The organism is Streptomyces lincolnensis (assembly GCF_021173675.1).
Lineage (GTDB): Bacteria > Actinomycetota > Actinomycetes > Streptomycetales > Streptomycetaceae > Streptomyces > Streptomyces lincolnensis_B.
Genome location: NZ_JAIHON010000001.1, coordinates 1 through 115,343 on the forward strand (window position 1 = coordinate 1; position 115,343 = coordinate 115,343).

The following is a 115,343-nucleotide window of genomic DNA, read 5'->3' on the forward strand; positions in this document are numbered from 1 at the left end:
ACTGCCTCGACATCGCCCTGGATCACTGGACCGCCTCCGACGGCGCACTCGACCTCATCGGCCTGCTCGACGAGGCCTTCGCCGCGCTCGGTTCGTGTTAGGCCGTCCGCCGCATGACGCGGGTCCGGGTCAGTGGATCATGACCGGAGCTTCCGCCTCCGCAGCGTCCTGCTCGTCGCTCCCTGCCGCGACCCGCGAGGCGGTATCGGGCCGGTCTCCGTCAACGCCCACGGCGGCGGCATCGCCCGCGACCTGCCCTTCGGCGGTCACAGTCACAGGGGCATCGGCGTCGAAAACTGCCTGTGGGGCCTGCACAGCTTCACCGCGACCCAGGTCAGCGCCGGCCCGGCCTGCGGCGGCCGACAGGAGACCCAACACTGACAAGTGCCGCTGCTTGGAAGCAAGCAGTCCATCGTGTTGCCGTCGCCCGCAGCGGCATGCCCACCGAATGTCGGGACTCAGGGCTCGCCCAGACCCTCCGCCGGGCTGTCCGTCAGGACATCTACGGCTGTGCGCCGTACCGCGGTCATGGAGCCTCAGCAGGCGGGGAGGAGGAGTGTGTGGTCCAGCCGTCCCGCAGTCCTTGGACCTCCGTGTCGGAAGCCGGCGCAGGGGGATCGACGAAGATGTCGTACGCGAGCGTGTCGCCGACGCCGTACTTGGAGAGGTCGTTCATTCCGGCGCCGCGCAGGACATCGGCGTCGATGAAGGTGTTGCCGGTGCAGTCCCGGGACGGCCGAGTGAGGATGTGCAACGCGGCATCGGCGACGATGTCCGGGGTGCGGGACTTCGCCACAGCGTTGTCACCACCAAGCAGGTTCTGGACTGCCGCCGTGCTGATGTAGGTCTCGGGCCAGAGGCAGTTGGCGGCGATCCCCGCGTCGGCGTACTCGGCCGCCCAGCCGAGTGTCTGCAGGGACATGCCGTACTTGGCCACCATGTAGGCGGGCGCGAAGGCTAGCCATCTGGGGTTCATGTTGAGCGGCGGCGACAGGCTGAGGATGTGCGGGTTCCGGGCCTGACGGAGGTGGGGAAGACATGCCCGGGTCAGCAGGTGACTGCCGCGGAGCTGAATCGCCATCATGAGGTCGAAACGCTTTGTGGGCAGTTCCTCGGTGGCGCTCAGCGCGATCGCGCTCGCGTTGTTCACACAGATGTCGATGCCACCGAAGTGGTCGACGGTCCTCGCTACGGCCCCTGCGACCGACTCCTCGTCCCTCACGTCCCCGACGATGGGGAGAGCTTTGCCGCCGGCCGCCTCGATCTCCGCGGCGGCGGTGTGCACTGTGCCCGGCAGGCGCGGGTCAGGCACGTCGGTCTTTGCCAGCAAAGCCACATTGGCGCCCTGACGGGCGGCGGCGACGGCGATGGCCAAACCGATGCCGCGAGAACCGCCTGAGATCAGGATCGTGGGTCCCCGGAGGGCCATGTCACTCATCTGTTCTTCCCTCCTTGGGGATTCGTGGTCGAGCGGAAGGCGTCGTTGTGACGCAGGAGGGAGCAGTGGGTCAGGAAAGCCCCAGTTCGGCCAGCCGGGCGCGGTAGCGGTCGACGTTCGCGAGCTTGACGTCCTCGTAGCCGCGAACCATGTCGGCGGCTTCTGCCGCGGCCACCGCCGTGCTGTATGACTCCTCAGTCAACTCTTTGGCGAGGCGAAGCACTGTCGTACGGTAGGAGTCGCGCAGTTGACGCTCCAGTTTGCGCACTGCCAGGTGGCCGAAGGGGTCGAACGGGGTGTCTCGCAGGACGCGGCCCTTGGCCAGCATCCTCAGCACCGGGCGCATCCAGGGGCCGAAGGCGATCTTCTTCTGGCGTCCCATCGCCTTGAGGATCGGCGGATGCAGCCGGTAGCGCGGCTTCACCCCGCCGGGAACCTCGGCCTGCAGTTGTGCCTCGAAGACGGGGTCGATCAGCAGCCGGGCCACCTCGTACTCGTCCTTGTACGCAGTGAGTTTGTACAGCCCTCGAGCGACGGCCTCACTGAACGCCGTGTCCTGCCCCACTGCGCGTTCCGCGCGCCACACGGTCAGCATGTCGGTGACGTAGCGCTGTGCAACGCTCTTGCTCTGATAGCCGATCAGCTGGGTGGCTCGGATGCCGGCGAGGCGCCGGGTCTCGCCCGTCAGGTCGCCCAGGTCGATGTCGGCCAGCGCCTTCGGCGTGCTCGCGGGCCGATCCGAGCCCACGGCTGCCGCGAAGGCGGTGGCGTCGGCGGCGGCGACACGGCCCCACCGGAAGGCGGCGATGTTGTTCTTCACCGCGACGCCGTTGACCTCGATCGCCCACTCGATTGCCGCGGCCGACATCGGCAGCACACCAGCCTGATAAGCGGCGCCCACCAGAAGGAAGTTCGCCGGCATGCCGTCGCCGAACAGCGCCTGGGCCGCCGCAGTCGTGTCGAGGGGCAGCACGTCCTTGGTGCACCGGATGAACCGCGAGAGCAGCTCGTCGGCGTCAGGAGGGGTGAGCGAGGCGTCGCGCACCTGCGCGCCGGTCGGAAGGGCGCTGGTGGAGACGACGGCGACGGTGTGTTCGGGCGACGCGAACGCGAGGTTCTTGGCGTCGGCGCCGACCAGAGCGTCGAAGGCGAGGTAGCAGGCAACCTCGCCGCCGACCCGGTTCGCCGGTTCGAGGACACTGTCCCGGTGCGCGATCCGCAAGTGCGAGACGACCGGCCCGGCCTTCTGGGACAGTCCGGTCTGGTCGAGGCCGTTCACGGCCAGCCCATCGCGGATCGCGGCAGTGGCGAGCACCTGGTTCACCGTGACGATCCCGGTGCCACCGATGCCGGCGAGGAAGACATCGGACGTGCCGTGCGGCGTCGTCCGGAGCGGCTCTGCCACGGCGGTGGGGTCTGGGCGCTGCGGCGCGGACCGTTTGGACGGCCTTCTGGGTGGCAGCTCGATCATCATGAACGATGGACAGTCACCGTCGAGGCACGAGTAGTCGGTGTTGCAGGAGCTCTGGTCGATGCGCGTCTTGCGGCCGAACTCCGTGTCCACCGGCTGCACCGAAAGGCAGTTGCTCTTGACCCCGCAGTCCCCGCACCCCTCGCAGACCGCCTCGTTGATGACGACCCGAGTACGGCGGACGGGCTGTGCGCCCCGCTTGCGCAGGCGCCTCGCCTCGGCGGCGCACTGCTGGTCGTAGATGAGGACCGAGACACCCTTCACCTCGGCCAGCACCTTCTGTGCCTCGTCGAAACGGTCCCGGTGCCACAGGGCCACACCGGCCGGCAGCTTCGGCAGGCGACGGTAGCGCTCGGGTTCGTCCGCGCAGATGATGATCTTGTTGACGCCCTCCGCGAGCAGCTTCGCGGCGATTGCGGGCACTTCCAGACCACCGGCGGCATCCTGACCGCCCGTCAGGGCGACGGCCTTGTTGTAGAGCAGCTTGAAGGTGATCGACACACCTGCGGACACACATGCCTGTACGGCGAGCTGTCCGGAATGCGCGAAGGTGCCGTCCCCCATGTTCTGGTACAGGTGAGGGGCCGTCGTGAACGCTGCCTGGCCGATCCACTGGGCGCCTTCCCCGCCCATCTGGGTCAGCGACACCACATCCGATTCCGGACGCCCGTCGAGCGTGACCATCCCGTGGCAGCCGATGCCTCCGGCGGCGACCGATCCGTCGGGGACCAGCGTCGAGCGGCTGTGCGGACAGCCCGAGCAGAAGTACGGGGTGCGTCCCGTCGACAGCAACTCAAGGACCGGCGGTTCGCGGCGCGACGGCGCGAGGTCGACCCGTCCGCGCAGCACTCTGCGCAGCGGTCCTTCCAGGCTCCGCGCGTTCAGGTCACCGGTGACGGGCACCAGCGGCCGTCCGTCCGCGTCCGCCGCGCCGAGCACGAGCGGCGCGGCGGACATGCCGTACAGCACGTCACGCACCGCGCGCTCAATGAACGGCTCCTTCTCCTCAACGACGAGAACCGTTTTGAGGCCGGCGGCGAACGCGCGCACCTTGTCACGCTCGAGAGGGTGGATCATGCCGAGGCGCAGCAACCGGATACCGGCACGCCGCAGAGCCGTCTCGCCGTCCCCTTCGTCGAGTCCGACGTCGCGCAGTGTCTGGCGCACGTCCGCGTAGGTCTTGCCGCCCGCGATGATCCCGAGCCAGGCATCGGGGGTGTCGACCTCCACGGTGTTGATCGGGTTGGCGGCGAGAAAGGCCCGCACCATCGCAGCCCGTGGCCCGTGCAGCTGCTCCTCCGCCCGCAGGGACGCAGGCGGGGTGAGGCTGGGGTACTGCCGGTAGGTCCAGGGCTTGCCCTCCCACTCCAGCTCCGGAACGGTTACCTCGACTTCACCCACTGAGCCGTCGACGGTGTAGATGCCGTCGGCGACGTCCGTGGTGATCTTCATTCCGACCCACATGCCGGACGCACGCGACAGGGCCACGCCGTAGCGGCCGAGACGCACGATGTCCGCGGCGTCGGCCGGGTAGAGCACCGGCAGCCCGTAGGAGGCGAGTGCCTGCTCGCTCGTGCAGGGGATGGTTGAGGACTTGCAGGCCGGGTCATCGCCCGCTAGGACGAGTACACCGCCGTGGGGGTGCGCTCCGCTGATGTTCGCGTGCCGGAACGCGTCCCCGGACCGGTCGACGCCCGGGGCCTTCCCGTACCAGATGCCCACTGCACCATCGACCGTGCGCGCGTGCCCGGGCACCTCCAGCTGACTGCCCCACACCGAGGTGGCCGCGAGTTCCTCGTTGACGGCGGGTACCAGCTTCAGGGCGGCGGTCTCTGTGAGTTCCGATGCCTTCGCCAGGGTCATGTCCAGCCCGGCGAGCGGGCTGCCCTGGTAGCCGGACACGAAGGTCGCGGTGGTCAGGCCGGTTGCGTCGTCGGCGGCGTGCTGTTCGACCAGCAGCCGGGCGATCGCCTGGACTCCGGTCACCGGCACCGGTCCGGCACCCGGTCGGTAGCGGGCAGACAGGTCGAGTTCGGCGGGCGGCCTTGGTGTGGTTGTCTGCGACAAGGATCCGTCCTTCCCTCAGCTCGCGACCGGAACGGCGGCGGGAACGATCCGGTTGGTGAGTGTGCCGATACCGGTCACCTCGATGGCGACCTCGTCTCCCGCGCGGAGGTAGCGTGGCGGCTTCTGCCCCGCGCCGACCCCGGCCGGGGTGCCCGTGCTCAGGAGGTCGCCCGGCGCGAAGCTGTAGTAGCGGGACATCTCCTCGACGAGCTGCGGAATCCCCACGACGAGGTCGGTGATGTGGGCGTCCTGCATCACGGTGCCGTTGAGCCGGGTCGTCAGCCGCAGGGCGCCGGGGTCGGGGACCTCGTCCGCGGTCAGGATCGCGGGGCCGACGGGGGCGAAGGTGGGGAACTGTTTGCCCATGAGCATCTCGATGACCGACCAGCGGCCCTCGATCGGTGTGGCGGCCGTGAGAAACGCCCTCACCCCGTCACGGGCGGAGACGTCGTTGAGGATCGTGTAGCCCGCGACGTAGTCCATGGCCTGGTGCGCACTCACCCGGTGGCACTCGCGGCCGAACACCACGCACAGCTCACCCTCGAAATCGACCATCTCGGGGAATTCGGGCGGCAGGACGATGGGTTCGTCCGGACCCGTCACGGCGTTCGGGCTCTTGATGAATGACGGCGCCTTCTCAGGTACGGAGTCGCCCATCTCCTCGAGGTGACTTCGGTAGTTGCCACCGGCGCACAGGATCAGCGCGCCGGGCCGGATCGGCGCATGCAGGCGCACGTCACTTCGAGGGATGTGCGGCAGGTCGTCGTTGTCGGTCGCCTGCATGACCCGCTCACGGATGTCGTCCCATGCGACGAGCATGTCCGGGACCGAGGCAGGGGCGCCCGGACCCAGGACGGTGTCGGCGGGCAGGACGGCGTCGCCGACCAGGAAGCCCGGCCGAGGGCTGCTGCCCGGTGTCGAGAAAGACACGATGTTCATGCTTGAGCTCCGAGCGTGTCGAGATCCGGTGTGCCTGCGACCACTGACTGCCACCGCGGCGGATCGGACAGCAGGCGGCGCATTTTCTGGAACTCGCGCATGCGGCCCAGCGCGATCACTCCGGCGAGATCGGGGCCGCGCCGTACCAGGGCGAGGTATGCCTCGGTGTCGGGTCCGCCGTCGACGAAGCGCACCTCGTCGCCATAGGTGACACCGGCGATCTGCAGCCGGGCGCCGTGCTGGTCGGTCCAGATGAAGGGCACGTCCCGGTAAGGGACGGTAATGCCGAGCAGGTCGCGGGCGACGTGGGCAGCCTGGCGATGGGCCGAGGTCCAGTGCTGAAGGCGCACGAGCGCGCCGGTGGCGCTGTCACGGCGACGGGCGATGTCGCCGATGGCGTAGACGCCCTCCGCTGGGGTGCGCAGACCCTCGTCGGTGTGGACGCCGTCGCTGAGCTGCAGACCGGACCGGTCCAGCCAGCCGGTCTCCGGTGCGCCACCGAGACCGAGCACGACGATGCCAGCGGGCAGCCGCGTGCCGTCCGCAAGCTCGACGGACTCGACGCTGCCCTGGCCGTGCAGAGCGGCCACCGTCCGGCCGCAGATCACTCGCACACCACTGGCTTCATGCAGACGTTCGAGGGGACGGGACAGGCCGGGGGTCAGGACGCTGGGCAGGAGGTTCCCGCCGCCCTCGACGATCGTCACGTCGAGCCCCTGTTCGCCCGCCGAGGTGGCGACCTCTCCGCCGATGAAGCCACCGCCGACGACGACAACCGGGCCGGGCTTTGTTCTCAGTGCGTCCCGCAGCGCCCGGGCGTCGGCGAGCGATCTCAGCGTGTGCACCCCGTCGAGCCCGACGAACGCCGCAGGGCGCCGAGGGGCGACGCCGGTCGCCAGCACAAGCCGATCGTAGGCAAGCTCGTCGGCGCCGTCAGCGGCAGAGCGCACGGCGACACGCCTGCGGGCGGTGTCGAGGCCGACAGCCCTGGTCGACAGCCGGAGCTCGACCCGCAGTTCCGTTATCCGGTCGGCGCTCCAGAGCCTGAAGTCGTCCTCGTCGAAGACGCCGGTGAGGAATTCCTTCGACAGCGGCGGACGGTCGTAGGGCAGTTCGGGGTCGGCGTCGACGACCGTCAGGGCGCCCTCGAAGCCGTTCTCGCGCAGCGACTCCACGACCCGGACACCTGCGATTCCCGCTCCCACGACGACGACGCGTTGCGCAGTGCTCATGCGGTGATCACGCGTCCCCGGGGCGGGAAGCTTGTTCGTCACTGCCGGTGTGCTCCAGCGCGTCCAGGTCGATGTCGGTCCGGCCGGTGATGTCTAGTGCGGGGTTCTCATACATCGGGGCGTAACCACGCGGGCCGAAGTGCACGATCTCCCACCAGTTGCCGTCGCAGTCGGCGAAGTAGAACGAGTAGGTCCCGTGCTGCATGAGCGGCTTGGTGACGCGCCCGATCCCGTATTCGCTCTTGTTCGCCACAAGGGCGGCATAGGCGTCGTCGACGGCCTCGACACTCGGGACATCGAGGCCGTTGTGGTCGAGTAGGCCCATCGTGCTGGGCTGCCCCGTCTCGACGACAGCGTAAGTGTGATCGCTGCCCAGGCGGATCAGCATCGACACGGGGCTGGTCTGGATCACCTCCAAGCCGAGGACCTCCTCGTAGAAGCGCCGCGACTTCTGCAGGTCGAGAGATGTGAGCGTGCCGTGGGAGATCATTCCGACGGGGACGAGCGGTTTTTCGGTACGGCAACTGGTGGTGATCTGGGGCATGACATTTCCCTTCGTGTGCCGACGCGGTGGGCCTGAGGGCGCGGCTATTTACGCGTGGCGACCGTGAGCTCCAGGCCGTCCAGTGCGGGCGTGTAGACGATCTGACAAGCCAGGCGGGAGTTCGGCTGCCGGTCCGGCAGCGTCTCGAGCATTTCCTCCTCGTACTGGTCAATCGGTTCGAGCAGGTCCCACTGATCGGGCCGGACCGTGACATGGCACGTGCCGCACACGGCGTTGCCGCCGCAGACGCCGATGACCCCTACCTTGAGAGGGCGAAGCTGGAGCATGAGGCTGTCGCGGGTGTTGACGTCGACCTCGCGACGCGTCTGGTCACGGCCATGTACCACAATCGTCATCAGGTCCTCCTTGTCCGCTGCGACTCATTGCACAGGCAGGCGGCGTCCGGTCGCATCGGAGGATGCGCGGAAAGCCCTGAGTCAAATGACGTAGCGTGCGAAGACCAGAGTCGAGTGCGGTCCGGCCGGAAGAACACGGCACTGATCAGCCATGACGTGCGGTTCCGACGGCGTCAGCGCTATGTTCACCGGTCCGAGTACCACCCCGCCCGGCCGTGCCCGTCCCCGCACGGAGTCCGCCCGCGGGTCTGCCCGGTCGCGCCTTCCGTGCGGGGTCGCATTCCGGCGAACGGCGTACTCGGCTCAGCAGAGAACGTATGCAAAACTGTCAGATCAGCCTCGCCCTCCCAGCCACCTACCAGCACCGGAGCTGCGCACGGATCGTGCCGGGCGTCCGGCATATTCAGCGCGAGGTTCACGAGTATCGAGAGTGCCGAGGGTGCGATATGCGGCAAGGAGGCCTCGTATGACCGACTCCCGAGGAACCGTGACGGCTGAGGCGATACCCGCGTCGTTGACGACGCTGCTGGGGTTCATGCGTGACGGAGTGGTTCTGATCAACCGCGACCGCCGCATCTCCTACCTCAACGGCGAGGCCAGTCATCGACTCGGGTTGGACACCTCCGTCCTGGTCGGAGAGCGTCCGTTCGTTCCGCCGGCATCGAGCGACACCGTCGAGGTCGAGTTGGACATCGACGGCGAGCCGTATACCGCCGTCATCGTGCGGGACGACACACGCTCTGTCGCTCTGGATCAACGTCGCCTCGTTGCCTTCACCCGCACAACGGCTCGCGCGGCCTGCATGGGCTCCCTTCAGTCCACCCTCAACGCCGTCGCGGCAGAGGTGCTCAACGTAACCGCGGCGGTCTCGTGCACCCTGACCCTCACGGACCCGGAGGCCGGCGAAACATGGATCGAGGGCGAGGCCGGGGTTCCTCCGGAACACTGGTCGAAGGTGCAGGCCGCCCTGCGTCTCGGCGCCCCCCTGCTCGCTCTCGCCGCGGCCAAAGGCCGCAGTCCGTACATGGAGCGAGACCTTCGCATGAGGATGCGGGACGACGTGCGGCTCGCGCCCTTGGCGCCCATCGTCGAGCAAGGCCACTGGAAGTCGCTGGTGGCGGTGCCCATGGTCGCGCGCGATGTCAGCCTCGGTGCGCTGACGGCGTACTACCCTGCTCCCGCCCATCCGGACGAGGCAGAGGTCGCGTTCATCAGTGCCATGGCCGACCAGGCGGCGATCGCTGTGAACACGGCACGGTTGTTCGCCGACGCCCAGGAGAAGGCCGCACTGGAGGAGCGCAACCGGCTCGCGCGTGACCTTCACGACTCCGTGAGCCAAAATCTGTACTCGCTCGTGCTGCAGGCGCGGGCAGCGCAGTCGACCGCCGAGCGCATCCAGGGTGCTGACGGCGCGATGATGAGGGAACGGCTCCAGACGCTGTACACCCTGGCGGAAGCGGCCCTCGACGACATGCGATCCGCGATCCTGCAGTTGCGGGAACCTGCGACCATGGGTGATTCGGGCCTCACCGCAGCAGTCCGCGAGCACGCGGCCGCGGTCGCGCGTCGAGAAGGCACCGACATCAGTGTTTCCATCCCGGACGAGCCGCTGTTGCTGTCGCTGGAGACCGAGCACGAGCTGTTCCGGGTGATCTCGGAGGCTCTCACGAACAGCATGCGTCACGCGCGCGCCACCCATGTGGAGATCCGCATCATCGAACCGGATGACCGCAACGAGCTGGTGGTGACGGTCACCGACAACGGCACCGGCTTCGACACGTCACGCCATCGCCCCGGTCACGTGGGCCTGGTGAGCATGCGTGAGCGCACTGAACGGCTCGGCGGCCGGCTTTTCGTCGAGACCTCCGGGGAAGGCACAACCGTTCGCGCCGTTGTGCCGTGCCGACGCTGGCCAACCGGAAGTGCCAGCCAATGAGCACTTCATCCACCGAGGATGACCAGGTCATCCGGGTAGTGGTCGTGGACGATCACGTCGTCGTTCGACGCGGCCTGGCTGCTTTCCTCGACGAGACGCCCGATATCCGCATCGTCGCACAGGCCTCGGAGGGTTCGGGGGCACTCGCCGAAGTGCAGCGCCTGAAGGCAGCGGGAACCCCACCTCATGTCGTGCTCACCGATCTGATCATGCCCGGACTGGACGGCATCGAGACCACGAAACTGATGAAGCACTACCACCCCGATGTGGTGGTCATCGTGCTGACCAGCTTTGGCGAAGCCGACCGCGTCCGAACCGCTCTCGCCGCGGGCGCGGCGGGATACGTCCTGAAGGACGCCGATGTCGACGAGTTGGCGGCCGCGATCCGGGCGGGCAATCGAGGGGAAATACACCTGGATGCCGCCGTCACGCGCCACCTCACGTCCGATCCGACCCAACGCGCCGCGCCCGATGGGCTGACGGCACGGGAGTGGGAAGTGCTACGTCACGTCGCCGCCGGGCACTCGAACCAGGCGATCGCCGATCGGCTGGTCATCAGTGAACGGACCGTGCGCACCCACGTGAGCAACATCCTCGGCAAACTCGGGATGGCCTCCCGTACCCAGGCCGCTCTCTGGGCGCGAGAACAGGGCGTCGCATCCGATTGGGGCCGCGGGCTGGCGCGGTAGCGCGGTCAGCCTGACCACGTCGCACTCCGTGCTGCACCGCGCCGGGCCTACGACAAGTGCCCCAGCTCGCGCGACGCGGCGGTCACCGTGGTGTGCAACTCGGCGGCCACTTCAGCGAGGTGGTCGGGTGTTCCGGCACTCTCCGGGAGCGCCACGGACAGTGCGAGCGGCAGCGGATCATTGGCGGCGAACACGGGAGCCGCGACGGAGATGACGCCTGCAATGACAGCGCTATGGGTCACGGCGTGCCCGCGCTCACGGATATCGGCCCGGATGGCTGCGATGCGCTCCGCAGGCCATTCGCCCTCCCTGCCCCGCACCTCCTGTCCCAGCACCTCGTTGGTGAGGGTCTCGGGCAAGTGGGACAGATACACCCGGCCGACGGAGGAGGTGAGCAGAGGGAGCGTGGCGCCGACCCGCACCGTGAGTGGCAGCGGGCGGGTCCCATACGCCCAGCTCACCACGATCGGACCGCGGTCTCCCCACACCGCGACGTTCACGGAGTGGCCCGTGCGATCCCTCAGCCGCATCGCGTGGCCGGCGGCGACCGCCACCTCGTTCGTACGCCGCAGCGCCTCCGCTCCGAGGCGACGCATGGAGGGCCCGAAGTCGTAGAGACCGGTCGCGGAGTCCTGGAAGGTCAGCCCGATGCGCCCAAGGCTGACGAGATAACGGTGCACCTTGCTCGGCTGCATCCCGCTCGCCTGAGCGATCGCCGACAGGCTCAGAGCACCTCCGCCCTCCTCAAGCGCCAGTAGCACCCGCATCGCGGTTTCAACCGACTGGATCCCCTGGCGTCCGAGCCCGTCGGACACGGCGCGCTGCGCGTCCTGCCCGTTCTCGGCTGGATCGGCGACCGCCACGGAGCTCTCCTCTGCATGCCGCCGGTGCATGAACGTGTTCAGCCTATCGGAGCCCACGATCCACCCTCCTGACGCCGTGGCCTGCGGTCTTCTCGATGGAACCGGGTGCCGACTCGCACTCGCCGGATGCGAGCCGTTGATTCACCATTGCATAACACGTTACGCTTTGGTGAAATTCGATAGCCTTCCCGTCATCTCGCCAGTCCGCACCCCGACGAAGGCCAGACCCGGCCGTCGGCAAGAGCCCACCGGCAGCGAACAGCCACCTCATGCACGAACCCCGCCACCCCGTGGGCGACGTGCGCTCCGCGCGTTTCGCGCGCAACCACACAAGATCCACCGAGGAGACGCCGCAATGAAGCTGATCGCCCTCGAAGAACACTTCGTGACCGCCGATCTGGTCGGCCACGGTGCGTCCACCGCATCCATCGCCCAGCCTCACGTCTGGGCCGAGGCCTCCCGCAGGCTTCTCGATCTCAACGAAGAGCGCCTCGCCGCGATGGACGCGGCCGGCCTCGACATGCAGGTTCTCTCGCTCAACTCCCCCGGTATCCAGGCGGAAACAGACCCCGCCGCCGCCGTACGGCAGGCGACCACCGTGAACGACTTCCTCGCCGGCGTCATCGCTGAACACCCTGACCGCTTCTCCGGTTTCGCTGCCCTTCCTCTGCAGGATCCTGCCGCTGCGGCGGACGAACTGGAGCGTGCGGTGGCGCAACTCGGCCTGCGCGGCGCCCTCGTCAACGCCCACACTCATGGCACCTACCTGGACGACCCCGCCCTCCGCGTTGTCTGGGAGCGCGCTGAGCACCTTGATGTACCGCTCTATCTGCATCCGGCGAACGGCGTCGACGCGGCCCACGTGTTCTCGGGCCACCCCGAACTCGTCGGACCGATGTGGAGCTGGGGGCTCGACACGGCCACCCACGTCCTGCGGCTCATTTTCGGAGGCGTGTTCGACGACTTCCCGAAGGCGAAGCTCCTGCTCGGGCACATGGGCGAGGGGCTGCCCTACGTGCTGTGGCGCTTGGACTCCCGCTGGGGATTCCACGCGCATCACGGCATCGAGCTCAAGCGTGAGCGCCCCTCCGAGTACATCCGCCACAACCTCTACATCACGACCAGTGGCGTCTGCTCGTCCGCCCCGCTGCTCGCCGCCCTGCTCTCGATGGGCGCCGACCACATCCTCTTCGGCACCGACTACCCGTTCGAGGACATCGAGACGGCCACGCAGTTCCTGCGCACCGCACCGATCAGCGACGCCGACCGGCTCAAGATCGGCCAGCAGAACGCCGAGAAGCTCCTCCACCTCACCCCCTCGTCCGCATACGCGGGCGTGTGAGCAGAAGAGTGAGCGCATCCCTGACATCCCCGGTGGTGTATGAGTCCTGGGGGCAGCGAGTCCTCTTCGGCTCGGGCACCGCCCGGGCTGACGTGGCAGCCGAAGTCGCGCGGCTCGGCTCGACCCGTGTCCTCCTCATCGCAGGTCAGCGGGAAATGGCCATGGCCAAGGAGATCTGCCGGGACGTGCCCACCGTGGCCGCCTTCGGGCACGTCAAACCGCATGTACCGGCCGACGTGGCCGACGCCGTACGCGAGGCTGTTCGTGAACACGCGGCCGACCTGCTCCTCAGCGTCGGCGGAGGATCGACGACGGGCACCGCCAAGGCGGCCGCGCTCACCACCGGCCTGCCGATTCTCGCCGTCCCCACCACCTACGCCGGCTCGGAGGCGACCCCCGTGTGGGGCCTCACCGCGAACGGCGACAAGCGCACCGGCGTTGACGCCACCGTTATTCCCCGCGTCGTCGTGTACGACGCGACCCTGATGCTGTCGCTACCGGCACGCCTGTCGGTCACCTCGGGCCTCAACGCCCTCGCCCACTGCGTCGACGCCATGTGGGCACCGCGGAACAACCCGATCAGCTCGGCCCTCGCGGTCGAAGGCGTTCGCTCGCTGGCCACCTGCCTTCCGTCCATCGTCACCGACAGCCAGGACGTCACGGCGCGGCGGGACGTCCTCTTCGGCACCTACCTGGGGGCCGTCGCATTCGCCGGCGCCGGGTCCGGCCTCCATCACAAGATCTGCCATGTACTCGGTGGAGCGTACGACCTCGAACACGCCGCGCTGCATTCCGTGGTCCTTCCACACGTGGTCGGCCTGAACCTGCCCGCGGCACCCGACGCGTCGCGCCGGCTCGGATCGGCACTCGGCAACAGCGCCGACCCGTTCGGTGCGTTGCTCGAGCTCTACGCGGAGCTCGATCCGCCCGGTTCTCTGCGCGAGCTGGGACTTGGGGAGCCGGCACTCGATCAGGCGGCTGACCTGATCGCGGCACAGGTGCCGGAGTCCAATCCCCGCAGGACGACACGCGAGGCCATCCGGGAGCTGCTGGAACGAGCCTGGCGTGGCGAGGCTCCGGTTCTCGTCCCGCTCACCAGCACATGAGCGATGACTCCCCGACGAAGGAGCAAACCGATGGCAGAGCAGAGCAGCGACCGTGCCCGGCGGGAACAACGGGTGACGGACCAGGTCGTCGCGAGCTTCGAGACGACCGACAACGACCGGTTCAGTGAGGTCATGCAGGCACTCGTACGGAACCTTCACGCGTTCGTGCGAGAGACCCGGCTCACCGAGGAGGAGTGGAACGCGGCGATCGAGTTCCTGACGGCGGCGGGTCACATCACGACCGACACGCGCCAGGAGTTTGTTCTGCTCTCCGACGTCCTCGGCATCTCCATGCTGACCGTCGCTGTGAACGAACCCGATCTGGGCGAGGCCACAGAGTCCACGGTGCTGGGACCGTTCTTCGTCCAGGGCGCACCGGAGATTCCCCTCGGCGGCGACATCGCGAAGGGCGCCACCGGCGAGCCGTCGTGGGTCTACGGCACGGTGACGGACACCGATGGACGACCGATCCCCGGTGCACGCATCGAGGTCTGGGAGGCAGACGACGACGGCATGTACGACGTCCAGTACGAGGACGGCGCTCTTGCCGGGCGTGCGCACCTTTTCAGCGACGACGAGGGCCGCTACCGATTCTGGGGGCTCACCCCCACGCCCTACCCGATCCCGGACGACGGTCCTGTTGGCCGACTCCTGCGCCGCGCCGGGCGCTCTCCGATGCGGGCGCCGCACCTGCACTTCATGGTGACGGCGCCCGGCTTCCGTCCTCTGACCACGCACATTTTCGTATCCGGAGGCCCATACCTGGACAGCGACTCGGTGTTCGGCGTGAAGGAGTCCCTCATCCGCACCTTCGAGCGCCACCCGGCCGGCACACCCGCGCCAGACGGACTCCGTCCGGAGCGCCCTTGGACTTCGGCTCGCTTCGACATCGTCCTTGGACAAGCCTGAACGCGGTGGTTCACTCGACGGGCGTGCGCGCTGGTGCCTACGTCAAAAGTCGCAGGCAATCCCGACATTCAGCCCTGCACCTGAAAAGGGACTGAGCCTACCGTCCAGGCATGCATCACTGACATAACGCACTTGTAGAACGTGCCAAGTAGAAGGACCTGTCGCGCCAGCAGCATAGCTTGGCGCCGCAAGCTCGACACAGCAGGTCTCCTCGCCCTCATCGACGACTCGAACAGTTCATTGCGTTCGTCGAAGCCAACAGGGCAGCCCAGCCCTTTCCCTGCCACAGCATTCGTTGGCGCGGCATCTACATCAGGCCGCTCCATGGACGACCAGCGAGCAAGAGAGGAGCACACTGATGGATTCCCCGATGAGTTCGATGCCCGTGATCCAGGTATCTTTCAGCACCCTGAATCTTGAGGCCACCGCAGCGTGGTACCGGGAGGTCATTGGCTTCCTGCCGGGCGGCGCCTGGCAGGGAGTCACCGGGCCTGAAGCCGCAGCCTTCCTCGGCTTCCCGGCCTGCAACGCCGACCTGATGTGGCTGCTCGATTCGACCGATCTTTTCCAGCTGGAGTTCTTCCAGTTCAGCGAACCTGCGTCCGTGCCGGGAAGCCGCCGTCCGGACGACGCCGGATGGTCGTTGGTCGGCCTCTACGTCGACGACCTGGACGCAGTCCTGGCCAGGCTGCGTGAGGCCGGCTCTCAAGTCGGGCCGGTTCTCGGCGACAAGCCGGAGCGTCGGGTCTGTACACGTGATCCTGAGGGGGTATGGCTCGAACTGCGCGAACGCGTTCCGGGAGTTTCCCTGACCCGCACGATCCGGGATGCTCCAGTGACGACGGCCTTCGTCCGGGTCGTGGTCACCGATCTGGCCGGAGCGCAGAACTTCTTCTGCGACACACTCGGGCTGCGCGACACCGGCGCGGTACTGCACACGGAGGCCGATGAGGAACTCTGGGGGTCCCCGGCCACCAGCGCCACGTCCTGCGTGCTTTCCGCGGAAGGTTTCCATGACGGTCCCGTGATCGAGCTGGTGCAGTACGAGACCCGGGTTCCGCGACCGTTGCCGGAGGGCTACCGGGTCTCTGATCAAGGCATCCTCAACGTCGCATTCGGATCCCGTTCCCCCGGGATCTACGACGCCGTTCTGGACCGGTTCCGTGCCAGCGGGTTCCAGCTGCACGCCGAACTCAAAGTCGCCTCGGCCCGGGGCCACTTTGCGGTGGGTGCCGAGGGTCTGAGCGTGGAGTTCCTGACCGTTCCCGACCTCGAGACCGAACAGCTACTCGGATTTGGCCCCAAGGGCACATTCCCCGAACCTCACTGAGGAAATGCTGAAGGCTCGGATCCCAGGCGAAGCTCGGCAGAGCGCGATACCAGGCTGGACTTGGCGTCGCGCTCGTTCTCCGGTTCGCCCTGATCATGGTCGCCACTCGCGGCCCGGGCCGCGTCAGCTCGCCTGAGTTCTCTGACTGCGCATCAAGTCTGGTCCGCTTTCGCCGTCACGGCCCGAGGCCCAGACGAGCACCCACGAGCAGCGCACCAGTGTCAGAATGGCGATCACTGTCGATAGGCACATGACCTTCCGGTACTGACACCCGTGTGCCTTTTGTAGGGCGTCTCATACTGTCGCATCATGGCGCTCCGTCCGACTGACAAGAATCGGAGAGCGCCTTCATGTCCTATCTCCTGCACATCGATTCCTCCTCCCTGGGCGCCGACTCTGTGTCCCGGCAGGTCGCCCAGTCTTTTCGGGATTCGTGGCGGGGCCCGGTCGTTCACCGCGACCTCGGAGCCGCACCGGTGCCTCACCTCAGTGCCGCCGGCATCACTACTCGCAGCACGGACGAATCCGCACGCACCCCGGATCAGGCCGCGGCCGCGGCGATCCAGGAAGAACTGGTCGGGGAATTCCTCGGGGCGAGCGCTTACCTGTTCACGGTACCGATGTACAACTACTCGATTCCCTCGGTGTTCAAGGCATGGCTGGACCAGATCATGTCCGTGGGTACCACGATGGGCCTTCCCGATGGCCCGCCGGCCGCCGGCCGCCCGGCGTTGGTGATCTCCGCCCGCGGCGGCGGCTACGGCCCCGGGGCCCCCAACCACGGCATGGACCATGTCATCCCGACGCTGGAGACCGTCCTGGGCCACCGGCTGACGCTCGGCCTCGACGTGCGCGTCCTGACCCCCGAGCTCACCTTCGCCCGCATAATGCCCCACATGTCGGGACTCATACCGCTCCACGAGGCGTCCCTGGCGGACTCCCATGAGCAGGCCCGCAAGCTGGCGGAAGCCTTCCAAGCAGCCCTGTTGCGGCTGTAAAGGTCGCCTTCGCCGCACCTACGGGCGTCGCGGAGCCCGGCTGCGGAGACGAGACTGGAGCCGGCGACGCCGGCCCGCCGGATCCCTAGGGCAGCTCGGTGTCGCTGGCGTGGGCAGCGAGGTTGGTTTCGAGGTGTTCGAGGACGGCGAGAGTCTCGCTGCGTTCGACTTCGGTGAGACCGCCGGTGGCGTAGTCCTCGAGGCGGGACCAGAGCTCTTCGACCTGTTGGCGCAAGGCGAGGCTGGCGGCGGTGGGTTCGACCAGGACGGAACGCTTGTCGCTGGTGGAGCGCTCGCGGCGCACGTAACCGGCCTTTTCCAGCCGCTGAATCGTGCGGGTCATGGTGGCGGCGTCGGCGCCAACGTGTCGGGCGAGGTCGGTCTGGCGCATCCGGCCGCGGTCCCACAGTTGCATCATGACCAGTTCCTGGGCCGGGTGCAGGCCGACCTCGCGCAGCACCTGGCCGGCGAGCATGCGGTGCAGGCGGGCCACCCGGAAGATCGCATGGCTGATCGGTCCGCGGCGTGCGGCCTCGGGGAGTTCACCGGTCTCGGAGACCTGGGGTACTGCCTCGGATTCCATGGTGCCGCCTTCTGCTTTCTCCCGTGCGACCGTCTTTTCCGCGAGCCGCCCGCGGCAGCCGGCACTGGGGCCGGCTGCCGCGGGCGGGCCTTCGAGTCCGCTTCCTGGGAGCAGGGTATGTGCTGCTCAGGCGTGGCATGCCCGGCTGGCCCAGTTCCGTCTCCCAGCCGTCAAGCGCGCGCTTCCTCCAGCGTGGGGTAGTCGGTGAAGCCCTTCTCGTCGCCGCCGTAGAAGGTTGCGGGGTCGGGGGTGTTGAACGGGCCTCCCTGGGCCAGCCGGGCAGACAGGTCGGGGTTGGCGAGGAAGAGCTGGCCGTAGGCAAGCAGGTCCACTGTGCCGTTCTCGACGAGTTCCAGCTCGGCGGCTCCGGTGGGCTCCTGGCCGGTGAAGGGGTTGAGGACAAAGGCCGAGGGCCATGCCTTACGCAACCGAAGCGTCAGATCGCGTACACCGGGAGCCTCCAACTGGTGCAGGTAGGCGAGACCCAGGGGGGCGAGGGCCTCAACCAGGGCGGTGTACGTGGCCTCGGTGCCGGCGGCGTCGGACTCGTCGATGTCGTTGAAGCCGTTGCCCGGAGAGATGCGGAAGCCGACCCTTTCGCCGCCAATGGCCTCGGCGACGGCCCTGGCTGTCTCCACGGCGAAGCGGATGCGCTTCTCGGGGCTGCCGCCCCACGCGTCGGTGCGCTGGTTGCTGTTCGGGGCGAGGAACTGGCTGATCAGATACCCGTTGGCGCCGTGCAGCTCGACGCCGTCGAAGCCGGCCTCGATGGCGTTGCGAGCGGCGGCGGCGTAGTCGGCGATGGTCGCGCGGACCTCGTCGTCGCTCAGTTCGTGCGGGGTGACGAAGTCCTGGGGGCCTTCGTGGGTGTACACCTGCCCGGCGGCCGCGACAGCGGAGGGGCCGACGGGCTCCAGGCCCGTCAGTGCGGGGTGTCCGACCCGTCCGGTGTGCATGATCTGCAGGTAGATCACACCGTCCTGGGCGTGCACCGCGTCCGTCACGTGGCGCCAGGCAGCGACCTGCTCCGCGGTGTGGATGCCCGGGGTGTCGGGGTAGCCCTGGCCGACTCGGGAGGGTTGAGCACCCTCGGTGACGATCAGTCCGGCAGTAGCGCGCTGCGCGTAGTAGTCCGCCATGAGCGGCGTGGGGGTCTGACCAGGACCGTAGGCACGGCTGCGGGTCATGGGCGCCATCACCAGGCGGTTGGCGAGGCGCTTGCCACTCAGCTCGTAGGGCTCGAATGCCTTCAACATGGTCATCTCTCTCAGGGGGAAGTGGAGTGTCCAGAAGGCCCCGCAGGTCCCACGAGGCGTTACTTGTCCGAACAGTAAAATCCACTCCCTCCTTCCCGCTGCGCATGTGAGCTGCAACACAAGCCGAATCCCGGGCGGAGAGATAGCAGATGGTGAGCGTGAATAGAACCTGCTCCGATCAACCATCGGGCCGATTGCGCATTAATTGTCCGAACAGATTAGGTGCGGCCTTCCAGAGCTTTCCCGTCGAGGATGCAGGAGCCGGGCGTCCGTCCTCCTCGAGGTCACCCTGCCCGCCCTGCAGCAGCTCAGCTGCGGAGCCCCGTCAGCATCACTTCCAAGTACCGGCGACCGGATGCCAGGCGCGCCTCCCGGTCGTCGGTGTGCACCTTGGCTGCAAAGGCGATCCCGCACACGAGCGGCAGCAGATCGTCCCAGGTGACCACGCCACGTACGGCATCTGCCGCGCGGGCACGATCAAGCAGTCGGCCGGCCAGCGAGTCCAATGCGGCAGTAAGTTCCTCGGTGCGGGCCACGACACGTTCCGGTGCGGCACGCACAGCGGTGAGCGAGGCATCGGTCAGTAGCGCCTCCACGGTGACGTCGAGGAAGCCACTAAGAGCCTTCCAGGCGTCTTCCTCGGCCAGCGCCCGTTCCGCGCGAGCGATCAGCGCTTCCAGACCCGGGGTCGCCACAGCCTCCATCAGGGCTTCCGGCGTCGGGAAGTGCCGGTAGACGGTCGCAACCCCCACGCCGACGAGGCGGGCGACGTCGTTGAGCTGCAGCGGGGTGCCGTCGTCGACGAGCCGCCGGGCCACATCGACGATGCGCTGCCGGTTACGGGCAGCGTCTTTACGCATCGGTGCACTGGTCATGCACACAGACTAACCGGATGAATCATCCGCTTGTGCTAGCATGAACTGGATACATCATCCGTTTCAGTGCGGTCCTGCGCTCCAAGTGAGGAATCCCTGTGCCGTTCACCGTCACCGACGTGCCGAACCTGCCCGACGGGTTCACCGACACGTTCACCAGCCACACCGTCAAAGCCGACGGCCTGACCCTGCACGCCGTGGTCGGCGGCGACGGGCCGCCGCTGCTGCTCCTGCCCGGCTGGCCCCAGTTCTGGTACAGCTGGCGTCTGGTCATGCCCGCTCTCGCCGAGCACTTCACCGTCGTCGCTCCCGACCTGCGCGGCATGGGTGCCAGCGACAAGCCGGCGACCGGCTACGACGCCGCCACGCTCGCCGACGACATGGCCGAGTTGATGACCGCCCTGGGCCACGAGCGCTTCGCCGTCGTCGGCTACGACCTCGGCATGCTGGTCGGCTACGCCCTGGCCGCGAGCCACCGCGACAGCGTCACCCGCCTCGCCGTCAGCGAGGCCGTCATCCCCGGGATCTCGCCGTCCCCGCCGCTGATGTCGGACCCGGCCACCAACGAGATGTTGTGGCACTTCGCCTTCAACCGCCTCGCGAACATCAACGAGCGCATGGTCGCGGGCCGCGAGGAGATCTACTTCGGCCACACCTTCACATCCAAGACCGCCGCCCCCGGCGCCATCCCGCAGCAGGCCATCGACGTCTATGTCGACTCGCTGCGCGACCCGGCAGCCCTGCACGCCAGCTTCGAGTACTACCGGACCCTCGACGAGTCCGCCCAGCAGGCCCAGCGCTGGCGCGACGAGGGGACGCTCACCATCCCGGTCCTGGCCATAGGCGGCCAGTACAGCACCGGCACCATGCCGAAGGAGACCATGAGCACGCTCGCCACCGACGTCACCGGGCTGGTGCTCCCCGGAGCCGGCCACTTCCTGCCCGAAGAAGTTCCGCAGGAACTGACGAAGGCCCTGCTGAACTTCCTGCACTGACCCGGCCGCGTTCAAGTGGCCACTTCGGCCGGCAGGCCGAGGTGCTCGGAGGCCCACCGTGGTGGTGGCCGTCCCCTGGCCGCCGACCTGGACAGCGGTGACCTGGGCAAACCACACACTGCCGATCACCTCGAGGCTGCCATGGCCGAACAGCTGGTCGCAAGGTGGGACACCACTTCCTTGTTCTCCGTGGGCAACGGTGGGCCTCCGGTTGGTTACTACGAGAAGATGTAGCAGGAGGCACTCTCGTGTCGGATACGGACAGCAACGTGGCAGCCGAGGACCCCGTCGAGCAGGACTGTTCGATCCGCGATGTACTTGACCGGGTCGGCGACAAATGGAGCGCCCTGATCGTGCTCAGGCTCAGCGACGGCCCTCTACGGTTCAACGAACTGCACCGCGAGGTCGACGGGATCAGCCAACGAATGCTGACCCTGATCCTGCGCGCACTGGAGCGCGACGGCCTGGTCAGCCGCACCGTGTACCGGACGATGCCGCCGCGCGTCGACTACGAACTCACCGATTTGGGCCGCACGCTGCTCACGCCGATCGCCGCGCTGCGCGAATGGGCCATGGCACACCGCGACGACATTCGACGCGCTCGCGCCCGCCACGACCACACGACCGGCGACCCCGATGCGAAGCCTGCACCCACATCCCTGACGCCAGGCGCTTGATCAGGACGCCAAGCGTGGACCTCTCGCCCTTCGCAGCGCCTCCGCGGTGGTTGATTCCGCAGCCATCGGCCCGGCACACCGCTGACACGGTGCGGGCGCCGTTGCCTGCGACGTCGCCTCGGCGGGGTTGCATGGCTCTGCGCAGTAGAGCACCCAGGCACGGCGTAGTCGATGGCGAGAAGATCGGACGCTAGGCCAGCGCCAGACCACCTCGCGTTGCGCGAGAGCGGCCTATTCTTCTGCTATGAAGAAGTCCGAGGTCAAGTCATCGGTCGGCAGTGGGCCGGCGCCGCAGTACCCGATCGAGTCGGTGGACAACGCGCTTCGGGTGCTGCTCATGCTCGGTGAGCGGAACGAGCTCAAGCTCACCGACGTCGCTCACCACCTAGGGGTCGCGAGCTCCACCGCACACCGCCTGCTCGCGATGTTGATGTACCGCGGCTTCATCAGGCAGGCCGGGCGAGGCAAGGCTTACGTACCGGGAACAGCACTCACCGGTGTCGCCTTTTCGATTCTGCAGCGCTTCGATGTCCGGCAGGCCCTGCGCCCCTTCCTGGAGCGGCTGAACGCCGAACTGCGGGAGACCGTGCACCTTGGAGTGCTGGACGGGACGACAGTCCGGTTCGTGGACGCGCTGGAGAGTCCGCGTGCCGTGCGTGTCGCATCCCGCCTCGGTCAGTCGATGCCGGCGCACTGCACCTCGACCGGTAAGGCTCTCCTCGCGCAGTTGTCCGGCGATGAGCTGCGACGGCGTTACCCGGACGAGGAGCTTCAGCAGTTGACGCCGAACTCGGTTGCCACTCGGGCGGAGTTGGAGAAGGAGGTCGAAATGGTCCGCCGACTCGGCTACGCCACGAGCTCCGAGGAAAGCGAGGAGGGCGTGGGCTCCGTCGCCGTTGCGCTGTCTGCCCAACGAGCCCCCATGCAGGCCGCCTTCAACGTCTCCGTGCCGATCAGCCGGATGAATCACGCCGACCAGCGTCGGATCAGTGCGGTGCTGCGTGAGGTCGCCGAGGAGGCTGCCGAGGTACTGCACTGAGCATACGTCGCCTTCTGGCACGGCCTGCGTTCCACCTCGACCTCGTCGCCTGCACCCGGCGCGGTCCGAAAGCGCACACTCACGCGCGATGACGGTGTGGGATCCGGGCCTCCGGCTGCCCGGCGGCGGAAGGACGAAGCAGCGCCGAACCCGCACCGGAGGCCCCCTACTACGGTCTGCTGCGGCACTCGGCCGTCCGGCCCGCCGCGTCCGCCGTCTGTGAATGACCGGCATTCGGCAGCCGGCGAACGGCTGGCTTCGGCTAGCTTCTCCGACTCATCGACTGGTCGGCACGGTCACTCACCAAGCGGGGGTCTACCCTACTGCCGACCGGTGCGTCCCTGGACCTGCCGACCGGTCCCGCCTCCACCGCGGCCCTGCTGGCCGCTTTCACCACGGGCTGCTCGCGGTACCCGTTCACCGTCGGCCGCAACTTCGTCAAGGGAGGCGGTGAGCCGCGTCCGGGCAGGTCAACGACAGTTCTGACAAGCCCGGTCCGGGCGAAAGAATCCGCGGCATGGGACCAGCACGTTCCAGGGTGGTTAGGCATTGGTTTGCGGCATCGCTCAATCTCGGCTGCCGTCCCCGCCGACCGCACGAGTGCCTGGGGACCGTGGCAGTGCCGGTACCAGTACGGACGATGGGCATGGAAGCCTCCTTGCCCTGCAATGAAGGGCAAGCCATTCCATACAGTAGATCCATTGTCTGTATGGCGGAAGGACGGCTCGCGAATCAAGCTGCCTGCCAAGCTGCATGCCAGCCTGCAGAAGGTGACGCCGGGGACCTCCGAGGCTAGCGCTCCGGCGCGCCCCCTCAGACGGACCGGGATAACTGATGCCAGTTCACTCATGACGACCGGCTCTGCGATTGCCGACCGCTGCGGATGATTCCTCTTCGGTGGCTCGACCTGTCGGGTCTGCAGTCTTGTGACAGGGGCTTCCCAGTGCTACCTTCAGAGAGGTATTCTGCAAGACAGAATTTCCGGCAAGGGAGGCGGGAGATGCAACGCGGTATCCACCACATGGGTTTCGCGACGTTCGACTACGAGCGCTGTGTCGACTTCTACACACGTGTGCTCGGCTTCGAGATCGCATGGCAGGAACTGCAGCAGGCGGAGGACGGGACGGTCACCATGCGCCACGTCTTCTTCGACGTCGGTGGCGGCAGCTACATGGCCTTCATGGCCCCGACGCCTGAGTCCGGCGCTCCGGCGAGTTGGCCGGCCGACTTGGACAAGGCGCTGGGACTCCGCCCGTACACCTACCACTTCTCCCTCCGAGTCGACAGCGAGCAGGAGCTGCAGGCCTGGAGGGACCGCCTGGTCGAGCACGGAGTCAAGGCGAGCGCGGTGTTCAACCACGGGTGGTGCAGGTCGGTGTACTTCACCGACCCCGACGGGCTCCAGTTGGAGTTCTGCTACAACACGCGGGTCCTGAACGAGGACGACAAGATCCTCAAGCCTCGCGAACAGCCGTTCATCGACGACCTGCGGCGCGACCCGCAAGCAGCCCGCGAGAGCTCCGAGGCCATGGGCATCCCCCTCGAGGCGTTCCTGGGTGGGCAGGAGCTCGAAGAGGCCCGCAGCTGAGGCATTGCGTGGCCGCAGCTGAAGAAGGGGCGACAAGGACGTGCCGACCGGCCTCGCCCGGCCGCAACGGAGAAGGTAGCCGCGGCGGTGATCAGCGCGGTGTGCCCCGAGAGCTGGTCCCGGCGTCCTCGTCCGACAGTTCGGCGAGGCCGCATCCGCCCCCGGCCTTCGTCCCCCCTGCGGTGCACCGCAGGGGGGACGAAGGCCGGCAACTCATGTGAGATGGAATCGGAGACGAAATGAGTTCGCTGAAGGGTGAGACGGTCCTCGTGATCGGAGGGAGCTCGGGTCTCGGGCTTGCGGTCGCAGCGACAGCTCTCGAGGACGGCGCGGAGGTCACGATCGCCGGCCGCTCCGAGGACCGGCTCCGCGAGGCGAGGGCCGTAATCGGTGACGGGGTGCGGACTGCCGCTGTCGACGCCGTCGACGAGGAACAAGTGGCGGGACTGTTCGATGGTTTCGACACGGTCGACCACGTTTTCGTCACCGTCGGAGTGGTCGGCGGGGGCACCCTCTTCGAGGCGGACACCGCGACGCATCGTCCGCGTCTGGATGCGCGGGTCTGGGCGGCGGCGCACGCGGCCAGGTACGGGGCGCCGAAGATGCTCCGAGGTGGATCGATCACCTTCTGCTCGGGAGCGGCCGGTGTCCGACCGGGCAAGACCACGAATCCGCTCGCCGCGGCCTCGGCGGGAGCGGTGGAGTCGATGACCCGCACCCTGGCGGTGCAGCTCGCGCCCGTCCGCGTCAACACCGTCGTCCCCGGCATCGTCGAGACCCCTCTGCTCACAGCATCGGCGGGTGACCTGGAGGCGATCGCCGAGCGCCTGCCCGTGGGGCGCGTCGGCCGAGCTGAGGACATCGCCCAGGCGGTGCGGTTCTTCATGACCAACGGATACGTCACGGGCCAGACGCTGATCGTCGACGGGGGCGGCGTCCTCGTCTAGGGCCCCCGCGGCTGGGTGAGCGCCGCGCCAGCAGGACGAAGACAAGAAACGACGAAGGACGGAAATGACCGAGGTCACACGTGAGCCGGTGGCGATCGACTCGCCCACCGCACCGAGGACAGCATTCGGGGCGTTCCCACATGAGGGCGTCTACCACACGCTGAAGGGGAGCAGGCCCGACGTCGCCTTCATCATCTGCCACCACGTCGCCAACTTCAGCGACCACTACCTCGGACCGCTGCTGGCAGAGCAGGGCTTCGGCGTCCTGGGCTGGCCGACCCGATACAAGACCGATCCGGCCTACTTCCAGTTGGAGAACGCGCTGATCGACATCGGCGTCGGGATCCAGTGGCTGCGTGAGGTCGCCGGAGTGAAGACGGTCGTGATGGTGGGCAACTCCGGTGGTGGTTCGCTGATGGCCACCTACCAGGCACAGGCCACCGACCCCAGCACGATCAAGGTCGCAGATCAGTTCAAGGCCGCGGCGGACGCGGGCGCCAGCTCGGCGGCCGGCCAGCTGTCCACCTCGATGGCCGTGCATGTGTCGGTCGAGTCGGAACTGCGGCAGCTGCCTCCGGCCGACCTGTACATCTCGCTCAACGCCCATCAGGGTCGTCCGGACGTCCTGACGACGTGGATGGACCCCTCGGTCATCGACGAGAACGATCTCTTCGCGACCGACCCCGAGCTGGACATGTTCAACCCGCGCAACGGTCCGCCGTACTCGCCGGAGTTCGTGGTCCGCTACCGGCAGGCTCAGCGGGAACGCAGCAACCGCATCAGCAGGTGGGCGCGTCAGGAACTGGCCATCCTCAACGAACACGGCGTCACCGACCGCATCTTCACGATCAACAGGCTTTGGGCGGACCTGCGCTTCCTCGACCTGTCCATCGACCCCTCCACGCGGGAGACCGGCTGCTACTTGGGTGACCCCCGTACCGCCAACTACGGTGCTCATAGCCTCGTGCCCTTCGTGACCCTCCGAGGCTGGCTCTCGATGTGGAGCCTGGAGGACGCGCAGTCCCGCGGCACCGATCAGCTCAAGAACATCAAGGTGCCCTCACTCGTGATCCAGGCAACTGGCGACACAGGGGTGTTCCCCTCCGACGCACACGCCATCCACGACGGACTGGGCGCCGCGGACAAGACGCTCGAGTTCCTCCCCGGCGGACACTTCTTCGAGGGCCCCGGCGAACGCGAAGCGCCCACCAAACTCATCGTCGAATGGACCAGCAGCCGCACGCACTGACGCCGCGCGCTGAAGGATCACCGACTCACCATGCCGTGCGGACAGGTCGACACACCGGGGCCCCAGCGCGTACGCGATGCTCGAAGTCTGGAGCGCGGCCATCAGATACCTCCCTGTCGTTCAGACCGGAGGCATTCAACACAGCATTTCAAGGAGTGACCGATGCCGCGCCCTTACGCAAGTGGAGTTGTCGCCGCGCCCGCCTACCGGGTATGGGCCCTTCTCAGAGAGTTCAACGGCCTGCCGGGCTACATGCCCGGCCTCGACCGGAGTGAGCTCGTCGAAGGGCAGGAGGGGCAGGTCGGTGCTGTGCGCAGGCTGACGCTCGCCGCGGGCGGGGACACGTTCGAGGAAAGGCTCCTGGCCCTCGACGACGCCCAACGCACTTGCACCTACGCCTTTCGAGGCGCCAACCCGTTCGGCGTCCGCCGGTATGTCTGCACGGTCCGGGTATCCGAGATCACCGACACCGGCGATGCCTACGTGGAGTGGTCAGCTGAGTTCGATGCCGACGAGGCCCAGGAGGAGGAGCTGACCCGCTCCTTCGCAGGTAGCTACGCCGGTGGAATCGAAGGCGTGCGCAAGGTGCTTGCTTAAGCCGCGTATCGAAGGTGTGTCTGGAGCGGTGAGGGGGCCCGCACGAACTGCCGCCATCGCCGGCGATGGCGGACATGTCGCAGGCCCGCGCGTTGTCCCCCGGAACGGGCCCAGGGCGAGGTCCGGAGTCGCAGGGCTCTCCTGCGGGAGGCGGCTGCGGCCGGCCGGAGGTTGACGGCGCCCGTGACCATGCCGGGATGGGCACGTCGAGATGGGTGACACGTGCGTGTAGCGGTTGTCGTGCACTCCCCGCTCTCGTGAACGTGGGGTACGGGATCGGGCGCGGTCATGTTTCCGGTGACCACCCTGTCATGGCTGGTAGCCCCTGGTCTTCCCTCGAAGCCAGGGGCTACTGGCATTGCGGGTCGCCATTTCTCCTTGTCGGCCCTGCTGCACGCGGCGAGCTGACGTCGGTCAAGGTTTCGCTGCGGAGCCGGGTGCTGCGAGATATGCGGAACCGCTCGCTGCCGCGATGCGGCCGACTCAGGACGGGGCTGACACGTCCTGCGATATGCCCCGCACTCTCGACGCCAGACCGGCCGGGGTTTACGCGCGTTACGCGCCGACTTCCCGGCCCGCGACGAACGTCGCGGCGACGTGTGCCACTCGGCCGCCCAGGTGCTCCGCGCCGCACTCCGGCCTCCTGCCATCTTCGGCAACAGCGGCTTGATCACTGCTCGGGCTCGTCACTGACCGGACGACGCTTGACACGGCGACGCAGTCATGTTTTTTGGTAAGCAGACATTAATTCTGGTTAGCAGAGAAAATGCAAGGAGTGAGTCGATGACCGATCTCGACCTCGTGCTGGGCGATGTGCGGCGGGGGATGATCCCCGCGCACATCTACAACGACGAGGAGATCTTCCGTCTCGAGCGCGAGCGGTTGTTCAGCCGGGCATGGCTGTTCGTCGGGCACGAGTCGGAGATCCCCCAGGCAGGCGACTACGTGGTGAGGCGGGTGCTCGATGACTCGTTCATCCTGTCTCGGGGGGAGGACGGTCAAGTGCGGGCGCTGTTCAACATGTGCCTGCACCGGGGTATGCAGGTCTGCCGGGCGGAGATGGGCAACGCCTCGCACTTCCGCTGCCCGTACCACGGCTGGTCCTACCGCAACGACGGGCGCATCGTCGGGCTGCCTTTCCACAAGGACGCCTACGGCGGCGAGGCCGGTTTCCGGCGTAAGGGGCAGATCCTGCTCCCTGCGCCGTCCATGGACACCTACAACGGCCTGATCTTCCTCAGTCTGGATCCCGACGCCCCGCCGCTGCGTGAGTACTTGGGCGACTTCGCCTTCTACCTCGACTACTACACGCGCCAGTCGGCCAGCGGGATCGAGCTGCGCGGTCCGCAGCGCTGGCGGGTGAAGACGAACTGGAAGATCGGCGCCGAGAACTTCGCCGGCGACATGTACCACACCCCGCAGACGCACACCTCCGTCGTGGAGATCGGGCTGTTCCGTGAGCCCAAGGCGGAGAAGCGCAAGGACGGCAACACCTACTGGGCCGGCAATGGCGGGGGCACCACGTACAAGCTGCCTCCGGGGACGCTGGAGGAGAAGCTGCGCTACGTCGGCTACCCCGACGTGATGATCGAAAGGATGAAGGAGCAGTGGTCGCATGACCAACTCGACGTCATTGGCCGGGACGGGTTCATGATCTCGGCCGCGTCGGTCTTCCCGAACATGAGCTTCGTGCACAACTGGCCCCGGGTCGAGGACTCCGACGATGTGCTCCCGTTCATCTCGCTGCGCACGTGGCAACCGGTCGGCCCTGACGAGACCGAGGTCGTGTCCTGGTTCGCGGTCGACGCGGAGGCGCCGGAGGAGTTCAAGGCGCTGTCCTACAAGGCGTACCTGATGTGCTTCGGATCGACCGGCATGTTCGAGCAGGACGATGTCGAGAACTGGGTCTCGTTGACCAACACCGCGGCCGGGGCCATGGCCCGCAGGCTGCTCCTCAACAGCCGTATGGGCCTGCTGGAGGACGGTACCGAGGTCGTTCCGCCGCTGACGCGCGAACAGTACTCGGGTCCGGGTGAAGCCCACGTCGGATACGGCGAGTACAACCAGCGCCACCTGCTGAGCCGATGGGCGGACCATCTGGAACGCCCGGTGGACAAGGTTTCTCAGGTCGAGGTGTCCGGTGTCCCGGCGGACCACAAGGAGGTGCGAGCGTGAGTGCACAGGCACAGCCGACGGCCCCTGAGCCGGCGAAGGAGAAGGTTGCTGCCGCACCCACCGGAAACGGCGGTCCCTACTCTGCGGAATCCCGGCTGGGCGGGCACGCGCCACGTACCCAGCGGACTGGTCGGAGCCTGGCGTTCGACGACCCACGTCACCTGCAGGCCCACCACTGGATGGTGGAGGAGGCCTACATCCTCGACGCGCAGAACTACGAGGACTGGCTGGACCTGCTCACCGACGACATCCACTACATCATGCCGGTCCGGGTCACCACCGCCCTCACAGCGGGGTTCGACTCGGCCCCGCACATGGCGCACTTCGACGAGAACAAGTACTCGCTGTCACGACGTGTGGCCCGGTTCCTGACGGAGCACGCCTGGACCGAGGACCCGCCCTCGCGACTACGTCACCACGTCACCAACGTCCGCACGTTCGCCACGCCGAACCCGGACGAGCTGATCGTGGACACAGCGGTCCTGCTCTACCGAAGCCGCGGTGACATCCGGGAAGCCTCGATCATCTCGGCAGGCCGCGAGGACCTGCTGCGCCGCGTCGGAGACGGCTGGCAGCTGGCCCGTCGCACCATCCTGGTGGATGACGCCGTGCTGCGGACCCAGAACCTGGCGGTGTTCCTGTGACCGAGCAGGGGCGACTGCAGTGGGACGGCGAAGCCGAGGACGCCGCCGCCGCGGGTCGGGCCGCGGCCGAGCTGCGCGAGCTCAAGGCCCACCAGACCGGAGAGGCCATCGCGCTGGGCAACGAGTTCAGCGAGATCCGGGTGTCCCGGGTCGAGACCCGAAACGGTGCGCGGCTGTTGGTCGAGGCGCCGAAGTCCGGTCAGTGGGTGGCGCTGTGCCCACTCGAGGTGGAGTCACTGACCTGGCAGAACGCGGAAACGTTCTCCGCGATGATCGGTCACCCGTTCGGCCCGTTGTTCGAGGAGGAGACGTGAGTGACTGGTTGACCGGCCGGCGTGCTCTCGTCGTGGGAGCGGGATCCGGGATCGGCCGCGCGGTGGTCGACGCTTTCCGCTCGGAAGGCGCGCAGGTAGCCGTCCTCGAACGCGACGAGGTCAAATCCGCCAAGCTCTCCGCCGAGATACCGGGCCTGCCGGTGGTCGTCGGCGATGCCACCACCCGCCAGGCCAACGAGCGGGCTGTTGCGACCGCGGTGGAGGCGTTCGGCGGTCTGGACATCCTGGTGAACTGTGTCGGTGTCTTCGACTTCTACCGCGGCATCGGCGACCTCGACGAGGACAGGATCGACGACGCGTTCGACGAGATCTTCCGGGTCAACGTCAAGAGCCACCTGCACTCGGTGAAGGCCGCTCTGCCTGCCCTGCGGGAGAGCCGAGGGACCATCATCCTCACCGAATCGACCTCGGCGTACTACCCGGGCCGGGGCGGGGTGCTCTACGTCTCGACCAAGTTCGCCGTCCGCGGGCTCGTCACCGCGCTCGCGCACGAGCTGGCACCCGACATCCGGGTCAACGGGGTCGCGCCCGGCGGAACCCTCAACACCGACCTGCGCGGGCTGGGCAGCCTCGGGCTGGATCAGCGGCGTCTGAACGACAGCCCTGACCGGGAAACGGAGTTGGCCGCCCGTGTCCCCTTGCAGGTCGCGCTGTCAGGCGAGGACCACGCGTGGAGCTACGTGTTTCTCGCCTCCGGGCGTTCCCGCGGGATCACCGGCGGGGTCGTGCATCCGGACGGCGGCATCGGAGCCAAGGCGTAAGTTCCGGGGGCCTCAACCCCGGGGAGGACGAGAGGAAGAGCGACATGGTGATCGTAAAAGCCGATCTTGAGGCGTGCCAGGGCTACGCGAACTGCGTGGTCGGCGCGGACGATGTATTCGACCTCGACGACGACGGGGTAGTCGTGCTCCGCCGGACGACGATCGAGGACTCCGAACGCACCAGAGTCGAGGAGGCAGCCCGCAGCTGCCCGGTCTCCGCGCTGGTGATTGAGGACGACTGATGGCACGCACAGTGATCGTCGGCGCCTCCGTCGGCGGTGTCCGGACCGCCCAGGCCCTGCGGGCGGCGGGCTACGACGGCGAGATCGTCCTGATCGGCGACGAGGATGTCCCGCCCTACGACAAGCCGCCGCTGTCCAAGGCACTTCTGGCGGGAACAACCACCGCGGACCATATTGGTCTGTTGCGCGCGGACGCCGCGGCCGAGGCACGCGTCGAGCTCGCTCTGGGCAACGCGGCAACAGGCGTCGACCGAGAACACCGGCGGGTGCTCCTCACCGACGGCACCAGCCAGTTCTACGACGATCTCGTGATCGCCACCGGGGCCCGGGCCAGGCCGTCACCCTGGGGGACACCACCCGGCGTGCACGTGCTGCGGTCTCTGGCCGACGCCGAGGCGCTCGGCGTCGCCCTGAGGGCCGGCGGACCGTTGGTGGTCATCGGGGCCGGGTTCATCGGCGCCGAGGTCGCGGCCACCGCGCTGGGCATCGGCCTCGACAACGTGACGGTCGTCGACCCGGTGCCGGTGCCGCTGTCCCGGGTGCTCAACCCCGAAGTCGCCGCTGTGTTCGGCGCGTTGCACGCCGCGCGCGGAGTACACACCCGCTTCGGTGTGGGTGTCACCGACGTCAAAGAAACCGGGGACGGACTGGAGGTGTACCTCGACGACGGCTCCGTGCTCCCTGCCGCCACGGTCGTTGTGGGAATCGGGGCCGTCCCGAACGACAACTGGCTTGCCGGCAGTGGGATTCCGACCGACGACGGCGTGCTCTGCGACAGCCACTGCCGCTCCATCGAGGACCCCCACATCTGGGCGGTCGGGGACGTTGCCAGGTGGCGGCACCCTCGCTACGGGCGCAGCGTCCGGCTGGAGCACTGGACGAACGCGGTCGAGCAGGCCGTCTGCGTGGCCCACAACATCACGCACCCGGAAGCCCTCCGCGACCACACCCCGGTCGAGTACGTCTGGAGCGACCAGTACGACTGGAAGGTCCAGCTGGTGGGGCGGACGGGTGGCGACGCGCACGTCCGGGTGGACGGTGCCGACCCCGAGCGTTCCTTCGCCGTGCTCTACGCGGACGAGTCCGACCGGTTCATCGGCGCCCTCACAGCGAACTGGCCGAAGGCGCTGATCACCTGCCGTCGGCTGCTCAACAGGGCCGATGCGGTGCCCAGCTCGCTGCCTGAGGTGCGCGCGCTCGTGGACGACGTGCGGCCAGCCGCCCGGATGGAGGCTCCATGAGTATGCTCACACCGGCATCGACCGAGCTCCGGTCCCGGCGGGGGCTGGTCGCACATGCCTGCCGGGTCATGGCCGGCCGTGGCCTGGCCGACGGCATCCTCGGCCACATCAGCCTGAGAATCGATGACCGCAGGCTGCTCATCCGCTGTCGAGGCCCCCAGGAGCGCGGGCTCGGCTACACAACGCCCGACGACGTCCGGCTGGTCGACTTCGACGGGACCGAAGGAGCCCCGGGCGAACTGAACGGTTACTCCCCGCCGAACGAACTGCCGCTGCATACCGAACTCCTCCGGCAGCGCCCGGAGATCGACGCGGTCCTGCACGCCCACCCACCCGATGTCGTCGCCGCAGACCTCGCCGGCATCAGCATCCGGCCCATCGTCGGGGCGTTCGACATCCCCGGCACCCGCCTCGCCGCCGGCGGTGTTCCGGTGCATCCGCGCGGGGTCCTGATCCGAAACCGTCGCCTGGCCGATGAGATGGTCCGCTCGATGGCGGATCGTCCGGTCGTGGTGCTTCGCGCTCACGGCGTGACCAGTGCCGCGGCCACCGTCGAGCAGGCAGTGCTCCAGGCGATCAGCGTCGACGGCCTGGCCCGGCTCTCCCTGCGAATCGTCTCCGCCGGCGGGACCCTCCTCGACCTGCCCGACACCGACATGGCCGAACTGCCTGACCTCGGTGCGGGCTTCAACACCGACACCGCCTGGCGGCACGAACTCGCTCGGCTTTGTGGCGTCGTTGCTTCAAAACCACTCTGACCCAGTACCCCGCGGCCAACCGTCCCCACCGAGCTCTCAACGGGACGCGGCTGCCGGCCTCCTCGGGCTGCGTGCATGACCTGCCGGTCGCGTCGCCCGGACGCGAGTCCCGGGCGAGGCTTCGGCCGTCACGGGAGTTCGCATCCCGGGGTTCACTCCGCTCGTGCGTTCCACAGCTCCCCGAGTTCCGCCCAGTGCGGTGCCGGGCCCGTCAGGGCGCCGGGTTCGCCGGCTGGCGAGGTGCGCAGTCCGGCGAGGACCATGTCGAGGTAGCGCAGGTGCAGCGCGGTGGCACGCTCACCGGCGACCGGGATGCGCGCGGTGAGGTGTTCGAGCAGCAAGGGGATGTCGGCGGAGGTGAAGTCGGTGCGCAGCACCCCGGCCCGCTGCGCACCGACCACCAGGTCGTCCAGGGCGGCCCGGAGCCTGTCGGCCGCGTCGACGATGTCGTCCGTGGCCGGCAGCCGTCCGCCGACGAGAGGCAGGAGTGGACCGCCCGGCTGCTGGGCGGCCAGTACGTCCCGCAAGAAGCGTGCGAAGGCGGACCAGGGGTCGGGCGCCTCGGCGAGAGCGGTGCGTGCCTGGGTGACGAGCTGCTCCATCGCCACGATCCGCATGCGCTGGGCCAGCGACTCCTTGCTGGGGTAGCGGCGGTAGAGGCTGCCCATGCCGATGCCGGCGCGGCGGGCGATCTCGGAGACGGGAGCGTCCCAGCCGCGCTCGGCGAAGACCTCGCGCGCCGCCTGGAAGAGGCGGGCGTCGTTACGGTCCGCCTCCCGCCTGCGGCCTCGCGGTCTGCCCTCGTACGTGTCACCCATGGCACGGATTCTCCCTCAGCGGCGGCCCACGCCGTGCCCGCCGTCGACGGTGACGACCGACCCGGTGACGAAACCGGCCTCCGCCCCCACGAGCATCGCGATCGCCCCGGCCACGTCCTCCGGTTCCGCGACCCGTCCGAGCGGGGTGTGGTCGGCCAGGAGCCGCTGGAACTCCACCGGCAGCCGGGCGCTGGCCTCGGTGCGCACGTAGCCGGGCGCCACGACGTTGACGTTGATGCCGAGCGGGCCGGCCTCGTAGGCGACGAACCGGGCGAAGGTGTTCAGCGCGGCCTTGGCGGTACCGTGTGCGACCATGCCCACCATGGGCGGGCCGTCGGCCACCGCACTGGAGACGTACACGATCCGGCCCCCGCCCTGGGCCCCCAAGATGGCCAGCGCCCGCTGGGTGAGGGTGTAGGCGGACGCGAGTTCGTTCGTCACCTTGGTGTGGAAGTCGTCCCAGGACAGGCCGGAGAGCGGGGTCGGGGTGAAGCGGGCACCGGCGTTGCAGACCAGGGCGTCCAGGCGCCCGTCGCCCGCCGAGCGGTCCAGCAGTTCGGCCGCCTGGCGGGGGGCGTGCACGTCGGCCTGTATGGCGAAGGCTTCGCCGCCGTCGGCCTCGATCCGCTTGACCACCTGGTCGGCGGCCTCGCGGTTCGAGAAGTAGTTGACGGCCACGCGGTAGCCCCGGGCGGCCAACGCACGCGAGGTGGCCGCCCCGATTCCCCGGCTGCCACCGGTCACCAGGGCCCTCGGCATGCTCGTCGTCTTCAATGTGTCCTCCGGGTCGGCGGAACGATGTGTCCTGCACGAACATATCGGAGCGGAGCGCTCCGCTCAAATAGCACGACCGGACCAGTGCAGTCGACAAGCAATCCGCCAGGATGCTGCCGTGGGAGTCAGTGCTGTGAGGGGTAAAGACAGGGCCCCCCAGCGGCGGCACCGGCTCCCTAGGCTGGCTGTATGGACAATCGGGCTGAAGTAAGCGCATTTCTCAAATCCCGCCGTGACAAGATCACTCCGGAGCGGGCGGGAATGCCGGTGTACGGGCAGCGCCGGGTACCCGGCCTGCGTCGTGGCGAAGTGGCGATGCTCGCCGGCGTGAGTGTGGAGTACTACACGCGCATGGAGCGCGGCGATCTCAGCGGGGTCTCGGACAGTGTCCTGGACGCAGTCGCCCAGGCCCTTCGACTGGGTGACACCGAGCGCGATCATCTCTACGCGCTGGCGCGTGCAGCGAACACAAGCCCGGCTCGGGTGCGGCGGCGTCCGAAGAAGACCGTCGTGCGGCCGAGCGTGCTGCGCATCCTCGAGGGCCTGCACGACCAGCCCGCGTATCTGCGCAACAACCGCATGGACATTCTGGCGGCCAATCCGCTCGGCCGCGCCCTGCACTACCAGCTGTTCGAGATGGAGCCGCCGAACACCTGCCGGTTCGTCTTCCTCGACCCCCGCGCCACCCGGGTCTACCCGGACTGGGAGCGCGTGGCTCGGGACGGGGTCGGTGTGCTGCGGGTCGAGGTCGCCAAGAACCCCTACGACAGAGAACTGTCGAACCTGATTGGTGAGCTGTCCACGCGCAGCGACGCCTTCCGCACCATGTGGGGCGCGCACGACGTGCACGTCTTCACCGAGGGCGTCAAGCGGTTCCATCATCCGGCGGTGGGCGAGATGGAACTGGTCCACGAGAGCCTGGACCTGCCCGGTGACGAGGGGTTGTCCATCACCGTCTACAGCGCCGATCCCGGCACCCCGGCCGCCGATGCTCTGAAGCTCCTGGCCAGCTGGGCCGCCGCGCCGGACCAAGCTGGAACACCGGCCGACATCGAGAGCTGACGCCAAGCGCCGTCCGTCCGGTGTCAGGACCTGCACCCGCGGGTTTCCCGCCCTGCGGGCAGATCACGCCGGTTCCGGTCTGCTCACCAGCGTCACCGTGCGCTCCCAAAAAGAAGCCGAAAGTGATCGTCTCCGCTCCCCGTGCGTCGGACGCACGGCAAGAGGGGGGCACTGCCGTTACCCCTTACAAGCGTGACTGCCTGCCGGACGCGGCCGCTGATTACCTGGATCGCGGCGGGCCTGAAGGACTCGGCCCGCGACCCATCGGCGCGCATGCCGCTTTGCCGGAACACCTTCGGATGACGGGGGTCCGCGCCAACCTGTCTTGAAAGGAATCTCAGTGAGTTCCCCTTCGTCCACGAAACCGGACACCTCGGCCGCCGCACCGCTCACGGCCGACGACGGCACGTCCGTGGCTGCCGGGAAGGTCAAGCTGCCGCCGGTGGTGTGGCTGATGGGCGGCATCACCTTCATCATGGGCACCAGCGAGTTCGTCGTCTCCGGTCTGCTGCCGGAGATCTCCGACGCCCTGAACGTCAGCGTGTCCAGCGCCGGGATGCTCATCACCGCCTTCGCCATTGGCATGACGATCGGCGCTCCCCTGATGGCGATCGCGACCCAGCGCTTGCCGCGCCGTTCGGCCCTCATAGCCGCGCTGCTGGTCTTCGCCGCAGGCCACGTCCTCAGCGCGCTCAGCCCCAACCTGAACCTCGCGATCGTCGGCCGGATCGCCGCCGCGCTGGGCCACGGCACCTTCTGGGCCGTGGGCGCCGTGATCGCCACCGCCGCGGCCGGCCCCGCCGCCAGCACCCGCGCCACGGGCGTGATGGTCGGCGGCATCACGCTCGCCAACATCATCGGCGTCCCCCTGGGTACGGCAGCCGGCCAGCTGGGCGGCTGGCAGACCCCCTACTGGATGCTCGCCGCACTCTCTGTGGCCGCCGCGGCCGTGATCGCCCGCCGTATCCCGGCCGACACCACCCGCGCCGACAGCTCCGTGCGCGCCGAGGTGGCCGCGCTCAAGCAGCCCCGGCTGTGGCTGGTCTACCTGTCCATCGCCCTGCTCCAGGCCGGCATCATGGGCGCCTACAGCTACGTCGCCCCCCTGCTGACCGACCGCGCCCACCTGGCGAGCTCGGCGGTACCGCTGGCGATGCTCGGCTTCGGCATCGGCGCCCTGTCCGGCACGATGGTCGGCGGCCGCCTCGGTGACCGGCGGCCCTACGGCACGCTCATCCCGACCGCCGCCCTGACCACCGCAGCTCTGGGCGCGATCACCCTGTGGGCGACCAACAGCGTCGTGGCCGTCGTCCTGATCATGCTGCTCGGTGCCGCCGGCTTCGCCGGCAACCCGATCGTGGTCGGTCAGGTCGTCAAGATCGCCGGACAGGGCCGGTCCCTGCCGGTAGCCGTGGCCACCTCGGCCTTCCAGATCGGTATCGCCACGGGCTCCTGGCTCGGTGGTGTCGCCCTGAATTCCAGCCTGGACCTGAAGGGCCCGTCTCTGACCGGCTTCGCCTTCGCCCTGGTGGCTCTGCTGCCCCTCGGCCTGCTGGCCGCCTCCCAGCGCAAGGCGGAGGCAGCGCGGAGCTGACCCTTCCCGGGGGATGTCGGCTCCTCCCGCACGCGTTCGACACCTCCCATCCCAAACATCACGTACGCGACTGCTGGAGACGACCGTGGAAGTCCGTCTGCTCGGCCGGCCCGGACTGTCCGTCAGCAGGATGCGCCTGCCTGCATTGGCTCACCGGTACGCCACGCGGCTCCGGCGCGAGGGGGTCACTGCCGTTACCCCCAAAGAGCGTGCCTGTCAGCGGGACGCGGGAGCTGATTTCGTGGATATCGGCGGCTCTGGACAACTCCGCCCGCGCCTCCTCTGCCGTTGCGCCCAGGCCCTGCTGCCTCTCGGCCTGCCGGCCGCCCCGCGGCACACGGCGGAATGAGCGCGGAAATGAGCGCGGAGTTGACACCGCATGGGAAGGCCGGTCCTTCCCGCCCGGCATCCGACACCTTGGCTCCCAGAAATGAAAGGAAGCGCATGCGTACGACGACACTGGGCCCCGGCGGCCCCGAGGTGGGCGTGATCGGCCTGGGCTGCATGGGCATGAGCTACGCCTACGACATGGCCGCGGCTCGCGACGAGGACACGTACGTCTCGGTGATACGCACGGCGCTGGATCTGGGCATAACCCTGATCGACACCGCCGATGTGTACGGACCCTTCACCAACGAGGAACTCGTCGGCCGGGCCCTGTCAGGCGGCCACCGCGACCGGGCGGTCCTGGCCACAAAGGTCGGCGCCCTGTCCCGCGACGAAGCAGGCAACCCGGTCCGCGCCGAGAACGGCCGCCCGGAGCACATCCGCCGCTCCATCGACGAGAGCCTGCAACGCCTGGGCACCGACCACGTCGACCTCTACCAGTTGCACCGGGTCGACCCCCAGGTGCCGATCGAGGAAAGCGTCGGCGCCCTGGCCGAGACGGTCACCGCCGGCAAGGCCCGCGCGATCGGCCTGTCCGAGGTGGACGTCGAACAGATCAAACGCGCTCAGACGGTGCACCCGATCGCCACGGTGCAGTGCGAGCTGTCGCTGTGGACGAGGGACTGGATGCAAGACGTGCTGCCCTACTGCCAGGAACAGAACATCGCCTTCCTGCCCTACTCCCCCCTGGGCAGGGGCTTCCTCACCGGACGCTTCACCTCGGTGGACGACCTGCCCCAGGAGGACGTCCGCCGCCGGATGCCGCGCTTCCAGCAGGACGCCCTCCAGCAGAACCTCGCCCTCGTCGGCCGGGTGCGCGAGATCGCCGAGCGGAACGGCGCCGCCCCGGCCCAGGTCGCCCTCGCCTGGGTCCTGGCCCAGGGCCGGTACGTCATCCCGATCCCCGGCACCAAGACCCCGAAGTACCTGCTGGACAACGCCGGCGCCGCCGACATCCAGCTCAGCGAGGCCGACCTCGCCGCACTCAACGCCCTGCCCGCCCCACACGGCGGCCGGGGCAACTGACCACCCCTACCCAGCCCACTCCCATCGACATCGAAAAGGCATCACTGTGAAGATTGAAAACACGACCGTCAAGGGCGTGTTCATCGAATACGCGCTCTCCGAAAGCAGCCCCTCAGCCGCGCCCATCGTCTTCGTGCACGGCGGCGGCCAGGGCAGCTGGGTGTGGGAGAACTACCTCCCCTTCTTCGCCGCGACCGGCCGGGACTGCTACGCCTTCAGCTGGTACAACCACCACCGCTCCCATGAGCTGCCAGATGAGCAGTTCGCGGCCCGCTCCATGGCCGAGACCGTGGAAGAGCTGGAGATCGTGGTCGACCACATCGGACAGGTACCCGTCCTGGTGACCCACAGCATGGGCGCACTCGTCGGACAGAAGTACGCCGAGAAGCGCCCAGTCGTCGCCGAGGTGCACATCACGCCCGCCATCTGCGCCGAAGTCGGTCTCCACCCGGAGCGGGAGCTCGATCTGTCGAAGCCGGTCGGCATCGGCTCGTTCGAGGAGGAGTGGCCTCGTGTGCTCGCGGGGTGTTCGGAAGAGGACGCCCGCCGGTACTACGCCCTGCTGTCCAGGGAATCGGCCCTCGCCATCCAGGAGACCATCTCCACCTCCTTCAGCGTGGACCGCACGCGCATCGGCGGCCCGTCCCTGGTCATCGCGGCAGAAAACGACGTCGTCGTCCCCGCCGAAGCGATCCGCCGCAGCGCCGCCTACTTCGGCTCCGACTACCTCTTCCTTCCCGGCCGCACCCACAACGTGCTCCTCGAACCCGGCTGGCGCGAGACGGCCCAGCGCATCCACACCTGGCTGGAACGCCAGACCTGGTAGAAGCCGGACGGCCTGCCGTCAGTGCCCAGGCCGGCAGCAGCTTCGCTGCCCCACCGGCTGCTGCCCAGCCGACATCCCCCCACCGTCAGAAAGCGGAGGCTTCACCCATGACGATCAAGGTGCCGCAGGTCGCCCTCAACAACGGCGTGCACATGCCGATCCTCGGCTTCGGCGTCTTCCAGATCCCCGAGGAGCAGACCCAGCAGGCGGTCGAGGCCGCGCTCGAAGCCGGCTACCGCCTCATCGACACCGCCGCCGGCTACGAGAACGAGCGCGCTGTGGGCCGTGCGATCGCCGCCAGCGGCATTCCCCGCGACGAACTGTTCGTCACCACGAAGTTGTGGGTTCAGGACTACGGTGAGGAGAGCGCCAAGCGTGCCTTCGACCGCTCGCTCGACCGCCTGGGCCTCGACTACCTCGACCTGTACCTGATCCACCAGCCCTTCGGCGACTACTACGGATCATGGCGGGCCATGGAGGCTCTCAACCAGGACGGCCGCAGCCGGGCGATCGGGGTCAGCAACTTCTACCCCGACCGGCTCGCCGACCTCATCACACACAACGAGATCGTCCCCGCGGTCAACCAGATCGAGACGCACGTCTTCTTCCAGCGCAGCGCCGACCAGGACCTGATGCGCAAGTACGGTGTCCGGCATGAGTCCTGGGGACCGCTCGCCGAAGGCGGCCAGGGCTTCTTCGACAACCCTGTGCTCGTCGACGTCGCCCGCGCCCACGACAAGACCGTCGCCCAGATCGCCCTTCGCTGGCTCGTCCAGCGCGACATCGTCGTGATCCCGAAGTCGGTACGGCCCGAGCGCATGACCGAGAACCTCGACGTCTTCGACTTCGAGCTCACCGCCGACGAGCTGGACCGCATCGCCGGCCTGGACACCGGCCGCAGCGACATCTTCGATCACCACGACCCGGAAAGGGTCGTCTGGCTCGGCGGCGTGCGGTTCGACACCTGATGCCGCACCGCGTCGCACTCACCTGATCCTCCCACGCACAGTCAGTTCCCCGGCCGCCGACGGCCGGCCGGGGTATCACCCGGCATGGAGTCTCAGGGCACCGCTGTGTCGTCCTCCAGCCGCTTCCACGGAAAGCAGCACCATGCGCATTCGCTTCGCTCACATCGCGGCAGTCTCCGCTCTGGCGGCTGTCCTCGTCGCGGCCCCGTCCGCGTCCGCCACCAACGGAAAGTACGGTCTTCAGCCGATCATCACTCAGGTGAAGACGGCGGTCAGGTTCGACTTCGCCTCAGGCGACTCGCCCGAGAACATCAACGTCAACCCTGACCGCTCCCTGACGGTGTCCATGCTGGGTGTGCCCGCGAACAAGCCGCCGAAGCTGGTACGGATCGCGCCTTCCGGGCAGCGCACTACCCTCGTCACCGGGCATCTGGGCGATCAGATCACCGGTAACACCCGTGGCAGCGACGGCACGGTCTACTACAACGTGGACTCCGACGACGCCGCCCGTAACGGCGTCTGGAAGCTGCCTGCCCACGGCCGTCCCGAGCGTCTGGCCGCCCTGCCCGACGGCCTGCCCAACGGCCTGGCCATCGATGCGGCCGACCGTACCCTCTACGCCGCCGACAGCTACAACGGAACGGTGTGGGCCGTGCCCGCCTCCGGCGGGCAGCCGAAGATCTGGAAGAGCGGCCCGGCGCTCGCGGCCGACCCCGACGGCTCCCTGCCGCTGGGCGTCAACGGCGTCCGCTTCCACAAGGGCGCCGTGTGGGTGAGCAACTACAGCCAGGGCACCCTGCTCAGGATCCCGGTCGCCGCCCACGGAGCCCCCGGCCGCGTCCACACCGTCGCCGACGACATCCCCGACCTCGACGACTTCGCCTTCCTCAACAACCACTCTGACATCGTCTTCGCCGCGCAGAACGACCCGACCGACCGGGTCACCGTCGTGCGCCCGAACGGAACCACCCAGACCGCCCTCACCGTCGACGACGGCCTCGCCTCCCCCACCACCACCGCCGTAAGCGGCAACCATCTGTACATCGCCGACGCCGGGTTCAAGGCACCCCACGACGCGAAGCTGCAGCGCGGAACCATCAACCTCAAGGCCCTCACCGGGCACTCCCACCACTGAGCGGCCCGTAAAGTCCGGCGATCCTTCGAACGGACTCGCGGCAGACACGCGAAGGCAATGACCTCCGGCTCGTTCGGGGGACGGTGACACCGCCCCCCGAACCGTACAAGCCGCACGCCACCTCGGGGTGACGCCGTAAACCGTTCCGTCGTCCCGAGCCCGCCGCAACTGTCCCCCACCGCGGCGTGAGCCGCGCAACGCCAAGGAGTCCCATGGAGTACCGCAAGCTCGGCAACACCGGAACCGCCGTCTCCCGCATCGCGTTCGGCACGATGTACTTCGGCGTCCAGACCCCCGAAGACGAGGCGTTCGCGCTCCTGGACGCGTTCGTGGACGCCGGCGGCAACCTGGTCGACACCTCCAACGTCTACGGCGGCGGAAGGAGCGAAGAGATCATCGGCCGCTGGTTCGCCAGCCGCCCCAACGACATCACCGACCGCGTCGTACTGGCCACCAAGGGCCGCTACGGCACCGGCACCGACGTCAACAGCCTCGGCTCCACCCGTCGGCAGCTGCGCCACTCACTCGACGCCTCCCTGCGCCGCCTCGGACGCGACCACGTCGACCTGTACCAGATCCACGCCTGGGACCCCCTGACCCCGATCGAGGAGACCCTGTCGTTCCTCGACGACGCCGTCCACGCCGGGAAGATCAACTATGTGGGGCTTTCCAACTTCACCGGCTGGCAACTCCAGCTCACACTCTCCACCGCACTGCGGATGGGCACCCACGCGCCCGTGTCCCTCCAGCAGCAGTACAGCCTGCTCTCACGGGAGAGCGAGTACGAGGTCATCCCCGCCGCATCGCACAACCAGGTCTCCCTGCTGCCCTGGTCCCCCCTCGCAGGCGGCTTCCTCACCGGCAAGTACCAGCGCGGCACCACCCCCGATCCCGACACCCGCGCTGGCTCCGACGACGAGCTGTACCAGTGGGTCTCCGCCGAGTACGCCGCCTCCGACCGTAACTGGCACACCATCGACACGGTCGTCCGCATCGCCCGTGAGACCGGCCACACCCCCAGCCAGGTCGCCCTGGCGTGGGCAGCCGACCAGCCCTCCGTCGCCGCCCCCATCGTCGGCGCCCGCACCCTCAGCCACCTGACCGACAACCTCGGCGCGGCCGAACTGCACCTGGACGCCGACACCACCGCGGCCCTCAACACCGTCAGCACGCCACAGCACGGCGGTTACCCCTACGGCGGCTTCGGCACCGCGCAACGCTCCCGCGACTTCCACGGCAGCAAGGCCCAGGCGAACCTCGTCGACGGCGGAAGTGACGCACCCCTCGGCCACGCATAGTCGCACTCGAAAGCTCGGCAATTCGCTGCCAGCGAAGCGGATCGGCGCCTCCTGATGCCGGGAGGCCGGAACAGGCCAGCTTTGGGAATGGCTGCGCGACGGAATTGCCGGGGCCCGGGCCCACCGCACATCGGCATCCTGGTGCATCGGCGAGCCGGTGCCGCCGCGGCGGCGAGCGGAACCTTGTGGCCGCGCGTCGGCGAGAGGGCGGCACCGGCAGAGTCCACCGACACCTCCAGCCGGCCGACCCGATCGATCTCCACGACGTTCCAGTGACCGTCGCGCACCACGCCGACGCGTGCGGGCGTGCCGTGGAGATCACATCCCGGAAGCAGCCGCATCGCGCTCGAGATGTACGACAGAAGCCGCGGGACGTCCCAGATGAGGTCGGCGATGCGGGCGGGCTGCCGCTGTGTGCCGTCCACCGAGCAACGCATTCGAGCGCCTGGGCGGCTCAGCTTCGTCGGGGGTAACCAGCTGGGCCCCATGGGGGGGAACGTGTCGAAGGACTTGCGGAGCGCGCGGCCCTCATTCCGCGGGGTCGCGCATCGTCATGTCGAGTAGGCAGGTGCAGCCGCCGATGTGGTCGAGCTCCACTTCACCCTCCTGGTCGAACCGCCAATCCTGATACGGCAGTCGAACGACACCGCCGTCCGGAACAAGAGACAAGGGCGACTTGAGGAAGACGCCGAGAGTGTCGACACCCCGAGGGGATCAGGCCACTTCCGAGTGCGCGCCACTCGACTCCGTCGACGGCAGGGCATCCGGATTGAGCTCGGCAAGTATCCGATGCAGCAGGGAGTGAACGACTGACCGCTCAGCCGGGGTAAGAACCGCAAGCGCCTCCCTGTCGAGACGTTCCACCACATCCCGCGCCCGTTCGGCGACCTTGGCACCCCTGTCCGTGATGGCCAACTGGACGGTTCTGCGGCTCGAAGGGTGCTCACGGCGCACCACAAGGTCTCGGTCCTCCAACGCGCTGACAGCGGCGCCCATGGACTGCGGAGTGATGCCGGTGCGACGCGCGATCTCCGCGGCGGAGATTCCCGGCGTCCAGACGAGGTGCTGGAGGGCGTTGTGCTGGGCGATCGTGAGATCGAGCGAGCGCAACGCCCTCTCCAGACGCGTCCCCATCACATGGGTCACCTGCCACGCGAGATAGCCGGTACGTGCCGAGGGGTCCACCTGAGTGGAACGCATGAGCGCAGCTCCGAAAGTAAGGTGCCTGATATTTCTATGGTAGGAATAGAAGGTACCTTACATTTCGAGTGAGGAAGAAGCCCGTGTCCACATCGCCCCCCGCTTCCTTCGAGCCCAGCCACGCTCAGCCCCACCACGCAGTCGACTCCGCTCCCTCGCCGCAGGGTGCGACCGGCGTGAAGGGCGTTCTGATGCCAGTCGTGATCGTTCTGATCATCGGCTCGATCTTCATCAGCGTCTTTCTGGCGGCCTTTCACGCTCCGCGACCCCATGACCTTCCGGTCGCCGTCGTGGGAACGACCGAGCAAGCCGAACAGGTCACCGCAGGGCTGGAGACCGGGCTGCCCGGCGGCTTCGCGGTGAAGCGCTATACCGACCAGAGTGCGGCCCGCCACGCTCTGGAGGACCGCAAGGTGTACGCCGCCTACATCACGGGCTCCGGCAAGTCCTCCGAACTTATGTACGCGGGCGCCAACGGCCCTTCGGTGACCTCGACGGTCACCGGCGCCTTCTCGGGTGTCGCCAAGGCGAGCGGCGTCCGGCTGACCGTCCAGGACGCCGTTCCGGCCTCGGCGGGCGACACCCGCGGCATGTCGGTGTTCTACGCCGGGTTCGGCGTCGTGCTGGCCGGGTTCCTGTTCGGCATGATGACCTACCAGATCGCTCCCAGCCTGGAGTATCGGTGGAGGCTGACCAGCCTGTTCACCTTCAGCGTCCTCGGCGGGATCGTGGTCGCGGTGATAGCCGGGAGCGCGGGCTTCGCGGCACTGCCCGGACCCTTCCTGGGCATCGCGGGGGTCATCGCCTTGATGGCCGCAGCTGTCGGCAGCGCGACCATGGCGTTCATGCGACTCTTCGGCCGAGCCGGGATGTCGCTGGCCGCCGTGGTCCTGTTCACCTTCGGAAACAGCACCAGTGGCGGCACGCTGCCCACTGCCTACCTGCCGGACTGGCTCCATCCGTTCTCGAAGATCCTCCCGGTGGGAGTCGGCGTCCGAGCCGTCCAAGGGTTGTCCCACTTCAACAACGACGGCCTCACCGTCGGCATCGTCGTCCTGGTCGTGTGGATCCTGATCGCCTCCGCGACGCTCTACTGGCGCGACGCGCGCGCTCCGCGCCGCGAAGCCGTCGCCTGACCAGCCTTCCGCCGAGTGTCGTCGCCGACCACCCCACAGCGCCTCCGTCGACGGGGATCGCCCAGGGCAACCATGAAGTGCTCTCGTAAACTGCCGATGTGACCGACGCCGCCTTCCCCACCACCGGATATTTGGCCTGGCAGTTCTCCCAGATCGTCGCAGGAAGGCTCGAGAAGGCACTGCGCGTGGAGGCCCTGACGTTGGCCCAGCACAACGCTCTCCAGCATGCCGCGCGCACACCGGGGGTGTCCGCAGCTGAGATCGCTCGCCGCTCCGGCATCACGGCCCAGTCCATGGGCGCCGCGGTGGGCCAACTCGTCGAGCGAGGACTGCTGCGCCGCGAGCCCCATCCGACCAGCCGCCGCAGTATGCGCCTGTACGCCACCGACGAAGGGCACTCGCTGGCCGCCCGCGCGGCGTCGATCGCTGCTCGGATCGAAGCGGAGACGACCTCACCGCTCGGCCCGGACGACAAGGACACCATCCACCGCCTGCTCCACCAGTTGGTCGAGCAGCTCAACCCCGAGGCCCTTGCCGTCGACGGTCGATCCTGACCTGAGGACGCATCAGAACGGCACCGCGCGGCCACGCTGGCGCATCTCTTCCGCCACACCGATCGCAGCGACCACGGAGCCGCCCCCGGCGATGGGCAGGCCGCCAGGCAGGATGACGAACCCGGGGATTGCGGTGAAGCCCGGCTGGGTGGTGGCCAACTTCTGCAACACGTCGGTGGGCGTCTGGAACCCTGCAGCCGTGTACGCCTTCTGCTGACTGACGGCAAGGGTGGCGCCGGTGGCGGTGTCGGCTCGCTCCTGGACGATGACCACGCCGTCGCGGTCCACGACCGTAACGGAGACGGGGTACCCCTTCGTCTTGCATGCGGCGATGGACGTGTCGGCTGCCTTTCGGGCCGAGGCGAGCGGGAGGCAGTGACTGTTTCCGGGGGGCTTCCCCTGAAGCGTGGACACCATTTGCTATGCGGCAGGGGCCAGCGTGACGATCGCTGTTCGAAGGCGATCGGACTGATGTAGCCAAGCCCCGAGTGCCTGCGTCGTGTGTAGTAGCGGGTGACCCATCGGAACACTGCGAGGCGGGCATCACGCGCCCCTGACCAGTGTATCTTCCCTTGGAGGGTCTCTCTTCAGGGTTGCGTTGAAACTCTCCGCGGCGGCATTGTCCGCGCTGGTGCCGACCGCTCCGCGCGAGCGGATCACGCCGAGTCGGCTGCACACCTTCGCGAACTCCTTCGACGCGTACTGCGCCCCGTTGTCACTGTGGAAGATCGCTCCGTCGAGGCTGCCGCCCTGGGTGCGGGCGGCAGCTTCGAGAAGTCGAACCGCGTTCGAGAGGTCCGACCGGGTTATCGACGAAGGCGCTGCCGTCGGCCTGAGCCGTAGCGGATCACACAGCTGACTGTCGGGGTGTACCGAATGCGGCCGTCCTGGGTGCCGTCGGCTCGGGGTCGGGAGCTGTGGGCAGTCGGGGCACCCAGATCAGGCCGATGACCGCCGCGGCCAGCGCCAGGCCGAACAGGGTGCCGAACATCAGGCGGGTGTGGCCTAGGGCGAAGGCGGGGGTGCCGAGGGCGGCCAGTCCAGCGACGGCCCGGGTGAAGGCCATCGTGACCCCTTGGGCGGTGGCCCTCAGAAGCGTCGGGAACAGCTCCTGCGACCAGACCTTGTAGACGGCCTCGCCGGCGAAGGAGTTGCCGAGCCCGGAGAGGAGCATGACGGCGACCAGGGTGAACCTGCTCGGCCCCAGCAGGGCGGGCAGCGCCCAGGCCAGGACGATCAGCCCGGAGCCGGCAGCGAACCAGGCGTGCCGGGACGGTTTGTCGACCACCCGCATAAACAGCAGGCCGGCGGCAAACCCGATCGGCAGTCCGACCAGGGTCAGCTGGGAGAACTGTGCCACCTCTCCCTTGGCCAGAGCGGTCCACAGGAAGGTGCCGAACTGGCCGAGGGTGTTCGCGCCGAGGTTCCAGGTCGCGTAGTAGAGGCCCGTCGCGAGCAGGGCGTAGACGGTCGGTGCCCGGAAGAGATCCCGGATGCGGCTGAACTCGATGGCCTCGGAGCGGACCGTCGTCTGCGTGCTGGCCGCCCGGCGGGCAGCCGCCCATTCGGCCGACTCGCTGAGGCTGAGGCGCAGCAGCAGTACGACGACCGCCACGACGAGCAGATGGGCGAACAGGATCCGGCCGCCCGGCATGCCCTGGACTCCCATGAAGGAGCTGACGACGAGAACAGTCAGGATCCCGGCGAGCCAGAGCATGCCGGAGAACACCACCATGGTGCCCTTCTTGCCGGCCGGCGCCTCCTCGTTCACGAGGGCGAGCGAGACGGGGAGGTCTGCGCCGATGGCCAGGCCGGTGGCCAGGACACCGGCGTACAGCAGAGCGGGTCCTGCCGCCACCAGGAGGAGCAGGACACCGACCGCGTAGAGCACGAGCGAGAGGGTGAAGACCGTCCTGCGGCCGAACCGGTCGCCCAGGCGGCCGCCGAACAGCGCGCCGACCGCGAACGCCAGCGTCTGCAGGCCCAGCAGGGATCCGATGGCACCGGCGCTGAGCTGGAGCGGCCCGGCGTAGTAGCCGCCGATGGCGATTCCCGACGTGACGAGGGCCGCGGCGTCCAGATAGGAGGCCATACCGGCGAGGACCGCGGTCTTCCAAGGGCTTACCGCGGTGTTCTTGATGCCGGGCACGGCTCCTCCACGACGAGCAAACGAGGAAGGGGGGCGGGGACGTCTGGTGGCTGGCTGCGAGTCGTCCGGATGACAGTAAGCAGGCACGGCTCCGAGCGAGAGCTGCCTACTCGATTCACTTACGCGTGCCAGTTGAACGATCTGGCCGGTAAACTAACCGCGGCCGTGGGTTTTGACAAGAGGTGCGACCGAGGCGAGGCGGGGTGTCCGAGGGCAGACGGGTGACCAGCGCGGATGTGGCCCGGGAGGCCGGAGTCTCCCGGGCGACGGTGAGCTACGTCCTCAATGGCGTTCCCCATCAGAAGATCCCCGAGGCCACCCGGCAGCGAGTGTGGGACGCGGCCGCCCGGCTGGGCTACGCGCCCTCCGCCGCGGCACGTGCCCTGCGCACGGGACGGTCGGAGATCGTGCTCGGGCTGCTGCCGGACTGGCCGATCGAGCATGTCCTCGGACGGCTCATCCAGCAGCTGACCAATGCCTTCGCCGAGAACGGGCTGACCTTCGTGGTGCACTCGTCGGCTCACCCCGGGCGCCCCTTGCGGGACATCTGGAAAGCCATGACCCCGGCGGCGGTGTTGGCCCTCCAGGAGTTCGACGACCTGGAGGCCGAGGCGATGCGGGCGGCCGGCATCGAGGTGGTCATGGCGATGCACGGGTCGGTCCGGGGTGAGCCCCGCCCTCCCCTGGTGTCCGAGCATCCGATCGGCGCACTGCAGGCACGGCACCTCGCCGCACCCCACCGCCGGCTCGGCTACGCCTACCCCGACCTGCCGGGACTCGACGTCCTGGCCCAGCCGAGGCTGGACGGCGTCCGCAAGGTGTGCGCCGAACTGGACATGCCGGAGCCGGACGTCCGGACGGTCCCCCTCGACGCGGTCGGCGCCGCCGAGGCGGTGAAGGGGTGGCTCGCCGCCGACCCGCCGGTTACGGGAATCTGCGCGTTCAACGACAACGTCGCCCTCGCCGTGCTCGCAGGCCTGAGCCATCTCGGACTGCGCGCTCCGCGGGACCTGGCCGTGATCGGCGTCGACGACATCACAGGCGCGTCGCTTGCGCAGCCACCGCTCACCACAGTCGTCCGAGACACCGATGCCATCGCGCGGGGCCTGGCCCGTCGGGTCGTCGACACGCTGGGCGGAAAAGAGATCCCCGCCGAACCCCTCCGGGACGGCCTCCTGCTCCGCGTGCGGGAATCCGCCTGACCGGGACGCGCCAACCCTCAGGCTTTCGCGTCTCGGTGCAGCCGGTGCATGGAAAGTCATCCCACTGAACGGCACCGACAGCCGAGGCCTGCGGTCGGCTCATCAGGCGGTTGCTGCCTCCACGTCCGTCCGCTGCTGACGGCGGCGGCGTTGCAGGACCGGGTCGGGGACGGGCGCGGCCGCCACCAGTCGCCGGGTGTACGCATGCTGCGGCCGGTCGCACACGTCGGTGCTGCGGCCCTCTTCCACGATGCGCCCGTGTTGCAGCACCAGTGTGCGTGCGGCGAACTCCTTGACGACGGCGAGGTCGTGCGTGATGAACAGGTACGCGCACCCGAGGGTGTCCTGGAGTTCGGACAGCAGGTTCAGGGCGGCGGCCTGGGTGGTGACGTCCAGGGCACTGGTCGGCTCGTCGCAGATGATGAGCTTCGGCTTGCGGGCGACGGCCCGGGCGATGGCGATGCGCTGACGCTGACCTCCGCTGAACTGGGGCGGGTACCGGTCGGCCGCGTCCTCCGGCAGTCCGACGCGGCGGAGCAACTCGGCTATGTGAGCACGGACTTCGTCGCGTGACCGGGCCGAGTCGACGAGCAGGGGCTCGGCCAGCGTCCGGCCCACGGGCAGCGCCGGGTTGAGCGACCCGTACGGATTCTGGAAGATCGCCTGGAGATCAGAGGACAGCAGCCGGCGGGCGCGGCCTGTGAGACGGGTGACGTCCCGCCCGTCCAGCAGGACCCGTCCGCCGCTGACGGGCGTGAGTCCCAGTACCGCTCGGCCGATGGTGGTCTTTCCCGAGCCGGACTCGCCCACGAGGGCGACGGTCTCGGCGCAGCCGACCTCGAACGAGACGTCTTCGATGACCGTGGTCGGGGGCTTTCGGAAGCCACGCGACGGGTAGCGGACCGCGAGCCCGTCGACCTTGAGTATGGGTGTTCCGGTCACGCGATCCTGCCCTCGGTCCGTGCGATGCTGGGTGTGCTCTCGATGAGTTTCTTGGTGTACGCGTGCCGGGGCCTGTAGAAGATGTCCTCGACCGAGCCCTCCTCCACGATCCGGCCCTGTTCCATCACGATGGCGCGGTCGCAGGTGTCGGCCACCACTCCGAGGTCGTGGGTGATCAGGATGATCGCCATGCCGTGCTCGTCGCGCAGCGACCGGAGCAGGTCCAGGATGCCGGCCTGCACGGTCACGTCCAGTGCGGTGGTGGGTTCGTCGGCGATCAGCACCTTCGGCGACCCGGCCAGCGCCATGGCGATGACGATCCGCTGGAGCATGCCGCCGGACAGCTCGTGCGGGTGCCGGCGCGCGACGTCGTCCGGATCCCGCAGGTGGACGCTGGTCAGCAGCTCGCGGATCCGTTCCCTGACGGCGTCCTTCCTGCCCGACACGGCAGCGGTACGGCGGATGACCTCGGCCAACTGGGAACCGATGGTGAAGTACGGGTCGAGTGCCAGCATGGGTTCCTGCGACACGAGGGCGATCTCGCTGCCACGGATGCGCTGCAGCTCCCGCTCCGGCAGGCCGCTGAGCCGGGTGTCGGCCAGCCAGGCCGCGCCGCTCGTCACGGCTCCGTTGGGTGGGAGGAGTCCGAGCAGGGACAGGCCCGTCACGGTCTTTCCGCTGCCGGATTCGCCCACGAGACCGAAGATCTCACCGGGGCGGACCGAGAAGCTGATGGAGTCGACGACGGTGCGTGGCCCGTGCGCGGTGGCGAAGGCGATCGAGTAGTCGCGCACGGCGAGGACCGCTCCGTCCGACGGCTTGGCCGCGTTCTCGGGGGCCGTTGCGGGAACCGGCCGCCGCAACCGGCCACCGGTTGCCTGCCGGCGGTCCTGTTCGAGGTCGCGCAGGCCGTCGCCGACCAGCCCGAAGGACAGGGACATGAGGCCGATCAGGCCACCGGAGACGAACAGCAGGTAGGGGTCCTGCTGCATGATCTGCGCGGCGTCTCCGACCATGCCGCCCCAGCTCGGGGCGGGCGCCGGAGTGGCCAGGCCGAGGAACCCGAGGCCGGTCTGGATGGCGAGGGCGTTGCCCGAGAAGAGGAAGACCGGGACCAGCAACTGCCCTGTCAGTCTGGGCAGGATGTGCCGGGCCATGATCCGCGCCGGGCCGAGCCCGGACACCCTGGCGGCGTCCACGAACAGTTCCTCGCGCAGCGCGATGCATGAGCTGCGGATGATCCGGGCGAGGCCCGCGGAGGCGAAGAAGCCGATCGTGAGCATGGCGGCGGCATTGCTCTGGTAGAAGATCGCGAGGACGGCGAGCGTGATGATGACCGCGGGAACCGAGAGCATGACGTCCAGCACGGCGACGATGACCCGGTCGGTCCAGCCGCGCAGGTAGCCGGCGAGCATGCCCAGCGACATGCCGAAGAAGGCGTAGACGAGTACGGCGAGCCCCACCCCGATCAGGGTCGGCCGTCCGCCGTACAGCAGCCGGCTGAGCACGTCGCGGCCGAGGGCGTCGGTGCCCAGCGGATGGTTCGCCGACGGACCGGACAGCGTGTGGAGCAGGTCCTGTGCCAGCGGTGGGTGCGGTGCCAGGAGGGGGGCGAAGATCACGGCGACGCTGATCCCGACGACCACGACGAGCGCCGCGGCGGGGACGGGGCGGCGCCAGATCCCGGCGAAGGGGTTGATCCTCGGCCGCGATCGCGCCTTCGGGGGCGCCTCGACAGTGGTCATTCCGTACGCACCTTCGGGTTGAGGAGGCTGTAGAGGACGTCGACGAGAAGGTTCACCACGATGACCATGACCGTGAAGGTGATGGTGAGGCCCTGGACGACCGGCAGATCGTGCTGGTTGGTCGCGTCCACGACCGTGGTGCCCAGACCGGGCAGAGTGAAGACGTTCTCGATGAGGATCGTGCCGGGGATGAACGTGATCATCATGAGGCCGATCGTGGTCACCACCGGCAGTCCACAGGCCCGCAGCGCGTGCTTCCAGATGATCGACGTGGGTCCGATGCCGGAGGCCCGCAGCGTTCTGATGTGGTCGAGGGCGAGGGTGGACATCATCGCGTCGCGCGTGACCTTGGAAATGAAGGCGACTCCGCCGATCGAGAGGGATATCACGGGCAGGACGAGGCCGGCCGCCCACTCCCCCGGCGACTCGGCGAACGGGGTGTACCCGGTGGCGGGGAAGAAGGCGAACTTGACGGCGAACACGGCGACCAGCAGCAGCGCGATCCAGAAGTTGGGCACCGCGCTGCCGAGCAGGGACACGATGTCGAACAGCCGGCGACTGAACCGGCCGCGCGTCGCGCTGTACACGCCGAGCACGACGCCGACCAGGCTCGCGAGCACGGTCCCCCCGATCACCAGCGCCAGGGTGACCGGCAGACGTTGCCCGATCAGCCCCAGCACGGATTCGCCGCTGAACAGCGAGCTGCCGAGGTCACCCTGCAGAAGGTCTCGGAGGTAGAGCCAGTACTGCACGGCGACCGGCTGGTCGAGATGCATGGCGGCCTGCAGCGCGTCGTACTGCTCCTGCGTCGCGTTGATGCCGAGCACCGTTCGTGCCGGGTCTCCCGGCACGAACGACTCCAGGACGAAGGTGATCGCCGAGACGACGACGAGGAGCGGGACGGACAGCGCCAGCCTGCGGAGAATGATGGGAAGCATCGGCCCTCGTCAGCGGGTTGTCCACGTGGTGTTGGAGGTCAGCTGGGCGCCGCCCTCCGGGAACTTCACCCCGCGCAGCTTGGTGTTGTACATGGCGATCGTGTCGGTACCCGACACCGGCAGGGCGAGCGCCTTCCGCACGATGACGTCGGTGAGATCCTTCGACGCCGCCTCGCTGGACTTCGGGTCCGCGGCGGCGAGCCGGGCGTACGCGGCGTCGACGTCCGGGTCGGCCACACCGAAGACGTTCATGATGCCCGTCTTGGTGAAACCCGCCTGCTGGGCGTAGAAGTTGGCCTCGCCACCCGTGCCGGGCGAGAGGACAGTGGCGGCGTACTTCTTCGTCAGCAGGTCGTTGATCCAGCCGCCGAAGTTCGTGGCGGCCCGCAGCTTCAGCTCGACGCCCACCTTGGCCAACTGGTCCTGCACGGCCTGGAGCATCTTGGTCGTCGAGGGGTCGAACGACCCGTAGTTGACCGGGATGGTCAGTCCCTTGGCGTATCCCGCCGCCTTCAGCAACTGCTTGGCCTTGGCCGGGTCGTAGGGGTACATCTTCTCGGCTTCGGAGCTGTAGCCGTCGTAACCGGGCATCTGCGGCTGCGAAATGGGGGTTCCGTAGTCTCCGTAGACCGCCTTCGTGATCGCGGAACGGTCGACGGCGAAGTTCAGCGCCTGCCGGACCCGCTTATCACCCAGTCCCTTGACGACAGTGCCCTCGCGGTCCAGGAGAAACAGGCCCGCCCAGGTGGTGGGCTTCTTGAGCGTGGTGAGCGACTTGGTGCCCTCGATGGTCGGCGCCACGTCCGGAGTGCCGTACATGAGGTCGATCTGGCCCGACTTCAGGGCCTGCACCTGCGAGTTGACGTTCGGCATCACGCGAACGGTGATCTTCTTGAAGTGGACGGCGTTCTGGTCGTAGAAATTCTTGTTCGGGACGTAGACGTAGTGGTCACCGGAGACCGACTGCTGGGCGCTGTACACGTACGGCCCGGCACCGAAGGTCGCGGACGCCAGCTTCTTCGGGGCCTTCAGCCCGGCCGGGCTGATGATGGCGCCGCCCATGTACGCGGGCGTGAACAGGGTGCCCATGTCGGGGTTCGGTATCGGGCTGCTGACCACCACGGTCGAAGTGTCCGGCGTGGAGAAGGTCAGGGGGCGGAAGTAGGCGACGGTCGGTCCGCTGCCCTTCTGGAAGTACTTGAACGAGTTGACGACGTCGGCGGCGGTGATCGGCGTGCCGTCGGCGAACTTCGCGCCCTTGCGCAGGTGGAGCTCGAACTTGGTGTTCCCTTTGCCGATATAGCCCCACTTGTCGGCCAGTCCGGCCCCCAGCGTGCCGTCGGCCTTGCGGGTCAGCAGCGTCGCGTACGCGGGGTCCATGTAGTTCAGGAAGGGCCCGACGGCGACCTGGGCGGGGTCCAGGCTGTTCGGCGCCGAGGACAGGGCGATGGTCAGGGTGTCCGATCCGGCACCGCCGGCGCCGTTGCCCTGACCGCCGCCGCAGGCGGCAAGGGCAAGTGATGCCGCCACGCCGAGCGAGGCTTGGAGGACGGTTCTTCTCTTCATCGAGGTCTCCGTAAGGTCGGGAGGGCTGGAGAGGACGGGGTTGGGAAGGGCGTGCGGGGAGCACGGGGCGATACGACTGGGTCGCAATCGAGCTGTCGAGGTGGGACGAGCCGGGCGGCGGCGTGAACTGTGCGGCCGCTACGAACGAGCGGAATCAGGAGGATCCGCCGACCTCGTCACTTACACCTTTAAGCGAGTGCCCGTAAACTAACTGTGTCGCCTTCGTTGCGCAAGAGGTTCACGGAAGACCGTCGCGGCGACAGCGTGAAGCGGGCAGTAGGAGTGCCGGGGGCGGTCGGTGCACTGCTGCGGCGGCCGAACCGGTCAGGCCGACACCCGAACGAGAACCCGAAGCGGGTCCTGGATGGGATCGGCGCAGACCTGCGCCCCGTCGAGGGTGTCGACGATACGGCGGGCCAGGCCCCGCGCGATGACCTCGGTGTCGCGGACGATGGTGGTGAGCGGCGGCTGGGCCAGCGCCGCGCCGCGGATGTCGTCGACGCCGATCACGGCGAGATCCCGGGGGGCCCGCAGCCCCAGCGACCGCAGGGCCGCCAGAACAGCCAGGGCAACATCGTCGTTGAACGCACACACGCCCGTCACCGGCGGATCGGCGGCGAGCCACGCCTTCACCGCTTCGACGGCACCGTCCGGATCGACAGGGACGGTCCAGACATCCGGCTCCGGGAGGCCGAGTTCAGCGCACACCTTGCGCACACCGTCCAGCCGAGGCCGGGCCAGGACACCGAGCCTCGCCAGGTCCGGGTAGGCATAGCCGAGCCGGCGGTGCACATGGCCGAGGTGGCGGGCCTGCAATGCTCCGATCGGTTCCTCCGGCACGAGGGGAGACCGAAGCCCGTCCCGTACCGAGCCGTGCACTGCCATGACGACCTCGATTCCCGCCGCCCGCATGGCGTCGGCTTCGACCTCGGAGAGAGCGTCCAGCGCCAGAACCGCTGCGGGCGTCAAGGCCTTCCAGACCTCCAGCAGGGGGCGGGCGGGGTGAGCCGCCGAGTGCACGAGAAACGTGAGCTCGTGCTGGGCCAAGGCATCGGTCAGTTGCTGGACGAGCCGGCCGAGGACGTGCTCGATCGGCCAGTCGGGCAGCAGGCCAAGCACGATGTCCGAACGCCCTCTGCGCAGCGAGCGCGCCGCGGCCAACGGCGCGTAGCCGAGCCGGGCGGCCGCTTCCCGCACGCGCTGCCGCGTAGCCTCCGGGATCTTCTGGTGAGCGGCGTCGTTGAGCACGTAACTCACCGTCGCGCGGGAGACCTTGGCCTCGCGCGCGACATCCGCGCTGGTCACACGTCTTCGGCCGAACCTTCCGGTCATGTATCCCCTCCTGACAGACCTCTTGCCAAAGCCCGGCGGCTGCGGCTAGCTTTCCGCACAGCTTACCTACACGTTTAAGTGACGCGACGCGATCGAATGACGCCGCTTATCTCCGAGTCGCCGGTGCTGACCGAGGTGAGGCGCAACCACAGCACGACGACCGCCGCACACGCCCACACTCGACACATCCCGAAAGGCATCCGCGTGATCCGCCATCACGACTTCCGCTACACCGGCATGACGCTGCGCTCCACGCTGCACATCCCCAAAGGCCCGACGGGAACCCGTCGGCCCACAGTGGTGTTCGTGCACGGCTTCACCTCCAACCGGCTCGAACTGCCGAACTTCGTCGCCATGTCCCGGCTGCTGGCGGACCACGGCATCGCCTCGGTCCGGTTCGACCTCTCGGGCCACGGGGAGAGCGACGGCGACTTCTTCGACGTGACCCTCACCGGTGAGATCGCCGAGACCCGCGCGGTGCTCCAGGCAGCCCGGACCTTCGACTTCGTCGACCCCGAGCGGATCGGCCTGGTCGGTATGAGCATGGGAGGTGTGGTCGCGGGCATCGTCGCCGCCGAGGAACCGGGGATCGGCGCGCTGTGCCTGTGGTCCCCGGCCGCCGTCGCCCCCTTCGAGATCGGTGGCGGACACCTCAAGGGCCGCAGCCTCGCGGTCGAGATCGAGCAGAAGGGCTACTTCGACGCCGACGGCCACCGGATGAGCCCCGCGCTCGTGGCAGACATCGCCGGTCTCGACGTGTACGGGCGCTCCGCGCCCTACCGCGGCCCCGTCCACATCCTGCACGGGGACAAAGACGACATCGCCCCCCTCGCCTATGTACGCCGCTACCTGGACCACTACGACGGCAACGCGGAACTCGAGATCATCGAGGGCGCGGACCACGCCTGGGGCACAGTCCCGCACCGCACCACGCTGCACCAGTCCACGCTGCGCTTCCTCGAAAGGCACCTGAAGTCATGACGACGCCGAGCTCCGAGGCACACCGCACGGCGGACACCGCGACGACGGTCACCGGGCTGCGTACCGCGGACGACTCCGGTCTCGTCGCCACCCCGTATCCCGAACCCCGTCTGTCGTGGTCATTGGCAAGCGACCGGCCGGACGTCCTGCAGCACGCCTACGAGGTCCAGGTGGCGACGGACCGCTCCTTCAGCGGTGCGAGCTCCAGCGGCGAGGTCGAGTCCGACGTGGTGACCGACCACCCGTGGCCGGCCGAACCGCTGCGCAGCCGCACGGTCCGGTACTGGCGGGTCCGGGTCCGTACCGACCTCGGCTGGACGGCATGGAGCGAGCCCGCCCGGGTGGAGGCAGCGCTGCTCGACGACATCGACTGGACGGCCCGTCCGGTGCATGTCCCCAGTGACCGGGGCCGCTCCTCCCCCGGCCCGGTGCCGCTGCTCCGCCGGGAGCTCGACCTCCCGGCGGAGCCGGTATCCGCACGCCTTTATGTGACCTCTCTGGGCGTCCACCGCACCGCCATCAACGGTCGGCCCGTCTCCGACGACCTGCTGGAGCCCGGCTGGACCAGCTACCCGAACCGGCTGCTCTACACCACCTACGACGTCACGAGCCTGCTCGCCCCCGGCCGGAACACCGTCTCCGCCGCCGTCGGTGACGGCTGGTATCGCGGCCATCTCACCTGGCACAAGAACCGCAACGTCTATGGCGACACCTCCGCGCTGCTCGCCCAGCTCGAAGTCACGCTGGTCGACGGCAGCACCGTCACGATCGTCACCGACGACCAGTGGCGGGGCGGTTACGGTGATGTGCTGGCAGCGGACCTGTACGACGGCTGCGAACGCGACCTGCGGCGCGAGCCGCTCGGCTGGCGGTTGCCGGGCTTCGACGACAGCGGCTGGGAGCAGGCCGCCGCGCTCCCCCTGCCCACCGGGCTGACGCAGCGCGCCCACCCGCCCGTACGGGTCGTGCAGGTCATCCGGCCGGAGCGACGCACACTGCCCGACGGCACGATCGCCGTCGACGCGGGCGAGAACATCACCGGCTGGCTCAGGCTCCGGATCAACGGCCCGGCCGGCAGCACGGTCAGCGTCAGGCACGCTGAGGTCCTCGACGGCGACGGCCGTCTGCTGACCAGCATCCTGCGTGGTGCACGCGCCACCGACCAGTACGCCCTGTCCGGCGGACCGGCCGAAGTGGAGCCGGAATTCACCTTCCACGGCTTCCGGTACGCCGAGATCGACGCCTCTCCGGGCGTCACCGTCGAGCAGGTCGAGGTGGTCGTCGTGGCCAGCGACCTGCCCCGCATCGGTGAGTTCCACTGCTCCGACATCCGTGTGAACGCGCTGTACGCCAACGTTGTCCGCTCCCAGCGCGGCAACTTCCTGGCCGTCCCCACGGACTGCCCGCAACGTGACGAACGGCTCGGCTGGACCGGAGACATCATGGCCTTCGCTCCTACGGCGTGCGCGACGTTCGACAGCCGCTCCTTCCTCGACAGCTGGCTCACCGACCTCTCCATCGAGCAGCGACCGGACGGCGCGGTCCCGCTGGTGATTCCCGATGTGGACCTCGGTGAACTGCCGCCTATGGAGCTGCCGTTCGCCGGCACCGCCGCCGGCTGGGGCGACGCCGCCACCGTCGTACCCGCCGCTCTCTTCGACGCCTACGGCCGGCGCAGCCTGCTGGGCCGCCACTACGCGGCGATGCGCGCGTGGGTCGAGTTCACCGCCGGCCGGCTCGACGAGGACGGGACCTGGAGCGGGAACGCGCAACTCGGTGACTGGCTCGACCCGGCCGCACCCCCGGAGGACCCGGCGCGCGCCACGACCGACTCCGCCTACGTCGCCACCGCCTTCGTCGCGCACAGCGCCCGGCTGCTCGCCGACGCCGCCCGGGTGCTGGGGCGTACCGACGACGCCGAACGGTACGCGGCCCTGCACCGGCGTACCGCCGACGCAGCCTGGCGGAAGTGGGGCGACCACGCCCGCACCACCCAGACCGGATGCGCGCTCGCGCTCGAGTTCGGTATCGCGCCCGCCGCCGAACGTGCCGCGGTCGGTGAGGCCCTCGCCTCCCTGGTGCGCGCCCATGGCGGACGCATCGCCACCGGCTTCCTCGGCACTCCCTTCGTACTGCCCGCACTCACCGGCACCGGCCACACGACCGAGGCGTATCAGCTCCTGCTCAACACCGAGTGTCCGGGCTGGCTCTACCAGGTCGAGCGCGGCGCCACCACCATGTGGGAGCGGTGGGACGCCATCCGCCCCGACGGCACCATCGACACCGAGAAGGCCGGCACGATGCTGTCGTTCAACCACTACGCCTACGGCGCCGTCGCCGCCTGGCTCTACCAGTCTGTCGCCGGGCTGCGGGCCGCCGCGCCCGGTTACCGCACCATCGAGATCGCTCCCCGCCCGGGAGGCACACTCACTTCGGCCGGCGCGTCGATTGCCACCCCGTACGGGACGGCGTCCGTCGCCTGGTCGATCAGTTCGGGCACTCTCACGGTGAACGCTGATCTGCCGCCCGGCACGAGCGGACGATTCCTGCCGCCCGAGGGCTGGTACTCCGCACAGACCGTCGGCGGCCTCGGGTCCGGAAGGCACCGCCTGGTCCTGCGTCCGGGCACCGGTTCGTGAACTCAGCCCCGCCCGTCACCCCACCCCGCCGGACGGCCTCGGTATCCGTCCGGTGCGCGACGGCGACCGTCCTTCACCCCTCACCCACCCAAGGATCCGCACCATGGCGAACAGCCACGATCACGGCGCAGCCGAACTGAGCCTGGACGAGAAGACCGCACTGCTCTCCGGCCAGGACATGTGGACAACCAAACCCGCCGAACGGGCCGGGATTCCTTCCCTCGTACTGAGCGACGGTCCGCACGGCCTCCGGCGCCCGCGCCCGGACGCCGACGCCCTCGACCTGCACGGCAGTCATCCGGCGACCTGCTTCCCGCCCGCGGTCGCGCTCGCCTCCAGCTGGGATCCGGAACTGATCGGCCGGGTGGGCGAAGCGCTCGGCACCGAGGCGCGGGCGCTCGGTGTGGACGTCCTGCTGGGTCCCGGCGTCAATATCAAGCGCTCGCCGCTGTGCGGCCGCAACTTCGAGTACTTCTCCGAGGACCCGCTCCTCAGCGGCCTACTCGGTACGGCGCACGTGGCCGGCGTGCAGAGCCAGGGCGTGGGCGCGTCGGTCAAGCACTTCGCGGCCAACAACCAGGAGACCGAGCGGATGCAGGTCAGCGCCGACGTAGACGAGCGCACCATGCGGGAGATCTACCTTCCGGCATTCGAACGGATCGTGGTCCAGGCCCGCCCGGCGACCGTCATGTGCGCCTACAACAAGGTCAACGGCACCTACGCGGCCGAGAGCCGGTGGCTGCTCACCCAGGTGCTCCGCGAGGAATGGGGTTTCGACGGGCTGGTCGTCTCCGACTGGGGCGCCGTCAACGACCGTGTCGCCGCACTGCTCGCCGGCACCGACCTGGAAATGCCCGGCAGCCACCGCGACACCGACGCGGAGGTCGCCGCTGCCGTCACCTCCGGCGAGTTGGCGGAGAGCGCCGTCGACACCGCCGTCGCCCGGCTGCGCGGCCTTGCCGAGCGGCTCCGGGCCCAGGCCGGCCCCATGACGGTGGACTTCGACGCGCACCACCAGCTGGCCCGCGAGGTCGCCGCCGACTCTCTGGTACTGCTGAAGAACCGCCACCAGACCCTGCCACTCGCTCCCACCGGCCGCATCGCCGTCATCGGCGAGTTCGCCACGGTCCTGCGCTACCAGGGTGGCGGCAGCTCGCACGTCAACGCCACCGTCGTCGACAGTCCGCTGGAGGAACTGCGAGCCCTGCTGCCCGAGGCCCGGGTCGACTTCGCGCAGGGTTATGACACCACCGGGTCCGCGGACGCCGGGCAACTGCGCGAGGAGGCCGTCGAAATCGCAGGCCGGGCGGAGACCGCCGTACTGGTGATCGGCCTGCGCGAGGCGGACGAGTCCGAGGGATTCGATCGCGAGCATCTCCAACTCTCGTCTGATCAGCTGGAGTTGGTACGGTCAGTTGCTCAGGTGGCCCGGCGCACGGTCGTCGTGCTCCTCAACGGTGGTGTGGTGAGCCTGGAGGACTGGCACGACGAGGTGGACGCGGTGGTGGAGGCATGGCTGCCGGGGCAGGCGGGCGGCGGCGCGATCGCGGACGTGCTAACCGGGCGGGTCAACCCGTCGGGGCGACTCGCCGAGACCATCCCGTTCCGACTGGGCGACACCCCTTCCTTCCTGAACTTCCCCGGCGAGCAGGGCCACGTCCGCTACGGCGAGGGTGTCATGGTCGGCTACCGGTACTACGAGACGGCCGACGTCGCCGTCCGCCACCCCTTCGGCCACGGACTGAGCTACACCTCCTTCGACCAGACCGACTTCCATGTCACACTCACCGGCCCGGACAGCGCGGCGGTGCGTGTCACGGTCACCAACACCGGCGACCGCTCCGGCAAGCACGTGGTACAGGTCTACGTCGCCGCGCCGAGACGCCCGGTCAGCAGCCCGGCCCGGGAACTGCGCGGCTTCGCGAAGGTGGCGCTCGCCCCCGGTGAGAGCACCACCGTCGAGATCACCCTCGACCGCCGCGCCTTCGCCTACTGGGACATCACCCGCGACGATTGGACCGTCGCCGCCGGGCCGTACCAGGTGCAGCTCGCCGACAACGCCCACGACGTCGTCGCCACCGCCACCCTCGACCTGGAGGGCGACACCCTGCCGCGGCCGCCGCTCACCCTCGACTCCCCCATCAGCGAGTGGTTCGGCCACCCGACCGTCGGCCCCGCCCTGACGGCCGCGCTGTCGCCCGGGCTCCCCCAGGAACCGGCGGACGCGGACGCGGAGGGGAACGCCGACGCGCTGCTCATGCTGTCGTCCATGGCGATGCGCCAGTTCGCTGGGTTCCTTCCCCGGCCTGTTCCGCACGAGGTACTGCAGCGGCTCATGAAGATGAGCGAGACGTACCCGGAACCTGCCGACACCTGATCCCCCTGCGCCCGGCCCTGGCAACCGGCCTCACAGACCGCGGCCCGCTGTGCCCTGACACACGGCGGGCCGCTCATGTCATGTGCCGCTGTCGCCATCAGCCCTCTCCCGCCATACACACGTATGCGCTCCCGTCGTCGATTCTCACCGGATGGATGGGAACTGGGCGTGTAGCCGGGGAATCGAGAGGCTTGCGGGCTCGCAGGTCGAACCGGGAGCCGTGCAGCCAGCACTCGACGCTGCAGTCGTCCACCTTCCCCTCGGAAAGGGAAACCGCGCTGTGCGAGCACGTGTCATGGATGGCGAAGACCTCATGCTCCGTCAGAACCACGGTGACCGGGACATCCTGCACCTCGAAGCACCAGGGACATCCGCTTCGAGCATGTCGAGCGTGCAGAGACAGGCGTAGCCGCTGTCGGGCATCACTCTCCCGGAAGCATACGAAGGTGGTGAGACCAATGGCCCAAACCAGTGGCGCAGGAGTGCGCCGGGATGCGGCTCCGGTCCGAGTCCACGTCCGCAAAGGGAACTAGGCCGTCTTCAGACTGCGACCGGCCGCCTGGATTCCGTGGGTCCGGACCGATCTGCGCTGGACACGGCGATACGGCACTGGATCTGTGAAACTGCAAGGAGGAAAAACCGTGCGTGCTGTCAGGATTTCCATGTTCTGTGGCACTTCTCAGGCAAGAGTCCAGACGACGCTGTCTGTGTACGTGGAGCCGTTGATGGTCGCTGTCACCGACACGGTGTTCCGGCCCTGCCTCAGTGTCATGCCGGTCCACCTGAAGATGCGGTCGCCGCTCCTCCGGGTCCCCAGGGAGGGCCGTTGAGGGTGTCGGTGACCTCGGCCGCGTTGGAGTAGACCTTCAGTTCGGTGGTCGCAACGGTGCGCTGGGTCCAGCGGCGGCTGGTGATGTAGAGGGTCGGCGTGGTCGCCCAGTTGGCCTTGTACCAGTAGAAGGCGTCCTTGCGGATCTGCCGGTCATGGGTGACCAGGCCCTTGTCGTTGATTCCGGGTGTGTCTCCTTCGTTGCGGCCGTCGGAGGCGAAGTCGAACTTGGCCCAGACGAACGTGACCCAGATGTAAGGGCGTTCGCCGAGCTGCTTCCAGTTCGGGCCTGGGCGGGTTGAGGGCATGTTGCGCGGGGTTGGCGTCGGCGCCGTACTCCGAGATGCCGATCCTGCGGGAGGGGGCATTCGTGTGCAGGTTGTCGGCCCAGGCACCGAGCTCATCGTCCTTGGAGCCGTAGTACCAGCCGAGGTACTTGTTGAAGCCGGTGGTCCGCGTGTGCAGCCCTGTCTGCGCGTCGTCGGGGTCTTCGGAGCGCACGGCGTAGGTGGACAGCCGGTCCGGCTCCTCGGATTCGATGATGTCGGCCAAGGAGGCGAGCAGCCTGTTCGTGGCGGTTCTGTTGTAGTCGGTCAGTTCGTTGCCGATGCCCCAGAAGACGATGGGATGACGGTGCGGACGATCACCGATCTGGTGCTGTTGCTGTCGTTCCACAGCTTCGTCGTCACGGTCACCGTGGCCGACGCCGCGGTCACATTGCTCTGCCGCAGGTACACGCCCGGGCCGGCGTAGTCCTCCATCCGCACGTGGAGGACGTCCGTGGCCCACAGGCTCACATTGCGGTAGATCCCGCCCTCGAAGGTGTAGTCCGCGCTGACCGACGCGATGCCGGTGTCGCGGGCGTTGGTCACCCGCACCGCGATCACGTTGTCCTCACCCGGGACGAGCACGCCCGTCACACCGAACCGGAACCGGGAGTATCCGCCCTTGTGCTGCCCGAGGTACGTGCCGATCACCCAGACGTCGGCGACCTGGTTCACCCCGGCGAACGGCAAGTACAGCCGCTTCCCCGCCAGTTCGGAGGGGGCGGTGTAGTGGCGGCGGTACCAGCCCACCCCGCGGTGGTAGTCGTTGCCGCCGTCGGCGCCGTCGACCGCGTTCCAGGTGTGGAACGTGTTGACCGACGACCATCCGGAATCATCGAATCCGGGCGCCTGCGCGCCCGCGACGTCCGCTCCGATGAATCGCCACCCCGCGTTGAGATCGATGCGCACACGTGGACGAGGCGCCGTGTACGTCACGGTGGCGGACGCGGCACTGCTCCTCGGTGTCACCGCCAACGAGGCCAGCACTCCCCCGGCGGTGGCGCCCAGCACCTGTCGGCGCGTGGGAAACCCTGTCATGTCAGAACTCCTTACCTTGAGGTGAATGTCAGGTGGTCGTCACGCGACGCGTATCTCGGCGAGTTGGAGCCGGTACTTGGCCGTCTCGTCGGTGGCCGGCGCGCCGAGCCTCGTGGCCCTCAAGCGCAGATAGCGGCCGGTGGCGGAGGAGAGGGTGTAGGTCTGGGCGGCTCCGCCCGGGTTGGGCTGGCCGGTGACGGTGCGGACCGTGCTGTAGGAGGTGCCGCCGTCCGCGCGGGTCTGGATCGTGAGATCGACCGGGAAGCCCGCGCTGCCACCGCCGACTCCCCCAGTGTCGGTGCGGGGGTGCAAGGTGACGGAGCCGATGGGACGGTCCGCGCCGAGGTCGAGCTCGATCCAGACCGGGGTGGCGCTGACATCGGCGGACGGAAAGTCGATGCTGGTGAAGCCCTTCGCACCGGTCACGCTGGTGAGGGTGCCGTCCAGGACCCAGGTCTTGCCCCAGTCACCGTTCTCCAGCGCGTAGTTGGCAGTGACGGTGGTGGCCGCTGTCGGCACGGTGAGTTCCGCGAGCTGCAGTCGGTAATTGGTGTTCTCGTCGGAGGCCGGGGCACCGAGCCTGGTGGCTTGCAGGCGCAGGTAGCGTGCGGTGGCGGTCCTGAAACCGTATGTCTGCACCCGGCCGTTGGGGTTCGGCTGGGCGGTGACGGTGCGGACGGTGGTGTACGAGGTGCCGCCGTCGGCGCGGGTCTGGATGGTGAAGTCGACGGGGAAGCCCGCGGTGCCGCCGCCCGCCGCTGAAGTGTCGGTGCGCGGGAAGAGCCGTACGGCGTCGAGGTCGGTGTCGGCTCCGAGGTCGATCTCGAGCCAGACGGGGTTGGCGCTGATGTCGGCGGAGGGGAAATCGTTGCTGGTGTAGCCCTTGGCGCCGGTCACGCTGGTGAGGCGGCCGTCGGTGAGCCGGTTCCTGCCCCAGTCGCTGTTCTCCAGGCTGTTGTTGCTGCTGACCGGCCGGTCCAGGGCGAGGTTGTCCAGCCGCCCGGCACCGGTGACCGTGAACGTCCAGTTGCCCGGCCGCACGGTGAAGTAGACGTAGGAAGAGTCCTTGCCCTCATACGTCAGGCCGCTGAGGCTGCCGGTGGAGGCGCCGCCGGTGAAGACGGCCGTGCCGTTCGCCTTGATGACCGCGGAGGAGCCACGATAGGTCGGGACACCCACCCGTGCGGTCGTGCCGGTCGGGGAGGTGAGGGTCAGGGTGACTTGGGTGCCGTCGCGTGTGATGCCGAAGCGGATGTCGCCCTTGACGGTGGGCACGACGGTGTTGATCTTCGTGAGGGTGCCTGTCAGCGGGATGACCTCGTACGACGACCAGCCCGGCTCGGTCGGGCGCACTCCGGCGGCGTAGGCGGACAGCGCGTACAGCGGGCCGCCGTTCCAGGCGTGGTTGTCGGTGCCGTCGGCCTTGGTCCACAGCTCCCACAGGGTGTGGCAGGCGGGGTCGGCGACCTGAGCGGCGAAGCGGTTGCGCATCCGCTCCTCGGCGACGGTGGCCGCGCCCATGAGGTAGAGCGCCTCCAGAACGTAGAACTCCATGTAGGGGCTGGCGTTGAGGTGGTTGCGCAGTACCTCGGCGATCGCTCGGTGGCGGGAGGCGGGGGCCAGGCCGGCGACGACAGCGAAGGCGTTGGCGCGGTCGTCGGTGTCGCGGGTGTAGCCGGGTGAGCGGTACTCGTTCCGGGACGTGTTCCACAGGACGCGGTCGAAGTTGGCCTTGATGCTGTCGCGCCGGTTCCGCCAGCCGGACGCGTCCCCGTTGTTGCCGCTGAGGTCGGCGAGCTTGGCGGCGGTGTCCAACGCCAGGTAGTACCAGCAGTTCTCGAGGACACGGGTGTCGATGTCGGAGCCCCAGTCCTCCCAGTCCCAGTCCCCCGCCCGGTGGTTGACGAGGCCGTCGCCGTCCAGGCTCCACAGGTTCAGGTACTTCTTCACCGCAGGGTAGGCGACGGTGACCGCGTCGGCGTTGCCCGTGTATAGGTAGTACGTCCAGAACGACCACACCGAGGCCAGCATCTGCACGGGCAGTTCAGCGGTCCAGATCGTCGACGGGACCGGGGAGTACAGCGCCCCGCTGGACTTCTGCCAGGCGGCGAGCTGGGAGATGGCCTTCTTACCGAGGGCGTGGGAGCGGGTGTCGAAGGTGTAGAAGCCTTCCTTGAGCTGGTTGACGACATCGCCCCACCACTGGGCCCGCTCACGCGTAGGGCAGTCCATGTAGTTGTCCCGCATGTTGACGTACATCGTGCGGGCGGCCTTGGTCCACAGTGTGTCCAGGAAGGCGTCGCTGCTGCTGAACGACCCGGTGAAGTCGGTGTCGTAGCCGGACTCCCGGTACTTCAGCTTCAGGATCGTCACGCCCGCCGGGATCGTGTACCGCACGGCGCATCGTGCCGTTGATCCACAGCCAGTACTTCGAGTCCGCGGCAATCTGTGTGACCGCCTTCGACGGCGCCGAAGCAAGGGTGAACGATCTACGGAACGCCACCCACTGGTTCGTCGCGCTGGACGGCGCCCAGATCCATTTCGCGGTCCAGGACACCGCGGCTGACGCCGTGGGCGCGAGCCCCGGCATCAGCGCCGAGCCAAGGGTCGGGGCGAGGGCGACGGCTATGGCGGAACGCAGGATTGACCGGCGTGGGATGCACTGGATTGGGCACCTCCAGAGGTGATTGAATCGATTCAATAGCGGGGCGGTGATACCGGGCTCGCCGAAGTTCGTCGGCGAGCCCGGTCGGAGGGTCAGTTGATGCGGACGATCTTCCAGAGCTGGTCGTCGACGTCCAGGCTGTTCCACTGGATGACGGCCGCGCCGTCGGTGGTGGAGGACTGGGCGATGCCGGCAACGAGGGTGCTGTTCACGTTCCGGAGCCGGTAGTAGCCGTCTCCCTCGTCGACGAGGGTCCACTTCTGGGAGTCGGCGCTGGAGGCGGTGTTCTGGACGACGGCCGCGCCCGCGGTGCCGGAGGAGTCGCGGATGTCCAGGTTGAGGTCGCTGTTGACGTTCCTGATGTTCCAGGCTCCATTGCCGGCCGACTGGAAGGTGAACAGCTGGCAGCGACAGGCGGAGTTGCCCCACTGGTTGGCCGCGATGCCGGCGGTGGTGGAGGCCTGCGGGATGTCGAGGTACTTGCCGCTGTTCTTGTTGACCAGGGCGTACTGACCCGTGCCGAGGGGCGGCAGGGCGGTCTGGGTGAACTCCCAGCGCTGGCAGGCGCAGCCGGTGCCGCTCCACTGGACGGCCTGCGTACCGGCGGCCGTGGAGGCGTTCGGGATCTCCAGGTACTTGCCCGTCACACGGTTGGTGATCGTGTAGCCGCCGGACTGGTGCGGGGAGACGGCCCACTCGTGGTCGAGGGTGCCGTTGTCGTCCCACTGCACGATCCGGGCACCGTCGGCGGTGGACTGGCCCTGTACGCCCAGGACCTTGCCGCTGGCGACGTTGAAAATCTTGAAGTAGCCGGAGGGCTGCTGCACGAAACGCCACTGCTGGTCGGTGGCGTTGGTCGTGGTCTGCTGGGTCGCGCCGGTGCCGTTGGCGGTGGAACCGCCCGCGATGGTGAGCTTCAGGTCGCTGTTCGCGTTGGACAGGGTGTAGGTGGCGCCGTTCGAGATGCCGCCGCCCAGGTCGACGACGCTGTACGTCACCGGGTTGACGCCGGTGCTGCGCGCGCGTCCGCCGCTGAGCACCATCAGGCTGTGGCCGTCGGGCAGGGGGAGCATGCCCCGGCTGTAGCCGCCGGCGACGTTGGAGCGCATACGGGTCCAGGCGTTCGCGGCGCCGTTCTCCGTGTTGACGAACAGGTCGTCCTGGCTCTCGCCGCTGAGGACGAGGGTGCCGTTGGGGCCGCCAGTGGGCAGCCAGGTGATGAAGGGGGCGCCGCTGGGGATGACGCCGTCGGTGGACCGCAGCACGCGGCCGGTGACGGAGCCGAAGCCCTCCGGGTCGGCGGAGATCTTGTAGTAGACGGAGCACCGGCCCTCGGGGGCGTTGCAGTACTCGTAGCTCATCACGTAGTTGCCGTTCGGCAGCCGGGTGACCACCGGCATGCCGGGCCGGTCCGCGTAGGTGGGCATCGACACGTCGTCCACCACCGGGCCCCAGTTGCGCAGGTCCGTGGAGACCTGGTGCACGACCTCCTGGCCGTGGTCGGTGTCGCGCTGGTCGGAGTAGTAGACGATGAGCCGGTCGCCGGAGAGCACGAAGTACGGCTCCCAGACGGGGGTGTAGCCGTTGGTGGAGAACGCCGGGCCGCCGGTGGCGATGTTGGTGACGAAGGTCCAGCTCTGGCCGCGGTCGGTGCTCGCGTACAGGTCGATCTTGCTGCCGCCCCACCGGTCGTACGGCACCGAGTCGCCCGCGGCGAGGACGGTGCCGGCGGGGAAGCCGCCCATGGCGCGGGGCAGTTCGAACAGCTCGGGCTCCCAGCGCATGCCCCAGCCGTTCTGCGTGTCGGCGACCTCGGAGATCTTCGTCCAGGAGTTGCCGTTGTCAGTGGAGCGGTAGATCGGGAAGACCGGCATGTCCTCGCGGTACTGCTCGAAGGTGGCGAGGATCGTGCCGTTGGCCGAGCCGTTGTGCTGCAGACGCATCGCGCGCGGATAGAACGTCCCCGGCGAGAGCGCGTCCGACGGCGGGGTATACAGCGTCTGCGACGGACGGGATTCCGCGGCCGCAGGACCCGCGGCGGGCAGGGTCAGGGTCGCCACTGCGACGAGCAGGGACACCATCAGCGTCAGGAGGGAGAAAGGACGGGAACGCGGAGCGGCGCCTGGTCTGGCGCCTGGCTGCGCAGGGAACATTGTGCGGCTCCGAGGGGAAAGGGGGACATGTTTCGATGACCGCCGCTCCTGGGACCAATCAGGTCGGGGAGGGCGGAGTCCAGTGGGCGCGTCAGCCGGGGAGAAGGGCCGTTGCCGGTCACCATGCGGTCCTGGCTCGCATCGTCGCGGTGACCCGGCCGTGGACACAGACGTAGTGTCCAGGCGGGCGTAAGCCTGGGGGGCTTGTCGGTGTTCAGGTGGTGCGAAGTGCCGTCCGGCCTCGTTGGGACGGTGGGGGTGCGGTCGAGCCGCGGACGACGAGTTCGACGGGTGGCTCACCCGCCGGCGGCAGCTCGGCGTCGGGCTTCTCCACGGCGAGCACGAGCAGCCCGATCCCTTCACGTGCCGCGGCCTCGAAGGGCTGACGGACGGTGGTCAGAGGCGGGGACACGTAGGCGAAGACCGGGTTGCCGTCGAAACCGACGACACTGATGTCCTCCGGCACGCGGCGCCCCGCCTCCCGCAGGGCGTGGATCAGGCCGATGGCCATCTCGTCGCCCGCGACGAACACCGCGGTCACAGAGCTGTCCGAGGCCAGAGCGCGACCCGCCTCGTAGCCGGAAGCGGCCGACCAGTCACCGTTGAGCAGCGGCGGTTCATGCGCGCCCCGTTCCGCCAGCGCCGCCCGCCATCCCTCGATGCGGTCCTTGGTCGCGTACCACCGCCGTGGGCCGGCGAGGTGATGGACGGTCTCATGCCCCAGGTCCAGCAGGTGCTCCGTGGCAGCGCGCGCCAGTTCGTGGGCGCCCACGCTCACGGTCAGGGTCCGGGTGGCAGTGAAGGCGGGTGCCGGTGGTGCCCCGATGAAGAGGACAGGCACGTCTGCGCGGATCGGGACCTCCCCCTTGACGATGGGCTCGGAGACGACAATGCCGTCCACCCCCTGCTCCAGGAGTGACTCCACGGCACCGGCGATGTCCTCCGGGGCACCGTCCGGCGTGTTGACCACGCGGAGCGCGTAACCGGCGTCCCGTACGGCCTCCTCGATGTACACGAGCAAGGAGGCGGTTCCGTAACCCGCCGTGCCCAGGGCGACGACACCAATGGAGCGCGTACGTCCGGAAGCCAGCGTCCTGGCAGCCTGGTTCAGCCGATAGCCGAGCTCCTCGGCGGCCGCGAGGACACGCCGGCGAGCCTCGTCGGAGACATACGGCTCACCGTTGAGGACGCGCGAGACCGTCTTGCGCGACACCCCCGCCACCCGGGCGACGTCCGCACTGCGCGGCGCGGCGGAACCCACGGCGCGCCCCACTTCCCGTGCCATGAAGTCTCCTTAGGGCCACGTTCCGCATTGAACGACGTCAAACGATATGACCACGCGGTCTGACCGCGCGGTCATATCTACGCAGCGGGCAGGGCCGCACGTCAAGAGTTCTGCCGGCTCCATTCCGATCGACGGACGTACGGGGCGGTCCGCCATAACCACGCCGGGGGTAGAGCCGCGATGCATCCATGCAGGTGAGGCAGCAAACGACCGAGCCGATGCGCACGTCGGAAAGATCGGCGATCCGGACCTCCGACGTAGGGAGCGCCCTGCCGCAGCCCTGCCCCGCGCAGCCCGCATCAGACCGGGAGTCTTGACACTGACCCTCCACAACGTCCACTCTTCCTGACATCCAGCCGATCGTGTTTGTTCGATCGCGTTTGTTTTTGGTCGCCTCGTCGACCGTCCCCTCGCCCTATCGCGCCGACGCGCCGAGCCTGGGGTACCGCAGCCCCTCAGGAGCCGAAATGCACCTCCCATCCCCTTGTTCTCCCCTGTCCGGCACCACCCGCCGCACCCTGCTGCGTGGCATGGGCGGCGCCGCCGTGCTCGGCGTCGGCATCCCCCTGCTGAGCGCCTGCGGCGGCAGCGGCTCCTCCTCGGACCCGAAGACGGTCACGCTCGGCTCCAACCAGTCCGACGCGGTGCCGAAGAAGGCCTACGGGGAGATCTACACGGCCTACACCAAGCAGTCCGGGATCACGGTCGACGTCAACACCAAGGACCACAACACGTTCCAGGAGCAGATCAACTCCTACCTCCAGGGCACGCCGGACGACGTGTTCACCTGGTTCGCCGGTTACCGGATGCAGTTCTTCGCCGAGAAGGGCCTGGCCTCCCCCATCGACGACGTGTGGGAGAAAATCGGCGGGAACTTCCCCGAGGCGATGCAGAAGCTGAGCAAGGGTGCGGACGGCAAGTACTACTTCGTGCCACTGACCACGTCCCTGTGGGCCGTGTTCTACCGCAAGAGCGTCTTCGCGCAGTACGGCTACAAGGTGCCGGCCACCTGGGACGAACTGGTCGCGCTGTGCAAGCAGATGAAGAAGGACGGCCTGGTGCCGATCGCCTTCGGCGACAAGGACGCCTGGCCGGCGATGGGCACCTTCGACCAGACCAACTTCCGTCTCAACGGCCACGACTTCCACGTCGAGCTGATGGCGGGCAAGGCCTCCTGGACCGACGCCAAGGTGCGCAAGGTCTTCGACCTGTGGACCGAGATCCTCCCCTACCACCAGGAGGGCTCCATGGGCCGCACCTGGCAGGACGCCGCGCAGACGCTGGTGTCGAAGAAGGCCGGCATGTACGTCTTCGGCTCCTTCGTGGCCCAGCAGTTCACCGACAAGGCCGCGCTGGAGGACCTCGACTTCTTCGCGTTCCCGGAGATCGACCCGGCGTACGGCCAGGACACCGTCGAGGCCCCCACCGACGGCTTCATGCTGTCCAGGGCCCCGAAGAACAAGGTGGGCGCCGTCCAGCTCCTGCAGTACCTGGGCACCCCGGCCGCCGAGGGGATCTACGTCAAGTCCGACTCCAGCCTGGTAGCCGCCTCCAACAAGGCCGACACGTCCTCCTACACACCGTTGCAGAAGAAGGCGTTCGAGATGATCTCCGGCGCGAAGAACCTGACGCAGTTCATGGACCGTGACTCCCGTCCGGACTTCACCTCCACGGTGATGCAGCCCGCCCTGCAGAACTTCCTGCGCAACCCCAAGAACGTGGACAGCATCCTGTCGTCCATCGAGCGCCAGAAGAAGACGATCTTCGCATCCGCATGAGCAACTCAACGACCGCAGAGACCAACACGCAGGGCCCGGAGGCGGCCGCCGTGCCGCCTCCGGGCGCTGCCCCCGCCAAGATGGTGTCCCAGGGACACCGCCGTCTGCTGACCCGCCGCGACCGGCTCACCCTCGGTCTGATGGCGGGCCTGCCGACGATCCTGCACTTCGCCCTCGTGTGGGTGACCGCCCTCGCCTCCGTGGCGCTGGCCTTCACCACCTGGGACGGCATCGGCTTCGACTCGATCAAATGGGTCGGCCTGGAGAACTTCAAGCAACTCTTCAACGACAACCCGCAGTTCTGGCCCGCTGTCCAGCACAACGTGATCTGGTTCGTGGTCCTGATCCTGATCCCCACCCCGCTCGGCCTGTTCCTGGCCGTGCAGCTGGACAAGAAGATCCGCTTCAGCCGCGTCTACCAGACCGCGTTCTTCCTGCCGGTCGTGCTGTCGATGGCGGTCATCGGGTTCGTCTGGCAGCTCATCTACAACCCCGACACCGGCCTCATCAACAGCCTCATCGGGGCCAACGAGCCGGGTAAATACATCGACTGGATCGGGGACCCCGACCTCAACCTCTGGGCGATCCTCGTCGCCGCGTCCTGGCGGCACACCGGCTACATGATGATCCTGTACCTGGCCGGCCTGAAGGGCGTCGACCCCTCGCTGCGGGAGGCCTCCGCGCTCGACGGGGCGAACGAGTGGCAGACGTTCAAGAACGTCATCTTCCCGACCCTGCGGCCCACCAACACCGTCGTCCTGGTCGTCACCATCATCGAGGCCCTGCGTGCCTTCGACCTGGTCTTCGTCTTCAACAAGGGCGCCCAGGGCACCGAACTGCTGTCCATCCTGATCACCAACAACATCATCGGCGAGTCCAGCCGCATCGGATACGGCTCCGCCATCGCCGTCGTCCTGCTGCTCATCTCCCTCGTCGTGATCATCCCCTACCTGATCGCGACCTTCCGCAAGGAGCGCCGCGCATGAGCACGACCACGGCCACGCTCGGTAAAAAGAGCGCCCCCGTCCGCCCCGCCCGGATCCTCCTCCACCTCTTCCTCGCCGGCGCGGCCCTGGCCTGGATCGCCCCGCTGGCCTGGGCGATCTACGCGGCGCTACGGCCGTACAGCGAGACCAGCGAAAAGGGATACGTGTCCTGGCCGGACTCACTGAGCTTCGACAACTTCACGAACGCGTATCAGCAGTCGGACATGAGCCACTACTTCGTCAACACGGTGATCATCGCCGTCCCGGCGGTGCTGTTGACGCTGTTCCTGTCCTCGATGGTCGCCTTCTACGTCAGCCGCTTCGACTTCCGCCTCAACCTGGTCCTGCTGCTGCTCTTCACAGCCGGCAACCTGCTCCCGCAGCAGGTCATCATCACCCCGCTGTACCGGCTCTACCTGCTGATCGACCTGCCCGGCATCACGATGAGCGGAAAGCTCTACGACTCTGCGCTCGGCCTCGTCCTCATCCACGTCGCGTTCCAGTCCGGCTTCTGCGCCTTCGTGCTCAGCAACTACATGCGCACCCTGCCGCACGAACTGACCGAGGCCGCACTGATGGACGGCGCCTCCGTCTGGCGGCAGTACTGGCAGATCGTGCTGCCGCTGTGCAAGCCGGCGATGGCGGCCCTGGCCACCCTGCTCTCCATCTGGATCTACAACGACTTCTTCTGGGCCCTCGTCCTGATCTCCACCGGCGAGAACATGCCGGTCACCTCGGCGCTGAACAACCTCTCCGGCGCCTACTTCACCGACCCCAACCTGGTCGCCGCAGGTGCGTTGCTGACCGCGATCCCGACGCTGATCGTCTACTTCGTGCTGCAACGGCAGTTCGTCAGTGGCCTCACCCTCGGCGCCAACAAGGGCTGAACAGAGATGCCTTGCACCCTCCAAATGCTTCGAAAGTGACGCCCGTGGCACATGCGCAATCCCCCGTCGCCCCGACCACGCCCGCGCTCCGCGTGCCTGGCATCGCATACGGCGGTGACTACAACCCCGAGCAGTGGCCCGAGGAGGTGTGGGCCGAGGACATGCGCCTGATGCGCGAAGCCGGGGTGACCATGGTCAGCGTCGGCATCTTCTCGTGGGCACTACTCGAACCGTCCGAGGGCGTGTACGACTTCTCCCGCATGGACCGGTTGCTGGACCTGCTGCACGAGAACGGCATCGCGGCCGACCTGGCGACCCCGACGGCCGCGCCGCCGGCGTGGTTCTTCAAGGCCCACCCGGAGGCCCTGCCCGTCGACCGCGACGGCCGTACCCTGTCCTACGGCAGCCGCCAGACCTTCTGCTCGTCCAGCCCCACCTACCGCACCGCCGCCCTGCGGATCGCCCGTACGCTGGCCGAGCGCTACGCCGACCACCCGGCCGTTGTCATGTGGCACGTCCACAACGAATACGGCTGCCACAACGCCGCTTGTTACTGCGACACCAGCGCGGAGGCGTTCCGTACGTGGCTGCGGGCGAAGTACGGCGACGATCTTGCCGTGCTCAACCACGCTTGGGGCACCACCTTCTGGAGCCAGTGGTACTACGCCTGGGACGAGATCCTGCCGCCCCGCGCCACCGGTGCCGACCCCAATCCGATGCACCAACTGGACTGGCGACGCTTCTGCAGCGACGAACTGCTGTCGCTGTACAGGGCGGAGCGGGAGGTCTTGAGGGAGGCGGCACCCGCAACTCCCGCCACCACCAACTTCATGGTCATGTACAACTTCGACGCCCTGGACTACTGGCGCTGGGCACCCGAGTTGGACATCGTCTCCAACGACCACTACCTGCGCTCGACCGACCCCGAGTCGGAGATCGACATCGCGATGAGCGGCGATCTCGTACGCTCCCTCGCGGGCGGGCCGTGGCTGCTGATGGAGCACTCCACCGGAGCCATCAACTGGCAGCCCGTCAACCGCGCCAAGCGGCCTGGCGAGATGCGGCGCAACGCCCTCGCCCACGTCGCACGCGGCGCCGACGGCATCGCCTACTTCCAATGGCGTGCGGCCAAGGCGGGCGCCGAACAGTGGCACTCGGCGATGCTGCCGCACGCCGGCACCGACAGCACGATCTGGCAGGACGTCGTACAACTCGGCGCGGATCTCAAGGCCCTGGCCGACGTGCGGGGAAGCACTCCGACCGCCCAGGTTGCCATCGTCTGGGACTGGAGCGCCCGCTGGGCCTTGGAGCTGCCATGTCAGCCCAGCTGCGAACTTCACTTCCAGGACCTCGTGCGGGATTGGTACCGGCCCCTGTGGCACGCGGGTGTGGCGGTGGACTTCGTACAACCCAACGCGGACCTTTCTGGATACCGCCTGGTCCTCACCCCCAGCCTCTACCTGATCGACGACACGGGCGCGGCCAATCTCGCAGGCTTCGCCGAGCGCGGCGGCACGCTGGCGGTCGGCTTCCACAGCGGCGCGGTGGACGAGAACTGTCACATCCGGCTGGGCGGCTACCCAGGTGCTTTCCGGGACGTTCTCGGCGTGCGCACCGACGAACTGTTCCCCCTGCTTCCCGACGAGACACTGCAACTGATCGGGGCGGTCCCCGCTGGTGCCACCGCCACCTTGTGGTCCGAGCGCGTCCGACTCGCAGGCGCCGAGCCCGTCGCCTGCTATGGGGACGGTCCCCTGGCGGGCGTACCGGCCGTCACCCGGCACAACACCGGTGAAGGAAAAGCCTGGTACCTGGCCACTCGCCCCGACCCGGCGACCCTCGCCGCGCTACTGTCCCGCATCTGCGACGAAGCCTGTGTCCAGCCGGTGCTGGCCACCCCGCTGCCCGGCATCGAAGCCGTCCGGCGCACTGGCGCCGACGCCGACTTCCTGTTCCTGATCGACCACAGCGGGCACGGTGCCCAAGTCCCCGCCGAAGGCGTCGAACTCCTCACGGGCAAGCCCGTACGCGGTTGGGTCACCGTTCCAGCAGGGGGTGTCGCCGTCGTGCGAGAGGCTCACTGACCGATGCAGAAGGATGAATGACTGTGATGCCGCTGACCAGACCGTCCCATCGGCGGCATCACACGTTCCTGCGGTTCAGCTGGTGCAGGCAACACGCCCGGTACGGAAGGGCGGACACCGCAGTGGGTCTCATGCATAGTTCGAGACACCGGCTGCCGGGGTTGCCCAGCGGCGAGCAGGATTCAGCGAGCGGCACGCAGCTCGAGCTGCCTTCCCGGATAGGGCCGGGCAAGAACATGCCGTTCCCTGATTGCCGGCGGCGACGATCTCGCGGGGTGGAGATGGCTGTCTCCTCGGCGTGCGGGGTGCCAAGGTCCAGGCCGATCGAAGAGCGCAGCCGGGCCAATTGCTCCTTGGCCAACGCCTGCTCCAGGCGCCGCATGAAGCCTGCGGTCATCCGCCCCGAGATCGCGACGTCAGACCGCCGACGGCGTCGGACTTGCCTTCGACGATGTCCCGCAAACGCTTCTTGTCGATCTTCGTCAGTGGTAGTTCGTCCACGACCGGAAGCGCCTCAGGCAGCTTGTAGCGGGCCACCTGCATCGCGGTAAGGGCGGCGCGGACTGATTCGAGGGACGGTCGGCGCCCTGTTCTGCGACCACGACCGCGCACACTCGCTCACCCAGATACGGATCGGGTTTCGCGACCGCGGCGACCCGTGCGACACCAGGCAGACGGTATATGAGGTTCTCGACCTCTTCGGCGGAGATCTTCTCACCGCCCCGGTTGATCATGTCTTTGTCGCGTCCTTCGACGACAAGATTGCCGGAAGGGTGCAAACGGACGATGTCGCCAGTGCGATACCAGCCGTCGGGAGTGAACGCACGGGCGTTGCGCTCGTCGGCCCGGTAGTAACCGCGTGGGCTGTAAGGGCCGCGCGTAAGCAGGGCTCCCATCCCGCCGGGCGGGACTGGGTTGTCGGAGGCGTCCACCACGAGGATCTCGTCGTCGGGGCACATGGGGCGCCCCTGACTTTCGATTTTGATGTCTTCGGGGTCGCTCGGGCGCGTGTAGTTCAGCAGCCCCTCCGCCATGCCGAACACCTGCTGGAGCGTGCCACCGAGCACGGGTTCGACGCGGCGGGCGACCTCCGGGGCGAGGCGGGCGCCGACCTGCAGCAGCCGGAGCGCTGGCGGGGCCGTCTGCTGGCTCGTGGCCACGGCGTCGATCCAGCGCTGGACGACGGCCGGCACGGCGGCGGTGGCTGTCACGCCCTCGGTGCTCATCAGCGGCAGTACCTTGTCGGGGTCCGGGGTGCGAGCCAGGACCACACGGCCGCCGTTCATGAGCGTGCCCAGGAGCCCGAGGCATGCCAGTGTGAAGTTGTGCCCGGCGGGCAGTGCCACGAGATATGCGGTGTCGCGGTCGAAGTCGCACACCTCCGCGCTGCGCCGCGCGTTGTACTCGTAGTCGTCGTGGGTGCGGGTGATGAGCTTGGGCAGCCCCGTCGTACCGCCGGAAAGCAGGAGGACGGCGATGTCGCCGCTGTCCGGGGCGATCCGGTCGAGCCGGGCCCGCGCGGCAGTCGGGTCGTCGGCCGGTTCGGCCAGGGCCCGTAGATCCGTGGCATCGGTGTCGATCACGTCGCCCGCGACGAGCAGCAGCCGAACACTCGAGGTGACTTCGGCGACCTCCCGTCGTGCCTGATGGTCGAACTCGCCCAGTCGGTCCGGTACGACTATCGACGTGACCTCGGAGTGCGCGGCCAGGTAGCGCAGTTCGTGCCCTCGGTGCGCGGGCAGCGCCATCACGGGAGCGACTCCGGCCCGCAGACAGGCCAAGGTGAGCGTGACGAACTCCCAGCCGTTGGGCAGCTGGACGAGCATGGCGTCACCGGGGTTGAGGCCCAGGTCAAGGAGAAGGAGGTGGCACGCCAGACCGTCGGCGCGGGCGGCCAGTTGACGGTAGGTCAGGCGGGTGTCGCCGTCCACGACGGCCACCGCGTCGCCGTAGGTCTCGGCCCAGTCGTGGAGGTACGCGCCGAGCGGTCTGCCTCGCCAGTACCCGGCATCACGGGAGTGGTCGGCCGCTTCTTTGGGCCATGGCACTGAATCCCTCACGCATCGTCGGATTCTCCTTGATCCCATGAGTCACGCAGCAGCAGTACGGCGTCGAGCGCGACGACGTAGCCGTCGGGCAGGACGCGCAGGGGGTTGATCTCGCACTCGGCCACGCCCTTCTCCACGGCAAGGGCGGAGAGGGCGAGCGCCACGCCTCGGAGTGATCCTGCCCGCGACCGTCCTGACCTGCTATAACACAGCCAGGTGCGCCAAGACGGACTAATTCGACCCGGATTCGACCCAGCACACCCTTGCGATGAAGCTGACCAGTCTTGAGCTGCAAGAATGCAAGTTCTGCCGGTGTACCACTCAAGAACCGGCAAGAAATGGGTGCGTTCACCAACAAGAGTTCCACTTCCGGGCAATCACGGCAGCATCGCGACCAGACGTTCTCGCCAAACCCATCAGCGGCCACCTCAGGAGTGATCCACCCGGCGGCGCCACTCCACACCCCCCCTGCCAGTGATAGAGCAAACGCATGGCAAGGCCCTGACCAGCTCTTTCGTAGAGAAGCTTCCGCCTGACAGAAGCCGCCTTGCGCGGCAACCACAGCCGTCAGGAACCTGATGCCAACCACGGCACTCGGGGCGAAGACGCCCCGCCGACAGGGACGGGAACCTCATGCCTCACATGACCGCCTTCGCCAGGAACCAGTGGTACGTCGCCGCCTACAGCCACGAGGTCGGGCGGGAGCTGCTCGGCCGGACGATCCTCGGCGAGCCGCTCGTCTTCTACCGGACCCAGGAGGAAGGCACGCCGGTCGCGCTGCACGACCGGTGCGTGCACCGCCGCTACCCGCTCTCGGAGAGCGGCCTGGACGGCGACCGGATCGTGTGCGGCTACCACGGCTTCACCTACGACACCACGGGTACCTGCGTGTACGTGCCCGGCCAGAAACGCGTCCCGCGCACCGCCCGGGTCGCCTCCTACCCGGTGGTGGAGCAGGACTCCCTGATCTGGGTGTGGATCGGCGACGCGGCCCTCGCCGACCCCGCCACGATTCCGCGGGCCGAGCACCTGGACGCCCCCGGCTGGCTCACCGTGCGCGGCATGGAGCCCATCGACGCCGACTACGGCCTCCTGGTCGACAACCTCCTCGACCTCTCCCACGAGACGTATCTGCACGGCGGGTACATCGGCACCCCCGAGGTCGCCGAGACGCCGATCACCACCGAGGTCGACGAGGGCGCGGGCATCGTGCGGGTGAGCCGGCACATGGACGACGCCGAGTGCCCGCCGTTCTACGCCAACTCCACCGGCATCCAGGGCCGGATCACGCGCTGGCAGGACATCGAGTACCACGCGCCCTGCCTGTATCTGCTGCACAGCCGGATCGCCCCGGTCGGCGTACTGCCCGAGGCGGACGGCAGCGACCCGAACGGATTCCACACCGAGATCACCTACGCCATCACCCCGTCCTCCGACGGCAAGGTGTACGACTTCTGGATGGTCTCGCGGGACTGGGCGACCGAGAACGACGAGGTCACCGAGTTCATGCGGAGCAACAACCACACCGTCGTCATGCAGGACGTCGACGCGCTCAACCTGCTCCAGAAGACCCTCGGCACCGAGCGCACCGGCTACCAGGAGCTGAGCATCAACATCGACACCGGCGGCCTGGCCGCCCGCCGTATCCTCGCCCGGCTGGTCGAGGAGGGCGACAAGCCCGTGGAGAAGGTCCTGTGAGTGCCGGCCCCACCGGGGAGATCTACCGCATCGACTGGCTGCCGGGCACGGACATCCTGCACGGCACCTGTCACTGCGGCCGTGAGCACACCTCCCAGGACCCCATCGAGATGTGGGAGTGGATGCTCGCCCACCCGCAAGGACACGAGCCGCTAGGACACGAGCCGCGAGGACACGACTCATGAGCCTGTACGAAGCCGAACTCGTCGTCGACCGCCGGGAGTCCGCGGCCGACGGCGTCCTCGCCCTGACCCTGCGCCACCCGCTGGGCGAGGAGCTCCCGGCGTGGGAGCCGGGCGCCCACATCGACGTCGTGCTCGGGCCCGGCCTGGAGCGGCAGTACTCCCTGTGCGGCGATCCGGCCGACCGCTCCGCCTGGCGGATCGCCGTACTGCGCGAGCCGGACGGACGCGGTGGATCCGCCCATGTGCACCGGGAGTTGAGGCAGGGCGACAAGGTCCGGGTGCGCGGCCCGCGCAACCACTTCGCCCTCAAGCCCGCCCCGGGCTACCGCTTCGTCGCCGGCGGCATCGGCATCACCCCGATCCTGCCGATGCTGGCCGAGGCGGAGTCCAAGGGCGCGGAGTGGACACTGCTGTACGGCGGCCGCACACGCGCATCCATGGCGTTCGCCGAGGAGTTGAGCCGTTACGGCGATCGCGTCACGATCGCTCCCCAGGACGAGACCGGGCTGCTGGACCTGGCGTCGGTGCTGGACGACGTGCCCGAGGGCACCCTCGTCTACTGCTGCGGGCCGGGGCCGCTGCTGGACGCGGTGGAGGAGCGCTGCCCGGCCGGGGTGCTGCACGTGGAGCGGTTCGCGCCGAAGGAGCAGGAGACCGGCGAGAACACCGGGTTCGAGGTCGAACTGGCCCAGAGCGGCCGGACGGTGACGGTCGCCCCGGAGGTCTCCGTGCTGGACGCGGTGCGCGCCGCCGGTGTCGAGGTGCTGTTCTCCTGCACCGAGGGCACGTGCGGGACCTGCGAGACCGATGTCCTCGACGGCACCCCGGAGCACCGGGACTCCGTCCTCACGGACGAGGAGCGGGAGGCCGGGGAGACGATGATGATCTGTGTGTCCCGGTGCCGGGGGACGCGGCTGGTGCTGGATCTGTGATCCTCAGGTCCGCCTCGATCCGGGCCACCGCCGCCAGCAGGGGCGGCAGCAGGTCGCGGCGGACCGACGCCACGGAGGTACGGCCGGCGTGCACCGCGATGTTCACGGCGGCCACCACCGCACCGCCCCGGTCCCGTACCGGGGCCGCCACCGACCGCAGCCCCTCCTCCAGTTCCTGGTCGACCAGGGCGTACCCCTGACGCCGTACGCGTGCCAGTTCCGCACGCAGCGCCGCGGGCGCGACGATCGTCCGCGCGGTCAGCGGGCGTAGCTCCAACGTGCCCAACCGGGCGTCGAGTTGGCCGTCCGGCAGATCGGCGAGCATGATCCTGCCGACGGAGGTGGCGTACGCCGGGAAGCGGGTGCCCACGGTGATCGACGCCGACATGATGCGGCGGGTGGGCACGCGGGCCACGTACACGATGTCGTCGCCGTCCAGGACGCACAGGGACGACGACTCCTTGACCTCGGCGACGAGTCGCTCCAGGTGCGGTTCGGCGATCTGCGGGAGTGTCAGGCCCGCGAGATAGGCGTAGCCGAGTTCCAGGACGCGCGGGGTGAGCCGGAACAGCCGGCCGTCGCAGTGGACGTAGCCCAGGTCGGCGAGGGTGAGCAGCAGTCGGCGGGCGGCGGCGCGGGTCAGGTCGCAGGCGCGGGCCACCTCGCTGAGCGTGCGCGCGGGGTGTTCGGCGTCGAAGGAGCGGATGACGGCGAGGCCGCGCTCGAAGGACCTCACGAAATGCGGCGCGCGGGCTTCCGGGTGCATCACGATCTCCTGACTGTCAACACTTCTGTCAGCCATACCTGTTGACCGAGTCGGACGGCCGGTTCTACGTTCCCTGAACACCAACTGAGCACTACTGTGCGGTGTGCGCACAACCTGTCGGAACACCGTAGTCTGCACAGGAGGAGCCTTGCGTCGTCTGCTCGCCGGTCTTGTGGCCGGTTCTTTCCTTCTCACCACGGCGGCCTGTGGCTCGTCCGACGACTCGGGTTCGTCGGGCAAGGCGTCCTCCTCGGGCGGCGTCACCACGGTCAAGCTGGGGCTCATCCCCATCGTCGACGTGGCCCCGATCCACCTCGGCCAGAAGCAGGGCATCTACGAGAAGCACGGCCTGAAGCTCACCATCTCCACCGCACAGGGCGGAGCGGCGATCGTGCCGGGTGTGGTCAGCGGGCAGTTCCAGTTCGGGTTCAGCAACGTGACCTCGCTGATGGTCGCCCAGTCGAACAACGTGCCGGTGAAGGCGGTCGTCAACGGCATCGCCTCAACGGGCGTGAAGGACAAGGACTTCGCCGCTCTGATGGTCAAGAAGGGCAGCCCGATCACGTCGCCCGAGCAGTTGGAGGGCAAGCGGGTCGCCGTCAACACCCTGAAGAACATCAACGAGACGGCGGTGCGCGAGTCGGTGCGCAAGGCGGGCGGTGACCCCGACAAGGTCAAGCTCATCGAACTCCCCTTCGACCAGATGCCCGCGGCCCTGGACCAGGGACAGATCGACGCCGCGTGCGTGGTCGAGCCGGCGACGGCCTCGATCCGCAGCCAGGGCGGCGTGGAGATCGCCTCGCCCCTGGTGGACATCGCCCCGGACCTCACCGTCGCGATGTACTTCACCTCCCAGCGGTACGCGCAGCAGAACCCGGAGGTGGTGAAGAAGTTCCAGGAGGCCACCGCGGAGTCCCTCGCCTACGCCGAGGCCCACCCCGACGAGGCCCGCGCGGTCGTCACCACCTACACCAAGATCCCGGCCGCGGTGCTGGAACAGGTCGTCCTGCCGAAGTGGCCGGCCGAGGCGAACCGCGCCTCCATCGAGGCGCTGATGAAGCTCGGCGAACAGGACGGCCTCTTCAAGACGACGCCGGACCTGGACAAGCTGCTGCCGTGAAGGGCCTGAACCTCGCACTCGGTGCCGCCGGGCTCGCGGCCTTCCTCCTCCTGGGCGAGGCGGTGCCGCGGCTCGGCCTGGTCAAGGATGCCTACTTCCCGCCCACCAGCCGGATCGCCGGGGCGCTCGGCGACGAGCTCGCCGACTCCGCCTTCTGGACGGCGCTCGGCGACACGCTCACCGGCTGGGCGGTCGGACTGGCGGTGGCGGCCTGCGCGGGCGTGGTCGCCGGGGTCGTCATCTCGGTCGTGCCGTATCTGCGGGAGGCGACCGCCTCGACGATCGAGTTCCTGCGCCCGATCCCCTCGGTCGCGCTGATCCCGCTGGCGGTCCTGCTCTACGGCACCGAACTGCGCTCGGTGCTCCTGCTCGTGGTGTACGCCTCCTTCTGGCAGATCCTGATCCAGACCCTGTACGGCGTCCAGGACGTCGACCCGGTCGCCGAGGAGACCGCCCGCTCGTACGGCCTGGGCACCTGGGCGCGGATCCGGTACGTGCTGTGGCCGACCGCGCTCCCCTACGTCATGACGGGCCTCAGGCTGGCCGCGGCCGTCGCCCTGATCCTCACCATCACCGCCGAACTCGTCATCGGGGCACCGGGGTTGGGCGCCCGGATCGCGGTGGCGCAGACCTCGCAGGCGGTGCCGGACATGTACGCGTTGATCGTGGTGACCGGAGTGCTGGGCCTGCTGATCAACGTGGGCGCGCGGTCGGTGGAGCGCCGGGCGCTGGCCTGGCACCAGTCGGTGCGCGGGGAGGTGGCGGTGTGAGGCGCTTCCTGCTCCGGCTGGTGTTCGTTCTCACGCTGCCCGCGATCCTGCTCGCCGTCTGGTGGGCGGCGTCCGACAGCAGCACGGACGTGTACTGGCCGCCCCTGCGCACCATCCTGAAGACCTTCCCGGACGTCTGGACCGTCGAGCGGCTGCGCACGGACGCCGTGCCCAGCATCCTCAGGCTGTCGGCCGGCTACGCGACGGCGGCCCTCGTCGGCGTCGCCCTCGGCACCGTCATCGGCTCCTACCGGCGGGTGCGGGCGGTGTGCGAGCCGGTCCTGGAGTTCCTGCGGGCCGTGCCGCCGCCGGTACTGGTCCCGGTCATCATGCTGTTCGCGGGCATCGGCCACACCATGAAGATCCTCGTGATCGCGATCGGCTGTGTCTGGCCGATCCTGCTCAACACCGTCGAGGGCGTGCGCGCCGTGGACTCCGTGATGGCGGAGACGGCCCGCTCCTACGGCGTCACGGGCCTCGCCCGGCTGCGGCACGTGGTGCTGCCCTCGGCGAGCCCGCAGATCTTCGCGGGACTGCGCCAGGCGCTGTCCATCGGCATCATCCTCATGGTCATCAGCGAGATGTTCGCGGCCAGCAACGGACTGGGCTTCACCGTCGTCCAGTTCCAGCGCGGATTCGCGATCCCCGACATGTGGACCGGCATCCTGGTCCTGGGCCTGCTGGGCTTCCTCCTCTCCGTCGTGTTCCAGCTCGTCGAGCGGCGGGTGCTCGGCTGGTACCACGGTCTGCGCGCGACCACCCGGCGGTCCCGGTGACCTTCGTGAAAGGGCAGGGCATGCTCGACGTACGCGGCCTGAAGAAGGTCTACGAGGGTTCCGGACGGCGGGTGGAGGCGGTGCGCGACCTCACCTTCACCGTCGACGCGGGCGAACTCGTCTGTCTGGTCGGCCCGTCGGGCTGCGGCAAGACGACCCTGCTGAAGTGCATGGGCGGCCTGCTCACCCCGACGGCCGGCGAAGTGCTCCTCCAGGGCGAGCGGGTCACCGGGCCACCGCCCGGGATGGCCTTCGTCTTCCAGGAGTACGGCCGCAGCCTGTTCCCCTGGATGCGGGTCGGCGAGAACGTCGAACTCCCGCTGAAGCAGAAGGGGCTGAGCAGGTCCCGGCGCCGGGAACTGGTGGCCGACGCGCTGCGCTCGGTCGGGCTCGCGGACGCGGCCGGGGCGTATCCCTGGCAGCTGTCCGGCGGCATGCAGCAACGGGTCGCCATCGCCCGCGCACTGGCCTACGAGCCCCAGGTCCTGCTGATGGACGAGCCGTTCGCGGCGGTCGACGCACAGACCCGCGCCGATCTGGAGGACCTGGTGCGGGGGCTGTGGCGGGAGCGCGGGATCACGATCCTCTTCGTCACCCACGACATCGACGAGGCCGTCTACCTCGGCGAGCGGGTGGTCGTGCTGTCCGCCTCCCCCACGGTCGTGCAGGAGCAGCTCAAGGTCGATCTGCCGGACGACCGCGACCAGTTGCACACCCGCGTGGCCCCCCGCTTCGCCGAACTGCGCACCCACGTGTACGAGCAGATCCAGGCGGCCAAGCGTGGAACGCCCCGGGACGCGCCCGAGGACGCCGTCAAGACGGACGCGCCGCCACCTGCCTGAACTCCGGATCGGCTCGGCCTACTTGGCGGCCCACAGACCGCGGACATGGCCCAGGTGCCGGGTCATGACCGCGTGGACGGCCTGTTCGTCGCGGTCCAGCAGGGCGTCGAGGAGTTCGAGGTGCTCCTCTGCGGAGGACAGCAGGCGGCCCGCCTCCAGCAGTGCCGTCAGGCCGTAGAGACGGGACCGCTTGCGCAGGTCGCCCACCACCTCGACGAGATGGGCGTTGCCGGCCAGCGCGAGCAGGCCGAGGTGGAAGCGGGTGTCGGCCTCGACGTAGGCGATGAGGTCGCCCGCCGCGGCCGCCCCGACGATCTCCCGGGCGGCCGGGCGCAGCGCCTCCAGCGAGACCGGGTCGGCGGTCGCGGCCAGCCGCACCACCGTGGGGATCTCGATGAGCGCCCGGATCTGCGTGTACTCGTCCAACTGCTTCTCGGAGACCGCGGTGACCCGGAAGCCCTTGTTGGGGACGGTGTCGACCAGGCCCTCCTTGGCCAGGTCCAGCATGGCCTCGCGCACCGGGGTCGCCGAGACGCCGAAGCGGGCGGCGAGCGTCGGCGCGGAGTACACCTCGCCCGGCAGCAGCTCACCGGCGATCAGCGCGGCCCGCAGGGCGTCGGCCACCCGCTCCCGGTAGCTGCGCTTCTGGCCGCCCAGCGTGGGCAGGGCCGGGGCAGCGGCGGCAGGCGGGGCGCTGGTGCGCTGGGCGGCCATGGAGGTCTCCTAGAGGTGCAATGTCACGCGGTACCGCTCATTATCCTCGCCGCCTACAACACGAACCCGGCCGGGAACGGGTCGGAGGGGTCCAGCAGGTACTGGGCCGTGCCGGTGATCCAGGCCCGGCCGGTGAAGCTGGGCAGGACCGCGGGACGGCCCGCGACCTCGGTGGTCCCGAGGAGCCGGCCGGTGAACCGCGTGCCGATGAAGGACTCGTTGACGAACTCGGTGTGCAGGGGGAGTTCGCCGCGCGCGTGCAGCTGCGCCATGCGGGCGCTGGTACCGGTGCCGCAGGGCGAGCGGTCGAACCAGCCGGGGTGGATCGCCATCGCGTGCCGGGAGTGGCGGGCGGTGGCGCCGGGCGCGATCAGATGGACGTGGTGGCAGCCGCGGATGGAGGGGTCCTCCGGGTGGACGGGCTCGTCCTCGGTGTTGATCGCCTCCATGAGGGACAGGCCCGCCTTGAGGATGTCGTCCTTGCGGGAGCGGTCGAAGGGCAGCCCGAACTCCTCCAGCGGCAGGATGGCGTAGAAGTTGCCGCCGTAGGCCAGGTCGTAGGTGACCGTGCGGCCGTCGGCGAGGACGGCCTTGCGGTCGAGGCCCACGGAGAAGGACGGGACGTTCCGGAGGGTGACCGCCTTGGCCGCGCCGTCCTCGACCTCCACTTCCGCGACGACCGGGCCGGCCGGGGTGTCGAGCCGGATGGTGGTGACCGGTTCGACGACCTCGACCATGCCGGTCTCCACCAGGACCGTGGCCACGCCGATCGTGCCGTGCCCGCACATCGGGAGATAGCCGGAGACCTCGATGTATACGACACCCCAGTCGCAGTCGGGCCGGGTCGGCGGCTGGAGGATCGCGCCGCTCATCGCGGAATGCCCGCGCGGCTCGTTCATCAGGAACTGCTTGATGTCGTCGCGGTGCTCACGGAAGTACAGGCGCCGCTCGTTCATCGTCGCGCCGGGGATCGTGCCGATGCCGCCGGTGATCACGCGGGTGGGCATGCCCTCGGTGTGCGAGTTGACGGCGTGCAGGACGAGTTTGCTGCGCACGGTCCTCCTCCCTAGGCCAGTCCGGCCGCTACGGCCTGTTCGGTGGCCGAGCGGACCGCGGTCTCCTGCTCCGGCAGCAGCGGCACCCGCGGCGGGCGGCAGCCTCCACCATGACGGCCGACGATGTCCATGGAGACCTTGATGGCCTGCACGAACTCGACCTTGGAGTCCCAGCGCAGCAGCGGGTGCAGCTGCTCGTACAGCTTCTTCGCCGTGCCCAGGTCACCGGCGACGGCCGCCCGGTACAGCTCGACGCAGGACCTCGGCAGGGCGTTCGGGTAACCCGCCACCCAGCCCTTGGCACCCGCGATGGCCAGCTCCAGCAGGACATCGTCGGCGCCGATCAACAGGTCCAGTTCCGGGGCGAGTTCGGCGAGCCGGTAGGCGCGGCGGACATCGCCGGAGAACTCCTTCACGCCCTGGATCCAGCCCTCGCCGTGCAGCCGGGCGAGGAGTTCCGGGACCAGGTCGACCTTGGTGTCGATGGGGTTGTTGTACGCGACGACCGGCAGGCCCGCCCGGGCCACCTCGGCGTAGTGGGCCAGGACCGAACGCTCGTCGGCACGGTAGGCGTTGGGCGGGAGCAGCATCACCGAGGCGCAGCCGGCGTCCCGGGCCTGCTCGGCCCAGCGGCGGGCCTCCGCGGAGCCGTAGGCGGCGACGCCGGGCATCACCCGCTCACCGCCGATGGCGGCCACGGCCGTCTCGACCACCTTGGCGCGCTCCTCGGAGGTGAGCACCTGGTACTCGCCGAGCGAGCCGTTCGGCACGACGCCGTCGCAGCCGTTGTCGACCAGCCAGGCGCAGTGCTCGGCGTACCGGTCGAAGTTCACGCTCAGGTCGTCGTTCAGCGGGAGCGCGGTGGCGACGAGGACGCCGCGCCAGGGGCGGTGCTCGGTGGCGGTCATATCGGGTCGCATCCCATCTGTGACGTGTGACATTTCATCGGTGGAGTTCATACGGTGTCGTCCTCCCCCGCCCGGGCCAGCACACCGAGGGGTACGGGCCGGGCGAACGGCCGCCGGGACGCGGTGGACCCGCATCCGGTGAGCCCGGCGACCGCGGGTGCGCACATTCGCCCCTGGCACCAGCCCATCCCGGCCCTGGTCAGCAGCTTGACGGTGCGCAGGTCGCCGGCGCCCAGGTCGGCGACGGCCGCGCGGATCTCTCCCCCGGTGACCTCCTCGCAGCGGCAGACGACGGTGTCGTCGGTGATCTGCTCGGTCCAGTGCGCGGGCGGCGCGTAGACGTCGTCGAGCGCGGCGAAGAAGGCCCGGAGCCGGGTACGGGTCCTCCCGGCCGCCGCCCACGCGTTCGGGTCGGGCTCGGTGCCGTGCAGGCGCGCCGCGGCCGAGTGGCCCGCGATGTGCCCCTCGGCCAGGGCGAGGGCGGCGCCGCCGATGCCGGTGCTCTCGCCTGCCGCCCAGACGCCGGGCACGTCGGTGCGTTGTTCCTCGTCGGCGTGGACGTTCGGCCCGTCGAGGCGGCAGCCGAGGGTTTCGGCGAGGTCGGTGTGCGGGAGCATGCCGTGGCCGACGGCCAGGGTGTCGCACGCGATGCGGCGCCCGGTGCCGGGCCGGACCCGGCCGTCGGGGTCGAGCGCGGCGACGGTCACCGCCTCCAGCCGTTCGGCCCCGTGGGCCTCGATCACGGTGTGCCCGGACAGGAGCCGGACGCGGTGGCGCAGCAGCCCGGCCGCGTACCGGGCGCCTTCGGCGACCTTGCCGGGCTCGACCGCCAGCGCGCGGGTGCGCCGTACGAACGACTTCGGGGCCGCGGACTCCACGAGGGCCGCCACCTCGACTCCGGCGGCGGCCAGTCCGCTCGCCACAGGGAGCAGCAGCGGCCCGGTCCCGGCGACGACGGCGGTGCGTCCGGAGACCGTGAGGGTGCCCTTGAGCATGGCCTGGGCGCCGCCGGCGGTGACGACGCCGGGGAGGGTCCAGCCGGGGAAGGGCAGCACCTTCTCGTAGCCGCCGGTGGCGAGGAGCACGGCGTCGGCGCGTACCTCGGCCGGGTCCTGCTGCTCGGGTCCGAGCAGGGTGTGCACGGTGAAGCCGGGGTGTGCGCCGACTCCCGGCCGCCGTTCCACGCACCACACGTGATGGTCGGTCAGGTGCCGTACGAGACCCGCCCGGACGTGTGTGCGCAGGCCGTCCCTCAGTCGCTCCCAGGTCCGCCACTGGTGGTGCAGGGCCTCCGGGCGGCGGGCGCGCAGCTCGGCCGCGGGCTGCCGGTAGAACTGTCCGCCGGCCTCCGGGGCCGCGTCGACGAGCGTGACCCGTACGCCGTGGGACGCGGCGGCGACGGTCGCGGCGAGTCCTGCGGGGCCCGCGCCGATCACCGCGAGGTGCGGTCGTTCAGTCGTCATGGCCCGTCCCCTCCTGCGTGCGGATCGCGTCGCCCGGGTTCAGGGGCACCAGGCAGGCGCGCTGGTTCGGGCGGCCGTTGACGGTGACCAGGCAGTCGAAGCACACGCCGATGCCACAGAAGATCCCGCGCGGTCGGCCCGCGCCCCGTGTGGTGCGCCAGGAGGTGATCCCGGCGGCCCAGAGCGCGGCGGCGACGGTCTGGCCGGGCAGGGCCGGGACCTCGCGGCCGTCGAGGGTGACCGTGAAGGCCGGGCCCGGCTGGGCGTCGGCCAGGTCCAGGGGGGAACTCATACGACCTCCTCGGCGTCGGGGAAGCGGTCGGGGCGGAAGGGGGTGAGGTCCAGGTCGGGCGTCTTCGCGGTGAGCGTCTGGGCGATCAGGTGGCCGGTGCCGGTGGCGAGTCCGATGCCCGCGCCCTCGTGGCCGCAGGCGTGGTACAGCCCGGGGACCCTGGCATCCGGGCCGACGGCGGGCAGGTGGTCGGGCATGTACGGGCGGAAGCCGAGGTAGGAGCGCATCGCGTGGGCGTCCGCCAGGAACGGGAACAGCCGGGTCGCGCCCGCCGCCAGTGCCCGCACGGCCGGCAGCGAGAACGTCCGGTCGAAGCCGACCCGTTCGCGGCTCGCACCGATCAGCACGGGCCCCGCCGCCGTGCCCTCCACGACCGGGGAGGTCTGGAGCGCGGCCGAGTCGCTGGCCACGTCGGCCACGTAGTCGGCGGCGTAGACCTTGTGGCGGACCATGCGCGGCAGGGGTTCGGTGACCAGGACGAAGCCGCGGCGCGGGAGGACAGGGAGGTGCGCGCCCGCGAGGGCGGCGAGCTCGCCGCCCCAGGTGCCGGCCGCGTTGACGACGGCCGGGGCGTGGATGTCGCCGCAGTCCGTGCGGACCCCGAGCACGGAGCCGTCCGGTGCCTTCGGTACGTCCGTCACGGTGCGGCCGGTGAGCAGGCGGGCGCCCGAGGCGCGGACCAGGTGGGCGGCGGCCAGGGCGGGCATCACCTGGCTGTCCTGGGGGTAGTGGACGCCGCCGGGCAGGCCGTGGGCGAGGTGGGGTTCGAGGCTGTACAGGTCGTCGCCCGCCACGGGTTCGGCGACGACTCCCGCCGCGCGCTGGCCGTCGGCGAACCGCTCCAGGGCGATGAGGCCACCCGGGGAGGAGGCGACGACCACGCCGCCCTTCGCCTCGTACTCGATCGCCCGGCCGAACTCCTCGGCCAGCTCCGTCCAGAGGCGGCCCGACAGGAGGGCGAGGTCCAGCTCGGGGCCCGGTTCCTTGTCGGAGACCAGGAGGTTGCCCTCCCCCGCGCCCGTCGTCCCGCCGGCGACCGGGCCACGGTCCACGAGGACGACGTCGAGCCCTGCCCGCGCCGCGTACAGGGCACAGGCCGCACCCACCATTCCGGCCCCGACGACCACGACATCGCAGGTCAGTCGCTCGCTCACGTCAGTACTATGTCACATGTCCCATGGTATGGGAATGGTGCCACGAGCGGCGGACACGAAGGGGGACGGGGGGGCGGTCGTACTGACAAGGCGCCGTCGGCGACCTGAACGCCGACGGTGCCTGTCAGGCCTCGGGGGCGGCCACCACGCTGAGGTGGCCCGCCACGCGGCGGGGACGCTGCGCACGACGTACCGCGGGCGCCGGGCGGCGAGCGGGACGCAGCACCAGCGTCAGCCGGGTGCAGCCCATCTCCCGCAGGGTCCGGGGCGTCTCGTCGACGACCCGGCAGTCGGTGGCGCCCCAGCGCGGGTCTGGGTGCAACAGCGGGCGGACCGCGCCGTCGTGCTCCACGGCCTGCTCGCCGACGGCCCGGATCCAGTGCGGCAGGCCCTGCCGGTAGGCGGCCTCCATGATCGGGTCCTGGGCGATGTCACGGCGGATGGACTGGAGTCCGTGGTCGTGGCCGTGGCGCTCCACGGCGGCCGCGAAGTGCGCCAGCATCGGCAGGCACCAGCGGGACTCGTGCTCACCGAGGACCGTGTGCGCGTCGGGGTGGAAGAGGACGAATCTGAGGAAGTTGTCACCCGGCATGGCCGTCGGATGGGGGCCCACACCGCGGAAAAGTGTCTCGAAAGCGGTGTTGGTCAGAACCACGTCCCAGCGGTGGTCGAGGACGACGGACGGAAAGGAGACGGCCTCCAGAAGCGTGGCGTAGTCCTGGAGGTACGCCTGGGCCTCAAGACTCTCGGGGACGGGCCGCGGTACGGACCACTGCCCACCTGCCTGAAATGCCATCGGGAGGTCACCCCTCTTGCCTATGCGGCCTTCTCGCGGCGCTCTTGATCCTGCTGCCCGCGAGCGAGCGGTGTCAACTATCGTGGCATTTCATGCCCGTCGACGGCTGGAATAGGCCACAGTTGTGGCGAGACCTGGATGTGAGTTCGAACAACCCGCTACTCTCCGGGAAGTTCACGGCAACCGCTTGTGAGAAGCCAGTGAGAAACGTAGGAGATCTGTCGGTGTCGGTTGGCGGCTTCGAGGGGCCCGGCGACGTGGCGTCGGCCGTGCTGTCGGCCGTCGTCGCCCGGGTCACCGCGCTGGCCGACCGGCTCGGTGTGGCGCACGCGGAGGTCTTCGACACCGCCGGCCTGTCCGTCGCCTCCGGTGTGCCCGAGCCCGTGGTGAAGGCGCTGCTCAGCGGGCGCCCCGCGGGCGAACCGGACGTCCAGGCCCGCTTCCTGCAGCGTCTGGACCTGCTGCGGCGCACCCGGCTCAAGCCCAACGGCCGCAAGTACACCCAGCAGGAGATCGCCGACGGCGCGGGCATGTCCCGGCAGCAGGCCGGGGCGCTCATCAACGGCGACCGGCGCCCCACGATGGAGCACTGCGACGCCATCCAGCGCTTCTTCCGGGTGCACGCCGGGTTCCTGACGGCCGAGGACCCCGAGGCGCTCGCGAGCGCGCTCCAGCGCACCGAGCAGGAACTGCTCCAGCGGCTCGCCGACCGCGAGCGACAGGCGGCCGCGGTCGACGGGGACCCCCTGGAGCGGCTGCTGCAGGACCACGGCGTCCGCGGGATCGCCTGGCGGGCCGCCCAACTCCCCACCGACCAGCACCGCGACAAGGTCGCGGAGTGGCTGGACATGCTCCTGGAGAGCGTCAAGCGGCCCGAGTCCTGATCCGGGGCGGACGCCCCGGCGGGGCGTCCGTCGTCAGGTCGCGCTGCGCTCGCTGGCCTCTCTCAGGCCGCGTTCGACCGCGCGGTCGTGCGCGGTCTCGGGCCGGCCCGCCGTGGTGCCGGGGCGCCCCTCGCGCAGCAGCTCGCGCCAGTGGTCGCGGCTCCAGTCGGCCGCCACCGTCGTGGCGGTGAAGTCCTCGACCAGGGAGACGAACCGGTCCGGGTCGCTGTGGAAGGGGAAGTGGCCCGCGCCCTCGAAGATCTCCAGCCGGCTGCCCGGCATCGCCTCGTGCGCCCCGTAGGCGTGCCGGACCGGCACCACGCTGTCACGGTCGCCCCACAGCAGCATGGTCGGCATGCCCTCGGTGAGGTAACAGCGGTCGAGCATGGTCACGACCTGGCCGCGCCAGTCGACCACCGCGCGCAGGGTGCGGATGAAGGCGTTGCGCGAGGTCTCGTCGGGCAGCGCGTCCACGAGGGTCAGCAACTCCGCGGCGTCCTGGCCGAGATCGGTGTCCAGGAGCTTCATCAGGTGGGCGGCGAGGCCCACCTGGAGCCGCATCCCGGGCAGCCGCAGGCAGGAGAGCATCAGATGGGCGCCCGGCAGCGAGACCAGCCGCAGCACCGGGTTGACCTCGCGGCCGACTCCGCCCGCGCCGACCAGGATGAGCCGCTCGGTGCGCTCGGGGAACTGGTAGGCGAACTGCATCGCCACGCCCCCGCCCAGCGAGTGGCCCACCAGGGTCGCGGACTCGATGCCGAGGGTGGTGAGCAGATCCCGCACGCCGTTGGCGTAGGCGGCCACCGAGTAGTCGGCGCGCGGCTTGTCGGAGGAGCCGTGGCCCAGGAGGTCGGGCGCGATCACGGTATGGCTGCGGGCCAGGTCGGGGATCAGCTCGGCCCAGGTCCGCGAGGAGTCCCCGATGCCGTGGATGAGCACCAGGGCGGGGCCCTCGCCCGCCATGCGGAAGGCGCGGCGGTACCCGTGCACGACGCGGTACCGCACCTGGAGTTCACCGTCGTCCACCGGGCGCAGCCACGCGGTGCGCGCCGGGCGCCGACGCGGGGCGTCCACCACGCGCTCGCCTCCCGTTCCCGGGGCCGCGACAAGGCGGCCCGAAGTCCTTCACACCAGCCTAGAACCGCATTCCCACCGGGGATTTCGGTGAGGTTTCACCTCCGCTAAGCGGGCGAACGGGGCCGGGGCGGAGCCGGATTGTCAGTGGTGGACGGCAAGCTGGACGTGGGCCCCCGTGTGCGGGGGCCGAGACCGACGACGTCCGTCGTCGACGGCGCCGGCCGCTCGGCGTCGGCGACGACACCGACCTGGGGGAGAGCAGCCCGATGCAGACCGCCGTGCTGACCGACCGTGAACGTGCCGCCGTCCAGGCCTATCTGCGGCTGCTGCACACCGTGCGGGCGGCCTTCGACGTGGAACCGGGCCCGCCGGGCGGCGGTCGACCACCCGTGGTCCCGCCCGCCGTGCTCGCCGAGGCGGAGCGTGCCCTGGAGGAGGCGGGTCTCGCGGGCAACGAGGAGGCGTTCTTCCGGCTGCTGCACGCCTGGTGCCCGCCGGAGGTGTGACACCCCCTCAGGGGTGCGGCACCGTCACGGCGGAGGCCACCAGACCGCGGTCCGCGATCCAGCGGCCCTCGAAGTGCCCGAGCCGGTGGCCGTCCACCACCGGCCCGGGGACGAGGAGTTCGGCGCGCAGACCGCCCCGCGGCTGTGCGCCGGGGCCGACGAACAGGGTGATGTCGGCCTCGGAGAAGTCCAGCCACCGTCCGGTGAGCGGGAACCACGCCTTGTAGACGGACTCCTTGGCGCTGAACAGGAGCCGGTCCCAGTGCACCCCGGGGTGGGTCTCGGCGAGCCGGAGCAGCCGCTCCTGTTCGGCGGGCAGCGCCACGGCGGACAGCACGCCCTCGGGAAGCGGTCCGTCGGGTTCGGCGTCGATGCCGAGGGAGGCGAGGTCGGTGGCGCGGACCAGGGCCGCGGCGCAGTAGCCGTCGCAGTGGGTCATGCTGCCCGTCAGACCGGACGGCCAGCGTGGGGCGCCGCGTTCGCCCGGCAGGACGGCCTGCGGCGGGACACCGAGCTTCTCCATGGCCTTGCGGGCGCAGGAGCGCACGGCGGCGAACTCGCGGCGCCGCTTGTGGACCGCCTGTGCGACGACGGCCTCCTCCTCGGGGAAGAGCCCGGTGTGCTCGGGCTCGTCGTGGCCGTACGCCTCCACGACGACCACCGGGTCCGGCAGCAGTTCCTCGATCATCGCGCCCCGGTCCCGGTCTCAGCCCCGGTCACGCCGGGTGCGATGCGCCGCAGTCTGCCCGGCGGCTCGGGGCGTTGGCGCCATTCCCGGGGGTAGCCCACCGACACCTCCTCGAAGCGGACGCCCTCGTGCCAGGTGGTGCGAGGAATGTGGAGATGGCCGTAGACCATGGTCGCGACACGGAATCTGCGGTGCCAGTCGGCGGTGAGCTCGGTGCCGCACCACATGGCGAACTCGGGGTGCCACAGGACGTCCGTCGGATGCCGGTCCAGCGGGTAGTGGTTGACCAGGACGGTCGGCAGGTCGTCGGGGATCTCGGCGAGCCGCTCCGCGGTCTCGGCGACGCGGGCGCGGCACCAGTCCTCGCGGGTCGGGAACGGGTCGGGGTGCAGCAGGACCTCGTCGGTGCACACGATGCCGGTGCCGTGCGCGTACTCCAGCCCCTCCGCCTTGGTCGCGCAGCCGGAGGGCAGGAAAGAGTAGTCGTAGAGCAGGAACAGCGGGGCGACGGCGAGCGGGCCGCCGGGGCCCTGCCAGACCGGGTAGGGGTCCTCGGGGGTGGTCACGCCGAGTTCCCGGCACATCCCGACCAGGTGGTGGTAGCGCTCGACCCCACGCAGCGTGACGGTGTCCTTCGGGTGGGTCCACAGTTCGTGGTTGCCGGGGGCCCAGACGACCTTGCGGAAGCGGCCCGCGAGCGTCTTCAGGGCCCAGCGGATGTCGGCCACGGTCTCCGCGACGTCACCGGCGACGAGCAGCCAGTCCTCGTCCGACTCCGGCCGCATCGCCTCGACCAGGGCGCGGTTCTCCTCGTAGCCGATGTGCAGGTCGCTGATGGCCAGCAGCTGTCCGGCACCGCCGACCCTCGCCGTCACCCCACGCCTCCTCCGAGCAGCCGAATGGGACCACGAGAACACATCGGCGGGCCCGAGGACAAGGCCGGATCGAGCCGGTGGATCTTCGCCGCCGGTCCACGGCTCCCGTCGGGTGATCTTCGCCGTCGGTCCGCGCCCCCTTCGGGTGATCTTCGCCCGGCCGACCCGTCCCGGAGGCCAGTCCGGGTCGCCGCGCGCGTACCGCGCGACCCACGAGAGCATGATCGGAAAATCCGTAACACGCGCGTTGCACGCGGCACCCTTCGCAGGCCGTATGATCGGCCCAACACCACCGCCTTCCATGCCTCTTCGCACGGGGCGGTTTGGTGACCCTCCAAACAACCTGGCCGGGCACGGCCTGCTTCGCCGTGTCCGCGAACCCCGAAAGGACGGCCCTGCATGGTCTCTCGCGTACGCGTCTGGCTCAACCGCACGTACGCGGAGAACGTGTTCTTCATGGATCAGCTGCGGCGAAATCCCAGCGACCGGGCCGTCGAGATCCATGCGACACACGGCGACGCCGACTCTCCCGTACTGGCCGCCGCCGACACCGCCGACCTGGAGCCCGAGGGCCTGTCCCCGGCCGCGTACGTGGAGTACGCGCTCGACCAGTGCGTGCGGCGCGGCATCGACGTGTTCGTGCCCCGCCTGCACCAGTCGGCGATCGTCGCGCACCGCGCGGACTTCGCCGCGGCCGGCACCGCGCTGCTGGCGCCGCCGCCCGAGGCCGTGGCCGTCTTCCACGACAAGGTGATCGCCTACGAGGCCGTCCAGGCGATCGGTGTGCCGGTGCCGCCCTGGTGGCGGGTCCGGTCGGCTGACGAACTGCTCGCCGCCGTCGAGGAGTTGGAGGCCGCCGGGCACAAGGCGTGCTTCAAGCCGGCCTCCGGCGCGGGCGGGGTGGGCTTCCGGATCATCACGCGCGCCCCCTTCTCGCTCACCCACCTCAGCGGCTTCCCCAGCCCCTACGTACCGCTCGACCTGGTCCTCCAGGCGCTTGAGGACGCCGAGGACGCGGTGGACTGGCTGGTCATGCCGCGCCTGGAGCAGCCCGAGGTGTCGGTGGACTGCCTGACCGGGCCCGACAACCGGATCCGGCTGGCCATCGGCCGCACCAAGAACGGCCGTCGGCGCGGGTTCACCCTCGCCGACCAGTGGCTGGAGCCGGCGCGGCGCATCGCCGAGGGCTTCGGGCTGCACTACCTGTCCAACATCCAGTTCCGGATGTTCGGGGACACGCCGGTGCTGATGGATGTCAACACGCGGCCGGCGGGTGGGCTGCACCAGCTGTCTCTGTGCGGGGTCAACGCGCCTTGGGCGGCTGTGCAGTTGGCGCTCGGTGAGGATCCGGGGATTGTTGAGCCGCCGTTCCTCGGGCAGGACTACACGGTGGTGTCGGGGCCCCGGCCGTTGCGGGCGGTGTCGTTGCCGCAGCAGCGTGTGGAGGAGACCGAGCCCTTGGTTCCTGCGGCGCCCGTGTCTTCGGTGGTTGAGCAGGTGCCGGGTGACTCCGTCGGGGTCTCGGCTCAGGTGTTGCCGCTTTAGGTTGTCTGCCCGGGTGCGGGGCGGTTGTGGCTGGTCGCGCAGTTCCCCGCGCCCCTAGCGGTGTTGCGGCTTCCCCGTGTCAGGCAGCTCGGCGCGCAGGAGGCGGCGGGGATGACGACCCCAGGCAGCCGAGAGACCGTCGGCAGGGGACAATTCAGGCGCCCGAATCGTGGGTCGATTCGGGCGCCTGCGAAATGCCGTCGGAACCGCTGTCAGAACCGCCCGGAGCCCCGGTACAGCTCCAGTTCGCCGTCCAGTTCGAGGGCGAGCACCGTGGCGTGCGGGTCGAGGTCCGCCGAGGACGGCGGGTCGATCCACAGCACGCCGACCGCCTCGTGGAGGCCGCCGACGACACGGTGGGCCAGTTCGGTCCCGGTGCCGAGGACGGTGACCCTGCGGACCTTCGTGGCCAGGCCCCGGACGCCGATCTCGGCGCGCGGGATGTCGTAGACCGTGAGGTAGAGGGTGCGGCGGTCGGCGGAGAGGGTGCTGGGGCCGTAGTGGTGGCCGGCCGGGAGGCCGCGCCCGGTGCCGTAGACCGCGTCCGCGTGTCTGCGGATCCACTCCCCCAGGCCTTCGAGGCGCTCCACCTGCGGCGGCGGGATGGTGCCGTCCTCCATCGGGCCGACGTCCAGGAGCAGGTTGCCGCCCCCGCCGATGGTCTCGGTGAAGTAGCGGATCAGCTGGGACAGCGACTTGTGGTTGTGGTCGTGGTGCTGGTACCCCCACGAGTCGTTGATCGTCAGGCACAGCTCCCAGGGGCCGTCCGGCGGCACGATGGGGGCGCCCTGCTCGGGGGTGGCGTAGTCGCCCTCGCTGAGCATGCGGGCGTTGAAGACGACCTCGGGCGAGTAGGAGCGGATGAGCGCGGCGAGTTCCGGGATGCGCCACTGCTCCTCGCTGCGGTCCCACTCGCCGTCGAACCACATCAGGTCGGGCCGGTAGCGGGAGGCCAGTTCGCGGATCTGGCCGTCGCGGTAGGCGATGAACCGCTCCCAGGCGTCGAGGTCCTCATCCTCGGCGGCGACCTCGGAGTAGCGGTTGTCCTCCTGCTCCGGCGGGCGGCCCGGCTTGCGCGTGGAGGCGTAGTCGGGGTGGTTCCAGTCGGAGTGCGAGTAGTACAGGCCGACCTTGAGGCCCTTCTCGCGCAGGGCTTCGGCGTAGGGACCGATGTAGTCCTTGCCGAGGTTGAGGTCGCCGTAGGCCGTGTCCCACAGGGCCACGCCGTCGTGGTGACGGCTCGTCAGCACGGCGTACTTCGCCCCGGCCCGGGCGAACAGGTCCGCCCAGGCCGCGGGGTCGTACTTGGCGCCCGTGAAGCGTTCCAGCTGGGACATGTACCGCTCGTGCGGGACGATGTCGTCGTAGAACGACCAGGACTCCTGGACGCCGTCGACGGCGTAGATGCCCCAGTGGACGAAGATCCCCAACTTGGCGTCGGTGAACCAGGGTTGCATGCTCACGGTCAGCCCCTCCGCAGCCGGAGCGTGAGGACCTGGAAGGGGCGCAGCGCGACCGCGACGCCGGCCTCGGTGATCTCGGCGTCCTCCAGGGGGCGTTCCAGCAGGTCGGTCACCTGCGCGCCGGCGAGCGGGAAGCCGGTGCGCAGCACGCCCTGGGCACGGCCGCCGTTGCACTCGTAGAGCCGCACGACCACGTCACCGGAGGCGTCGTCGGCGAGCTTGACCGCCTCTACGGTGACGCCGTCGCCGTCGACCGAGACCACGGGCTCGTCGGCGCCGGCCGCGTCCGCCACCCGCAGGGGGAGGTTGAGGGCGTAGCCCTCGGCGACGGTGTCCTCGATGCTCGCGCCGGGCAGCAGGGAGTAGGTGAAGCGGTGCCTGCCCTGGTCGGCCTCGGGGTCCGGGATGCGCGGGGCGCGCACCAGGCTGAGGCTCACCTTGGTCGTCGTGCCGCCGTCCTCGCGGACCGTGCGGGAGACGTCGTGGCCGTAGGTGGAGTCGTTGAGGACGGCGACGCCGTAGCCGGGCTCGGCGAGGTGCACCCAGCGGTGGCCGGAGACCTCGAAGCGGGCCGACTCCCAGCTGGTGTTGGTGTGGGTGGGCCGCTGGACGTGGCCGAACTGGATCTCGGCGGAGGAGTGCGAGGCCCGGATGTCGACCGGGAAACCGGCCTTGAGGATCTTCTCCGCCTCGTGCCAGTCGATGTCGGTCTCGAAGTCGATCCGGGCGCTGCCGGCCCGGACCGTGACGGTCTGGGCGATCGTCGAGCCCTTGCCGAAGGAGCGGGTCACGCGGATCGCGCCCAGCAGCGGGTCGTCCGAGACGGTCTCGACCGAGGAGGCGTCCAGGAGGTCGGTGTACCGGTTCCGGTAGTGCTTGTCGATGTCCCAGGCGTCCCAGTAGTTCGGGAGGTCGGTGTGCAGCCGGAGCAGGTTGCCCTTGTCGGCGAGGACCTCTCGGCCACCGGCGCGCAGGTCGCGGACCGAGGCCAGGGTGCCGTCCTCGGCCACCTCGACGCGGATCAGGCCGTTGTCGAGGACCCGTCCCTCGGTGCGCACCGGCTGCGCGGGCTCGGCGTCGGTCAGCGGGGCGCTGCCGCTCGCGGGCACCTCGACGTACGCCGGTGCTCCCCCGGCGGTGCGGACCACCTCGGCGCGGTCGAAGGGGCTGGTGTTGAAGACGCGGGTGTCGCCCGCGCCCAGCGCGGCCACGGCCTCGGCGGTCAGCGCCTCCAGTTCCTCGGCGACCCGGGCGTACTCGGCCTCGGCCTCGCGGTGCACCCAGGCGATCGAGGAGCCGGGCAGGATGTCGTGGAACTGGTGGAGCAGGACCGTCTTCCACAGGCGGTCGAGCTTCTCGTAGGGGTAGGCGTAGCCCGGGGCGTGCAGGGCGGCCGTGGTGGCCCACAACTCGGCCTCACGGAGCTTGTGCTCGCTGCGCCGGTTGCCCTGCTTGGTGCGGGCCTGGGAGGTGTAGGTGGCGCGGTGCAGCTCCAGGTAGAGCTCGCCGTTCCAGACGGGGGCGTCCGGGTACTCCTCGCGGGCCTTGGCGAAGAACTCGTCGGGGTGCTCGACGACGACCTTGGGCGAGCCCTCCAGGTCGGCGAGGCGCCGGGCGCGCTCCATGATCTCGCGGGTGGGGCCGCCACCGCCGTCGCCCCAGCCGAAGGGGGCAAGGGAGCGTGAACCGCCGCCCTTCTCGGAGTAGTTGCGGACCGCGCGGTCCATCTCCTCGCCGCTGAAACGGGCGTTGTAGGTGTCGACGGGCGGGAAGTGGGTGAAGATGCGGGTGCCGTCGATGCCCTCCCACCAGAAGGTGTGGTGGGGGAACTTGTTGGTCTGGTTCCAGGAGATCTTCTGGGTGAGGAACCAGTCGTTGCCCGCGAGCTTGGCGAGCTGCGGGTAGGCGGCGGTGTAGCCGAAGGAGTCCGGCAGCCAGACCCCCTTGGTCTCGACGCCGAAGTGCTCGATGAAGAACCGCTTGCCGTGGATGAGCTGGCGGGCCATCGCCTCGCCGCCGGGCAGGTTGCCGTCGGCCTCCACCCACATGCCGCCGACCGGGACCCATTGGCCCTTCTTCACCGAGTCCTGGATGCGGGCCCACACGTGCGGGTAGTTGTCGCGCACCCACTCGTACTGCTGGGCCTGGGAGCAGGCGAAGATGAAGTCGTCGTACTCGTCGGCGAGCGAGGTGACGTTGGAGAAGGTGCGGGACGTCTTGCGCTTGGTCTCGCGGATGGGCCACAGCCAGGCGGAGTCGATGTGGGCGTGGCCGACGCCGGAGACGGTGTGCGCGCTGGCGTGGGCGGGCTTGGCCAGGATGGGCGCCAGCACCTCGCGGGCGGCTCCCGCGCTGCCGGGGATGTCGTCCAGGTCGAGGGCGTCCATGGCGCGGTCCAGGGCGTGCATGATCTCGTGGCGGCGGGGCTCGTGCTCGCCGAGGTGGACCATGAGCTCGCGCAGCACCTGGAGGTCGAGGTCGAGGTGCCAGACCTCCTCGTCGAGGACGGCGAGGTCGGCGCGCTGGAAGGTGTAGAGCGGCTCCGCGCCCGCCGTGAGCTTGTCGCCCATCGGCGTGACCTTGGAGAAGTTGTCCTTGAGGATGTCGGGGTTGGAGGCCGCCTCGACCAGGTAGTCGATCTGCTCGCCGCCGGTCGCCGGGTGGGCGATGGGCACGTACTGGTTGAGCGGGTTGACCGCCTTCAGGGGGCGGCCGTCGGGCAGGTGCACCAGGGCCTCGGCCTGGTTGCCGGGCCAGTCGCCGACGAAGCCGAGGTCGATGACGGCCTCGACGCGCCGGCCGGCCCAGTCGGCGGGCACCCGGCCGCGCATCCGGAACCAGGTGGTGCCCCAGGGCGGGCCCCAGGGGGTGTTCATGGCGAAGGGCTCGTACCGCGCGGACGCCGCCTCCTCGAAGGAGACCGGCTCTCCCGGCGCCTGCCAGGCCTCCACCTCGAAGGGGACGGTGGCCGCGTAGATCGCGGACTTGATGCGCTGGTCGTGGACGCGCTGGACGCGCTCTTCGATCCGTCGGCGTTCGTCGTGCATGAGAAGTCTCCAGGAGGGAGCGAAGCGTCAGTGGGAGGGAGGATGGAAAGCGCTTTCCGGCGGAAGCGCTACTTAAGGTACGCCAGGCCCGGGTGCACCGAGGTGTACCCCTCGACCAGCCTGCGGGCCACACCCACGGAGTCCACCAGCGGGTGCAGCGCGAAGGCCTTCACAGCCGTCGCCCTGGCCCCGGACTCGGCCGCGGCCAGCACCTCCCGCTCGACCGCCTTGACCGAGCAGACCAGGCCGGTGGCGTGGTCGGGCAGCGGGGCGACGGAGACCGGGTGCGCGCCGTTGGCGTCGACCAGGCAGGGCACCTCGATGACGGCGTCCGTGTCGAGCACCGAGAGGGTGCCCTGGTTGCGGACGTTGAGGATCAGCGTGGTGCGCTCGTCGCGGGCGATGGCCCGCATCAGGGCGAGGGCGACCTTCTCGTAGCCGCCGGAGAGGTCGTCGGCGTCGCGTTCGCCCGCGCCGGCGGTCTCCCGGTTCTCCGACATGTAGGTGGCCTCGCGCTCGGCGCGGGTGCGGTCCCAGGCCGTCAGGGCGGCGGCGTCGGCGCGCCGCATCTCCTCGTAGAAGCGGGCCTGCTGGTCGGCGAGGAAGGCGCCGCGGGTCTTCTCGGCCTGCTGGTAGGCGCGGACGGCCTCGCGGTTGAAGTAGTAGTAGTGCAGGTACTCGTTGGGGATCGCCCCCAGGGACTGGAGCCAGTCGACGCCGAAGAGCTTGCCCTCCTCGAAGGAGCCGAGCAGATCGGGGTCGGCGAGCAGCCGCGGCAGCTCGTCCCGGCCCGCGATCTTCAGGCCGCGGACCCAGCCGAGGTGGTTGAGGCCGACGTAGTCGATCCACGCCTCGTTCGGGTTGGCGCCGAGTACGCGGGCGATACGGCGGCCGAGGCCGACGGGTGAGTCGCAGATGCCGATGACGCGGTCGCCGAGGTGGCGGGACATGGCCTCGGTGACCAGGCCCGCCGGGTTGGTGAAGTTGATGACCCAGGCGTCGGGAGCGAGCCGGGCCACCCGCCGGGCGATGTCCACGGCCACGGGGACCGTGCGCAGGCCGTAGGCGATGCCGCCCGCGCCGACCGTCTCCTGGCCGAGCACGCCCTGGTCGAGGGCGACCCTCTCGTCGTTGGCGCGGCCCTGAAGGCCGCCGACGCGGATCGCCGAGAAGATGAAGTCGGCGCCGCGCAGGGCCTCGTCGAGGTCGGTCGTGGTCGTCACCGTGGGGGCGTCGGCGACGGTGGCCGCCTGCTCGGCGAGGACCCGGCCGACCGCGGAGAGGCGGCCGGCGTCGAGGTCGTGCAGGACGACCTCGGTCACCCGGCCCTCGCCGCGATCCGTCAGCAGCGCCCCGTACACGAGCGGGACCCGGAAGCCGCCGCCGCCAAGAATCGTCAGTTTCACGCTTGAACCTTTCCTGCCAGGACCATCTCGACGCCCGCCTCCTCCAGGGAGGAGCGGGTCGTCGCGTCGACCGGCGCGTTCGTCACCACCATGTCCAGGTCCTCGGGACCGCAGACCTTCGCCATGCCCGTCCCCGGGAACTTCGCCTGGTCGGCGAGGAGGACGACCTTGTCGCTCGCCTTGATCATGGCCCGTTTCACCGGCACCTCGACGACCGTCGTGTCCATCACCTGCCCACCGGGGCGCACTCCACTGGTGCCGAGGAAGAGCCAGTCGGCGTGCAGCTGGCGCAGGTTGTCCTCGGTGAGGAAGCCGACCAGGGAGCGGTACTCGCGGCGGACCATGCCGCCGAGCAGCACCAGTTCGATGCCCTCGTCGTCGGCGAGTTCCTCGTAGACCACCAGGTTGCTGGTGATCACGGTGAGGCGGCGGCCGTGCAGCTGCCGGGCCAGGCGGTAGGCGGTGGTGCCGATGTCGAGCAGCACGGACTGGCCGTCGGCGACCAGCCCGGCGGCCCGGGCGGCTATGGCGTCCTTCTCGGCCACTCTGACCTCGGCGACCTCGTCGAAGGGCTGGTCGCCCTCCTCCACGACCGCGCCGCCGTGGACCCGGGTGAGCAGCCCCTCCTCCTCCAGCTTGACGAGGTCACGCCGAATGGTGGCGGGGCTCACACCGAGCTGCTCGGAGAGGTCGGTCACGGCCGCGGGGCCGCCCGAGCGCAAGGCCCGCAGGATGAGTTGGTGTCGTCGTTCAGCCAGCACGCCGTGAACACTACTCGTCATCTTCAATCATTTCCATGCTCACTTCTGCTTAGGTATTGACCAATGTCGCCGATCGGCGCACGATTCCGGTCATCGAAATTGACGAGTTTTGACGAGAGGTGCTCGCGTGGATGACGACCGGCCCGAGGTGCTGCTGACCGGGCTGCTCTTCTACGACCTCGTCCTGACGGGTCTGGGAAGGCCGCCGACACCGGGCGAGGAGATCTGGACGGACGGCATGGGCAGCGGCCCCGGCGGCATCGCCAACCTGGCGGTCGCCACCTCCCGCTTCGGCCTCAGGACCTCCCTGGCCGCCGTCTTCGGCGACGACTTCTACGGCGCCCACTGCCAGGAGATCCTGGCCGGCCAGGAAGGCGTCGACCTCTCGCTCTCGCGCGTCGCGGACGGCTGGCACACCCCCGTCACCGTCTCCCTCGCCTACGGCACGGACCGGGCCCTGGTCACCCACGGCCAGGAACCGCCGTACTCCCAGGACACGCTGATGGGCGACCCGCCCGAGGCGCGCACCGCCCTGGTGCACCTGGAGGCCGAGCCGCGCGCCTGGATCTCCAAGGCCGCCGCGAACGGCACGCAGATCTACGCCGACGTCGGCTGGGACCCCACCCAGCGGTGGTCCACCGACCTCCTCGACCAGCTCGCCCTGTGCCACGCCTTCCTCCCGAACGAGACCGAGGCGATGGCCTACACCCGCACCGACAGCGCGGTCGCGGCGCTCGGCACGCTCTCCGAGCTGGTGCCGGTCGCCGTGGTCACGCGGGGCGGGGACGGCGCGGTCGCCGTCGACCAGACGACCGGCGAGTACGCGGACGTCCCGGCCCTGGCCGTCGACGTCCTGGACGCGACGGGCGCCGGTGACGTCTTCGGCGCGAGCTTCGTCGCGGCCTCCCTCGGCGGCTGGCCACTGGAGGAACGGCTGCGGTTCGCCGTCCTGTGCGCCGGACTGTCGGTACGGCACCACGGAGGCGCCCTGGCGGCCCCCGGCTGGTACGGCGTCGACCGCTGGTGGCGCTCGCTCACCGACCCCGACCTGAAGCGGACCTACGGCTTCCTGGCGGACCGCATCCCGGCGGACGTCGGTCCGCCGGTCCAGCACGCGCCGATCACCCCACCGGCCCGGCCCACCCCCCTCGCGCCGCCCACCCCCTCGGCCGAGCACTCCCCCGTCGCCCCACCGACACCGCACTCCCCCGTCGCCCCACCCGACACCGCACGGCAGCACTGATCGCAAGCCCCCCAAGCAAGCCCCTCCAAGCCCCCCCCACAAGCCCCTCGTACGCACGTCCCGAAAAGATCCGAAAGGCGGTGGGAGCTGTGCGGCTCTCACGAAGAGGCCTGCTCCGCGCGGGCCTGGCCGGTACGGCCGCCACGGCCCTGGGCGGCCTGGCATCCGGCTGTGCCGTTCCGACCGGCTCGACCGGCCGGAACATGGTCCTGTGGTACTGGAGCGGTGGTCTGAGCGACACCGTCGTCAAGAACGCCAAGGCGCGGTACGACAGCTCCGTCGACCTCCAGCCCATCCAGATCGGCGGCCAGTACCGCTCCAAGCTCATCACCACGATCACCGGCCGGGCCCACATCCCCGACATCGCGGGGCTCAAGGGCGAGGACATGGCCGCCTACCTGCCGAACGCGGACCAGTTCATCGATCTGCGGACGCTGGGCGCGGAGAAGTACCGGAGCCAGTACCTGTCCTGGAAGTGGGACCAGGGCATCGCCGACGACGGCACCATGGTCGGCTTCCCGATCGACTGCGGACCGGTCGCCCACTACTACCAGTTCGAGATCTTCCGCAAGGCGGGACTGCCGTACGAACCGGCCGACGTGACCAAGGAGTTGAACACCTGGGAGAGCTTCTTCGCCGCGGGTGAGCAGCTGAAGAAGCGGATCCCGGGGACCATGCTCCTCACCGACGTCAACTCCGTCTTCGAGAACGTCGTGCAGCAGGGCGCCCAGCGGTACGTCGACAAGGACCGCCACTTCATCGGCGACCGGGAACATGTGCGCCGGGCCTGGGCGCTCGCGGTGGAGGCCAAGCGGCGCAAGATCGTCTCCGACCTGGTCAGCGGCACCCCGGACCAGCTGTCGGCCATCCAGGACGGCAAGCTGCCGAGCCAGCTGAACGCCTCCTGGGCCTCCTTCGACATCAAGAACGGCGTGCCGAAGACCAAGGGCAGGTGGCGAGTGGCGCAGATGCCGGTCCGGCCCGCCAACAGCGGCGGCTCGTTCCTGTCGATCACCAAGTCGTGCCGGGAGCCCGAGCGGGCCTTCGAGATCATCACCTGGATGCTCAACGCCTCCAACCAGGCGCAGGGTTACGTGGACGCGGGTCTCTTCCCCTCCACGCCCGCCTCCTACGGCCTGAAGCAGATGCAGGAGTCCGACCCCTTCTTCGGCGGCCAGGTCACGACCGACATCTTCGGTCCCGCCGCGCAGAAGATCGTGGTCGCCTACAACAGCCCGTTCGACATCGCGCTCGGGCAGCCCCTCAAGGACGAGATCAAGAACGTCGGCGTCCTCGGCAAGGACCCCAAGAAGGCCTGGAGTGACGCCATGAGCAAGTGCCGTCGCATCGCGAAGCACCTGGGGGTGAGCTACTGATGGCCGTCCTCGAGCAGACCCCGCCCGCCGTGGCGCAGCCCTCCCCGTCACAGCCCAGAAAGGGCTGGCGCAAGTACTGGCACCTCTACGCCGCGATCTCCCCCTTCTACCTGATCTTCCTCGGCTTCGGCCTGTTCCCGGTCGGCTTCTCGCTCTACCTGTCCTTCCACCGCTGGGACGGACTCGGCACGATGGAGTGGGCCGGGCTCTCGCAGTACCAGTACCTGCTGAGCGACAGCGACTTCTGGAACTCGATCGGCAACACGATCATCATCTGGGCGCTGGCCACCTTCCCCATGATCTTCCTGGCGATGGTCACGGCCGTGATGCTCAACTCCGCGGTCCGGTTCAAGGGCCTGTACCGCGTCGCGTACTTCCTGCCGAACGTCACCTCGGTCGTCGCGATCGCGATCGTCTTCGGCTCGATCTTCTCCACCAACGCCGGCATGGTGAACGCCGTCCTGCACGCGGTGGGGATCGACCAGGTGGCGTGGCTGAACACGCCGTGGGGCATCAAGGTCACCATCGCGGCCCTGATGACCTGGCAGTGGACCGGCTACAACGCCATCATCTTCCTCGCCGGACTGCAGACCATCCCGAGCGAGCTCTACGAGGCGTCGCGCGTGGACGGCGCCGGCCCGATCCAGACCTTCTTCCGGATCACGCTGCCGCTGCTGCGGCCCACGCTGCTGTTCGTGCTCGTCGTCTCGACGGTCACCGGCCTGCAGAGCTTCTCCGAACCGCAGGTGCTGCTCCAGACCTCCTCCAACGACTCGACGTTCGCGGGCGGTCCGGGCCACTCGGGCCAGACGATGGTCCTCTACTTCTTCCAGCAGACCTTCGACAACAACGACTTCGGGTACGGAGCCGCGGTGGCGTGGGGCATCTTCCTCGTCGTCGTCCTCTTCTCGATCATCAACTGGCGCCTCGTGCAGCGCCGCGGCGACTAGGAAGGGCGCGCATCATGGCTTCCATCAAGGGATCCCGCCGCAGAGGGATCGCGCTGCACCTCCCGCTGGTCATCGGCACCCTGATCTCGGCCTTCCCGTTCTACTGGGCCGTGATCATGTCGACGCACAGCTCCTCGGAGATCTTCGCCTACCCGCCCAAGCTGCTGCCGGGGACGCACTTCCTGGAGAACGTCCGCAATCTCTTCGACGCCATCGACTTCTTCGGGTCGATGTGGAACTCGCTGCTGGTCGCGACGGCGGTGACCTTCCTGGTCCTGCTCTTCGACTCGCTGGCGGCCTTCGTCTTCGCCAAGTTCGAGTTCCCGGGCAAGAACGCGCTGTTCGGGCTGCTCATGGTCATCTTCATGGTGCCCGCTCAGCTGTCGGTCATCCCGCAGTTCGTGATCATGGCGAAGATCGGCTGGATCGGCTCGATGACCGCGCTGATCGTGCCGGCGGCGGCCAACGCCTTCGGCATCTTCTGGATGCGCCAGTACATGAAGAGCGCCATCCACGACGAACTGCTCGACGCCTCCAAGCTCGACGGCGCGAACTTCCTGCGCCAGTACTGGCACGTGGCGCTGCCGGTGGTCCGCCCCGGTCTCGCCTTCCTCGGCATCTTCACCTTCATGGGCCAGTGGAACGACTTCGCCTGGCCCCTGATCGCCCTCACCAACCCGGACAACGTCACCCTCCAGGTCGCGCTGTCCCAGCTCAACGGCACCCACGGCACCACCGACTACGGCATCGTGATGACCGGCGCCCTGCTCGCCCTCGTCCCGCTGCTCATCGTGTTCGCGCTCGGCGCCAAGCAGATCATCGGCGACCTCGCCAAGGGGGCCGTACGCGGATGACGGACGATCCCCTGATCGCCCTGCGCCCCTGGGAGGCACCCGAGGTGACCTCCTGGGGGCGGCTGCCCATGAACGCCGTCGACCGGCGCCCCGGAGCACTCCCCCTGGACGGCGACTGGCGCTTCCAGTTGCTGCCCACTCCGGACGCGCCGGTCGGCGGCTCCTGGTCCTCGGCGTACGTCCCCGGTGTCTGGACGACACAGGACACCGGGGACCTGCCGCGGTACACCAACGTGCGGATGCCGTTCCCCGAGTACCCGCCCCACACCCCCGCCGCCAATCCGACGGGGGTGTACGAGCGGGAGGTGGACGTCCCCGCCGGGTGGGCCGAACGCCGGATCGTGCTCCAGGTCGGGGCCGCCGAGAGCGTGCTGCTGGTGCACGTCGACGGGCGGCCCGTCGGCGTCTCCAAGGACTCCCACCTGGCGGCCGAGTTCGACCTGACGGGAGTGGTCCGCGCCGGCGAGCGGGCCGTCGTACGGCTGACCGTGGTCAAGTGGTCGGACGCCTCGCACATCGAGGACCAGGACCAGTGGTGGCACGGGGGCGTCACGCGCTCGGTGCTGCTGTACGCGACCGAGGCGCTGCATCTCGCGGACGTGACCGTGCGGGCGGGACGGTACGGCGATCTGCGGGTCGACTGCCGGGTGCGGGACGCGGGCGGGGCGCTGCCCGAGGGCTGGTACGTCAGCGGCGAGCTGGACGGCCGGCTGCTCACCCAGGACACCGGGTTCGACCGGGTCAACGCCGAGGACGAGCGGGTCTCCGACTTCCTCGGCGAGGCGCGGCTCACGGCCACCGTCCCCGACGTGCGCACCTGGAACGCCGAGACACCCGAGCTGTACGACCTGACCGTCCGGCTGCACCGCGCCGACGGGACGGTCACCGACACCTCCCGCCACCGCGTCGGCTTCCGTGACGTCGAGGTCGTCGGGCGGGACCTGCTGGTCAACGGCGAGCGGATCTTCGTCCGGGGCGTGAACCGGCACGACTTCCACCCGCTGACCGGGCGGACGGTGTCGGACGAGGACATCCGCGCGGACCTGGTGCTGCTCAAGCGCTTCGGCTTCAACGCGATCCGCACCTCCCACTACCCGAACGACCCCTCGGTGTACGACCTCGCCGACGAGCTCGGGCTCTACGTGGTCGACGAGGCGAACATCGAGTCGCACGACCACGCCCACGAGATCGCCGACGACCCGCGCTATCTGAACGCCTTCGTGGACCGGGTCTCCCGGATGGCGCTGCGGGACAAGAACCACCCGTCCGTGATCATCTGGTCGCTGGGCAACGAGTCCGACTACGGCGCCAACCACGACGCGGCGGCCGGCCGGCTGCGCCGCCACGACCCGACGCGCCCGGTGCAGTACGAGGGGGCGGCCAAGCTCGACTGGGCGGCGACGGACGACGCCTCCGACCTCGCCTGCCCCATGTACGCCTCGCTGGAGGAGTGCGTGGAGCACGCGCTCTCCGGGCGCCAGACCAGGCCGCTGATCTGGTGCGAGTACTCCCACGCCATGGGCAACAGCAACGGCACACTGGCCGACCACTGGGCTGCCATCGAGTCCACCCCGGGACTTCAGGGCGGGTTCATCTGGGAGTTCTGGGACCACGGAATCCTGCAACGCGTGAGCGACGGAAGACCGGTCGGGCGTGGGGGCGCCGGGCTCTATGACAACGGTGTCGCCGCGCCCGGTCACCGCTGGGCCTACGGCGGCGACTTCGGCGAGACGATCCACGACGGGGCGTTCATCGCCGACGGCGTGGTGTTCCCCGACCGCACGCCCAAGCCGGTGATGTACGAGCACCGGGAGATCGCGGCGCCGGTGCGCATCGAGTGCTTCCGGCACGAGGGCATCGTGCTCGGCAACCACCAGCACTTCCGCGGCCTGGACTGGCTGTCCGGCGAGTGGGAGCTGTCCCTGGCCGACGGCGGCCGGCTGACCGCTCCGGCCGAGCTGCCCGACCTGTGTCCGGGTGAGACGGCGGCCGTCCCGCTGCCGTTCGCGCTGCCCGAGGACGGCGGCGAGGCCTGGCTGACGCTGCGCGTGACGACCGCCCGCGACGAGCCGTGGGCGCCGCGCGGCACGGTGGTGTGTCTGCCGCAGGTGCGGCTGCGGGCGGCGGCCCCCGCACGGCCGCCCCTCCCGGTGCCCCGGGGCCGCGTCGAGGTCGACCCGGACGGGCTCCTGGTCCACCCCCTGCTCACCTCCGCTCCCGCCCTCTCGCTGTGGCGGGCGCCCACCGACAACGACGAGCTCGGCGGCATGGCGCCGCGCTGGCGGGACTGGGGGCTCGACGCGCTGGTGCGCAAGGTCACGGACGTGCGCCGACTGGCGGACGGCCGGGTGACCGTGCACGCGGAGTACGCCGCCGAGGCCGGTGTCGTCCGGCATGCGCAGGTCCTCACCCCGGTCGAGGGCGGCATCCACGTCGAGGAGTCGGCCGAACTGCCCGACGCGCTCACCGATGTGGCCCGGGTCGGCTCGGTGTTCGAGACGATCGCCGGGCTCGACCTGATGGAGTGGTACGGGCAGGGGCCCTGGGAGTCGTACCCGGACCGCGCCTTCGGCGCCCCCGTCGGCCATCACCGCGTGCCCGTGGACGCGTTGTTCACCCCCTACCTGCGCCCGCAGGAGAGCGGTGGGCGACACGGCGTACGCCACTTCACGCTGTCGGCTCCGGACGCCACCGGTCTGACCGTCGTCCTGGACGAGCCCCGCCAGGTCGGGGTGAGCCGGTTCCGGGCGGACGACCTGACCGCCGTCGCCCACCACGACGAGCTCGTGCCGCGGGCCGGCTGCGTGGTGCACATCGACGCGGCGCATCGAGGTCTGGGCACCGCGTCCTGCGGACCCGACACCTCACCGTCGTATCTGGTCTCCCCGGGCGTCCACCGCTGGAGCTGGACTCTCCGCGCCCTCTGATCCTCTCCTCCCCTCGCCTCGCCTCCCCTCCTTCACCTCCTTCTCCCCTGTTCTTCGTTACGGAGCACCCGTGTGTACTTCGCATGACCACGACGACCTGACCGAGGCCGCGCAGGCCGGTGCCGGTCGGCGCAGCTTCCTGAGAGCCACCGCCCTGTTGGGCGCCGCCGCCACCGCGGGGCTCGCACTGCCGGCGACCGCCGAGGCGGTGTCGGGCGGCCGGCGGCCGAACCCGGACAGCCGGCGCTTCACGCTCGCCGTCATGCCCGACACCCAGTACCTCTTCGACGGGCCGAGCATCGACAAGGCGCCCATCGAGGCGTCCCTGCGCTATCTGCTGGAGCACGGGAAGGAGGAGAACATCGTCTTCCTCTCCCATCTCGGGGACCTGACCCAGAACGGCGCCGAGGCCGAGTTCGCGGCGATCGGCGAGGCGTTCCGGCTGCTGGACCGGCGGGGCGTCGGCTACAGCGTGCTGGCGGGCAACCACGACGTGAAGTCGTCGACCACCGACCAGCGCGGCTCCACGCCCTACCTGAACACCTTCGGCCCCGACCGGTTCAAGGGGCGCAAGACCTTCGGCGGGGGCTCCCCGGACGGCTACAACACCTTCCACCTGTTCCGGGCCGCCGGGCGGGAGTGGATGGTGCTCGCGCTGGACTGGCGGCTGTCGGACAAGGGCTACGCCTGGGCCAAGGACGTCCTGGCCGCCCACCCGAAGACCCCGGTCATTCTGACCACGCACGAGCTGGTCGTCGAGGACGACACCCTCTCGGACTACGGGCAGCAGCTGTGGGACCAGCTGATCAAGGACCACGACCAGATCTTCCTCACCCTCAACGGGCACTACTGGCCGGCCGGGCGCGCGACGCGCAGGAACGCGGCGGGCCACGACGTCCATCTGCACCTGACGAACTACCAGAACCGGTACTTCGGCGGGGCGGCCATGATCCGTCTGTACCGCTTCGACCTCGACCGTGGCGTGATCGACGTGGAGACGGTCTCGCCGTGGATCCTGGGCCGGGCCGCGAAGGGGCTCAACGAGCTGGAGCGGCAGGAGATCGAGCTGAGCGGGGACGCCGACCGGTTCTCCGTGGAGATCGACTTCGCCGCGCGCTTCTCCGGCTTCGACCCGGTGCCCGCGCGCCCGGCCCGCCCCGCCGCCCGGATGCTGATCCCGGGGACGGTCGCGTACTGGCGCTTCGACCAGCCGGTGAGCGGCACCGTCCGTGACCTGTCCGGGCGCGGCAACGACCTGACCCAGGTGTCGGTCGGCGGCGGTTCGCTCGGCTGGTCCGGCGATCACCACCCCGACCAGCCCGGCCACGGCAGCCTGGAGTTCCAGGGGTTCAAGTCGCCGCTGAAGGGCGCGTATCTGCAGACGGTGGACAAGGCGCCGCTCAACTCGGCCGTGTTCAAGGACGGTTACACCATCGAGGTGTTCTACCGGATGCCCGCCGACTGGGACCCGGACCACAACGCCTGGGCGGGACTGGTCAGTCGGCGGGGCACCGGTGGCGCCGCCGGCAAGACCGGCGACGACCCCGACGAGCCGCTCGCCACCCTCTCCCTGTCGAACGACCGCGAGCCGCAGTGGGCCATGCGCCCGCTCAACCAGCAGGGCATCGCCACCAACTGGGGTCAGGAGACGCCGCTCGAGACCTGGTGGCACCTCGCCGTGGTCAACGACGGCCGGCACACCACGCTGTACGTCCAGGGCTGCCCGGTGGTCCGCAATCCGAAGGCCACGGCGGTCGGGATCACCTCGGTCGGACTGCCGTGGCTGCTGGGCGGCTACACCTACGCCGACAAGATCGACCAGATCTTCCACGGCCGGCTCGGCGACGTCCGGATCGTCGAACGGGCGCTGCCTGTCACGTCGTTCATGACCCACTGACGCCTCGTTCATGACCACCGACGCCTCAAGGATGCCCACCATGACCAAGCAGCAGCTGCCCGCCTGGGCCGATCCGTCCGTCTCCCCCGACGACCTCGACGCCCAGGGCATGTCCAGACGCGGACTCCTGCGCCGCGCGGGCCTGTTCGGCGCCGCCTTCGCCCTGGGGTCGGCGGCCACGCCCGCGCTCGCCGCCCCCGGGCGCGGGTTCGGCGGCGACGATCCGCGCCTCGCCTATCTCGTCGGCGACCACCACGTCCACTCCGTGTACAGCCACGACGCCAAGTACACGTTCTCCCAGCAGGCCAGGGCCGCCGCCCGGTACGGCCTGGACTGGATGGTGTTCAACGAGCACTCCAACTTCGGACACGCCCGCTACGGTGCCGCGCTGGAGCACCAGGAGATCCTCAAGGCGCGGGCCGCGAACCCCCGTCAGCTGATCTTCCAGGGCCTGGAGTGGTACATCCCGGCCGCCGAGCACTGCACGGTCTTCGCCGCGCCCGGCCCCCACGAGGTCGACCTGCTGACGCGGTTCGAGCTGGCCTACGACGGCAAGCTGCTCGGCTACGACAAGGGCGGTGCCGCCGACGCGGACACCGCCCGCAACGAGGCGCACGCCGTCAAGGCCATCAAGTGGCTGGCCGAGCAGCGCCGTTCGGGTTACGTCGACGACGTCCTCGTCCTGGCCAACCACCCGCTGCGCCTCGGCATCGACTCCCCGCACGAGATGCGCGCCTGGCGGGACGCCGCTCCCGAGATCATGATCGGCATGGAGGGCGCGCCCGGCGCCCAGGGCGCGGCGATCCCCGGCTGGCGCGGTGCCACCTCCATCCGCGGCGAGTACGAGAACAAGCCGTCGGCGCAGTCGTGGCCGGGCTATCCGGCCGACGCCTACCTGACGTACGGCGGCTTCGACTGGGCGACCGCGACGGTCGGCGGACTGTGGGACTCGATGCTGGCAGAAGGCAGCCTGTTCTCGATCACCACCAACTCCGACAACCACCGCACGGTCTTCGACACCTGGAAGAACGGCGACTGGCCGGCCGGGCAGAACTTCGACAGCACCGGCAAGCTGCCCGACCCGGTGAACACCGACACCCCGCAGCCCGGCAGCGACTTCTGGCCCGGCGAGTTCAGCCGCACCCACGTCGGCGTGACCCGCTACGGCTACCGCGCGGTCATGCAGGGCATGCGGGCGGGCCGTGTCTGGCTGGACCACGGGCATCTGCTGGACGGCCTCGACGTGCGGCTGAAGCGGGACTGCGACGCCGGGCGCGGGGTCACGCTGGGCGGGCGGCTGCGGGTCCGCAAGGGCGAGCGGATCACGCTGTACGTGACGGTCACGACCGCCTCCCGGCCCAACCCGCACGGTGTGCTGCCCGAGTTGGCGCACGTGGACGTGATCCAGGGCACGGTGCGCGGCCCGGTCACCGACCGGGACACCTGGAAGGCACCGGACACCAAGGTCGTCCGGACGAAGGACGTCTCGGGCCGCACCGGCACCTACACCCTGCGTGTCCCGCTGACCGCCGGGGACGAGTCCTTCTACGTCCGGCTGCGCGGCAGCGACGGCAACCGGCACGGGGCCGGTTACCTCGGCGCCTCCGTCGACCCGCACGGGCCGATTCCCCACGAGCCCGGGAACGGTGACCCGTGGGCCGATACGTGGTTCTATTCCAACCCCATCTTCGTCGACGTGGCAGGTGCCTGATGAAGCGTCATCTCCTCGCTCCGGCTTGCTTACTGGGCGCCCTCGCGCTGAGCGCGGGCACGGCGTCCGCCGCCGGTGACCCGCGGTGGGTCGAGACCGGTACGGCGTACACCGACACCCTCGGGGGCGGGCAGGGCCTGGCGAGTCGCGCGGACGGCGGTCTGCTGTACCGCGGGCTCGCCTCCATCCCGCTGGACCTGCGGATCAAGGGCTGGAACCACATCGGTGACCCGGACATCGCCCGCGGGTACGTCGTCGACGCCTACCAGGGCCCGGACACGGCCACGTCGAAGATGTTCGCGGTGACCACACCGGCCGGGAAGCGCCACGAGTACGTCCACCGGCTCAACCCGGGCGAGAAGCTCAACAACTCCTTCGCCACCCTCTCGCCCGACACGCAGTGGCTGGTGTCGGGCGAGTGGGGGGAGATGAGAAGACTCCAGGTCTTCCCCGCTCCCCTGCTCGACCCGTCCACCCCGCAGGCGGGCGGTGACCTGAAGGAGGCCTGGCAGATCACCCTGGACAAGCCCGTCCGCGACATCCAGGGCTGCGACTTCGTGACGGACGCCCGGCTGGTGTGCGCCTCGAACGACGCCACGGGCACGCTGTTCCCCGAGATCCGGCCGCTCCTCCAGGTCGACCTGGACCGGAAGCTGGACGGCGGGCCGGTCACGGGCAGGGTGAAGAGCCTGTTCGCCCTGCCCCAACGCAGCGTCTGCACGGGCACGTTCGAGACGGAGGGCGTCGACTAC

Annotated in this window: 101 protein-coding genes and 2 pseudogenes (1 of these 103 running past the window's edge); 58 read left to right on the forward strand and 45 right to left on the reverse strand. The window is 69.3% G+C overall.

What is annotated here, in order from left to right; translation table 11 throughout:
* Positions 1 to 132: 132 nt before the first annotated feature.
* A complete protein-coding gene (locus K4B79_RS00005) occupies positions 133 to 381 on the forward strand; it encodes a hypothetical protein (protein ID WP_232024038.1) in 249 nt (82 codons plus the stop codon).
* A 145-nt stretch (positions 382 to 526) separates the two neighbouring features.
* On the opposite strand, the gene K4B79_RS00010 is transcribed toward K4B79_RS00005, so the two are convergent.
* From K4B79_RS00010 to K4B79_RS00035, 6 genes are all read right to left on the reverse strand, one after another.
* A complete protein-coding gene (locus K4B79_RS00010) occupies positions 527 to 1,438 on the reverse strand; it encodes an SDR family oxidoreductase (RefSeq protein WP_232024039.1) in 912 nt (303 codons plus the stop codon).
* A 70-nt stretch (positions 1,439 to 1,508) separates the two neighbouring features.
* Positions 1,509 to 4,976 (reverse strand): indolepyruvate ferredoxin oxidoreductase family protein, encoded by a 3,468-nt coding sequence (locus tag K4B79_RS00015; RefSeq protein ID WP_232024040.1) that lies wholly within the window; start codon positions 4,974 to 4,976, stop codon positions 1,509 to 1,511.
* 15 nt (positions 4,977 to 4,991) lie between these two features.
* Entirely contained in the window at positions 4,992 to 5,915 is a 924-nt protein-coding gene (locus K4B79_RS00020; protein ID WP_232024041.1) for a fumarylacetoacetate hydrolase family protein, read from the reverse strand.
* Positions 5,912 to 7,147 (reverse strand): NAD(P)/FAD-dependent oxidoreductase, encoded by a 1,236-nt coding sequence (locus K4B79_RS00025; protein ID WP_232024042.1) that lies wholly within the window; start codon positions 7,145 to 7,147, stop codon positions 5,912 to 5,914. Before K4B79_RS00025 ends, K4B79_RS00020 begins: the two co-directional genes overlap by 4 nt.
* A gap of 7 nt (positions 7,148 to 7,154) precedes the next feature.
* Entirely contained in the window at positions 7,155 to 7,691 is a 537-nt protein-coding gene (locus K4B79_RS00030) for a VOC family protein (RefSeq protein ID WP_232024043.1), read from the reverse strand.
* 44 nt (positions 7,692 to 7,735) lie between these two features.
* Positions 7,736 to 8,047, reverse strand: coding sequence for a 2Fe-2S iron-sulfur cluster-binding protein (locus K4B79_RS00035; protein ID WP_232024044.1), 312 nt, complete (start codon positions 8,045 to 8,047; stop codon positions 7,736 to 7,738).
* Between the two features lie 466 nt (positions 8,048 to 8,513).
* Between K4B79_RS00035 and K4B79_RS00040 the strand changes: the two genes are divergently transcribed.
* Complete coding sequence (locus K4B79_RS00040) at positions 8,514 to 9,983, forward strand: GAF domain-containing sensor histidine kinase (protein WP_232024045.1); 1,470 nt, start codon at positions 8,514 to 8,516, stop codon at positions 9,981 to 9,983.
* Positions 9,980 to 10,672 (forward strand): response regulator, encoded by a 693-nt coding sequence (locus K4B79_RS00045; RefSeq protein WP_232024046.1) that lies wholly within the window; start codon positions 9,980 to 9,982, stop codon positions 10,670 to 10,672. The genes K4B79_RS00040 and K4B79_RS00045 overlap by 4 nt, the downstream gene beginning before the upstream one ends.
* Before the next feature lie 47 nt (positions 10,673 to 10,719).
* Here the strand turns inward: K4B79_RS00045 and K4B79_RS00050 are convergent, their stop codons facing one another.
* Positions 10,720 to 11,535 carry an IclR family transcriptional regulator gene (locus tag K4B79_RS00050; protein WP_232024047.1) on the reverse strand — a complete coding sequence of 272 codons (816 nt, stop codon included), beginning with the start codon at positions 11,533 to 11,535 and terminating at the stop codon, positions 10,720 to 10,722.
* 355 nt (positions 11,536 to 11,890) lie between these two features.
* Between K4B79_RS00050 and K4B79_RS00055 the strand changes: the two genes are divergently transcribed.
* From K4B79_RS00055 to K4B79_RS00075, 5 genes are all read left to right on the forward strand, one after another.
* Entirely contained in the window at positions 11,891 to 12,877 is a 987-nt protein-coding gene (locus tag K4B79_RS00055) for an amidohydrolase family protein (RefSeq protein WP_232024048.1), read from the forward strand.
* A gap of 35 nt (positions 12,878 to 12,912) precedes the next feature.
* The gene (locus tag K4B79_RS00060; RefSeq protein WP_308280377.1) at positions 12,913 to 13,983 is read left to right on the forward strand and encodes a maleylacetate reductase; all 1,071 of its coding nucleotides are present in this window, start codon (positions 12,913 to 12,915) and stop codon (positions 13,981 to 13,983) included.
* A 30-nt stretch (positions 13,984 to 14,013) separates the two neighbouring features.
* The gene (locus K4B79_RS00065) at positions 14,014 to 14,892 is read left to right on the forward strand and encodes an intradiol ring-cleavage dioxygenase (RefSeq protein WP_232024050.1); all 879 of its coding nucleotides are present in this window, start codon (positions 14,014 to 14,016) and stop codon (positions 14,890 to 14,892) included.
* A gap of 358 nt (positions 14,893 to 15,250) precedes the next feature.
* On the forward strand, positions 15,251 to 16,222 hold the full coding sequence (locus K4B79_RS00070; RefSeq protein WP_232024051.1) for a VOC family protein: 972 nt from the start codon (positions 15,251 to 15,253) through the stop codon (positions 16,220 to 16,222).
* Positions 16,223 to 16,572: 350 nt separating this feature from the next.
* Complete coding sequence (locus K4B79_RS00075) at positions 16,573 to 17,220, forward strand: FMN-dependent NADH-azoreductase (protein WP_232024052.1); 648 nt, start codon at positions 16,573 to 16,575, stop codon at positions 17,218 to 17,220.
* A gap of 85 nt (positions 17,221 to 17,305) precedes the next feature.
* Here the strand turns inward: K4B79_RS00075 and K4B79_RS00080 are convergent, their stop codons facing one another.
* The 3 genes from K4B79_RS00080 to K4B79_RS00090 form a co-directional block, all read right to left on the reverse strand.
* The gene (locus K4B79_RS00080) at positions 17,306 to 17,803 is read right to left on the reverse strand and encodes a MarR family winged helix-turn-helix transcriptional regulator (protein WP_232024053.1); all 498 of its coding nucleotides are present in this window, start codon (positions 17,801 to 17,803) and stop codon (positions 17,306 to 17,308) included.
* A gap of 170 nt (positions 17,804 to 17,973) precedes the next feature.
* Positions 17,974 to 19,059, reverse strand: coding sequence for an alkene reductase (locus tag K4B79_RS00085; protein WP_232024054.1), 1,086 nt, complete (start codon positions 19,057 to 19,059; stop codon positions 17,974 to 17,976).
* A 308-nt stretch (positions 19,060 to 19,367) separates the two neighbouring features.
* Positions 19,368 to 19,934, reverse strand: a complete 567-nt coding sequence (locus K4B79_RS00090) for a TetR/AcrR family transcriptional regulator (protein ID WP_232024055.1) — start codon at positions 19,932 to 19,934, stop codon at positions 19,368 to 19,370.
* A gap of 98 nt (positions 19,935 to 20,032) precedes the next feature.
* Between K4B79_RS00090 and K4B79_RS00095 the strand changes: the two genes are divergently transcribed.
* The 14 genes from K4B79_RS00095 to K4B79_RS00160 all read left to right on the forward strand — a co-directional run bounded on the left by K4B79_RS00095 (position 20,033) and on the right by K4B79_RS00160 (position 33,182).
* Positions 20,033 to 20,929: an alpha/beta fold hydrolase gene (locus tag K4B79_RS00095; protein WP_232024056.1), complete on the forward strand. Its 897-nt coding sequence runs from the start codon at positions 20,033 to 20,035 to the stop codon at positions 20,927 to 20,929.
* A gap of 269 nt (positions 20,930 to 21,198) precedes the next feature.
* Positions 21,199 to 21,606, forward strand: coding sequence for a winged helix-turn-helix transcriptional regulator (locus K4B79_RS00100; RefSeq protein WP_232024057.1), 408 nt, complete (start codon positions 21,199 to 21,201; stop codon positions 21,604 to 21,606).
* 244 nt (positions 21,607 to 21,850) lie between these two features.
* Positions 21,851 to 22,645, forward strand: coding sequence for an IclR family transcriptional regulator (locus K4B79_RS00105; RefSeq protein ID WP_232024058.1), 795 nt, complete (start codon positions 21,851 to 21,853; stop codon positions 22,643 to 22,645).
* Between the two features lie 1,000 nt (positions 22,646 to 23,645).
* A complete protein-coding gene (locus K4B79_RS00110; protein ID WP_232024059.1) occupies positions 23,646 to 24,233 on the forward strand; it encodes a VOC family protein in 588 nt (195 codons plus the stop codon).
* A gap of 239 nt (positions 24,234 to 24,472) precedes the next feature.
* On the forward strand, positions 24,473 to 25,180 hold the full coding sequence (locus K4B79_RS00115) for an SDR family oxidoreductase (RefSeq protein ID WP_232024060.1): 708 nt from the start codon (positions 24,473 to 24,475) through the stop codon (positions 25,178 to 25,180).
* A gap of 64 nt (positions 25,181 to 25,244) precedes the next feature.
* A complete protein-coding gene (locus K4B79_RS00120; protein ID WP_232024061.1) occupies positions 25,245 to 26,429 on the forward strand; it encodes a hypothetical protein in 1,185 nt (394 codons plus the stop codon).
* Between the two features lie 162 nt (positions 26,430 to 26,591).
* Complete coding sequence (locus K4B79_RS00125; RefSeq protein ID WP_232024062.1) at positions 26,592 to 27,026, forward strand: SRPBCC family protein; 435 nt, start codon at positions 26,592 to 26,594, stop codon at positions 27,024 to 27,026.
* Between the two features lie 783 nt (positions 27,027 to 27,809).
* Complete coding sequence (locus tag K4B79_RS00130; RefSeq protein WP_232024063.1) at positions 27,810 to 29,201, forward strand: aromatic ring-hydroxylating dioxygenase subunit alpha; 1,392 nt, start codon at positions 27,810 to 27,812, stop codon at positions 29,199 to 29,201.
* Positions 29,198 to 29,845 carry a 3-phenylpropionate/cinnamic acid dioxygenase subunit beta gene (locus K4B79_RS00135; protein ID WP_232024064.1) on the forward strand — a complete coding sequence of 216 codons (648 nt, stop codon included), beginning with the start codon at positions 29,198 to 29,200 and terminating at the stop codon, positions 29,843 to 29,845. Before K4B79_RS00130 ends, K4B79_RS00135 begins: the two co-directional genes overlap by 4 nt.
* Entirely contained in the window at positions 29,842 to 30,159 is a 318-nt protein-coding gene (locus K4B79_RS00140) for a hypothetical protein (RefSeq protein ID WP_232024065.1), read from the forward strand. The genes K4B79_RS00135 and K4B79_RS00140 overlap by 4 nt, the downstream gene beginning before the upstream one ends.
* Complete coding sequence (gene hcaB / locus K4B79_RS00145; RefSeq protein WP_232024066.1) at positions 30,156 to 30,941, forward strand: 3-(cis-5,6-dihydroxycyclohexa-1,3-dien-1-yl)propanoate dehydrogenase; 786 nt, start codon at positions 30,156 to 30,158, stop codon at positions 30,939 to 30,941. The genes K4B79_RS00140 and hcaB overlap by 4 nt, the downstream gene beginning before the upstream one ends.
* Before the next feature lie 44 nt (positions 30,942 to 30,985).
* A complete protein-coding gene (locus tag K4B79_RS00150; RefSeq protein WP_194083504.1) occupies positions 30,986 to 31,183 on the forward strand; it encodes a ferredoxin in 198 nt (65 codons plus the stop codon).
* Entirely contained in the window at positions 31,183 to 32,424 is a 1,242-nt protein-coding gene (locus K4B79_RS00155) for an NAD(P)/FAD-dependent oxidoreductase (RefSeq protein WP_232024067.1), read from the forward strand. The genes K4B79_RS00150 and K4B79_RS00155 overlap by 1 nt, the downstream gene beginning before the upstream one ends.
* A gap of 2 nt (positions 32,425 to 32,426) precedes the next feature.
* Positions 32,427 to 33,182 carry a class II aldolase/adducin family protein gene (locus K4B79_RS00160; protein WP_269462988.1) on the forward strand — a complete coding sequence of 252 codons (756 nt, stop codon included), beginning with the start codon at positions 32,427 to 32,429 and terminating at the stop codon, positions 33,180 to 33,182.
* Between the two features lie 152 nt (positions 33,183 to 33,334).
* On the opposite strand, the gene K4B79_RS00165 is transcribed toward K4B79_RS00160, so the two are convergent.
* Entirely contained in the window at positions 33,335 to 34,000 is a 666-nt protein-coding gene (locus K4B79_RS00165) for a TetR/AcrR family transcriptional regulator (RefSeq protein ID WP_232024069.1), read from the reverse strand.
* A gap of 15 nt (positions 34,001 to 34,015) precedes the next feature.
* Entirely contained in the window at positions 34,016 to 34,774 is a 759-nt protein-coding gene (locus K4B79_RS00170; protein ID WP_232024070.1) for an SDR family oxidoreductase, read from the reverse strand.
* Between the two features lie 189 nt (positions 34,775 to 34,963).
* On the opposite strand from K4B79_RS00170, the gene K4B79_RS00175 reads away from it, so the two are divergent.
* From K4B79_RS00175 to K4B79_RS00205, 7 genes are all read left to right on the forward strand, one after another.
* On the forward strand, positions 34,964 to 35,836 hold the full coding sequence (locus K4B79_RS00175; RefSeq protein ID WP_232024071.1) for a helix-turn-helix transcriptional regulator: 873 nt from the start codon (positions 34,964 to 34,966) through the stop codon (positions 35,834 to 35,836).
* Positions 35,837 to 36,176: 340 nt separating this feature from the next.
* Positions 36,177 to 37,430 (forward strand): MFS transporter, encoded by a 1,254-nt coding sequence (locus tag K4B79_RS00180; RefSeq protein WP_232024072.1) that lies wholly within the window; start codon positions 36,177 to 36,179, stop codon positions 37,428 to 37,430.
* A 444-nt stretch (positions 37,431 to 37,874) separates the two neighbouring features.
* Positions 37,875 to 38,843, forward strand: coding sequence for an aldo/keto reductase (locus tag K4B79_RS00185; RefSeq protein ID WP_232024073.1), 969 nt, complete (start codon positions 37,875 to 37,877; stop codon positions 38,841 to 38,843).
* A 46-nt stretch (positions 38,844 to 38,889) separates the two neighbouring features.
* A complete protein-coding gene (locus K4B79_RS00190) occupies positions 38,890 to 39,669 on the forward strand; it encodes an alpha/beta hydrolase (RefSeq protein ID WP_232024074.1) in 780 nt (259 codons plus the stop codon).
* 119 nt (positions 39,670 to 39,788) lie between these two features.
* Positions 39,789 to 40,637: an aldo/keto reductase gene (locus K4B79_RS00195; RefSeq protein WP_232024718.1), complete on the forward strand. Its 849-nt coding sequence runs from the start codon at positions 39,789 to 39,791 to the stop codon at positions 40,635 to 40,637.
* Positions 40,638 to 40,779: 142 nt separating this feature from the next.
* Positions 40,780 to 41,772 (forward strand): SMP-30/gluconolactonase/LRE family protein, encoded by a 993-nt coding sequence (locus K4B79_RS00200; protein ID WP_232024075.1) that lies wholly within the window; start codon positions 40,780 to 40,782, stop codon positions 41,770 to 41,772.
* 212 nt (positions 41,773 to 41,984) lie between these two features.
* The gene (locus K4B79_RS00205; protein ID WP_232024076.1) at positions 41,985 to 43,070 is read left to right on the forward strand and encodes an aldo/keto reductase; all 1,086 of its coding nucleotides are present in this window, start codon (positions 41,985 to 41,987) and stop codon (positions 43,068 to 43,070) included.
* Here the strand turns inward: K4B79_RS00205 and K4B79_RS48510 are convergent.
* Together K4B79_RS48510 and K4B79_RS00210 are read right to left on the reverse strand one after the other, a co-directional pair.
* Positions 42,965 to 43,579, reverse strand: a pseudogene (locus K4B79_RS48510) (fumarylacetoacetate hydrolase family protein); the annotation flags it as partial. The gene K4B79_RS00205 and the pseudogene K4B79_RS48510 sit on opposite strands and share 106 nt — an antisense overlap.
* A 205-nt stretch (positions 43,580 to 43,784) precedes the next feature.
* Positions 43,785 to 44,270 (reverse strand): MarR family winged helix-turn-helix transcriptional regulator, encoded by a 486-nt coding sequence (locus tag K4B79_RS00210; protein WP_232024077.1) that lies wholly within the window; start codon positions 44,268 to 44,270, stop codon positions 43,785 to 43,787.
* A 191-nt stretch (positions 44,271 to 44,461) separates the two neighbouring features.
* Here K4B79_RS00210 and K4B79_RS00215 point away from each other — a divergent pair, with 191 nt between their 5' ends.
* Positions 44,462 to 45,406 (forward strand): ABC transporter permease, encoded by a 945-nt coding sequence (locus tag K4B79_RS00215; protein ID WP_232024078.1) that lies wholly within the window; start codon positions 44,462 to 44,464, stop codon positions 45,404 to 45,406.
* Positions 45,407 to 45,504: 98 nt separating this feature from the next.
* Positions 45,505 to 45,960: a MarR family winged helix-turn-helix transcriptional regulator gene (locus K4B79_RS00220; protein ID WP_232024079.1), complete on the forward strand. Its 456-nt coding sequence runs from the start codon at positions 45,505 to 45,507 to the stop codon at positions 45,958 to 45,960.
* Positions 45,961 to 45,972: 12 nt separating this feature from the next.
* On the opposite strand, the gene K4B79_RS00225 is transcribed toward K4B79_RS00220, so the two are convergent.
* From K4B79_RS00225 to K4B79_RS00235, 3 genes and pseudogenes are all read right to left on the reverse strand, one after another.
* Positions 45,973 to 46,377 carry a GlcG/HbpS family heme-binding protein gene (locus K4B79_RS00225; RefSeq protein WP_232024080.1) on the reverse strand — a complete coding sequence of 135 codons (405 nt, stop codon included), beginning with the start codon at positions 46,375 to 46,377 and terminating at the stop codon, positions 45,973 to 45,975.
* Between the two features lie 3 nt (positions 46,378 to 46,380).
* Positions 46,381 to 46,815: pseudogene (locus K4B79_RS00230) on the reverse strand (transposase).
* A complete protein-coding gene (locus tag K4B79_RS00235) occupies positions 46,808 to 48,109 on the reverse strand; it encodes an MFS transporter (RefSeq protein ID WP_232024081.1) in 1,302 nt (433 codons plus the stop codon). The pseudogene K4B79_RS00230 and the gene K4B79_RS00235 overlap by 8 nt, the downstream one beginning before the upstream one ends.
* 221 nt (positions 48,110 to 48,330) lie before the next feature.
* Here K4B79_RS00235 and K4B79_RS48215 point away from each other — a divergent pair, with 221 nt between their 5' ends.
* Complete coding sequence (locus K4B79_RS48215; protein ID WP_232024082.1) at positions 48,331 to 49,311, forward strand: LacI family DNA-binding transcriptional regulator; 981 nt, start codon at positions 48,331 to 48,333, stop codon at positions 49,309 to 49,311.
* A gap of 102 nt (positions 49,312 to 49,413) precedes the next feature.
* Here the strand turns inward: K4B79_RS48215 and K4B79_RS00245 are convergent, their stop codons facing one another.
* From K4B79_RS00245 to K4B79_RS00265, 5 genes are all read right to left on the reverse strand, one after another.
* Complete coding sequence (locus K4B79_RS00245) at positions 49,414 to 50,253, reverse strand: ABC transporter ATP-binding protein (RefSeq protein WP_232024083.1); 840 nt, start codon at positions 50,251 to 50,253, stop codon at positions 49,414 to 49,416.
* Positions 50,250 to 51,998 carry a dipeptide/oligopeptide/nickel ABC transporter permease/ATP-binding protein gene (locus K4B79_RS00250; protein WP_232024084.1) on the reverse strand — a complete coding sequence of 583 codons (1,749 nt, stop codon included), beginning with the start codon at positions 51,996 to 51,998 and terminating at the stop codon, positions 50,250 to 50,252. The genes K4B79_RS00245 and K4B79_RS00250 overlap by 4 nt, the downstream gene beginning before the upstream one ends.
* Positions 51,995 to 52,936 (reverse strand): ABC transporter permease, encoded by a 942-nt coding sequence (locus tag K4B79_RS00255; RefSeq protein ID WP_232024085.1) that lies wholly within the window; start codon positions 52,934 to 52,936, stop codon positions 51,995 to 51,997. Before K4B79_RS00255 ends, K4B79_RS00250 begins: the two co-directional genes overlap by 4 nt.
* A gap of 9 nt (positions 52,937 to 52,945) precedes the next feature.
* On the reverse strand, positions 52,946 to 54,502 hold the full coding sequence (locus tag K4B79_RS00260; protein WP_232024086.1) for an ABC transporter substrate-binding protein: 1,557 nt from the start codon (positions 54,500 to 54,502) through the stop codon (positions 52,946 to 52,948).
* A gap of 324 nt (positions 54,503 to 54,826) precedes the next feature.
* Positions 54,827 to 55,834, reverse strand: a complete 1,008-nt coding sequence (locus K4B79_RS00265) for a LacI family DNA-binding transcriptional regulator (RefSeq protein ID WP_269462947.1) — start codon at positions 55,832 to 55,834, stop codon at positions 54,827 to 54,829.
* A 204-nt stretch (positions 55,835 to 56,038) separates the two neighbouring features.
* Between K4B79_RS00265 and K4B79_RS00270 the strand changes: the two genes are divergently transcribed.
* From K4B79_RS00270 to K4B79_RS00280, 3 genes are all read left to right on the forward strand, one after another.
* Positions 56,039 to 56,815 (forward strand): alpha/beta hydrolase, encoded by a 777-nt coding sequence (locus K4B79_RS00270; protein WP_232024088.1) that lies wholly within the window; start codon positions 56,039 to 56,041, stop codon positions 56,813 to 56,815.
* Complete coding sequence (locus K4B79_RS00275; RefSeq protein ID WP_232024089.1) at positions 56,812 to 59,454, forward strand: alpha-L-rhamnosidase; 2,643 nt, start codon at positions 56,812 to 56,814, stop codon at positions 59,452 to 59,454. Before K4B79_RS00270 ends, K4B79_RS00275 begins: the two co-directional genes overlap by 4 nt.
* Before the next feature lie 103 nt (positions 59,455 to 59,557).
* Complete coding sequence (locus K4B79_RS00280; RefSeq protein WP_232024090.1) at positions 59,558 to 61,831, forward strand: glycoside hydrolase family 3 C-terminal domain-containing protein; 2,274 nt, start codon at positions 59,558 to 59,560, stop codon at positions 61,829 to 61,831.
* Between the two features lie 97 nt (positions 61,832 to 61,928).
* Here K4B79_RS00280 and K4B79_RS00285 read toward each other — a convergent pair whose 3' ends face one another.
* The 4 genes from K4B79_RS00285 to K4B79_RS00300 form a co-directional block, all read right to left on the reverse strand.
* On the reverse strand, positions 61,929 to 62,183 hold the full coding sequence (locus K4B79_RS00285; RefSeq protein WP_374208401.1) for a Rieske 2Fe-2S domain-containing protein: 255 nt from the start codon (positions 62,181 to 62,183) through the stop codon (positions 61,929 to 61,931).
* 416 nt (positions 62,184 to 62,599) lie between these two features.
* A complete protein-coding gene (locus K4B79_RS00290; RefSeq protein ID WP_232024091.1) occupies positions 62,600 to 62,968 on the reverse strand; it encodes a hypothetical protein in 369 nt (122 codons plus the stop codon).
* Positions 62,969 to 63,253: 285 nt separating this feature from the next.
* Complete coding sequence (locus K4B79_RS00295; RefSeq protein WP_232024092.1) at positions 63,254 to 64,024, reverse strand: sugar-binding domain-containing protein; 771 nt, start codon at positions 64,022 to 64,024, stop codon at positions 63,254 to 63,256.
* Between the two features lie 39 nt (positions 64,025 to 64,063).
* Entirely contained in the window at positions 64,064 to 66,397 is a 2,334-nt protein-coding gene (locus K4B79_RS00300; RefSeq protein WP_232024093.1) for an alpha-L-rhamnosidase-related protein, read from the reverse strand.
* Between the two features lie 38 nt (positions 66,398 to 66,435).
* Between K4B79_RS00300 and K4B79_RS00305 the strand changes: the two genes are divergently transcribed.
* Positions 66,436 to 66,711 carry a hypothetical protein gene (locus K4B79_RS00305; RefSeq protein WP_232024094.1) on the forward strand — a complete coding sequence of 92 codons (276 nt, stop codon included), beginning with the start codon at positions 66,436 to 66,438 and terminating at the stop codon, positions 66,709 to 66,711.
* 70 nt (positions 66,712 to 66,781) lie between these two features.
* On the opposite strand, the gene K4B79_RS00310 is transcribed toward K4B79_RS00305, so the two are convergent.
* Positions 66,782 to 68,842, reverse strand: coding sequence for an RICIN domain-containing protein (locus K4B79_RS00310; RefSeq protein ID WP_232024095.1), 2,061 nt, complete (start codon positions 68,840 to 68,842; stop codon positions 66,782 to 66,784).
* A gap of 214 nt (positions 68,843 to 69,056) precedes the next feature.
* Positions 69,057 to 70,127, reverse strand: coding sequence for a LacI family DNA-binding transcriptional regulator (locus K4B79_RS00315; RefSeq protein WP_232024096.1), 1,071 nt, complete (start codon positions 70,125 to 70,127; stop codon positions 69,057 to 69,059).
* A 467-nt stretch (positions 70,128 to 70,594) separates the two neighbouring features.
* Here K4B79_RS00315 and K4B79_RS00320 point away from each other — a divergent pair, with 467 nt between their 5' ends.
* The 4 genes from K4B79_RS00320 to K4B79_RS00335 all read left to right on the forward strand — a co-directional run bounded on the left by K4B79_RS00320 (position 70,595) and on the right by K4B79_RS00335 (position 75,862).
* The gene (locus tag K4B79_RS00320; protein WP_232024097.1) at positions 70,595 to 71,905 is read left to right on the forward strand and encodes an ABC transporter substrate-binding protein; all 1,311 of its coding nucleotides are present in this window, start codon (positions 70,595 to 70,597) and stop codon (positions 71,903 to 71,905) included.
* Positions 71,902 to 72,891, forward strand: coding sequence for a carbohydrate ABC transporter permease (locus K4B79_RS00325; RefSeq protein ID WP_232024098.1), 990 nt, complete (start codon positions 71,902 to 71,904; stop codon positions 72,889 to 72,891). The genes K4B79_RS00320 and K4B79_RS00325 overlap by 4 nt, the downstream gene beginning before the upstream one ends.
* Positions 72,888 to 73,778 carry a carbohydrate ABC transporter permease gene (locus K4B79_RS00330; RefSeq protein ID WP_232024099.1) on the forward strand — a complete coding sequence of 297 codons (891 nt, stop codon included), beginning with the start codon at positions 72,888 to 72,890 and terminating at the stop codon, positions 73,776 to 73,778. The genes K4B79_RS00325 and K4B79_RS00330 overlap by 4 nt, the downstream gene beginning before the upstream one ends.
* A 170-nt stretch (positions 73,779 to 73,948) precedes the next feature.
* On the forward strand, positions 73,949 to 75,862 hold the full coding sequence (locus K4B79_RS00335) for a beta-galactosidase (RefSeq protein WP_374208409.1): 1,914 nt from the start codon (positions 73,949 to 73,951) through the stop codon (positions 75,860 to 75,862).
* Positions 75,863 to 76,344: 482 nt separating this feature from the next.
* Here the strand turns inward: K4B79_RS00335 and K4B79_RS00345 are convergent, their stop codons facing one another.
* Positions 76,345 to 77,922 carry a (2,3-dihydroxybenzoyl)adenylate synthase gene (locus tag K4B79_RS00345; protein WP_232024101.1) on the reverse strand — a complete coding sequence of 526 codons (1,578 nt, stop codon included), beginning with the start codon at positions 77,920 to 77,922 and terminating at the stop codon, positions 76,345 to 76,347.
* Entirely contained in the window at positions 77,919 to 78,074 is a 156-nt protein-coding gene (locus tag K4B79_RS00350) for a hypothetical protein (protein ID WP_232024102.1), read from the reverse strand. Before K4B79_RS00350 ends, K4B79_RS00345 begins: the two co-directional genes overlap by 4 nt.
* Positions 78,075 to 78,543: 469 nt before the next feature.
* Here K4B79_RS00350 and K4B79_RS00355 point away from each other — a divergent pair, with 469 nt between their 5' ends.
* From K4B79_RS00355 to K4B79_RS00365, 3 genes are read left to right on the forward strand one after another with little or no spacing between them, the layout of a single operon-like run.
* Positions 78,544 to 79,608: an aromatic ring-hydroxylating dioxygenase subunit alpha gene (locus K4B79_RS00355; RefSeq protein ID WP_232024103.1), complete on the forward strand. Its 1,065-nt coding sequence runs from the start codon at positions 78,544 to 78,546 to the stop codon at positions 79,606 to 79,608.
* Positions 79,605 to 79,793: a hypothetical protein gene (locus K4B79_RS00360; RefSeq protein WP_232024104.1), complete on the forward strand. Its 189-nt coding sequence runs from the start codon at positions 79,605 to 79,607 to the stop codon at positions 79,791 to 79,793. The genes K4B79_RS00355 and K4B79_RS00360 overlap by 4 nt, the downstream gene beginning before the upstream one ends.
* Entirely contained in the window at positions 79,790 to 80,725 is a 936-nt protein-coding gene (locus K4B79_RS00365; RefSeq protein WP_232024105.1) for a PDR/VanB family oxidoreductase, read from the forward strand. The genes K4B79_RS00360 and K4B79_RS00365 overlap by 4 nt, the downstream gene beginning before the upstream one ends.
* Here the strand turns inward: K4B79_RS00365 and K4B79_RS00370 are convergent.
* Positions 80,640 to 81,491 (reverse strand): IclR family transcriptional regulator domain-containing protein, encoded by an 852-nt coding sequence (locus K4B79_RS00370; protein ID WP_232024106.1) that lies wholly within the window; start codon positions 81,489 to 81,491, stop codon positions 80,640 to 80,642. The genes K4B79_RS00365 and K4B79_RS00370 overlap by 86 nt on opposite strands.
* Before the next feature lie 148 nt (positions 81,492 to 81,639).
* On the opposite strand from K4B79_RS00370, the gene K4B79_RS00375 reads away from it, so the two are divergent.
* The 4 genes from K4B79_RS00375 to K4B79_RS00390 are packed head-to-tail and all read left to right on the forward strand — an operon-like array spanning position 81,640 to position 84,999.
* On the forward strand, positions 81,640 to 82,611 hold the full coding sequence (locus K4B79_RS00375) for an ABC transporter substrate-binding protein (protein ID WP_232024107.1): 972 nt from the start codon (positions 81,640 to 81,642) through the stop codon (positions 82,609 to 82,611).
* Positions 82,608 to 83,381 carry an ABC transporter permease gene (locus tag K4B79_RS00380; RefSeq protein ID WP_232024108.1) on the forward strand — a complete coding sequence of 258 codons (774 nt, stop codon included), beginning with the start codon at positions 82,608 to 82,610 and terminating at the stop codon, positions 83,379 to 83,381. The genes K4B79_RS00375 and K4B79_RS00380 overlap by 4 nt, the downstream gene beginning before the upstream one ends.
* On the forward strand, positions 83,378 to 84,157 hold the full coding sequence (locus K4B79_RS00385; RefSeq protein WP_232024109.1) for an ABC transporter permease: 780 nt from the start codon (positions 83,378 to 83,380) through the stop codon (positions 84,155 to 84,157). Before K4B79_RS00380 ends, K4B79_RS00385 begins: the two co-directional genes overlap by 4 nt.
* 20 nt (positions 84,158 to 84,177) lie before the next feature.
* A complete protein-coding gene (locus tag K4B79_RS00390) occupies positions 84,178 to 84,999 on the forward strand; it encodes an ABC transporter ATP-binding protein (RefSeq protein WP_232024110.1) in 822 nt (273 codons plus the stop codon).
* Positions 85,000 to 85,017: 18 nt separating this feature from the next.
* Here the strand turns inward: K4B79_RS00390 and K4B79_RS00395 are convergent, their stop codons facing one another.
* The 7 genes from K4B79_RS00395 to K4B79_RS00425 form a co-directional block, all read right to left on the reverse strand.
* Positions 85,018 to 85,713, reverse strand: coding sequence for a GntR family transcriptional regulator (locus K4B79_RS00395; protein ID WP_232024111.1), 696 nt, complete (start codon positions 85,711 to 85,713; stop codon positions 85,018 to 85,020).
* Between the two features lie 53 nt (positions 85,714 to 85,766).
* On the reverse strand, positions 85,767 to 86,768 hold the full coding sequence (locus K4B79_RS00400) for a proline racemase family protein (protein ID WP_232024112.1): 1,002 nt from the start codon (positions 86,766 to 86,768) through the stop codon (positions 85,767 to 85,769).
* An 11-nt stretch (positions 86,769 to 86,779) separates the two neighbouring features.
* Complete coding sequence (locus K4B79_RS00405; RefSeq protein WP_232024113.1) at positions 86,780 to 87,676, reverse strand: dihydrodipicolinate synthase family protein; 897 nt, start codon at positions 87,674 to 87,676, stop codon at positions 86,780 to 86,782.
* A gap of 47 nt (positions 87,677 to 87,723) precedes the next feature.
* Positions 87,724 to 89,139: an FAD/NAD(P)-dependent oxidoreductase gene (locus tag K4B79_RS00410; RefSeq protein WP_232024114.1), complete on the reverse strand. Its 1,416-nt coding sequence runs from the start codon at positions 89,137 to 89,139 to the stop codon at positions 87,724 to 87,726.
* Entirely contained in the window at positions 89,129 to 89,431 is a 303-nt protein-coding gene (locus K4B79_RS00415) for a (2Fe-2S)-binding protein (RefSeq protein WP_232024115.1), read from the reverse strand. The genes K4B79_RS00410 and K4B79_RS00415 overlap by 11 nt, the downstream gene beginning before the upstream one ends.
* Positions 89,428 to 90,585 carry an NAD(P)/FAD-dependent oxidoreductase gene (locus K4B79_RS00420; protein ID WP_232024116.1) on the reverse strand — a complete coding sequence of 386 codons (1,158 nt, stop codon included), beginning with the start codon at positions 90,583 to 90,585 and terminating at the stop codon, positions 89,428 to 89,430. The genes K4B79_RS00415 and K4B79_RS00420 overlap by 4 nt, the downstream gene beginning before the upstream one ends.
* Before the next feature lie 124 nt (positions 90,586 to 90,709).
* Positions 90,710 to 91,381 carry an MmyB family transcriptional regulator gene (locus K4B79_RS00425; protein WP_232024117.1) on the reverse strand — a complete coding sequence of 224 codons (672 nt, stop codon included), beginning with the start codon at positions 91,379 to 91,381 and terminating at the stop codon, positions 90,710 to 90,712.
* 224 nt (positions 91,382 to 91,605) lie between these two features.
* Here K4B79_RS00425 and K4B79_RS00430 point away from each other — a divergent pair, with 224 nt between their 5' ends.
* Positions 91,606 to 92,265: a helix-turn-helix domain-containing protein gene (locus K4B79_RS00430; protein ID WP_232024118.1), complete on the forward strand. Its 660-nt coding sequence runs from the start codon at positions 91,606 to 91,608 to the stop codon at positions 92,263 to 92,265.
* Positions 92,266 to 92,298: 33 nt separating this feature from the next.
* Here the strand turns inward: K4B79_RS00430 and K4B79_RS00435 are convergent, their stop codons facing one another.
* The gene (locus K4B79_RS00435; RefSeq protein ID WP_232024119.1) at positions 92,299 to 93,342 is read right to left on the reverse strand and encodes an alpha/beta fold hydrolase; all 1,044 of its coding nucleotides are present in this window, start codon (positions 93,340 to 93,342) and stop codon (positions 92,299 to 92,301) included.
* Between the two features lie 266 nt (positions 93,343 to 93,608).
* On the opposite strand from K4B79_RS00435, the gene K4B79_RS00440 reads away from it, so the two are divergent.
* A complete protein-coding gene (locus K4B79_RS00440; protein WP_232024120.1) occupies positions 93,609 to 93,848 on the forward strand; it encodes a hypothetical protein in 240 nt (79 codons plus the stop codon).
* A 7-nt stretch (positions 93,849 to 93,855) separates the two neighbouring features.
* Here the strand turns inward: K4B79_RS00440 and K4B79_RS00445 are convergent, their stop codons facing one another.
* Complete coding sequence (locus K4B79_RS00445; protein WP_232024121.1) at positions 93,856 to 94,536, reverse strand: 4'-phosphopantetheinyl transferase family protein; 681 nt, start codon at positions 94,534 to 94,536, stop codon at positions 93,856 to 93,858.
* Positions 94,533 to 95,411: a metallophosphoesterase family protein gene (locus K4B79_RS00450; protein WP_232024122.1), complete on the reverse strand. Its 879-nt coding sequence runs from the start codon at positions 95,409 to 95,411 to the stop codon at positions 94,533 to 94,535. Before K4B79_RS00450 ends, K4B79_RS00445 begins: the two co-directional genes overlap by 4 nt.
* A 399-nt stretch (positions 95,412 to 95,810) precedes the next feature.
* Here K4B79_RS00450 and K4B79_RS00455 point away from each other — a divergent pair, with 399 nt between their 5' ends.
* Positions 95,811 to 96,956, forward strand: coding sequence for an ATP-grasp domain-containing protein (locus K4B79_RS00455; protein ID WP_232024123.1), 1,146 nt, complete (start codon positions 95,811 to 95,813; stop codon positions 96,954 to 96,956).
* Between the two features lie 212 nt (positions 96,957 to 97,168).
* Here K4B79_RS00455 and K4B79_RS00460 read toward each other — a convergent pair whose 3' ends face one another.
* The 4 genes from K4B79_RS00460 to K4B79_RS00475 form a co-directional block, all read right to left on the reverse strand.
* Complete coding sequence (locus tag K4B79_RS00460) at positions 97,169 to 98,419, reverse strand: alpha-L-fucosidase (RefSeq protein ID WP_232024124.1); 1,251 nt, start codon at positions 98,417 to 98,419, stop codon at positions 97,169 to 97,171.
* A gap of 2 nt (positions 98,420 to 98,421) precedes the next feature.
* Positions 98,422 to 101,466 carry an alpha-mannosidase gene (locus tag K4B79_RS00465; protein WP_232024125.1) on the reverse strand — a complete coding sequence of 1,015 codons (3,045 nt, stop codon included), beginning with the start codon at positions 101,464 to 101,466 and terminating at the stop codon, positions 98,422 to 98,424.
* A gap of 68 nt (positions 101,467 to 101,534) precedes the next feature.
* Entirely contained in the window at positions 101,535 to 102,872 is a 1,338-nt protein-coding gene (locus K4B79_RS00470; protein ID WP_232024126.1) for a 6-phospho-beta-glucosidase, read from the reverse strand.
* Entirely contained in the window at positions 102,869 to 103,633 is a 765-nt protein-coding gene (locus tag K4B79_RS00475; protein ID WP_232024127.1) for a DeoR/GlpR family DNA-binding transcription regulator, read from the reverse strand. The genes K4B79_RS00470 and K4B79_RS00475 overlap by 4 nt, the downstream gene beginning before the upstream one ends.
* Before the next feature lie 127 nt (positions 103,634 to 103,760).
* On the opposite strand from K4B79_RS00475, the gene K4B79_RS00480 reads away from it, so the two are divergent.
* From K4B79_RS00480 to K4B79_RS00515, 8 genes are all read left to right on the forward strand, one after another.
* The gene (locus K4B79_RS00480) at positions 103,761 to 104,876 is read left to right on the forward strand and encodes a carbohydrate kinase family protein (protein ID WP_232024128.1); all 1,116 of its coding nucleotides are present in this window, start codon (positions 103,761 to 103,763) and stop codon (positions 104,874 to 104,876) included.
* An 89-nt stretch (positions 104,877 to 104,965) separates the two neighbouring features.
* Positions 104,966 to 106,252, forward strand: a complete 1,287-nt coding sequence (locus tag K4B79_RS00485; RefSeq protein WP_232024129.1) for an ABC transporter substrate-binding protein — start codon at positions 104,966 to 104,968, stop codon at positions 106,250 to 106,252.
* Positions 106,252 to 107,202: a carbohydrate ABC transporter permease gene (locus K4B79_RS00490; RefSeq protein WP_232024130.1), complete on the forward strand. Its 951-nt coding sequence runs from the start codon at positions 106,252 to 106,254 to the stop codon at positions 107,200 to 107,202. The genes K4B79_RS00485 and K4B79_RS00490 overlap by 1 nt, the downstream gene beginning before the upstream one ends.
* A 14-nt stretch (positions 107,203 to 107,216) precedes the next feature.
* Positions 107,217 to 108,056: a carbohydrate ABC transporter permease gene (locus K4B79_RS00495; RefSeq protein WP_232024131.1), complete on the forward strand. Its 840-nt coding sequence runs from the start codon at positions 107,217 to 107,219 to the stop codon at positions 108,054 to 108,056.
* Positions 108,053 to 110,983 (forward strand): glycoside hydrolase family 2 TIM barrel-domain containing protein, encoded by a 2,931-nt coding sequence (locus tag K4B79_RS00500; protein WP_232024132.1) that lies wholly within the window; start codon positions 108,053 to 108,055, stop codon positions 110,981 to 110,983. Before K4B79_RS00495 ends, K4B79_RS00500 begins: the two co-directional genes overlap by 4 nt.
* 70 nt (positions 110,984 to 111,053) lie before the next feature.
* The gene (locus K4B79_RS00505; protein WP_232024133.1) at positions 111,054 to 112,880 is read left to right on the forward strand and encodes a LamG-like jellyroll fold domain-containing protein; all 1,827 of its coding nucleotides are present in this window, start codon (positions 111,054 to 111,056) and stop codon (positions 112,878 to 112,880) included.
* Positions 112,881 to 112,920: 40 nt separating this feature from the next.
* Positions 112,921 to 114,591, forward strand: a complete 1,671-nt coding sequence (locus K4B79_RS00510) for a histidinol-phosphatase (protein ID WP_232024134.1) — start codon at positions 112,921 to 112,923, stop codon at positions 114,589 to 114,591.
* Positions 114,591 to 115,343 carry the 5' portion of a hypothetical protein gene (locus K4B79_RS00515; protein WP_232024135.1) on the forward strand. Its footprint extends 96 nt past the window's final position, so 753 of the gene's 849 nt are visible here — the first part of the coding sequence; it begins with the start codon at positions 114,591 to 114,593; its stop codon lies beyond the right edge, outside the window. The genes K4B79_RS00510 and K4B79_RS00515 overlap by 1 nt, the downstream gene beginning before the upstream one ends.

Excerpts from the sequence above, each read along its gene's own strand:
- K4B79_RS00040 (WP_232024045.1), top strand. The coding sequence starts at position 8,514 with ATGACCGACTCCCGAGGAACCGTGACGGCTGAGGCGATACCCGCGTCG.
- K4B79_RS00465 (WP_232024125.1), bottom strand. The coding sequence starts at position 101,466 with ATGCACGACGAACGCCGACGGATCGAAGAGCGCGTCCAGCGCGTCCAC.
- K4B79_RS00155 (WP_232024067.1), top strand. The coding sequence starts at position 31,183 with ATGGCACGCACAGTGATCGTCGGCGCCTCCGTCGGCGGTGTCCGGACC.
- K4B79_RS00205 (WP_232024076.1), top strand. The coding sequence starts at position 41,985 with ATGGAGTACCGCAAGCTCGGCAACACCGGAACCGCCGTCTCCCGCATC.
- K4B79_RS00490 (WP_232024130.1), top strand. The coding sequence starts at position 106,252 with ATGGCCGTCCTCGAGCAGACCCCGCCCGCCGTGGCGCAGCCCTCCCCG.
- K4B79_RS00160 (WP_269462988.1), top strand. The coding sequence starts at position 32,427 with ATGCTCACACCGGCATCGACCGAGCTCCGGTCCCGGCGGGGGCTGGTC.
- K4B79_RS00455 (WP_232024123.1), top strand. The coding sequence starts at position 95,811 with ATGGTCTCTCGCGTACGCGTCTGGCTCAACCGCACGTACGCGGAGAAC.
- K4B79_RS00330 (WP_232024099.1), top strand. The coding sequence starts at position 72,888 with ATGAGCACGACCACGGCCACGCTCGGTAAAAAGAGCGCCCCCGTCCGC.
- K4B79_RS00045 (WP_232024046.1), top strand. The coding sequence starts at position 9,980 with ATGAGCACTTCATCCACCGAGGATGACCAGGTCATCCGGGTAGTGGTC.
- K4B79_RS00185 (WP_232024073.1), top strand. The coding sequence starts at position 37,875 with ATGCGTACGACGACACTGGGCCCCGGCGGCCCCGAGGTGGGCGTGATC.
- K4B79_RS00110 (WP_232024059.1), top strand. The coding sequence starts at position 23,646 with ATGCAACGCGGTATCCACCACATGGGTTTCGCGACGTTCGACTACGAG.
- K4B79_RS00225 (WP_232024080.1), bottom strand. The coding sequence starts at position 46,377 with ATGGTGTCCACGCTTCAGGGGAAGCCCCCCGGAAACAGTCACTGCCTC.
- K4B79_RS00010 (WP_232024039.1), bottom strand. The coding sequence starts at position 1,438 with ATGAGTGACATGGCCCTCCGGGGACCCACGATCCTGATCTCAGGCGGT.
- K4B79_RS00075 (WP_232024052.1), top strand. The coding sequence starts at position 16,573 with ATGTCCTATCTCCTGCACATCGATTCCTCCTCCCTGGGCGCCGACTCT.
- K4B79_RS00410 (WP_232024114.1), bottom strand. The coding sequence starts at position 89,139 with ATGACGACTGAACGACCGCACCTCGCGGTGATCGGCGCGGGCCCCGCA.
- K4B79_RS00165 (WP_232024069.1), bottom strand. The coding sequence starts at position 34,000 with ATGGGTGACACGTACGAGGGCAGACCGCGAGGCCGCAGGCGGGAGGCG.
- K4B79_RS00125 (WP_232024062.1), top strand. The coding sequence starts at position 26,592 with ATGCCGCGCCCTTACGCAAGTGGAGTTGTCGCCGCGCCCGCCTACCGG.
- K4B79_RS00020 (WP_232024041.1), bottom strand. The coding sequence starts at position 5,915 with ATGAACATCGTGTCTTTCTCGACACCGGGCAGCAGCCCTCGGCCGGGC.
- K4B79_RS00265 (WP_269462947.1), bottom strand. The coding sequence starts at position 55,834 with ATGACCGGAAGGTTCGGCCGAAGACGTGTGACCAGCGCGGATGTCGCG.
- K4B79_RS00325 (WP_232024098.1), top strand. The coding sequence starts at position 71,902 with ATGAGCAACTCAACGACCGCAGAGACCAACACGCAGGGCCCGGAGGCG.
- K4B79_RS00295 (WP_232024092.1), bottom strand. The coding sequence starts at position 64,024 with ATGACAGGGTTTCCCACGCGCCGACAGGTGCTGGGCGCCACCGCCGGG.
- K4B79_RS00250 (WP_232024084.1), bottom strand. The coding sequence starts at position 51,998 with ATGACCACTGTCGAGGCGCCCCCGAAGGCGCGATCGCGGCCGAGGATC.
- K4B79_RS00335 (WP_374208409.1), top strand. The coding sequence starts at position 73,949 with ATGCGCGAAGCCGGGGTGACCATGGTCAGCGTCGGCATCTTCTCGTGG.
- K4B79_RS00055 (WP_232024048.1), top strand. The coding sequence starts at position 11,891 with ATGAAGCTGATCGCCCTCGAAGAACACTTCGTGACCGCCGATCTGGTC.
- K4B79_RS00290 (WP_232024091.1), bottom strand. The coding sequence starts at position 62,968 with ATGCCCTCAACCCGCCCAGGCCCGAACTGGAAGCAGCTCGGCGAACGC.
- K4B79_RS00390 (WP_232024110.1), top strand. The coding sequence starts at position 84,178 with ATGCTCGACGTACGCGGCCTGAAGAAGGTCTACGAGGGTTCCGGACGG.
- K4B79_RS00175 (WP_232024071.1), top strand. The coding sequence starts at position 34,964 with ATGGACAATCGGGCTGAAGTAAGCGCATTTCTCAAATCCCGCCGTGAC.
- K4B79_RS00150 (WP_194083504.1), top strand. The coding sequence starts at position 30,986 with ATGGTGATCGTAAAAGCCGATCTTGAGGCGTGCCAGGGCTACGCGAAC.
- K4B79_RS00355 (WP_232024103.1), top strand. The coding sequence starts at position 78,544 with ATGCCTCACATGACCGCCTTCGCCAGGAACCAGTGGTACGTCGCCGCC.
- K4B79_RS00210 (WP_232024077.1), bottom strand. The coding sequence starts at position 44,270 with ATGCGTTCCACTCAGGTGGACCCCTCGGCACGTACCGGCTATCTCGCG.
- K4B79_RS00365 (WP_232024105.1), top strand. The coding sequence starts at position 79,790 with ATGAGCCTGTACGAAGCCGAACTCGTCGTCGACCGCCGGGAGTCCGCG.
- K4B79_RS00425 (WP_232024117.1), bottom strand. The coding sequence starts at position 91,381 with ATGGCATTTCAGGCAGGTGGGCAGTGGTCCGTACCGCGGCCCGTCCCC.
- K4B79_RS00260 (WP_232024086.1), bottom strand. The coding sequence starts at position 54,502 with ATGAAGAGAAGAACCGTCCTCCAAGCCTCGCTCGGCGTGGCGGCATCA.
- K4B79_RS00105 (WP_232024058.1), top strand. The coding sequence starts at position 21,851 with ATGAAGAAGTCCGAGGTCAAGTCATCGGTCGGCAGTGGGCCGGCGCCG.
- K4B79_RS00035 (WP_232024044.1), bottom strand. The coding sequence starts at position 8,047 with ATGACGATTGTGGTACATGGCCGTGACCAGACGCGTCGCGAGGTCGAC.
- K4B79_RS00115 (WP_232024060.1), top strand. The coding sequence starts at position 24,473 with ATGAGTTCGCTGAAGGGTGAGACGGTCCTCGTGATCGGAGGGAGCTCG.
- K4B79_RS00070 (WP_232024051.1), top strand. The coding sequence starts at position 15,251 with ATGGATTCCCCGATGAGTTCGATGCCCGTGATCCAGGTATCTTTCAGC.
- K4B79_RS00085 (WP_232024054.1), bottom strand. The coding sequence starts at position 19,059 with ATGTTGAAGGCATTCGAGCCCTACGAGCTGAGTGGCAAGCGCCTCGCC.
- K4B79_RS00130 (WP_232024063.1), top strand. The coding sequence starts at position 27,810 with ATGACCGATCTCGACCTCGTGCTGGGCGATGTGCGGCGGGGGATGATC.
- K4B79_RS00320 (WP_232024097.1), top strand. The coding sequence starts at position 70,595 with ATGCACCTCCCATCCCCTTGTTCTCCCCTGTCCGGCACCACCCGCCGC.
- K4B79_RS00120 (WP_232024061.1), top strand. The coding sequence starts at position 25,245 with ATGACCGAGGTCACACGTGAGCCGGTGGCGATCGACTCGCCCACCGCA.
- K4B79_RS00065 (WP_232024050.1), top strand. The coding sequence starts at position 14,014 with ATGGCAGAGCAGAGCAGCGACCGTGCCCGGCGGGAACAACGGGTGACG.
- K4B79_RS00310 (WP_232024095.1), bottom strand. The coding sequence starts at position 68,842 with ATGTTCCCTGCGCAGCCAGGCGCCAGACCAGGCGCCGCTCCGCGTTCC.
- K4B79_RS00280 (WP_232024090.1), top strand. The coding sequence starts at position 59,558 with ATGGCGAACAGCCACGATCACGGCGCAGCCGAACTGAGCCTGGACGAG.
- K4B79_RS00510 (WP_232024134.1), top strand. The coding sequence starts at position 112,921 with ATGACCAAGCAGCAGCTGCCCGCCTGGGCCGATCCGTCCGTCTCCCCC.
- K4B79_RS00500 (WP_232024132.1), top strand. The coding sequence starts at position 108,053 with ATGACGGACGATCCCCTGATCGCCCTGCGCCCCTGGGAGGCACCCGAG.
- K4B79_RS00415 (WP_232024115.1), bottom strand. The coding sequence starts at position 89,431 with ATGAGTTCCCCCCTGGACCTGGCCGACGCCCAGCCGGGCCCGGCCTTC.
- K4B79_RS00215 (WP_232024078.1), top strand. The coding sequence starts at position 44,462 with ATGCCAGTCGTGATCGTTCTGATCATCGGCTCGATCTTCATCAGCGTC.
- K4B79_RS00030 (WP_232024043.1), bottom strand. The coding sequence starts at position 7,691 with ATGCCCCAGATCACCACCAGTTGCCGTACCGAAAAACCGCTCGTCCCC.
- K4B79_RS00370 (WP_232024106.1), bottom strand. The coding sequence starts at position 81,491 with ATGCACCCGGAAGCCCGCGCGCCGCATTTCGTGAGGTCCTTCGAGCGC.
- K4B79_RS00090 (WP_232024055.1), bottom strand. The coding sequence starts at position 19,934 with ATGACCAGTGCACCGATGCGTAAAGACGCTGCCCGTAACCGGCAGCGC.
- K4B79_RS00275 (WP_232024089.1), top strand. The coding sequence starts at position 56,812 with ATGACGACGCCGAGCTCCGAGGCACACCGCACGGCGGACACCGCGACG.
- K4B79_RS00405 (WP_232024113.1), bottom strand. The coding sequence starts at position 87,676 with ATGACCGCCACCGAGCACCGCCCCTGGCGCGGCGTCCTCGTCGCCACC.
- K4B79_RS00080 (WP_232024053.1), bottom strand. The coding sequence starts at position 17,803 with ATGGAATCCGAGGCAGTACCCCAGGTCTCCGAGACCGGTGAACTCCCC.
- K4B79_RS00025 (WP_232024042.1), bottom strand. The coding sequence starts at position 7,147 with ATGAGCACTGCGCAACGCGTCGTCGTCGTGGGAGCGGGAATCGCAGGT.
- K4B79_RS00445 (WP_232024121.1), bottom strand. The coding sequence starts at position 94,536 with ATGATCGAGGAACTGCTGCCGGACCCGGTGGTCGTCGTGGAGGCGTAC.
- K4B79_RS00495 (WP_232024131.1), top strand. The coding sequence starts at position 107,217 with ATGGCTTCCATCAAGGGATCCCGCCGCAGAGGGATCGCGCTGCACCTC.
- K4B79_RS00315 (WP_232024096.1), bottom strand. The coding sequence starts at position 70,127 with ATGGCACGGGAAGTGGGGCGCGCCGTGGGTTCCGCCGCGCCGCGCAGT.
- K4B79_RS00395 (WP_232024111.1), bottom strand. The coding sequence starts at position 85,713 with ATGGCCGCCCAGCGCACCAGCGCCCCGCCTGCCGCCGCTGCCCCGGCC.
- K4B79_RS00200 (WP_232024075.1), top strand. The coding sequence starts at position 40,780 with ATGCGCATTCGCTTCGCTCACATCGCGGCAGTCTCCGCTCTGGCGGCT.
- K4B79_RS00440 (WP_232024120.1), top strand. The coding sequence starts at position 93,609 with ATGCAGACCGCCGTGCTGACCGACCGTGAACGTGCCGCCGTCCAGGCC.
- K4B79_RS00255 (WP_232024085.1), bottom strand. The coding sequence starts at position 52,936 with ATGCTTCCCATCATTCTCCGCAGGCTGGCGCTGTCCGTCCCGCTCCTC.